Here is a 113,141-nt window from a genome sequence, read left to right as displayed (position 1 = left end):
TCCCTCGTCGAGCGAGACCATCGAGGTCGTCGACCCGAACACCGAGGGGATCGTGGCGACCGTGCCGCAGTGCACGCCCGCCGACGTGGACCTGGCCGTGGCCGCGGCCAGGCGCGCCTTCCCCGGGTGGGCGGCGACGCCGCCGGCCGAGCGGGCCGCGCTGCTCGCGAAGGCGCGGGACCTGCTCGCCGAGCGCTCGGCCGAGATGGCCGAGGTGATCGTCGCGGACATGGGCGCGCCCGCCGCACTGGTCGAGCGGGTGCACCTGGGTCTGCCGCTGGTCGTGCTGGGCAGCTACGTCAAGCTCGCCGACGAGTTCCCGTGGGAGGAGAACATCGGCTCCTCGCTGGTGGTGCGCGAACCGGTCGGAGTGGTCGGCGCGATCACCCCGTGGAACTTCCCGTTGCACCAGATCACCAACAAGCTCGGCCCGGCGCTGGTCGCGGGCTGCACCGTGGTGCTCAAGGCCAGCGAGGTCGCGCCGCAGGCCGCCCACCTGTTCTTCGAGATCCTGCACGACGCGGGCTTCCCGGCGGGCGTGGTCAACCTGGTCTCCGGCACCGGACCGGTGGTCGGCGAGGCCATCGCGGCCCACCCGGACGTCGACATGGTCTCGTTCACCGGCTCGACCAGGGCCGGCACGCGCGTGTCCGAACTCGCCTCGGCGACGGTCAAGCGGGTCGCGCTCGAACTCGGCGGCAAGTCCGCCAACGTGATCCTGCCCGGCGCCGACCTGGAGAAGGCGGTGCGCGCGGGCGTGGGCGGCGCGTACCTCAACAGCGGGCAGACGTGCAGCGCGCCGACCCGGATGCTGGTGCACCGCGACGACCTGCCGCGCGCGGTCGAGTTGGCCGCGGAGACCGCGACGGCGATGACCGGAAAGCTCGGCCCGCTGGTCAACGCGACCCAGTTCGAGCGGGTGCGCGGCTACATCGCCAAGGGCATCGAGGAGGGCGCGACCCTGGTGGCCGGCGGCCCGGAACTGCCCGAGGGCGTCGAGAGCGGCTACCACGTGCGGCCCACGGTCTTCTCCGACGTCACCAGCGAGATGACCATCGCGCGCGAGGAGATCTTCGGCCCGGTGTTGTCGATCCTGGCCTACGACACCGAGGAGGAGGCCGAGCGGATCGCCAACGACACCCCCTACGGTCTCGCCGGCGCGGTGTGGGGGCCCAGCCGCGAGGCCGCGGTCGCGTTCGCCCGCAGGATGCGCACCGGCCAGGTGGAGATCAACGGCGGGGCGTTCAACCCGCTTGCCCCGTTCGGCGGTTACAAGCAGTCCGGCAACGGGCGCGAACTGGGTCGATTCGGCCTGGAGGAGTACCTGGAGGTCAAGTCGCTGCAACTGTGACGCTCGGCCGAACGCTGTCGGTGGTGCTCGACACGGTGCTTTCGGTGGCGCTCGACAATGTTCGGATCGATACGTTGTCGGGCACCGCCGTGATCGTTCGATGTCCGATTGGTTAAGTTCACAGGGTCCCGCAACACAAGAGTGTGGAGTCAGCTGTGAGTACTGCCCTTCTCGACGCGCGCCGCCCCGTCCTGGCCGACCTGATCCCGGCCCGGGTCTTCAAAGGCGCCGCCGTGCGCGACGCCGCGCTGGTCGTCGGCGCGTCCGCGTTCGTCGGCCTCGCCGCCCAGATCTCCGTCCCGGTGCCCGGCTCGCCGGTCCCGGTGACCGCGCAGACCTTCGCCGTGCTGCTCGCCGGCAGCGCGCTCGGCGCCTGGCGCGGGCTCGCCGCGATGGTGCTCTATCTGGGTCTGGGCGCGGCGGGCATGCCGTGGTTCGCGGAGGGCACCTCCGGCACCGGCTTCCCGACCCTGGGCTACGTGTTCGGCATGGTGCTCGCCGCCGCCGCGGCCGGCTTCCTGGCCCAGCGCGGCACCGACCGCAGCCCGCTGCGCACCGTCGGCACGATGGTGCTGGGCAACGCGGTGATCTACGCGGCCGGCCTCACCTACCTCGCGCACGACCTCGGCATCTCGATGTCCAAGGCGTACGAGATCGGCATGCAGAACTACCTCTTCGGCGACGCGGTCAAGATCCTGCTCGCGACGGCGCTGCTGCCCACCGCGTGGAAGCTGGTCGGCCGGCGCGGCTGACGCCCCGTCACCGGTCGGGCCCCGTTTCCCCGTCAGGGGAGGCGGGGTCCGATTTTTTTGGCGAGCGGCACCCGCGGACGCCTACTCTCGTCCCATGAGACCGGGGGCAACCAAGCGCATCGCCATCAGCGGAACCGTCGTCGCGTTCCTGATCGTGGCCGGACTGGGCAACCAGTGGGTGTTCAAGGAGTCGTGGGGCGAGAGCAGCGACAGCGACAAGTGGTACATGGTGCTGCTGCGGATCATCGGCCATCCGCTGTGGATCGCGGACAAGGGCGAACTCGGTGACGAGTTCCGGGTCAGCTTCACCACCAAGGACGTCACCGCCGGCTATGTCGGCATCGCGGTGCTGTTCGTGGTGGTCGCGGCGGTGCTCGCGCTCGGTGCGCGCGGCCTGAGCGAGCGTGCCGGCGGCTTCGTGGCGTTCGTGGTCGGCTGGTTCTCGCTGGTGCTCGGCGGCGCGCTGCACTCGCTGACCGTCTTCACGATCGTGCACGACGAGGCCGGGCGCAGGCGCGGCGTCTCGGGCTTCCAGGACGCGATGACCACGATCCAGGCCGGCGCCTACTTCGGGCTGCTCACCGGCTGGCTGGTGGGCCTGGCCGCGGCGGCCGGCTACGTGGCGGCGCGCGGGGCGGCGAGCCCGGCAGGTTACCCGCCGCCCCCGATGACCGTCTACGGCCAAGCCGGCGCGTACGGCCCGCCCGGCGCCCCCGGCAACCTCGCCTTCGGCCTCCCGCCGCAGTCGCCCTACGGTGCCCCCACCACCATCAGGCCCGCGGGCCCGCCGCCCACCGCGCCGCCTCGGCCGACCGGTGCGCCGGACACGCCACCCGGTGGATACCGGCCCTGATGGGACGTTCGGGACCGAGCCTGAGAGACTGCGGCCCATGCGCGTTTACCTCGGCTCCGACCATGCCGGCTACGACCTCAAGCAGCACCTCATCGCGTGGCTCGACGCCAACGGCCACGAGGCCGTCGACTGCGGCCCGGCCGTACAGGCCGACTCCTACGACTACCCCGTGTTCTGCCTGCGGGCCGGCGAGCGGGTGGCCGCCGACCCGGGCAGCCTCGGCGTCGTGCTCGGCGGCTCCGGCAACGGCGAGGCGATCGCGGCGAACAAGGTCAAGGGGGTGCGCTGCGCCCTGGTGTGGAGCCAGGAGACCGCGTCGCTGGCCCGCGAGCACAACAACGCGAACGTGATCTCGATGGGCGCGCGCATGCACTCGCTCGACGAGGCGACGAAGTTCCTCGAGGTCTTCGTGAACACCCCGTACAGCGAGGCCGAGCGGCACACCCGCCGGATCAACATGCTCACCAAGTACGAGAACACCGGCGAACTGCCGACCCTGCCGTAGCCCGAGGCCGCTCCGCCGGCGCCCCCGATCGGTCCGTCCGGTCGGGGGCGCCGCCATGTCGGTGCGGATCGGTAACGTGGAGGCGTCACACCACCGCGCATCCACCACCGGGTTTCACCACCGAATCCACCACTTCGCATTCGTCGCCGCACTGGAGGCCGCGTGCCCGAGGGCCACACCATCCACCGTCTCGCCACCGCCCACCAGGAGCGCTTCGGCGGACTGCCGCTGCGGCTGAGCAGCCCGCAGGGCCGATTCGCGGAGAGCGCGGCGCTGCTCGACGGGGAGCCCCTGGTCGCCACCGACGCGCACGGGAAGCACCTGTTCCTGGAGTTCTCCGGCGAGCGCTACATCCACGTGCATCTGGGCCTGTACGGACAGTTCTCCTTCGGCGAGGGCGACAAGCTGCCCGACCCGGTCGGCCAGGTCCGGCTGCGGCTGGCCGCGAAGGTGCCGGGCGGCGCGGCCTGGGCCGACCTGCGCGGCCCCACCGCCTGCCGACTGCTGGACCGGGCCGAGAAGGACGCGGTGCACGCCCGGCTGGGCCCCGACCCGCTGCGGGCGGACGCGGACCCGGCGGCGGCGTGGCAGCGGATCCAACGCAGCGCGAAGCCGATCGGCGCGCTGCTGATGGAGCAGAACGTGCTCGCGGGCGTGGGCAACGTCTACCGCGCCGAGGTGCTGTTCCGGTTCGGCGTCGATCCCCGACTGGCGGGCAACCGGCTCGCGCGGGAGACCTGGGACGCGATGTGGGCCGACCTGGTGCTGCTGATGCGCGAGGGCGTGCTGTCGGGCCGGATCGACACCGTGCGCCCCGAGCACACCCCCGAGGCGATGGGGCGCGAGCCGCGCAAGGACGACCACGGTGGCGAGGTGTACGTCTACCGGCGCACCGACATGCCGTGTTTGGTGTGTGAAACCCCGGTCAAGACCGCCGAGTTGGTCGGCCGGAATCTGTTCTGGTGTCCCACCTGTCAGCCGTCGGCGTAACCTCCGATTGGTGACCGTTCGGTAGTGTCGCGGGGTGGCCGCGCCGACAAGCAGAGGAAACCGGGCAAGCCGGACCGGGAGGCGCGCGACACTCGTGCGCTCGGGCCGGCGCGTCGCGACCTGGCTGCGGCATCGGGTCTTCCCCTCCGACGGGTTCGCCCTGGCCGGACTGCTGGCCGCGGTCACCGCGTGCGGCCTGCTCTCGGATGTGAACGCGTCGTGGTTCCCGGCCACGATGACGGCGCTGCCGATCCTGGTCGGCGGGTTGGTGCTGCGGATGCCCAGCCTGCTCCTGCTGTACGCGGCCACCGCCGGCGTACTGGTCGCGCAGCACCAGGTGCACGACCCGGAAGAGGTCACCGCGGGCACCATCGTGGTGGTCGGGGCGATCGCGGGCATCGTGCTGCTGATGGCCCGGATGCGGACCCGCCTGGGCGTGCAGTGGACGCGTGGCGAGTCGATGTTGTTCGACCTGCGGGACCGGTTGCGGGCCCAGGGCGAGATGCCGGTGCTGCCGCCGCAGTGGCATACCGAGGTGGTGCTGCGACCGGCCGGTGGGCAGTCGTTCTCCGGCGACTTCCTGGTCGCCTCCCGCGGCGCGGGCGGCGGGCGGGTGCTCGAGGTGGTGCTGGTCGACGTCTCCGGCAAGGGGCTGGCCGCGGGCACGCGCGCGTTGATGTTGTCCGGCGCGTTCGGCGGGCTGCTCGGCTCGTTGCCCCCGCACGGTTTCCTGCCGGCGGCGAACGACTACCTGTTGCGCCAGGAGTGGGCGGAGGGCTTCGCGACGGCGGTGCACGTCGTGCTCGACCTGGAGTCGGGCGAGTACGAGTTGATCTCGGCGGGACACCCTCCGGGCGTGCACTGGGACGCGGGCTCCGGGCGCTGGCACGTGATCGAGGCGGTCGGCCCGCTCCTGGGGGTGATCGAGGACGCGACCTTCGAGGGCGTCAAGGGCCGGCTGGGCACCGGCGACGCGCTCCTGTTGTTCACCGACGGCATGGTGGAGATGCCCGGCGAGGACATCGCCACCGGCATCGACCGTTTCCTCGGTGAGGCCGAGCGGCTGGTCCGGGACGACTTCCACGACGCGGCGCGCCGGATCGTGGCGGCGGCCGGGCGCAACGTGGGCGACGACCGCGCGGTGGTGCTGCTGCGCCGGCGCTGAGGTCGGCCGGGGGTTCGCTCAGTGGGCGGGCTCCGCGGTGCTCGGGGCCGGACACGCCAGGGCCGCCAGTTCGGCTGGCGTGCGCGGCAGGGTGCCCGCCGGGGCCAGCCCGTGTGCGGCCAGTACGGCGGCGGCCGCGTGCGCCCAGGTCGGCCGCAGGCTCGCGGCGGCCAGCAACTCGGTGTCCGCGAGCAATTCGTGCGCCGGCCCGGTGTGCAGGCGCCCGTGTGCGAGGACCGCCGCGTCGTCGGCCCAGCGCAGCGCGAGGTCCACGTCGTGGGTGGCCATCACCACCGTCGTCCCGGTCGCACGCAAGTGGGCGAGCGTGTGCAACAGCGCTTCCTGCCCGGCCGGATCCAGGCCCGCGGTCGGCTCGTCCAGCACCAGCACCTCGGGCCGCATCGCGATCGCGCCGGCGATGGCGACCCGCTTGCGCTGGCCGAAGGACAGCAGGTGCACGGGCCGCTCGGCCAGTTCGGTGATTTCGAGCGCGGCCAGTGCCTCGGCCACCCGCGAGCGCACCTCGGCCGGGTCCAGATCCAGGTTGAGCGGCCCGAACGAGACGTCCTGGGCCACCGACGCCGAGAAGAGCTGGTCGTCGGGATCCTGGACGACCAGTTGCACGGCCCGCCGCAGCGCGGTGAGCCCCTTGCGGTCGTGCCGAATCGGCACCTCGTGCAGTTCGACCCGCCCCGAGTCCGGTGTCAGGCCGCCGGTCAACAGCCGCAGCAGCGTGGTCTTCCCGCTGCCGTTGGGCCCGAGCAGCGCCAGCGCCCGCCCGGTCGGAACGGACAGGGACAGCCCGCTCAACACGGCCGGCCCGTCCTCGTAGGCGTAGCCGATCTCTCGTACCCGCAACGGAATCACGGCACCACCGATACCAGGAGAAGAGTGGCGGCGACGACCGCCGCCACGACGAACAGGGAGCCCGCGACGAACGCCCGCGAGATGCGTACCTCGTCCACCAGCACCCGCAGGCGCCCGTCGTAGCCGCGTCCGGCCAGACCCGCCTCCAGGCGCTGGGCGCGGGCGAACGCGTGCACGAAGACCGCCGAGCCGAGCCCGGCCACCGAGCGCCAACGGGCTCGCCGGGTGCGGTGACCCAGCCGGCCCGCCTGGGCCTGGTTGATCCGCGTGGTCGTGTCGTAGAGCAGGAACAACATTCGATACATCACCGCGGCGACGTCCACCACGGCGGCCGGCACGCCCACCCGGGTCAGCCTCGGCAGTACGTCCGACAGCGGTGTGGTGAACGCGAACAGCAGCATTGCCAGGCCCGCGGCGGTGGAGCGGGCGAGCAACTCGGCGGCGTGGCGCGGCCCGTTGGGGGCCCAGCCGACGCCGTCCGCGCCGATCGTGACGAGCAGGGCGAGCGCGCCGGTGGCGGCGAATCCGAGCGGCGCGCGGGCGGCCCGCCACAACCGCCGGGCGGGCACGCGCGCGAAGCCGAACGCGACGACCAGGACGGTCGCCGCGACCAGGACCGCGCCGGGCCACGGCGGCAGTGCCACCGCGCACCCGAGCAGCCCGAAGGAGAGCACGGCCTTGTCGGCCGGATGGCGGTGACGCCACGAACTCGCGTGCGCCGCCGCGTCGATCGGCAGCACGGAATCAGCGGCCCGGGACCGATGCCGGCGTCTGGTCCGCTGGTGTCGCCCCGGCGGCATTCGCCGAAGCGGCGGTCGGTTCGTCGGGCGTGTCCGAGGCATCCGGCGCGAGCCGGCGGCGGGTGCGCTTGACCCCGAACATGTAGCCGACCACGCCCGCGCCGAGGGCGGCCTGCAACGCGAACAGACCGGACTCGATCTCTCCGGACGGCGGTTCGTACAGCGGGCTGAACCACGGCTCGTAGTCCGGGTCGTTCTCGGTGATCGCGGTCTCCGCCTGGGTGTCGGCGCCCGCGAACGGCTCGTCCTTGTGGTCGCCCATGCCGAACACCACGGGCAGGACCGCGAGCAGTACCACGGCCAACACGATCAGCAGGTTGATCTTCGTGGAGCGCTTCACTTGGACTTCTCCTCCTCGCGCGCGATCCGCGCGTCCGTGACCACACCGAGCCGGACCAGATCGCCGCGGCTGGACTGCCGCAACAAGCGCACGACCAGGACGGTCAGCAGACCCTCGCTGATCGCCAGCGGGATCTGGGTGAGGGAGAAGATGCCGCCGAACTTGGCCAACGCGCCCGCGAATCCGCTGTCCGGGTCGGGGAAGGCCAGGGCCAATTGCACGCTGGTGACGCAGTAGGTGCTCAGGTCCGCGACGAACGCGCCCACGAACACCGCGACATCCAGCGGAGTGGTGCCGCCGCGTCCGTCCAGGAGCGAACGGGCCAGCCGATACGCGCCGTAGCCGGCCCACGGGCCGACGATCGCCATGGAGAACACGTTCGCGCCGAGCGTGGTCAGCCCGCCGTGCGCGAGCAGCAACGCCTGGAAGAGCAGGGTGATCGTGCCCAGTACGGCCATGATCGGCGGCCGGAACAGGATCGCGCCCAGTCCGGTACCGGTGGGATGGGAGCAACTACCGGTGACGGAAGGGATCTTGAGCGCGGACAGCACGAACGAGAACGCGCCGGACGCGCCGAGCAGCAGCGTGTTCTCGGGTTTGTCGCGTACCTCGCGGGTGAGCGCGCGGGCGCCGTGGACGACGAACGGGGCCGACGCGACGCCCCAGGCGGCAGCGTGTTCCCAGGGCAGATAGCCCTCTGCGATATGCATGAGGAAGGGTCCCTCTCCAACACCTCGTGGACGGACGATCGCCGTGGCCGGTCTCCTGGCTGACGGGTCGTACGTTCACATCTCCGCCTTCCCGGGGCCGCGCGAGCGGTCCCAGTGGCTTCCCGCGGCGACGAATCAACGTTTCCGCGGGGGTGGAGGAGAACTTCCCGATCACAGTGGCGAGGGCCGCGCCGGCATCGAACCGGCTTCCCGAGCACCACGGCGAGCCGACACTAGTGGTCGGATGGACATGGCGACAAGATGGCTTTTGCAAACCGTGCGCAAGACCACAATGCGGGCGGAGCGGTCGAGCAATTGCCGCATTCCGGAGCGTGATCGTCGACGGGTGCGGCGGGGCGCGATTGCGGTGCGATGCGGAGTGGCGCGGTGTGGCGCGGCTCGGCGCCGAGGCACGCCGCGCGGTGCTCAGTCCAGGCCGGGTCCTCGGCCCCGGACCACCACGGTGCCCGCAACCCGGTCACCGACCCGCTGGCGCCGCTCGCTGGTGAGCACCGCGGTCAGGCCGACCGCGCCGAGCGCGAACGCGTCGACGCACAGCAGCAGCCAGCGGATCCCGAGCTGACGCCGCCCCGCCCGCCCACCGGACACGTCCACGACCCGGATACCGAACATCTGCATGCCCCACGTGCGCCCGTCGTGCTCGGCGGGCCGCAGTACCCAGTACCAGAACAGGATCGCCAGCGCGACCATCAGCACACCGACGGTGATCGTCGCGGTCAGCGGGCCGCTGCGGATCGAACCGTCGGGATGTGTGGGCAGCAGGACGAACAGGAACATCGCGGCGCCGGGCAACAGCGCGGACGCCAGCACGTCCACCACGAACTGGCCGATCCGGCGCCACAGCACCGAGGGGCCGACCGGGCTCGCGACCTCGGGCAGCCACACCCGGGCGCGCGGGCGGGCGGGCCGCGCCGAGCGGGCGAAGTGCCGCGGAAGGCTCCGTTCGTACATGCTGTTGTACTTTCCGCAACCGGGTGATTTGACTCCCGACGCGGCCGGATATCGGCGAGATTGCGCCCGGTCGGCGGATCCGGTCGGCGGCCGGGACCGGATGGCCCGGATCCGGCGCCGACGGCGGCGATCGGATTCTCGGGTGATCAGATCGTCATCGGGCCGTCCACGCCGAACAGGTCCGGCTCGGAGCGGCTGATCACGTCGTACAGCGGTTTGTAGTTGATCCAGGCGACCGTGTCGTTGCCCAGTTGTTCCCGGGTCAGCCGCGCGTTTTCCGGCGTGATCGGCTTGAGCTCGCCGGCCGCCTGGGCGAGCAGCTGTACCTGGCAGGAGCGCTCCATGGTGATGAACCACCACGCCGCCGCGTCGACCGACTGCCCCACCGTGAGCAGGCCGTGGTTGCGCAGGATCAGCGCCTTCCGCGGGCCGAGCGTCTTGGCGATGCGGCGGCCCTCCTCGGCGTCGAGTACGACGCCCGCGTAGTCGTCGAACAGCTCGTGATCCTCGTAGAACGGGCACACGTCCTGAGTGATCGGTTCGAGTCGGATGCCGAGCGCGGAGATCGCCCGGCCGTGCACGGAGTGGCTGTGTGCCGCCGCGACCACGTCGGGACGGGCCGCGTGGATCTGCGAGTGGATCGCGAACGCGGCCTGGTTGACGTGGAATCGGCCCTCGACGACCTGTCCCTCGTGGTTGACCAGAATCAGGTCGTCCACGGTGATGTGCTTGAACGACATCCCGAACGGGTTGACCCAGAAGTGATCGGTGAGCTCCGGATCACGCGCGGTGATGTGGCCGGCCACCCCCTCCTCGAAGCCGAACCGACCGAACAGCCGCAACGCCGCGGTCAACCGCTCCTTGCGGTGCCGGCGCTCCTGTTCGACGGTCTCGAACGTGGGCGGCAGGGCGAAGCTCAGGTCGGCCGGGGACACCGGCAGCGGCGGGGTCGGCTGCCGGCCCGGCACGTCCTGGGCCTGCGGAGCATCGGTGCCGGACATGTGCGTCTCCTCGAACTCGACTCGGACTGCTATGCGGGGCGTGGGACGCGGCCGACGCTACCGGCGAGTCACTTCCCAGGACAGCCCCCGACGGCGGGCCGTTCGTGCGAGGCCGGGGATTTTAGCGCCCGGGTCGCGTTGGGACCGGGTTTCCGGAAATTAATCGAATATTGGCCGCAGGGCTCTTCGAGCTGCTTCTACGCTGCCGTTCAGTGAGTCCGGGAGGTCGAGTTCGAAGCAGTCGAACTCGAATTTCCGGACCCGCGACAGACGCACAAGATACGGGCAACGCGCAAAGTACGGGCGCGCGGAAAGAACGGGCGCACACAGGGGGAAGGGGCGCGTGACTTGAGCGGCGGGGGCGTGAATTCGACGGAGGTTGTGAGTATCGGCGCACGGGCGCCCTCGGCGACGCCCGTGTTCGGCCGCGGCGATCCGGTGCCGGTGCGGGCCAAGGCGGACGCGGGCCGGCGGGGTTCACCCGCCCGGGCTTCGACGTCGAGGAGCCCGATCGCGAGGAGTTGGGCGGAGATGGCACAACCCCCGCGAAGGTCGAGGCCGTCCCGGCGCAGATCAGGCGACCTGCCGACCGGGTCCGACACCGAGTGGACCCCTGTGACCGAGGCGGATGTCATCGAAGCAATCGAGGCCGATCCCAACGCAGCAGTCGACGCCGACCCGATCGCGGTGATCCCGGTCGGGCCGCCGACCCCGGGTGTCGCAGCAGTGCCCGAGGACGAGCCTGTCGGAGTCCACCGGAAAGCCGCACCGCCGATCGCCCCGGAGGCAATCATGGCCAGTATGGAAACGGCCCTCAAGGAAGCAATGACGATCGAGGGCGCCGTGGGTGTGGCCCTCGTCGACTACACGAGCGGAATGGCGCTCGGAATTCTCGGCGGCAGCAAGGAACTCGACCTGAACGTGGCCGCCGCCGGAAACACCGACGTGATGCGCGCGAAGATGCGCACGATGGAGATGTTGCACCTCGGCGACCAGATCGAGGACATCCTGATCACGCTCGGCAAGCAGTACCACGTGATCCGGCCGCTGAGCGGCCGGGCCGGCAAGGGCCTGTTCCTCTACATCGTGCTGATGAAGGACCGCGCCAACCTCGCGCTGGCCCGACACAGCCTCAAGCGTATCGAGGAGGAGATCGAGGTCTGAGTTCGCGCCCCGGCGGCGCGTTCGAGGCCCGCCGTCGGGGCCCGCAGACCCATCCTCGATACCCCTGGCGCCCCCGCCACCCCCGTGCGGTGGGCGCCATCGGGGTGTCCGGGGACCGGCGCGAGGGTGCCCGGCAAGCCGCGCGCGGGTGTTCGGGACCACGTGCGAGGGTGTCCGGGGCCACGTGCGACCGCTCTGGTCTCCCTGCTCCGTCTCGGATATGACGGTACGTCAGATGTACCGTCGAAGCTCGACGTCGTACTTCGCGTACGGATCGCAGCCGGATCCGTTACGGATCGCGTACCCGAGTCCCCGAGGAGCCGCATGCTGTCCGGCGAGAAGATCCTGATCACCGGCCCCGCGGGCCAGATCGCCTACCCGCTGACCGAGTACCTGGCCCGGGACAACGAGGTATGGGGCATCGCCCGCTTCTCGAACGCCGAGGACCGCAAGCGGGTGGACGCGCTGGGCGTGACCACGCGCGCCGTCGACCTGGGCTCGGGCGACTTCGGCGACCTGCCCGAGGACTTCACCCATGTCCTGCACCTGGCCACCTTCCAGGGTCCCGGGCTGGACTACGACGAGGCGTTGCGGGTCAACGCGGAGGGCACCGGGCTGCTGCTCCAGCACTGTCGACGGGCCAAGGCGGCGCTGGTGATGTCCACCGCGTCGGTGCTCAAGCCGCATCCCGACCCGATGCACGTCTTCCGTGAGACCGACCCGCTCGGCGACGCCAACGTCTCGCACGCGCCCACCTACTCGGTCTCCAAGACCGCCGAGGAGGCGGTGGCGCGCTACTGCGCCCGCGCGTTCGACCTCCCGGTGGTGATCGCCCGGATGAACGCCTCCTACGGCCCGGGCGGCGGCCTGCCGACGATGCACCTGGACGCGGTGCTGGCCGGGCAACCGATCGTCACCCGCTGGGATCCGTGCATGTACAGCCCGATCCACCAGGACGACATCAACAGCCAGACGGCGGCCCTGCTGGACGCGGCGTCCACCCCCGCGACGGTGGTCAACTGGGGCGGCGACGAGCCGGTGAGCGTGCAGGACTGGGCGGCGCACATGGCCGATCTGAGCGGCCTGCCGGCCGAGGTGGTGGTGCGCGAGCAACCGGGCACGCTGCGCGGTCAGGTGCAGGACACCGGCAAGCGCGCGGCGATCACCGGTCCGTGCGCGGTGGGGTGGCGCGCGGGACTGGCGGATGTGTACGCCACACGGCGTGGTGATTCGGCCTGACGCGGTCGGGCAGCCTACCGCTGTGCTCGATAGCGTCGAGTCTTCAGGTCTTACTCGCGCCGTCTCGGAGCGCTCCACGTCATCGGATCGCGTCGCTGCGAGCGGCACCACGCAGGAAGGACAACGATCATGGGCATCCTCGATACCCCCATCGCCACGCTGGAGGGGGAGCGTACGACCCTGGGCGGTGTCACCGAGGGCAAGGTCGCACTGGTCGTCAACGTCGCGTCCAAGTGCGGCCTGACCCCGCAGTACACCGGCCTGGAGGAACTCCAGAAGGAACTGGGCGCGCGCGGCTTCACCGTCGTGGGCGTGCCCTGCAACCAGTTCATGGGTCAGGAGCCGGGCAGCGCCGAGGAGATCCTCGAGTTCTGCTCCACGACCTACGGCGTCACGTTCCCGCTGACCGAGAAGATCGACGTCAACGGACCGGACCGGCATCCGCTCTACGACGTGCTCGCGGCGGCCTCCGACGCCGAGGGCGGCGCGGGTGACGTGCAGTGGAACTTCGAGAAGTTCCTGCTCTCCGCCGACGGCGCGATCGTGGGTCGGTTCCGGCCGCAGACCGACCCGCACGATCCGAACCTGATCGCCGCGATCGAGAGCGTGCTGCCGAAATAGTCCGGCGGCGCGTCGAACGTCGGTCGGGTCGTCGACGACCCGACCGACGTTCGACGTTCGGGGCCGGATCGGGGCGCGGTCCGGCGTCCGGCGCGCATCCGCGGGGGCCGGTTACACCAGAGCCCACACCGCCGTCGCGTCGTCGCAGGGCTTCCCGCGCGGCCAGCGCGTGCCGTCCGCGTCGGAGGCCTCCGCTGCCCGGACCCGCGCCAACACCTCGGCCGGCCCGAAGTGCCGCAGCGTGGTCATCAGTCGATCCCAGTCGCTCAGCCCGAACCGGTCGACCAGCCGGCTGGCCCCGTCGCTCAACACGGCGAGCGCGCGTACCTCGCCCAGGTCCAGTCCGCCCGTCAACGCCTCGCCCGCCGCCTCCGGATCGGCCGCCGCGACCCAGTAGCCGCCGGCCACGTTCCGCGCCGCCCGCAGGGTGTCCGCGTACTCCTGATGCGCCGTCAGGTACTCGGGTGTGCCGGTCGTATGCGCGTCCCGGCGCCGGCGGGCGGCCACGCCGATCACGTCCAGGCGATCGTCGGTGATCACGGTCAGGTCCTCGTCCCGCTCGATCAACAGCGTCGAGTCGGACAACACCAGGTACTCCAACCGGTCCTCGACCACGCGCGCCACCACCGCCGTCGCGGCGGGTGCGTCCGGCCGGGCCAGGTCGCAGCCGTCCACGTGCAGTGCCGAGGTGTCCTCGATCGCGTCGTGCAGACACTCGGCCAGAGACCGGTCCGGCCGGCCACCGCTGTGCGTGAACAGGGCGGTGCCCAACCGCTCGACGAACCAAGGGACACCGTGCTTGCACCCGTTGTCCGAACTCGACGTCACACCGTCCAGCAGCACCAGCGTCGTCGGTCCCGCGACGACGAAGTCCTCGTTCGGTTTGCCCGGATGACCCGGTTCGGTCGCGAATTCCACGCGCATCGCGGACATCCCTCCCTTTTAGGTGCCACGCCGTACGGCTGCCCAGTGCCCGGGGGTGGGAAACGGTGGTTGATCATGCCCTGTGCGCACGGCGGTCGCCCGAGTTCACGACGGTTTCACGAAACGGTTTCGCGTGAGGTCTCCCCCCGGTGGGGGAACTGCCCCTAATCTCTGCCTTCGTGACACCTACAGTCCCCATTTCTACGCGCGTCACCACTGCGCGCCATCGGAAGGGATCCCATGCTCGGGATTAGACGACGCCGCGGTCGCCTCGCCCTCACCGGCCTGGTCGCCGCGAGCCTGCTCGCCATGGGCGGCACGGCGACCGCCGACGCACGCGCCGGCCAGGGCCGGCCCTCCGGCACGACGGATCTGCAATTCCTCGCGCTCAACGACCTGCACGGCAACCTGGAGGAACCGCAGGGTTCCGCGGGCAACGTCACCGAGATCGGTCCCGACGGCAAGCCCGTCGCGATCCCGGCCGGCGGCATCGAACACCTCGCGACCCAACTGCGCGCGGAGCGGGCGAAGAACCCCAACTCGCTGACCATCGCGGCCGGCGACATGATCGGGGCGAGCCCGCTCCTGTCCGGCCTGTTCCACGACGAGCCGACCATCGAGGCGCTGAACAAGGTCGGCCTGGACGTCACCTCGGTGGGCAACCACGAGTTCGACGAGGGCAGGAAGGAACTCCAGCGCATGCAGTGGGGCGGCTGCCACCCCACCGAGGGCTGCTACACCCCGGGCCGCGAGTTCAAGGGCGCCGACTTCCAGTACCTCGCGGCCAACGTGCTCGACGAGCGCACCGGCCTGCCGATCCTGGCCCCGGTGACCGTCAAGAACGTGGGCGGCGCGCGGGTCGGCTTCATCGGCATGACCCTGGAGGGCACGCCGGACATCGTCACTGCCGAAGGTGTCAAGGGCCTGAAGTTCAAGGACGAGATCCAGACCGCCAACAACATCGTGCCGTGGTTACGGCTGATCGGCATCGAGTCGATCGTGGTGCTGCTGCACGAGGGCGGCCTGCCGGCGAACAACGCGTACAACTACGACTGCAACGCGGGCGGCAACCTGGGCTTGTCCGGTCCGGTCGTGGATATCGCCAAGGGCCTGGACCCGGCGATCGACATGGTCGTCACCGGCCACACGCACCAGGCGTACTCGTGCAACATCCCGGACCCGGCCGGGAATCCGCGGATGGTCACCAGCGCGTCCTCGTTCGGCAAGGTGTACACGAAGATCGACGCCACCTACGACAAGCGCACCCGCGACATCGTGCGCACGTCGGTCAAGGCGACGAACACGGTCGTCCGCCGGGACACCCCGAAGGCCCCGGACCTGACCAGCCTGCTGGCCGACTGGCAGAAGCTCGCGGCCCCGGTGTCCAACCGCTCGATCGGCTACATCTCCGGCGACATCCGCGGACGCGGCGCGACCACGCCCGAGTCGCCGCTCGGTGACGTGATCGCCGACGCGCAGTTGGAGGCGACCGCGCCGGCCGACAAGGGCGGTGCGCAGATCGCGTTCATGAACCCGGGCGGGATCCGGTCCGACCTGCAATACGCGGCGGCCGGCAGCGAGGGGAACGGCGTCGTCACCTACGGCGAGGCGTTCACGGTGCAGCCGTTCACCAACATGATGCAGACCCTGGACCTCAAGGGTCAGGCCGTGCTCGACCTGCTCGCGCAGCAGTACACGGGTGGCAACGCGGCCAGTCCGAAGGTGTTGCAGATATCGAAGGGCCTGACCTACACGACCGACCGGTCGCAGACCGGCGCGGCGAAGATCGTGGCGGGCAGCGTCAAGCTCAACGGCGTGCCGATCGACCCGGCCGCGACCTACAAGGTCCGCGCGAACGAGTTCCTGGCCGGCGGCGGCGACGGCTTCGCCGCCTTCAAGACCGGTACGAACAAGCTGGTCGGCGGGTCCGATCTGGACGCGCTGCTGGCCTACTTCGCGGCCCACTCGTCGGCGAGCGCGCCGTTGGCGCCGCCGGCGGCGGACCGGATCACCTTCATCGGGTGAGTCTCCTCACCACGGTCGTCGGATGGGTCTCCTCGCCACGTGCGGCGGGGAGGCTCGTCGGATGGGTCTCCCCGTCGCCTTTGTCGGGTGAGGCTCGTCGGATGAGTCTTCTCGCCGCTTTCGGCGGGTGAGACTCGCCGAGTGATGTCAGGAAGGCCCGGTCGCGGTGCGGCCGGCCTTCCTGACACATAATCAGCCAATGGGGACGGTACGTCGACACGAGGACCGGCGCGGCGGGCCACGTGCCCGGTGCGGCCCCGACCTGGGCGACAATCGCCCCATGAGCACAACGAGACGCCCCCCGACCGGGGCCGATGTGGCCCGCGCCGCAGGCGTTTCGCGCGCGACCGTGTCGTACGCGATGAACGACGTCCTGGACAGCCGCATCCCCGAGGAGACCCGGCGCCGGGTCCGCGAGGTCGCCGCCGGGTTGGGGTACGAGCCGCGTTCGGACGCGCGATCGTTGCGGCGCGGGCGGACCGATCTGGTGCTCGTGCCGACCTACGTGGTGCCGTTCGGACAACTGATCCAGCGCTTCCTGGACGGCCTGGCCCGCGAGTTGCACGCCCTGGGGCACACCCTGGTGATCCACGGCAATCCCGCCGCGCACGGCATCGAGGCGGCGAAGGCGTGGGGCGCGCTGAACCCGGCGGTGGTGCTGGTCCTGCCGGAGCGGATGTCGGCCGACGGCGTCGAATACCTGACCTCGCGCGGGATCGCCGTGGTGGCCCTGGGCCACAGCCCCGCGCCGGTCGCGCTCACTCTGAAGGCCGATCACGAGGCGGCGGGCAGCCGGGCCGCCGAGCATCTGATCGAACGGGGTCGGCGCGACCTCGCCGTGGTGGTGCCGCGCGAGCCGGGCCTGGCCGAGATGGGCCTGGAACGGCTCGAGGGCTTCCGGGCCACGGCCGAGGCGGCGGGTGGCACGGTGCGGGTCGTGGAGATGGCCGAGGATCCGGCCGAGGCCGCGCGGATCGCGGGGGAGTGGCGGGCCGAGGGGCGTCCCGACGGCGTGTACGGCTACAACGACGAATACGCCGCGCTGCTCATGGGCGCGTTGGCCGACGTGGGCGTAGCGATCCCGGAGCAACTCGCCATCGTCGGGACGGACGACCTGAGCCTGTGCGAGATGGTCCGGCCCCGGCTGACCTCGGTCGCCTTCGAGGAGTTGAAGCCGATGAGCGCGGTGGCGGCGGCCATCGTCGCGGTCGGCGAGGGGGCGATCCAGGGCGATCTGGACATGTGGCGGATGACGTTGCGGGCCCGCGACTCGAGCTGACCGTGCCCGGCGCGCCCGTCGAGAGCGTGTCGCACGCGGTGGTGGGTGCCGGCGGGTGCCGACGGTGCCGGCGGGCGTCGAGTGGGCGTCGAGTGGGCGCCGGTCGGCGCTTGGGCCGCGCCGACCGGATGCCGGGATGCCGGCCGGGTCAGACGCGCGGGGCGGCCGTGAGCTTGGCGATCTGGCGGGACACGAGGTCGTCGGCCGGAAGCGCGGGTGTGGTCGCGGACAGGTCCGCGTTGCTGACCACCACGACCGTCGAGCCGATCCGGACCACGATCTGGCCCAGCGCGCCGCCCGCTTCGGGGGTCATCCCGACCGCCAACGACTCGTCGCCGAGGGTGGCGTGCGCGATCTCGGCGTACGCGTGGGTGCTCGTCTCGCCCTCGGCGTCGGTGGAGGTGATCGACGCGCAGGATTTCAGCGCGTTGCGGCCCTGGGCGAACAGGTTCCGCGCGCCGGCGTCGGTGAAGGCGAACAACTCGACGACGATGAAGCCGGTCGGTGTCGGGTTGCCCTTGGCCACCGATGCCTGCGCGGACGCGGTGGGCGCGCCGGCGGCCTGGGCCGGGCGCAGCAGGTCGATCAGCGGCTGGCACGCGGTGTCCCGCGCGGTCTCCCGGACTTCGGTGCGATCGTTCGAGACGGCCTCGTAGGCGCCGGGCGGCATCTCCGCCGCGGTCAACAGGGCGGCGTCGAGGCGGGATTGGGCGGTCTGGTCGGAGCCGGTTCCGTTGCCGTTCCCGGGCGGGGCGGCCGACTCGTCGGTGGGGGGTTGTGCGGGCGGAGGTTCCCCGGGGGAGGAGTCCGTGGCGGGCGGCCCGGCAGCCGGCGGCGCGGAGCCCGCAGGCGCGGTCCCCGACGGTGCCGGTGTCGCCGCGGCCTTCGCCTCGGGCGTGGCCGTGTTCGCGTACTCGCGCGCCAACGCCTCCTCGTCGCGACCGCACGCGGTCGCCGCCAGGAGCACAGCCCCGGCGATCACCGCTGTTCCCACCCGAATCACGATTCTGCGCATACGAGGTTTCCTTCGGAGAAGCTCGGTCGGTCCGGTGGGGCCCGAACGCCGGACGAGGACGGCGATCGGGCCGATCGGGATCCGATGGGCCATCAGGAAGCGGAACAGCGGCCGACCGGCCGCCCGCTCATCCCACCCACGAGCAGGGCATCCGGCGCCGGATCGGGCGGAGTTCGCCGCCCCGGAGGCGAAGCGTCGGCCGGTGTCGGGCCGGGCGCGGCCGCCCGGTCGAAAGGGGGCGCAACGAGAGCGGCAACATCATGCTGGAACCTGCTTGCATTTGCCAACCATCCACCGCCGACCCATCGGGAATCACGACTTCGCCGCTGCCGTGATCCTTTCGACCTGCTTGGTGACCAGAGCGAGATCCGGCACCTTGGCGGCGTTGCCGGAAAGGTCCGCGGAGCTGATCACGATCAGCGTGGAGCCGACCCGGATCGCGATCGACGCGCGTGCGCCGCCGTCCTCGGGTGAACTGGTGATCGCCAACGTGTCGTCGCCCAGCTTCGGGTGGGCGATTTCGGTGTGCTTGATCGTCGAGGTCTCACCCTCGGGGTCCTTCATCGACACCGACCCACAGTTCTTCAGGGCCGCGCGCCCCTTGGCCATCACGGCTTCCGCGTCGGTGCCCGAGAAGGAGAACAACTCGCTACCGATCACGCCGGTGGGGATCGGGGTGCCCATCGACACGAAGGCCTGAGCGACGGCGGCCGGCTTCGTGGCGCCCTGCCTCGGCAGGAACAGGTCCACGAGCGGTTGGCAGTCGGCGGGCGTCGCGGTCGCGCGGTCGTCCGACCCGGCCGCGGGCCGGGTCAGGTAGACGCCTTGCGGGAGGTCGGCGGCGGTGAGTACGGCCTTCTCCAATTGCGGGCCGGTCAACGCGGAAACCGCGCCCGCGCCCGCGGCCGGGGCAGCCGGCGGCGTCGTGCCGGCCGCCGGCGTACCCGGAATCGGCGCGGACGACGCGGACGGCGTGGCCGAACTCGGCGTGCCGGCGGCCGATTTCCCGCTGTCCTTCTTGTCGTCGTCGGAACCGCACGCGGTCGCCGCAACGAGCAGTGCACCGGTGATCACGATCGAGCCCAGCCGAGACATGGATGTGCGCATGGAACGGGTTCCTCCGAGGAATGCGGCCCGCTCCGACGCACCACGCCGGTACGAAGCGTCGCGAGAGCACGACGCGGCGGGCCGCGAAGAGAGTGTGACGGGCCTTCAGGAGCCTTCAGGAAGCCGACACACCGAACTCGCAGCCCGGACCACGTCTCCCCACAAGACGGTTCAGCCGGCGACGAACGAGTCGGGACTCTCCGCGACGCGTTGCGAACCAGCCTGCCTCGAAGGCAAGTTGGTGCCGATCGGCGCGTCGCGACGAGAGCGCGCTCATCATCGTGCACCTCGGCGAACTTTGCCAACTAATTGAGCGGGGAGTTCGCCACCGCGTCCTGCCACCAGGTCGGCAGCGCTTCCACATGCCTCGTCCACTCGGCGGGCAACTCGGCCCGGACACCCACGATCGCGCCGACGATCGCGCATGTGGTGTCCACGTCGCCGCCCGCGCTCGCGGTGGACCAGAAGGCCGCCGGGTAGTCGTCGAGGTGCCGGGACGCGGACCACACCGCGAACGGGACCGTGTCCGGTGCGCTCACCTCGCGACCGTTGCCGAGCATCCGGCCGACCGCGCGGGAGTCCTGACGGTCCACCAGATCCAGTGCCGCGCCCAGCCGTTCGCGGACCAGCCCGATGGGTGTGCGATCGCGGACGAAGCTCACGAAGTCGCCCGCACCCGGCCGGTCCAGGGTCACCGCGCCCGCCGCCGCGACCGCCACCGCGACCGCGCCGGCGACACCTTCGGGATGGGTGTGCGTGACCTCGGCGGACAACGCGGCCTGCTCCGCCACCATGTCGAGGTCGTCCGCGAACCACGCGCCCAGCGGCCCGACGCGCATCGCCGCCCCGTTGCCCCACGAGCCCTGGCCGTCGAAGGGCTCGGCGGCCAGCGTGCGCCAATCACCGCCTTGGCGAACCAGTCGCAACATCCGGTTCGTGGAAGGCCCGTAGCCCCGATCGAAGTCGTGCCGGTGAGCGAAGGACTTGGCCAACTCGTCTTGGTCGACGGTGCCGCGCCGGGTCAACTCGGCATGCAGGACGCAGGCCATCTCGGTGTCGTCGGTCCACGGCCAACTGCCGCTCGGCAGGCTGCGATCGGCCAGGTGCGGGAGGTTGTCGGGGACGAAGAACTGGGCGCCGAGCGCGTCACCCAGCGCGAGGCCGCGCAACGAGGCGAGGGCGGAGGCGGCGCGGGCGGCGGGGGTACGGCGGGTGGAGGGGACGGAGGGAGTGCGGGCGGAGGAGGCGTCTTCGTAGGAGGCGTGCGTCATATGGACAGTCATTATTCCGCCCTCCGTGCTTGGATGTCCCGTGCTTGGATGCCCCGAATGACCTGCTCCCGGGCGCCCGGGAGCGCCGTCCGACTCCGGACCGACGAAGCCGCTCCGACCGGGGGCATCGCTGTGACCGATGCCCTCCGTACGCCGGCCCGGCCGTCGCGCGAGCGCACGTGACGCCCGCCGTCACCGTCGCGGTGCTGGGCTCGGCCGGATTGCACGCGGCCTGGAACGCACTCGCGCACGGGCTCAAGGACCGGCTCGGGACGATGGTGATGATCCAGGTGGCAAGCCTGGCCATCGGCCTGTCCTGCCTGCCGTTCGTCGGCGTCCCGGCCGCCGGCGCCTGGCCGTGGCTGCTCGGCTCGGCGGCCCTGCACGTGGTCTACAACCTGCTCCTGCTGGAGACGTATCGGCTGGGCGACTTCGGCCAGGTGTACCCGATCGCGCGTGGCACCTCCCCATGGGTCACCGCGCTGATCGGGGTGACCCTGCTGCACGAGTACCTGACCGTGACGCAGACCGTCGGTGTCGTGGTGATCTCGGCGGGCATGCTGGTCCTCGCCCTGGCCGGCGGCATCCCGCGCCGCAGCGAGGCGACCGCGGTCCTGGCCGCACTGGCCACCGGCTGCGCGATAGCGCTGTACACCGTCCTGGACGGCGTCGGCGCGCGCTCCTCGGGCTCGGCGATGTCGTACGCGGCCTGGCTGTTCGTTCTCGAATCGGCCCCGACCATCCTGGTCCTGCGCCTCCGCGCACGCCGAGACCCCACCACCACCCCGAATCCGCAACGTGCCTGGGGCCTGCTCGGCGGCGCGATGTCGCTCGCCGCCTACACCCTCGTCATCTGGGCCCAGACCCGAGGCACCCTGGCCACGATCGCCGCCCTCCGCGAAACCTCGGTCGTCTTCGGCGCGATCATCGGCACCCTGATCTTCCACGAGACCTACGGCCGCCACCGAATAGCAGCCACCATCCTGGTCCTCACCGGCATAACCGCGATCAACCTCCCCTAGGCCGCTGCCGCAATCTCCCTCCGAGCTCCGCGAGACCCGGCACCGCATCCACCCCTCGGGCTGCTCGCCGCACTCGCCGTTCCGGAACACAGTCGAACCGCATGGGTTGGCTTCGCCGACGTACGGCACCGATCGCTGCGGAGCCCAATGGGGGTCACGCCCCGGCACCCGCCAAGATCTGCCGAAGCAGGCCCCGGGTCCACCCCGAGTGCGTGTCGGCCCGCAACGCTTCCCGTGGGCGGCACGAACTTCGCCCCTGCCAAGCCGCGATCGATGCCCTGTGCGCGTCCGAACCCGGGCCCGGGTACGGCGCGTTCGGCCGCCGGAGAGTCCCGTCGTCGCCTACCGGACCCATGGGCACACCGGACTCGGCGGCGGACGCGATGCCCACAACCCGCGCGACCCGCCGGCGGCGCCCACCCGGCGAGCACGTGGGTTGCCGTCCGCCACACGCCTGCTGTCGTCCGCCACCCGCCCGCGACGGTGTCGGCCGAACGCCACTTCAGCCTCCCACTCCCGATACCGCATCGGCTTCCTTCGACCCGGCCCCGAGTCGAGTGCCAGGCCCTACGGTCGAGTCGAAGCCAGTGTTGCCGACAGTCCGACGTAGCCGACCGATCGAGGCCAACCCGGAGGCGTACATGAGATTCGGCGTGAACATTCCCAACTACGGGCCCACCGCGAGCCCCGACGCGATGTTGACCTAGGTCCGGCATGCCGAGGATCTCGGCCTGGACCTGGCCATGCTGTCCGACCACATCGCGGTCCCCTCGGACGTCGCCGCCCAATACCCGGCGCCCTTCTGCGAACCACTGACCGCACTCGCCTGGCCGGCCGGCCGTACCGAGCGAATCCGGCTGGGCACCACCGTGCTGATCCTGCCCTACCGCGACCCGCTGCCGACCGCCCGAGTGACCGCCAACCTGGACCGATACAGCGCCGGCCGCCTGGTCCTGGGCATCGGAATCGGCTGGGCCGAGGAGGAATTCGCCGCGCTGAAGATCCCGTACGCCGAGCGCGGCCGGATCACCGACGAATACCTCGCGGCGCTGCACACGCTGTGGTCCGAGGACATCGCCTCGTTCGAGGGCACCCACACCTCCTTCACCGGCGTACACACCGCCCCGCGCCCGCTCCAATCCCCGCGCCCACCGCTGTGGATCGGCGGCAACAGCCCCGCCGCCATCCGCCGCGCGGCCCGCCACGGCGACACCTGGCACCCCCTGGGCGTCACCCCGCAATGGCTCGAAAAGCAGGGCCTCCCCGCCCTCCGCATCGCCGCCGAACAGGCCGCCCGCCCAACCCCCACGGTCACCCTGCGCACCCCACTCCGAGTCACCACCACCCCGATCCCCGACGCCGACCGCCTCCCCGGCGAGGGCACCCTCCCGCAAATCGAGACCGACCTGGCCGCCCTCGCCACCCTCGGCATCGCCCACGTCCTCCTCGACCCCCGCTACCGCGAACCCACCCGCCTCCAGCCCCCCGAAACCGACCGCACCCACCTCGAAGCCATAACCCCCCTCCTCACCACCCACCAGCCATAACCCCACCGGCACGCGGCCGAGACCCAATCGCCGGCGGAATCCCTTCTCGCCCCGGGTACCCAAGCCGCCGGCCAAAATGAGGCGGCCCCGGACGAACACCGACATCGAACGCGCGATCAATCCGCCATCGAAGCCCGACGCGCGAGCCCCCTCGTCGGCCGTTCTCGAGCCGCCCCAGAGCCGGCGAACATGTGCACGGAGCCGGATCCGTCGCCGGATCCGTCCGCTCGAACCGGAGCCACAGGACAAAGGTCACTCGGTACCGGGACCAAAGACCCGTCTCTCCACCACGAATCCACCCCGGCGGGCCCCATCGCGGCACATCGATCCAGTGAGCGTGATCACGAGGCCACCGACGCGTCACCCGCCCGGATCAAGCCCGAACGAGGCGGGAGCCATACCAAAGCCCACGAAAAATCTGTCCGCCCCAATCCCCGAACGAGACCCGTACCCGCGAGCCCACGTCGAAAGCCAAGACCACGCCAGAACCACGCAAGGACCGAAAGTCCCGAGATACGACGAAGGCCCAGACCAGGGAAAACATCCCCTGACCTGGGCCTTCGTACTTCTGAGCGGGTGACGAGGATCGAACTCGCACCACTAGCTTGGAAGTTCCCGGGTGGTGACGCTCGGCAACCCATGCGCGGCCTGAGTGGGTACCCCGATGACTCTCCGCCAACTTCTGACCGCCAGTACCCGTGGCTGCCCGCCCCTACGGGCACGTGAAGGGCACGCGAGGGGCACGACACGCGCCAGGGTGCACCTGAGCCGGCCTTGTCCTCGTCCCACAAGTGGGTGGTCGGTCTGGGGGTTCCCTCCTCGATCGGGCATGCCTGCACGGACCCGGGTTCCCGGAGGGGCGCAACGGCTCACACCGTGACGCTCGCGCTCGGCCGTTGCGCCCCTCCGGGGTTCCGGGTACGCCTCCGGTGCCCGATCGAGGAGGGAACCCCCAGACGCAGAGACCACCCACGAACCGCAGCCTCGTCCGCTGGCCACCCCTCCGAGAGAGGGCCGGGGTCCGGGGCAGAGCCCCGCTCCATCGCTCGAAGCGCGGTCCCGGAGCGGGTGTCAGCCCATTCCCGAAATCGGGGCTCTGACCAGTACGTGAACTGCGTCGGGCCCACGCAATACCAGGATCATTACATGCGTCCTGCACAACCAGTCCCGACCCACGCACCAGGTCCACGGCATGCCGAGGACCTGGTGGTGCGGCGTGGTTTGCGCGCGGGTTACTCAACCAGACCAACAACCCGGGTGTTCGGCAACCGCAACTTGGTTCTCGTTGCCAACTATTGCCGGGCGTCCTACGGCACGAGCGCGCCCCGGTCACGGTCGAAGGTCGTGGGCCGTCCCGAGACGGCTCGCAGCGCAGCTGCGAACTTCAGTTTGCGTATGGCCAGTTGGTATTAGCCATAGATCTAGATTGGAAGGCTGACCTGCGAACTCTTCAGCGAGGGAGCTGGACAAACCCCTTGGCTCAAGATCAACCACGAAGCCGCGGCAGAGCTGATCGTTCACATTCCCTGAGGAAGTGAGGTTAGGGCGAGCTGGAAACTCGTCAAAAAATGGCGCTCCGGAACATTCTCGATCACGATAGGAGTAAATTCGAACGAGTCGAACATGGGGGTATGGTGCCTCCATGGATGAGAACACCTTGGACGAACCTGCGCGTTGCTTCATCAGTTACGCCCACGCGGACGACGAGACTTTTGATGGGCCGGTTTTGCAATTCAAGAAAGATCTCGAAGGCCAGTACGAGGCCCAGACCGGCCGCATTCTTCACGCCTATGTTGATCGGGCGGACTTGGAATGGGGTGAAGAATGGCGCGACGGAATTACGAATGCGGTGCTCAACGCCACCGCGTTTATTCCGATCATTACTATGAAGTACTTCAACAGGGAGGTGTGCAGGGAAGAGTTGATGACATTTTATAATTTGACAGGAATGCGAGGCGTTAGAGAGTTGATCCTCCCGATCGTAATTGCTGGCGCCAAAAGAATCTCTTCGGACGACAGTAGGGAGGTGGTTCAAATTATCGCTAAGCGCCAGTATAAGAACTTTGAGAAGGCTTTTCTGGCTGGCCCCGGCACGCAAGTATGGCGTGAAGCGGTTAATGAAGCGACCGAAAGCCTGATTTTGGCATTGGAGTCAGCTGAGAAGCACCTCGCTCAGATGGACCCATCTTCAGGGAAGATTAGTCCGGCGGCCCCAGCATCACCGGCCAGCGCAACGGTCACAATCGGTGATCAAAGCGATGAAGACGAGGGCGAACTAGGTATCTTTGACCTACAAGAAAAACTTGAGCAAGTCATCCCGGAGGTAGGGGCCGGGGTGGTTGAAACGATGGCGGCGTTCCAGGAATGGTCCAATGTTGCTGGGGTAGAATTCTCGAAGTTCAGCGATAGGGGGGACAAGGACCCGCGCACGCTGGCCTTTGCTGCCGCCAACGCTCTCAAAATTCCCTCGCTGGAGTTTGAAGGTACGGCAGCACGGCTCTTGACGGACGTTGCCCGCTGTGACGCAATGATTAGGTTGGTATTGGATCAGATGTCTAGTATCAATCTTCCTCAGCCGCAGCGGACTGTACGTCAAGCGCTCGCTGCGTTGCAGACCCAGCCGGAAGAGATGAAAAAGATCTCTAGGGAAATGAACGAAGCCATTGAAAACTTGAAAATGATTTCGACAGTGAGTGTTCCCCTGCGTAAGTCGCTAGTGCCAGCACGGAACGGAATCCTGGCCTTGCGCGACTCCATGGACATCCTGAGCCGGTGGTCTCAGCTCGCTGCCGGGAGCTAGAGCGTATCTGCCACAGGCGTCGGCGCTCTGCGGGCCCGCACCGTGACCGGCGGCTACGCCGCAGCGCGGTGCGGGCCCACAGAGCGCCGACATGCGGCGCGCATAGCGCGGCGCTCTCGATGTCTGTAGAGCCCAACTCGGCAACCCGCGACGTCAAACGGGTGGGCTTGGTGTTGTGGTGCTGTCGGTCAAGATTCCCGTCGAAATTCTTCTGCTTGCCCGAGCATACAGTCTGTTTGGTATGGGAAGATCTTGATCAATGATCTCGTTTTGTTGGCGATTGAAATCTTGGACTGCGAGTGAAAGTTCATTGACGGTCGCGAAGTCCAGTGCTGTTCTCTTGGCCAACCTGACACCATGTCTTAGCTGGGTATATCTCCGTGCTGAAGTGAGGTACATAGGAGTTTTTTGAGCAGATCCCATGAATGTAGCGGTTGCTGCGACGCCTCCAGAAACAGCTCCGGAGATACCCCACAGACTTGATCCACCTAGCGCAACGATGGAACCTGATATCGCGGCGACCAGCGCCGGAGCGAACACAATTATTCTGCCCCAGAATTCCGCCGACTTAGCAGCCTCGAAATAAGCTTGGGCAGAATATGAACTGCTGTCATATATCGAAGAAAGCTCATCTGTGTATGGCTTTGCTTCAGTCTCGGACAGTGCCAAGTTAATTCCTTACGCGGGAAGTGGTATGGATGGACTTGAAAGAAGGTATCGTGATACATGGCGCAAGTTCGGGGAAGTGTTGCCTGCGGCCAAGATCAATCGACTGGATTGGTATCCCGACTCGTACATGGCAATCATGAGGGCTCGTTTGATTCGAGTGTCTTCCTCTGTCTCGTAAGCCGCCTTTAGTAGGGGCCCGTTTACATAGTCACCGAATCGTCCGATATACCTAGCTGCAAATTCCCTTGGGAATGTCTGGCAATTTCTATCCTTCAGTATCTCCCAGGATGCTTCCAAGATTTGAAAATCGATGACGTTCTCTTTCAATACATACCGCAAAAGTCGCTGTTGAAGGTGTGGGTAGTCGCGAAGCGAGTGCTCGGCCAAGAGATTGGCTACGACCTTAGAGGTGGTAGATTGATGTGCCGGAAAATTGCTCAAGTATCCAAAGCATTCCTTGGCGCAATGTGCAAAGCTTTTTAGGTTTCTTTGCACCCAATGAATCCCGTAATCATCTTTGGTCATAGCCAAGCGATTCAAAGCGAATTTGAGATCGCGAGCGCTTGGCCTTTCACTTCCGATGACAGTGTCAAAGTATCTGTGAAGGTCTGGGGTAGGGCGTCTATCTCTCGAATATATGCCGTAATTGATCGCGTTTTTCTCGCTGTCATCGTAGTAGGATAATGCCTCGGTATTCTCTAGAATCTGAGTCTTGGGTGCAGAGAGAGATAGGCGACGAGTGCGGAATATCGAATTTACGGCCAGCAGTGCGCTGCGAAGGACCTCCCAGTCCTGGCCGAAGATATTGATGTCGTCGGAATAGCGAACGAAACGCAACCCAAGTTGCCTTAACTGCTCGTCGACCGGAGCAAGATAGAGATTTGCGAGGACACCTGAACCATCAGGTCCCTGTGGTATTCCCCATGCCTGATTGGTTGACCGAAAGCAGTCAAGGAATATGCTGATCTGCTTGACTTTCGAGTAAGATAAGCCGAGAGCTTCCAGGTCGTCGGCGAGTGTTTCCACATCCACGTGCTCGTAGAATGACGTCGCATCTGTAATAGCAAGTCGTGTGGATTTATTCTCCAACTCGGAATATCCGCGTCTTCGCATTCTTCGCCAAGACTCAATCGGAGGGTTGAGTGTTGACCGGCGAAAACTCCAGCGATAGCTGTACACGGAAGAACTAAGAGATTGATCTATCAGTGGAGCAGCAGAGAAAGATAGCGCATCGAATATGAGGTGATCTCGCACTGAAAGTCGACTGAGAGGCCTTACATTAATTTCATCCTTAGGGTAGTCGACTATGTCAATCATTTGCGGTGCGTAGTCAGTGCGGTGAAGGTCGCGCAGAATCTCATTTCTGAATTCTACCCAGCATCTATTGGTGTCTGCTAGGCCGATGATGTCTGGGATTTCGGATGCGGACTGCATCTTAAATAGCCTGAACCATGCTAGGTCGACTGCCTGTTGAATCGGAAGCTCGCTGTATGAGTGTCTCGCCAACAGAACAGCCTCGCTGGTAGTTTGGAGCGCCTTGCCAAAAATCTACTGGCGCAATGGGAATTTGATCGACGGAAATATCCGCTGCCCATAAGCGGCTTCTGTGTGCCGTAGAGGCCAGCTCCGGTTGTGCGTGAACGGTTGAAAGAGTCATTCGTGCAAATTTGGGAAATGGAATTGCGTCGACACCACTAGTATCGTTGCAGGCTCGGGAAGCAAGGCTGAAATAGTTGCTCGCAGTGTGGGCGGGAATCCGTCTTTAATCTCTAGAGCTTCGGCGAGCCTGCGGAAAGTGACAAACTGGTGGCCTCGGCTGTTCGCATCCCTGAGGAACGTGTTAGCCCTTGCGGTCAAATCCGTTGGCGTGTTCAAATTTCCTGTTTGCGTACTCATCCAAATGGATTTGTTGCGTTCGTGGTCGAGTTCGCTGAAGCCGCAGACGTCGCGGGTGATTTGCTCGGCTTGGTTCAGGGACGTTGTCGCGATGAGGCGGCGGGCCAGGAGGTTGATGGCCAACGCGTCGTCCAAGTCGAGGCGGTAGACGCCTGGGCTGGCGTCGGTGAGTGCGACGGGCAAGCCAGCGTCGCGGATCTCGCAGATGCCTCGGGTGCCTCGGGCGGCTGCTGAGAGCAAGGCTGTGGCTTCTGATGGGTGCCACGTGAAGATCGGAAGAAATGCGGTCGTTTGTTCAGGCATCAGGGTGAAGGCCGGATCGCCGAGTCGGGACAGGACTTCGGCTTCGGGGAGTTCGCCGTCGAGTCCGGGGCCAGCGACTGTGACGACCGTGGGCACGTTGGCGTTCGCGCATGCGGCCAAGGTGAGGGCGTCCGCCAACGGGCTGCGTAGACCGGGCTCGTCGCCTCGGGCGATGACGTCGCCTCCGATGTCGATGATCTCGATGGCGTCCGCACTGGTGTAAGTGATGGCTGCGGTGATCTGCTCGGTCAAGCTGTCGGCGCCGCGATACGGGTCCAAGAGCGCGATCGCGGGCCTGATCTCACCCGAGAGGCGGGGCAGCGTCGACGAGCCGGCGGGGTCGACGAGAGCCGACGTCGGGCGGAACGTGAGGACGCCGGGGGCCAACGTCTCCAGGCCGGTGAAGTCGGCCGCGCTGCGTGGGCCTGGGCGTGGGTCGATGAGGAGCCGATCCCACGAGTACGTGAGGATCAGGGCTTCTTGGTCGGTGCCGTGTTCGGCTGCGTGGATCATGGCGGCGGCTACGGCGTCGCCACCTCCCCCAGCAGCCACTAAGAGCCGCGTCACATGGTCACCCTATGCGGGTGGCAGGCGGCCCAGCTCTATAGTGGCCAGTGGTCATAGCCACTTTAGGAGGAGCAGTGCCCGAGATCGAGGAGAGCTTGCCGAAGTACCTTCAGATCGCCAACTTCCTGCGGGATCAGATCCTGCGCGGCGACCTTCGCCCCGGCGACGAGGTGTCTTCCGAGCGAGCCTTGGTGACGCAATGGGGCGTCTCTCGGCCGACTGCGGCCCGTGCGCTGGACGCGCTTCGCCAACAGGGCCTGGTCGAGAAGCGGCAGGGCTCCGGTACGTACGTTCAGGAAGTCCAGATCCACCGGCGGGCCCGTGAACGCTATGGACGTGCGCGTCAGTTGGGTAAGATCTATGCGCCCGGCGAATACGCGGTGATCAAGTCGACGGGCCTGGTCGACGCTCCTGACTACGTCGTGCGCGGTCTCGGGCTTCCGGGTGGCACGACCCAGGCGATCCACCGTCGACGGGTGACGAACAACGAGGGTGGGCCGGTCGAAGTCTCCACGTCGTGGTTCTCCCCGGCGCTCGCTGAGATCGCACCGTTGTTGCTGATCCCGGAGCGCATCCGACAGGGCACTCTCGCCTACGTCGAGGACGTGAGCGGCCGGCACGGCCGGTATGGCGAAGACCGGGTCTGCGCTCGACTCGCGCAGGGTGACGAGGCTGCCGAGCTGGGGATGAGCGAACCTGCGGCGGTCATGGTCGTGCGGCACACGGTCTATGACGATGCCGATCGTCCGTTGGAGTTCGCGGAGGCGGTGTATCCGCAGGGTCGGTGGGCCTTCGAGCGCGAGTACCCGCTGGGCTGACAGCACGTCGGAAGACGATCTGTGCAGTACCGCTTGCGCTCCGAAGTGGCCAATGCCACTATCCAGTAAGTGGCTAAGGCCACTTGAGGAGAGGGGGCGGCGGGATGGGCTCGTCAGGGAAGTCGGGGGACTCGCCGTCTCGGAAGTGCCCACGCTGCCGCGGGCGCGGCTGGAAGCACGTGGGTGGTCGGGCGAGTGCGGCGCTGAGCGTCTCGAACGGCCGAAAGAGAGTCACTCAGAAGCGGCGCTGCCTCGACTGTGGTGGCAGCGGTAAGGAGCGCACGTGACGATGTCCATCCCCATCAGTCCCATCGCACCAAGCCCGACAGCCCGGCTCTTGGGTGGGATCGTGCTTCGTCCGGTTGCGGAAGCTGTCGCCGTCGGCCGTTCCCAGATGTCGACGCTGCTGGACATGCTCTACCCCGAATTCGACTCCGCCGATTGCGTGTTGATGCTTTCGGAGCTGGTCACCAACGCGGTCGAGCACGTCAAGGTCGCGTACGAGTGGCTGATCAACGTGCTGTGCTGGCTCGACGGGGACGTGTTGCGGATCGAAGTGCACGACCCCGGGCGTGGAATTCCCTTCTCGTGCGCGCCCGAACCGGAGGACTGCGACGGACGAGGTCTCTTCCTCGTCGGCATGCTCTCCGAGCACTGCGGAAGCGAGCGCGGCCGAGACGGCGGGACCATCGTGTGGTTCACCGTTCGCTTGGCCTGACCAGCTGCTTCCGCCAGTAGCGCGTGGCCTGCTTGATCGACTGAGCTGCATGGATGAGCTTGAAAGTGGCTACATCTGCTGCGAATGTAGACGGGTCAACCGTTTGACAGGTCAAGTGAGAACCGGGTGCAGCATGGCGTATGAGGTGGCTCCACCGAAGTACGTGCGCCTGGTGCAGACGCTTCAGTCGCGCATTGAAGACGGCACCTATCCGGCCGGATCGCTCCTGCCGAGCGAACACCAACTCGTGCAGGCATTCGGGATGTCGCGGCCCACCGTGGTGCGGGCGCTTCAGATCCTGCGGCAGGACGGCTGGATCGAGTCGCAGCAAGGTCGGGGCACCTTCGTCCGAGGGCGGCCCGAGTCGTCTCGCGCGACACCTGCTCGCCGCGGCCTGGAGGTCATGGAGCGCGATGAGGACTCCGGCCCCGGCGAGTTGATCGCGGTCGCAACGGTCGACCTTCCTCGGCGGGCCGCCTCCGCGCTGGGCCTGCCTTCCGGCGCCAAGGCCCTTCTTCGGCGGTGGCTGGTGCGCGATGAGGACGGACCCTCGGAACTGGTCTCGTCCTACTTCCCACTGGAACTCGCGGAGCGCACGGACCTCGCCTCGGATCAGGCACTGCCCGGCGGGCTGAGGGCTCATCTCGAGAGCCGCGGCAAGGTCCGGATCGACCACATCACCGAGCGCATCTGCGCACGGCTCGCCGGCGACCAGGAAGCCGAACTGCTTGAGCTGCCGGCAGGGGAGCCGGTTCTCGGTCTGCTGGTGATCGGCCACGACTCGACCGGTAGGGCCTGGTACGTCGCGGACGTGGTGTTGGCCGGTGACCGGCACGAGCTGGAAGACGTCTACTCGGTTCACTGAGGATCCCGCTGTGGGCGGCGGGTTTCCTCCGCAAAGCAACTTGACAAGTCAACCTGTCATGTCTAACGTCGATAGTGCTTGATAAGTCAACTGGACAAGGGGTGTGTTCGTGGCAATCAAGGGTGCGATCCCGGTGTCCTTCGCGGCGGTGTTCCCGTTCGGGGCGTTCGCGAAGTCGGTGGTTCCGATGGCCGACTTCGAGGCGTCCAAGGGCGGTGTGAAGGTTCAGGCGCGCGACAAGACGACCGGGCTGCCGGTCTGGGCGGTCTCCGTGGTCGACGGTGACCCGGACGCGAACGAGGCGACCGTGAAGGTCAAGGTGGCTTCCGACTCCGAGCCGGTCCTTCCGGACACGTTGCCCGGACTGCCGTTCCGGCCGGTGGAGTTCGAGGGCGTGACGGTGACGGCGTACGTCAACCAGTCCACCAGCCGCGTGGCGTTCTCATACCGCGCGTCCGGCCTGCGTGCGCCGGGTGGACCGCTGAAGAGCGCGATCAAGACGGCGGCCTGACGGCTCGTCGTGCACGGAGTACGACGCGGCCCCGGTGCGAACTGACTTTGGCGGGTCTCACGCACCGGGGCCGCCCCCATCCGAACGACCTGGTGATCTTCGAAGGGGTGTCTCCCATCATGCATGTCTTCAACCGGCCCTGGGTGAGGCTGGGTGCCTTACTGCTCGTGGCCCTGTACGTCGTCTATGAGGCGGTGCGCGCGAAAGCCGGCCTGACTGCCTCGTATCTGGTCGTCTCCATCTACCTGACGTCGGCGGTGGCCGGCATTTGGTGGTGGCTGTTCTCCTTCGCGGCGCGAGTCCGAAGGGGCTGGCCCGCGTTGTCCAAGGCGCTCGGCGCATGGCAGCAGGAACCGGTGTCCCGGATCGACGAGACCTTCGAGTACCGGTATCCGAAGATCCTGCGCATCCGGCGTCACCAACTGGGCTTCGAGGTCGTCGTGTCCCTCCTGCCGGGGCAGATCCCGAAGAACCTCGCTGACCACGTCGAAGGGATCGCGCACTCCTGGAAGGTCTTCCGGGTCGAAGCGTCCTCACCTGCTCGGGGCGTTGTCGTACTGCGGGCCTGGTTTACGGACCCGCTGGCCGAATCCTTCGAGACTCCTCCGCTGCCCGGACTGGGCGACGTGGCCAAACGCGCTGCCGGGCTGGCGTCCATCCGGTTCGGGCGGCCGGCGGGGGAGCGCGAGGATCCGTGGACACCGGAGTTCACGTCGGCGGAGATCGGGCGGTGCGACGACGGGTCGCCGTGGCGGCTGCGACTCCACGGAACGCACGTCCTGGTGGCCGGGGTGACCGGTGCGGGCAAGGGGTCGGTGCTTTGGGGCGTCATCCGCGCGCTCCTGCCGGCTGCCCGCTCGGGCATCGTGCAGCTCTGGGCGTGCGACCCGAAGCGCATGGAGTTGTCCTACGGCCGGCAGCTCTTCCACCGCTACGCCTGTGAGCCGGCAGCCATGGTCGAACTCCTGGAAGACGCCGCGGGCGAGATGAATACGCGGGCCCAGACCTTCGCGGGCAAGGTTCGCAAGCACGAACCCTCCTCTGCCTGCCCGTTCGTCGTGCTGATCGTCGATGAACTGGCGTTCCTGACGGCGTATCAACCGGACCGTGATCTACGAAAGCGCGCGGACGCGGCGATAGCCACACTCACCTCACAGGGGCGGTCCGTCGGCTTCTGCGTCATCGGGGCCTTGCAGGATCCGCGCAAAGAGGTCATGAACATCCGCAACCTGTTCCCGGACCGGATCGCCCTCCGGCTGGACGAGCCGAACCAGGTGGACATGGTCCTCGGCAACGGTGCCCGGGAGCGTGGCGCCGCGGCGGACCTGATCTCGCCGCAACCCGAGATCGGCGCGGGTGTCGGCTACGTCAAGCACGAGACACAGCCGGAACCCGTCCGCGTTCGAGCGGCGTTCGTCTCCGATGACGCGATCGACGCGATGGTCCACGACTACGGCCGACGCGGCGGCTTGGAGGCGGCGGCATGACGTCCATCCCGATCCTGACCGACCTCGGGGATGTGCTCGCAGGCCTGGCCGCGCTGATCGAAGCCCGCCCGGCGCTGCCCGACCTGATCTCCGTCCACACGGTGTGGAGCGCGGAGACGGACGAGTGGAACCTGACGGCGCGCGTGTTCGACGACACCGACTCGGCTTTCGCTGCGGCAGCCGTTGGGATGTGGGCCGGAGAAATCGCCAAGGGCGTGACGACGTCGGCCCGGGTGACCACGTCGGGCGCGTCGTACGTGCAATACCAGGCGGTGGGCAGCATCGCGGGCGCCTCGATCACCGTGTGGTCGCGTGCACGTCTGAGCGATGAAGCGACCGATGAGGGGTCGTGCCATGGCTGAGCCGAGCATGAGCGAGCGCATGGCCGCGGTGCACAACCTGCTGGCACTTGCGGGGAGGGCAGTGGCCATCTGGACCGGCGAGACGGACGGTCCCACCTCGGCGGAACGACGTGAGGCCGCAAACGCCGCTATCCAGGGCATCGACACGGCCACGGCGGTGCTCTATCGCGTGCGTGCAGATCTGGTCAGCCAGACGAGGCGGAGTGACGACGCCTTCATGGCTGAACTCGACCGAAAGTACGGTCCGCTGCCTCCGGCAGGTGATCGATGACTACCCGGGCGGAACGCGCGCGGATGCCGCTGGCACGTGAGGTAGTGCGGGCTGTCGCTCAAGAACACGGGGTCTGTGTCCGGCCGATCGCCTTGCGGCGGACGGATGTCGTGACCGGTGAGACGACCGTGGTCGACGTCCCGTGTGGGGCGACGCTGGCGAGCGTGTGTCCGACCTGCGCTGAGCGGAAGCGGCGGTTGCGGATGGCGCAGTGCCGTGAGGGGTGGCACCTGACCGAGGAACCGATCCAGGAAGCCGACGAGCCGACCGACGAACAGCGGTTGTTGGCTGAACTGCGGGCGGACTGGACGAAGAAGCACGACCTGGCGCGCGGCGGGGAGTGGGACGAACTCGGGGAGGACCTGGCGGCCGTGGACGTGGAGTTGGCCGACTCGGGCGTACGCGGGAACATCGACCCGGACCCGGTCACGCGGCGGGTGCGGTCCACGCGGCGGCGGCAGGATGCTCCGGATCTGCCCCGGCGTGAGGTCGATGCGCGGACGGTCGGGAAGGCGTACACCGCGCCCGACGGCAAGGTGTTTCGGCCGTCCTTGTTCGTGACGCTCACGCTGCCCTCGTACGGGCGTGTACGCCGCGACGGGACGCCCGTGGACGCGTCGGCGTACGACTACCGGGCGGCTGCTCGGGACGCGCTGCACTTCTCCAAGCTGGTCGATCGGTTCGTGCAGAACCTGCGGCGCCTGGTCGGCTTCGACGTGCAGTACTTCGCCGCGGTGGAGTATCAGCGGCGGTTGGCTCCGCATATCCACCTGGCGATCCGGGGCACGGTCTCGCGGGCCGAACTCCGTCAGGTGGCGGCGGCCACGTACCACCAAGTGTGGTGGCCAGCGTGCGACGAGCCGGCCTACTTGACCGACCGACCGCCAGTCTGGGACACGGAGGCTGGCGCGTACCTCGACCCGACGAACGGCGCCGAACTCCCCACCTGGGACGAGGCGTTGGACGATCTGGCCGACGATGCGGAGCCGATCCATGTCGCCCGGTTCGGGACTCAAGTCGACGCGAAGGGCGTCCTGGTCGGCTCGCCCGACGCACGCCGCTGCATCGGCTACCTGACCAAGTACCTCAACAAGTCCGCGCACGAGTCCCACGAAGCCCAGAGCGGCGCCCAGAACGCACACGTCGACCGACTCGTGGAAGCCCTCCGCTACGAGCCCTGCTCGCCCACCTGCGCCAACTGGCTCCTCTACGGGGTCCAGCCGAAGAACGCCCGCGCGGGCCTGCGTCCCGGCTGCTGCAAGTCGAAGGCCCACCGACGCACCCACCTCGGCTACGGCGGCCGGCGCGTCCTCGTCTCCCGCAAGTGGTCCGGCAAGACCATGGCCGACCACAAGACCGAGCGCCGCGCCTGGGTCCTCGACCTCATCGGCCAACCCGCCGACGCCCCCGACCCCAACCGCTTCATGTGGCAACCCGTCGGCCGAGACGACCCGGACGTCGCACCGCTCTCTCATCGCCTCCTTCGCGCGGTTGCCGAACGCATCCGCTGGCGCACCGCCATGGACGAGGCGAAAGCCCGCGCAGACGGACCGCTCGACAATTCGGCAACTGCCCGGGGGAGGGCCGCGTGACCTCGAAGACGAGAGGGCGAAAGCTTCTGACGGTCCCTCAAACGGCAGAGCAAATGTGTGTGGGAGAACGGTTCGTCCGACGTCTGATCGCCGAGCGGCGGATTACCTTCGTGCGGCTCGGGCGACACATTCGAATTCCGGCCGATGCCGTCGACGCCTACATCTCGTCCGGGACGATCGCACCCCGGAGCACTCGCAGGCGGGCTGCCTGATGGCCGGCAAGCGGCGCACGTGGGGACGTGTGCGCAAGCTCCCGTCGGGTCGCTGGCAGGCACGGTTTCCGCATCCGGAGACGGGTGAACTGCTTCCCGCCGATCGCACCTTCGCGACCAAAGTCGACGCTGACGATTGGCTCGCGGAAAAGCGGACGGAGATTCGGCGTGAGACCTGGATCGACCCGGAGGCCGGGAAGATCTCCTTCTCGGTGTTCGCGGAGAGGTGGATCAAGGAGCGTGACATAGAACGAACGACGCGTGATCTTTACGAAGGTCTGAATCGGCTTCACCTGAATCCGACTTTTGGTGAGAAAGATCTCGCCGACCTCAAGGAAGCGCACGTACGCACGTGGCGGCACGACCGTCTCTCCGCCGGGGTCGGCCCGGTCACGGTCGCGAAGTCGTATCGCCTCCTGCGAGCCATCCTGAACACCGCGGCCGACGACGGGATGATCCGGCGGAACCCGTGTCGCATCAAGGGTGCCGGTGCCGAATCATCGCCGGAACGGCCGGTCCTCACCATCGAAGAAGTGTTCAAGGTGGCGGACGCCATCCAGGAGCGCTACCGGGCGATGGTGCTCGTCGCGGCCTTCCTCGGGCTTCGTCTCGGAGAGCTGGCCGGCCTGCTGCGCAAGGACGTGGACCTCGTCGCAGGCACAGTGCGGGTCCGCCGACCCTCCGCCGAACTCAACAACGGCACGTTGACCACGAAGGATCCGAAGACCGCCGCAGGGAAGCGGACCGTGGCGATTCCGGCGCTGATCATCCCTGACCTGCAACGACACCTGAAGGTTTACGCCGAGAAGCAGACCGACGGATACGTGTTCGTCGGGCCGCAGGGTGGGCGTGTCCGCCGCAGCAACTTCACCCGAGTGTGGAAGCGGGGCCTAGCCGACGCCGGGGTGAAGGACGTTCACTTTCACGATCTTCGGCACACGGGCAACACCCTCGCGTCGTCCACGGGCGCGAGCCTCAAGGAACTGATGGCGCGCATGGGCCACGCCTCGACCCGGGCCGCGATGATCTACCAGCACGCCACCAGTGAGCGTGATCACGAGATCGCCGACGCCTTGAACGACCGAATCAAGGCCGCTCGGGGCGGGAGCCGTCCGAAGAGCGCCAAAAAATCCACCCGGTCCAGCGGCGGCGACGCCAAGCAAGCCCGCAAGCCGACCCGGGAAGCAAAGGGCACGCGAGGGGCACGCAAGGGCTGAAAGTCCCGAGATACGACGAGGGCCCAGACCAGGGAAAACATCCCCTGACCTGGGCCTTCGTACTTCTGAGCGGGTGACGAGGATCGAACTCGCACCACTAGCTTGGAAGGCTAGGGCTCTACCATTGAGCTACACCCGCAGCTGGTGTGGCGTGCACGTGGCGCCTAGGTTAGCGGATTGGTGCGCGGCCAGTGCAGACTCTAGCGTGTCGTCCTCTAGACTTCATCGGGCGCCACGGGGCGTAGCGTAGTGGCTAGCGCGCCTGCTTTGGGAGCAGGAGATCGGGAGTTCGAGTCTCCCCGCCCCGACCACCACATCATGGATTCGCTGCAGGATGGATCGGTACGCCGGTTCTGAACCTTCAGTGTGCCGTCAGGCAAGATGCACAGGCCCGGAAGAACAGCCCGCAGCAAGGAGACCCTTACCGTGAAGAGCGCCGTCGAGACGCTGAACCCGACCCGGGTTCGGCTCACCGTCGAGGTTCCCTCCGAGGAGCTGAAGCCCAGCCTCGACGCGGCGTACAAGAAGATCGGCAAGCAGGTGACGGTCCCGGGCTTCCGCAAGGGCAAGATCCCGGCTCGCATCATCGACCAGCGCTTCGGTCGTGAGGCCGTTTTCGTCGAGGCGTTCGATGAGATCCTCTCCTCCTCGTACGGCAAGGCCGTCGAGGAGAACGAGCTGCGCGTCCTGGGCCAGCCCGAGGTCACCGAGGTCACCGACGTGACCGAGCTGGCCGGCGGTGCCGATCTGAAGTTCACCGCAGAGGTCGACACCCGTCCCGAGATCGAGCTGCCGGACTACTCCGGCATCGAGGTCGAGGTCGATGACATCACCGTCACCGACGAGGACGTCGCCGAGAAGATCGAAGAGCTGCGTGACCGCTTCGGTGCGCTGAACACCGTCGAGCGGGCCGCGGCCGAGGGCGACACGGTCGTCATCGACATCGAGGCCAAGGTCAACGGCGAGGTGCTGGAGGACGGCGTCGCGAAGGCGATGTCGTACCAGATCGGCGGCGACACGATGCTGGACGGCCTCGACGCCGCCGTCATCGGCGCGTCGGCCGGCGAGACCAAGACCTTCGAGACCGAGCTCCAGGGTGGCAGCGCGGCCGGCGAGACCGCCGAGGTCTCGGTCCAGGTGACCACCGTCAAGGCCAAGGAGCTCCCCGAGCTCGACGACGACTTCGCGCAGCTCGCCAGCGAGTTCGACACGCTGGACGAGCTGAAGGCGGACCTGCGCGAGAAGCTCGACCACCAGAAGCTGCACGACCAGCAGAACGAGGGTCGGGACAAGGTTCTGGAAGCCCTGCTTGAGCAGATCGAGGTGCCGCTGCCGGAGAGCATCGTCACCGAGGAGATCGAGCAGCGTCGCGGTCAGCTCGAGCAGCAGCTCGGCATGATGGGCATGGACCTGGCCAAGTGGCTGGAGATCCAGGGCCAGACCGCCGAGGAGTACGAGACCGAGCTCCAGGACAGCGTCCGCAAGGGCATGCGCGCCCAGTTCGTGCTCGACGAGGTGGTGAAGAAGGAGCAGCTCTCCGTCAACCAGGAAGAGCTGACCCAGCACCTCATCCAGCGGGCGCAGCAGTCCGGCATGAGCCCGGACCAGTTCGCGCAGCAGGTCATGCAGTCCGGCTACGTGCCGGTCCTGGTCGGCGAGGTCGCTCGCGGCAAGGCCCTCGAGGTCATCGCCAAGGGCGCCAAGGCCAAGGACGCGTCCGGCAACGAGGTCAGCCTCGGTGTCGACCTGCACGCGGACGACGCGGACAACCACGAGGGCCACGACCACGCGGAGACCGAAGAGGCCGCTCCCGCGTCGGACGCGACCGCGGAGGAGAAGGCCGAGGCCTGATCCACACTCGCGCGACGCCCTCGCGACGCGCGCGCGACTCGCGATGGCCGGTCGGGGTGACCCGCGGCGCACGCAGTGCGTGTAGGGCGTAGTAGCTGTAGGGAGTAGGACCCGACGCTTCGGGCCCGGTCCCCGCTTCGGCGGAGACCGGGCCCGAAGTGCTTTTCGGGCGCGAGGCGCACGGGTGGGTGCGGGAGGGGCGGCGGGGGGAGGGCTCCCACGCTCGGAGTACGCCTGGAGCCGGTCGCACGGTCGGGTGGATGCCGGGCCGCCCGGCCGTGTTCGGAGATCGGGTCCGCTCGGCGGTGCGGCAGGTGCGCGGTGTGGCGACGGTGGCGCGGATGGTTCGCGCGGGCGAACCACCGTGCGGGGCCGGTCTCGCGATCCGTCGCCGGTCTCGCGATCCGTGTCGCGCCGATTCGTACCGGGCCGCGCGCGTCGGCTGGTCGCCGACGGCCCCGAAGATGCCTGCGCCGGCCCCGAGGAGCCTCCGCGCGAGTCGAGTCGGTGTCCGATATCGGCTCGCGCGATCGGCGGGCCGTGGCAGCCGTTCTCGCCCTCTCGCCCGGCAACCCGTTGCCGCCCGCACGGCGCAGGACACGGGCCCATGGCGCCGGAGACCCCGTCCCGGTACCCACCGAGCCCCCGATTCCGGTTTCGCCACCCCAAGCTCCGCGCGGTTTCCGTTTCGCCACCCCAAGCTCCGCGCGTCTTCGGTTCCGCCACCCCAAGCTCCCCGCGTCTTCGGTTCCGCCACCCCGAGCTCGCGCGATCCCGGTTCCGCCACCCAAGCTCCCCGCGGTCCCGGCCGATCTGCCCGAGCGGCCCAGCGAGCCTGCGGGGCGCGCAGCGGGCGTGAGTCGTGCCGGGCCGAGTCGGCCGGGCGCGACGCGGGGCTCGAGAGGACGGGCCCGGGGCCCGGTCCCGGCCGGGACCGCACCGCACCGGTCCGCACCGGTCCGCACCGGTCCGCACCGGTCCGCACCGGTCCGCACCGGTCCGCACCAGGGGTCGCGGCGGGCAGTCGGCGCGGTCGGGCCGGGGCCGACGCGGGACTCGGGGCGGCGGAGCCGGGACCGGAAGGTTGTCCCGGCCTCGCTCGATCCGCGCGCGACTACCCCGATACCGCCCGGATGCCGCCTTGCTGCGCTCTGGGCGAACAGTCCTGAGTCTGGGATGGCCTGCGACGATCCGCGCGTTAGGGTCGCTGTACGAAGGGGGTCACCCGCCACGAACGCAGGTGCCTCCCAAGGTCGACTTCGTGACGGCTCGGGATTGCCGTCGGAAACGAGCAGGTGGATACGTGACGAATCCGCAGATCGTGACTCCGGGGCTCGCGGTGCCCACTTCGCGTGCATCTCAGCCGGGTGGGATGGGGCTCGACGACCAGGTCTACAACCGGTTGCTGCGCGAGCGGATCATCTTCCTCGGCTCGGTGGTCGAGGACCAGATCGCCAACGCGATCTCCGCCCAGCTCCTGTTGCTGAACGCAGAGGACCCGGAAAAGGACATCTGGCTCTACGTCAACTCGCCCGGTGGCTCCATCACCGCCGGCATGGCGATCTACGACACGATGCAGTGGATCAGCAACGATGTCGCGACCGTCGCGATGGGCCTGGCCGCCTCCATGGGCCAGTTCCTGTTGACCGCCGGAGCCCCCGGCAAGCGCATCGCGCTGGCCAACTCCGAGATCCTGATGCACCAGCCGTCCGCCGGTCTCGGTGGCTCGGCGTCGGACATCAAGATCCAGGCCGAGCAGCTCCTGCGCACCAAGCGCAAGATGACTCGCCTGATCGCGCACCATTCCGGGCAGACCCCCGAGAAGATCGAGCACGACTCGGACCGCGACCGCTGGTTCTCCGCCGAGGAGGCCAAGGAATACGGCCTGGTGGACCACGTGGTTCGCAGTGCGGCCGAGGTTCCCAACACCGGCAGCACCAGCTGATACCGGCGGCTGTACACAGCTGAACCCGGCTGACCGACAGCTGATCCACACCAGCCGACCCCGGCTGGGAAACAGCGTGAGTCGGCCTCCGGTCGCCCAGCCACTGAGTCGAGTCCGCAGTCCCGGAGGGCTGAGATTTCCATGAATGACAATCTGTTCCACCGGCCCGAGGGCCTGGCACCGTTGGCCTCGCGCAGCGCCGAGAGCCGTTACGTCCTGCCGCGTTTCATCGAGCGCACGTCGCAGGGTTTCCGCGAGCAGGACCCGTACACCAAGCTGTTCGAGGAGCGGATCATCTTCCTGGGTGTCCAGGTCGACGACGCCTCCGCGAACGACGTGATGGCGCAGCTGCTGACGCTCGAGTCGATGGACCCCGATCGGGACATCTCGATCTACATCAACTCGCCCGGCGGTTCCTTCACGGCGCTTACCGCCATCTACGACACGATGCAGTTCGTGCGCCCCGACATCCAGACGGTGTGCATGGGCCAGGCGGCCTCCGCCGCCGCCGTTCTGCTCGCCGCGGGAACTCCGGGCAAGCGAATGGCGCTGCCGAACTCCCGCATCCTCATCCACCAGCCGTACAGTGAAACAGGGCGCGCGCAAGTCAGCGACCTGGAGATCCAGGCTCGTGAGATCCAGCGCATGCGCACCATGCTGGAAACGATGCTCGCGCAGCACAGCACGAGGCCGATCGAGCAGGTTCGCGACGACATCGAGCGCGACAAGATTCTGACGGCCGAAGAGGCGCTTGCGTACGGCCTCATCGACGAGATCACCGCACCTCGGAAGGTCGTCGGCTAGTGTCCCCGCCCGGTCGGCGGCTTGCCGCCGACCGGACAACGGTGACCGGTTGATGGTCAAAACCGGGGGATCGGAGATTCCGGCGGGGTACCGTCGAAAGACCAGGCACCAGGTCCGGGACATCCGGGGCCCAGGCGAAGGAGATGCACCTCGTGGCACGCATCGGTGACGGTGGCGACCTGCTCAAGTGCTCGTTCTGCGGAAAGAGCCAGAAGCAGGTGAAGAAGCTCATTGCCGGTCCGGGTGTCTACATCTGTGACGAGTGCATCGACCTGTGCAACGAGATCATCGAGGAGGAGCTCTCCGAGTCCTCCGAGTTGAAGTTCGAGGAGCTCCCCAAGCCGCGGGAGATCTACGAGTTCCTCGACGGCTACGTGGTCGGGCAGGAAGTCGCCAAGAAGGCGCTCTCGGTAGCGGTGTACAACCACTACAAGCGGGTCCAGGCGGGCGAGTCCGCCAAGGCGTCCCGGGACGACGGCGTCGAACTGGCCAAGTCGAACATCCTGCTGCTCGGGCCGACCGGCTGTGGCAAGACGCTGCTGGCCCAGACCCTGGCCCGGATGCTCAACGTGCCGTTCGCCATCGCCGACGCGACCGCGCTCACCGAGGCGGGCTACGTCGGCGAGGATGTCGAGAACATCCTGCTGAAGCTGATCCAGGCGGCCGACTACGACGTCAAGAAGGCCGAGACCGGGATCATCTACATCGACGAGGTCGACAAGATCGCTCGCAAGAGTGAGAACCCGTCGATCACGCGCGACGTGTCCGGTGAGGGCGTGCAGCAGGCGCTGCTGAAGATCATCGAGGGCACCACCGCGAGTGTGCCGCCGCAGGGCGGCCGCAAGCACCCGCACCAGGAGTTCATCCAGATCGACACGACGAACGTGCTGTTCATCGTGGGTGGCGCGTTCGCCGGCCTGGAGAAGATCATCGAAGGCCGGGTCGGCCGCAAGGGCATCGGCTTCGGCGCGCAGATCCGCTCCAAGCGCGATGTGGAGAGCGCCGACTCGTTCGCCGACGTGATGCCCGAGGACCTGCTCAAGTTCGGCATGATCCCGGAGTTCATCGGCCGGCTGCCGGTGCTCACCTCGGTGCACAACCTGGACCGCGAGGCGCTCATCCAGATCCTGACCGAGCCCAAGAACGCGCTGGTGAAGCAGTATCGCCGGCTGTTCGAACTCGACGGGGTCGAGCTGGACTTCGAGATGGAGGCGCTGGAGGCGATCGCCGACCAGGCGATCATGCGCGGCACCGGTGCGCGCGGCCTGCGGGCGATCCTCGAAGAGGTGCTCCAGTCGGTGATGTACGAGGTCCCGTCCCGCAAGGACGTGGCCCGCGTCGTGGTCACCGACCAGGTGGTGCTCAAGCACGTCAATCCCACGCTTGTGCCGCGCGACGTGGTCAAGCGGGAGCGGCGCGACAAGAGCGCCTGAGCCGAACCCTCCACCCACCGGCAACCGAGCGGAAGCCGAACGGCGGCCGGAAAGCCCCCGGGACGGCAGCCGAGGTGCCCAGGACGGCTATCGGGCGGTGCCCGCGTACACGTTCGCGATCACCAGCCGAGCGTGTGCGACACCGGCTCCGTCGCTGACGTGCACGAGATCGTGCTCGTCGCCCCACAGACACATCGCCGTGGTGGGGTTGCTCCAGCAGCGGAGCAACCCCGGCGGGCCGGGTACGGCCGGATCCTCGGTCAGCGACACCGCCGGCACGAAGTCCCGGACGTACGCCGCCGGCGCCGTGTCCCGCCTGGTCGCCAGCGTCAGCAGCACCGTCTCGCCGATCTGCCCGCCGCCGAAGACCTCGGTTCGGACGTCGGTGAAGGTCCGCCCGATCGTCGCGTCGAGTTCGCCGACCGTGCCGGGCAACTCCTGGTGGGGGACCGGGCCTCGGGCCTCGATCGTGGTCGGCATCACGAGCGGTCCGGCGATCCGTACGCCGGCAGGCGCGGTCGGCAGGCCGCGCGGCCGACTCGGACCGCCGCCGCTGCCGCCCGAGTCGAGCAGCAGTACCACGACCACCACCGCGGCCACGACCACCGCCGCGCTGCCCAGGACGCCCACGAGCAGCGCGGCCCGGTCCCGGGAGCGGTCGCTCGGCGGCGGAGCGTCGGTCGGTGGGCCGCTCGGGTATCCCGCGCCACTCGTCCCGGACTCCTGCATGCCGCCGTACCCGTCGCTCATCGCCCCCACCACCTCGTGGCTCGGCCGTACGTCATCGGTACCCGGTACAACGACGGTAGGGCCGCGAGGCGACGCACGAACGCGCGTTCCGCCGCGGCCCCGCCGGCGCATCCGGGACCGCCCCGCCGCTACTTCTCCAGATCCGCGCGCATCGCCTTGAACTTCGCCGCGGCCTGATCCGCCGACGACTGTTCGAAGTAGGCCACAGCCGTCGTGTACCGGTCCGCCCACCCGCAGATCGCCGCGGGCCCGGCGGCCGAACCGGGCATGCACTCCAGCGTGCCGCCCAGCGGGCCGGCGTCGTAGGACTTCATCGTGACCCCGTCCGGGACGCTGCCGCCGCTGCCGTTCACGTACTCGACCATGCCGCGCAGCATGTGCTCCAGCCGCTTGCCGTCGACCCCGGTCATCCCGTCCACGCCCACGAACAGCACCGCGCGCGGGCCGGCCCCGGTCGCGCCGTATGCCGCGACCACCACGTTGTTGACGCGGTCGCGCACCTCGCCCGGGTCGACCGGAACGTCGGTGGGCCCGTCGGTCAGCCGGGTCAGGCCGCCCGCCCGGGCGGCGGGCTGGAGCCTGCGCACACCGGCCGGCGTCGACGGCCGGCCGGACGGGACCGATGTCGAGGGCGCGGTCGGCTGGGCCTTGCCGCTCGGCAGCTCCGCCGGCCGCGTCACGGCCGAGGTCGCCCCGGCGTCGGCCGGTCGGTCCGGTGTGGCGACCGCCGGGCCGCTCCGGTCGGCCTTGTCGTCCTTGGCCTGACAACCCGTCAGCACGGATGCCCCGAGCACCGAGACGGTGACGGCGGTGATGGTGGTGAGCAGTGTCGAGGTGCGAGTACGCACGAGATCCCCCCGGATTCACGGATTCACGGATATCGGGCCGGCTCCCGACGCCCCGACCGATGCCCCCATCGTCGAAACCGGATACCGCCCACGGCGCAAGTTAGCGGTGCCCGGCGCCCGGCGGGGTCGCGGTGACAGCACGGTGACAAGGGCGGGACGCCTCCGGCGCGAAACCGACCTCCGCGCCCGCCGCCACGCCCCCTGCGCGCCCGCCGCCACGCCCCCTGCGCGCCCGCCGCCTCGACGGCCGCGTCAGCGCCGCCCGGCCGTCGCCCGCCCGCCGCGCCACCGCCCTGCCACCGCCCCACCGCCGCCGCGTCGAAGGCGCCCGCGCGCCTTCCGTAGACTGGGGCGGTGACCGAGAACACCATTCCCGCAGCCGCTGCCGCCGAGCAGCCGCAGGCCCTTCCCTCCCAGTACACCCCCGCCGAGGTAGAGGGGAAGCTGTACGAGCGCTGGGTAGCCGCGGGTTGGTTCGAGGCCGACGCGAAGAGTGACAAGCCCCCGTACACGATCGTCATCCCGCCGCCGAACGTCACCGGACAGCTGCACCTGGGCCACGCGTTCCAGCACACGCTGATGGATGCGCTCACCCGCCGCAAGCGCATGCAGGGCTTCGAGGCGCTGTGGCTGCCCGGCATGGACCACGCCGGCATCGCCACCCAGAACGTGGTCGAGCGCGAGCTGGCCAAGGAGGGCAAGTCCCGGCACGACCTGGGCCGCGAGGAGTTCGTGGACCGGGTCTGGCAGTGGAAGGAAGAGTACGGCGGGAAGATCCTCGGCCAGATGCGTCGCCTCGGCGACGGCGTCGACTGGTCGCGGGAGCGCTTCACCATGGACGAGGGCCTGTCCCAGGCCGTGCAGACCATCTTCAAGCGGCTCTACGACGACGAGTTGATCTATCGCGCCGAGCGCATCATCAACTGGTGTCCGCGCTGCCTGACCGCGATCTCCGACATCGAGGTCGAGCACCAGGACGACGAGGGCGAGCTGGTCTCGATCCGCTACGGCGACGGCGACGCCGCGATCGTGGTGGCCACCACGCGCGCCGAGACCATGCTCGGCGACACCGCCGTCGCGGTGCACCCCGGCGACGAGCGGTACGCGCACCTGGTCGGCACCGAGATCGAACTGCCGCTCACCGGGCGGCGGATCCCGATCGTGGCCGACGAGCACGTGGACCCCGAGTTCGGCACCGGCGCGGTCAAGGTGACCCCGGCGCACGACCCGAACGACTTCGAGATCGGCCGCCGGCACAACCTGCCGATGCCCTCGATCATGAACGAGCGGGCGATCGTCACCGTGCACGGCCCGTTCGAGGGACTGGACCGCTACGAGGCGCGCTTCGCGATCGTGGCCGCGCTGCGCGAGCAGGGGCGGATCGTCGCCGAGAAGCGCCCGTACACGCACGCGGTCGGGCACTGCTCGCGCTGCAAGACCACCGTCGAGCCGCGCCTGTCCATGCAGTGGTGGGTCAGGGTCGAGCCGCTGGCCAAGGCCGCCGGCGACGCGGTGCGCGACGGCCGGGTGACCATCCACCCGCAGGAGCTGGCCGGGCGCTACTTCGGCTGGGTCGACAACATGCACGACTGGTGCATCTCGCGCCAGTTGTGGTGGGGCCACCGGATCCCGGTCTGGTACGGCCCGAACGGCGAGACGGTCTGCGTGGGTCCGAACGACGAGGCGCCGACCGGCGAGGGCTGGACGCAGGACACCGACGTGCTCGACACGTGGTTCTCCTCCGCGCTGTGGCCGTTCTCCACGCTGGGCTGGCCCGAGCAGACCGCCGACCTGGCCAAGTTCTATCCGACCGACGTGCTGCTCACCGGGCACGACATCATCTTCTTCTGGGTCGCCCGGATGATGATGTTCGGCCTGTACGCGATGGACGGGCAGGCGCCCTTCCACACCATCGCGCTCACCGGCCTGGTCCGCGATCAGTTCGGCAAGAAGATGTCCAAGTCGTTCGGCAACGTGGTCGACCCGATCGACTGGATGGACGCGTACGGCACCGACGCGCTGCGCTTCACCCTGGCCCGCGGCGCCAACCCCGGCACGGACGTGCCGATCGGCGAGGACTGGGTCCAGGGCTCGCGCAACTTCTGCAACAAGATCTGGAACGCGACCCGGTTCGCGCTGATGAACGGCGCGACCGTCGAGGGTCCGATGCCGGCCGCCGAACAGCTCGCGGCGGCCGATCGCTGGATCCTGTCCCGGCTGGACGCGGTCGTGGCCGAGGTGGACGCGTACTACGAGGACTACCAGTTCGCGAAGCTCTCGGACACGCTCTTCCATTTCGCCTGGGACGAGGTCTTCGACTGGTACGTCGAACTGGCCAAGCTGCCGCTCAACGGTGAGGACGAGGCCGCCGCGCAGGCCACCCGGCGCGTGCTGGGCCACGTCCTGGACGTGACGCTGCGGCTGCTGCACCCGATCGTGCCGTTCGTGACCGAGGAGTTGTGGACCACGCTCACCGGCGGCGAGTCGCTCGTGCCCGCCGAGTGGCCCACCCCGAGCGGGTTCGCCGACCCGGCTGCCGAGGCCGAGATCACCACGCTCCAGCAGGTGATCACCGAGGTTCGCCGGTTCCGCTCGGACCAGGGCCTCAAACCCGGCCAGCGGGTGCCGGCCAACATCTCGCTCGCGGGCACCGCGATCGCCGCGCACGAGGCGGCGCTGCGGCAACTCGCCCGCTGCACACCGGCCGGCGAGGGCTTCGCGGCGACCACGTCCTTCCCGGTCGCGGGCGCGGTGATCGAGCTGGACCTGTCCGGCGCGATCGACTTCGCCGCCGAGCGCAAGCGACTGACCAAGGACCTGGCCGAGGCGGAGAAGGTCCGAGACGTGAACACCAAGAAGCTCGGCAACGCCGGCTTCCTGGCCAAGGCCGCCGCCGATGTGGTGGACAAGGTCCGGGACAAGCTGACCGGAGCCGAAGCCGACATCGAACGCATCAAGGGCCAGCTCGACCGGCTGCCCACCGCCTGATCCGAGCGGTCGCGCGGCCCGGGCACACCCACCCGGGCCGCGCGGACGATCGGCGAGCCGCCACCCCGGCTCGGCCCCAACCCCCGAAGAACTCGATCGGAACCGGTGACACCAGTGACAGACCCCGCCGAGGCAGCGGCCGCGCAGCGCGCCGTGGAGGCCGAGCTGATCGGGCGCTGGCCGGAGACCAAGCTCGACCCGTCCACCGACCGCGTGGTCGCGCTGATGGACGTGCTCGGCGAACCCCAGCGGGCGTACCCGGTCATCCACATCACCGGCACCAACGGCAAGACCAGCACGGCCCGGATGATCGAGGCGCTGCTGCGCGCGTTCCAACTGCGCACCGGCCGCTTCACCAGCCCGCATGTCGAGTCGATGACCGAGCGGATCAGCCTGGACGGCGAGCCGATCAGCGCCGAGCGGTTCGTGGAGACCTACCACGACATCCGGCCCTACATCGACATCGTGGACGCCGCGCAGCCGTACCGACTGTCCTTCTTCGAGGTGATCACCGCGATGGCCTACGCCGCGTTCGCCGACGCGCCGGTGGACGTCGCGGTGGTCGAGGTCGGCATGGGCGGCACGTGGGACGCGACCAACGTGGTGGACGGCACGGTCGCCGTGGTCACCCCGATCGCGCTGGACCACGTCGCCCGGCTCGGTGGCACGCCCGGCGAGATCGCGGTGGAGAAGGCCGGGATCATCAAGAAGGACAGCCTGGTCGTGCTGGCGCAACAGCCGGTGGACGCGGCCGAGGCGCTGATCCGACGCGCGGTCGAGGTGGACGCGACGGTGGCCCGCGAGGGCATGGAGTTCGGCGTGGTCCGGCGCGACCTGGCGGTCGGCGGCCAGTTGCTCACCCTGCGCGGCCTGGCGGGGGAGTACGAGGACGTCTTCCTGCCGCTGCACGGCAGCCATCAGGCGCACAACGCGGCGGTCGCGCTGGCCGCCGTGGAGGCGTTCATGGGCGTCGGGGTGGCCGATCGACCCGGGCTCACCAGCGGTGGCGCGCTGAACGCGGACCTGGTCCGCGAGGCGTTCGCGTCGGTCACCTCGCCGGGCCGACTCGAGATCGTCCGGCGCAGCCCCACCGTACTGATCGACGCCGCGCACAACCCCGCCGGCGCCCGGGCCGTCGCGCAGGCGATGACCGACTCGTTCGACTTCCGGCATCTGGTCGGCGTGGTCGGCGTGATGGGCGACAAGGACGTGCGAGGTGTGCTGGAGGCGCTCGAACCGGTGCTCGCCGAGGTCGTGGTGACGCGGAACTCGCAACCACGCGCGATGCCGGTCGACGAACTCGCCGCGCTCGCGGTCGAGGTGTTCGGCGCGGACCGGGTCGACGTGCAGCCGGCCCTGCCGGACGCGATCGAGGCCGCCGTCACGCTGGCCGAGGAGGAGGGCGACCTCGGCGGCGCGGGCGTGCTGGTCACCGGCTCCGTGGTCACCGTCGGCGAGGCCCGGGTGCTGCTCAAGGGCGCCGACACCGGGGGAGCCGGCCATCGCAACGGAAGGGACGCCTGAGCATGCGCGCGCTGTGTTCGACCCACCTGATCGGCCAGGCCATGGTGATCTGCCTCGCCGCGCTGGTCGCGATGCGACTCACCGACATCTCCACCGGCGTGTTGTGGGCGGTCGCCGGGCCGTCCGCGCTCTTCTGCGTGCTGCTGTGCGCCAAGCTCAAGGAACCGTGGGCGATCACCGCCGGCTGGGCGCTGCAACTGGGCCTGTTCGTGACCGGTTTCGTGGTCCCGATGATGTTCCTGATCGGCGTGGTGTTCGCGGCCATCTGGTACGGCTGCATCCGGGTCGGGCGGATCATCGACGCCGCCAAGGCGGCCCGGATGGCTACCGCCGAGTGACTGAAGGCGTACGGCCGAAAGGTTGATGCGTTACCCCGGATAGGCTCTGGGCGTTGACCGTTCGTCGGGTCGCGAGGTCTGTGCCCGTACCCCCCCTTTCGAGGAAGCAAGGAGCCAACGTGTCCGAGCGCACGCTCGTCCTGGTCAAGCCGGACGGAGTCCGGCGTGGTCTCGTCGGTGAGGTCATCGGCCGTATCGAGCGCAAGGGCTTCACCCTGGCCGCGCTCGATCTGCGGGTGATGGACCGCGAGACGATCGAGCGGCACTACGCCGAGCACGAGGGCAAGCCGTTCTACGCCCCGCTCGTGGAGTTCATGACCTCGGCCCCGTCCGTGGCGCTGATCGTCGAAGGCGAGCGGGTGATCGAGTCCTTCCGCGTGCTCGCCGGCGTCACCGACCCGATCAAGGCCCTGCCGGGCACCATTCGCGGCGACTTCGCCACGATCACCCGGGAGAACATCGTGCACGGCTCCGACTCGCCGGAGTCCGCCGAGCGCGAGATCAAGAACTTCTTCCCCGAGCACGCCTGAGCGTCCGGTCGCGGCGCCCGGGGTGTTCGACAACCCCACGCGCCGGGCCGGGCCCGTGCCGTGTCGATTCCCGCCGTGACGCACGTGTCGCGATGAAGGGCGAATGCCGCGCGACGCGCGCGGGCCGCGCGGGAGATCGATTTTTTTCGCGACCACGCCGTGTGGACCTCCACACGACCCGCCGGGACGCCGATCGGGCGCCGGCCGTGCGCTGTTAGAGGGAAATCCCTCCACTTGCCGCGCGTGGCACGCAACCCCTCACCCCGTGATCACGTCATGGTGGATGGAGGGTGCAGCCGTGCCCCGGTACGTCGCGGTTCTGCCGCCGGTACACCCGTGCCTACGATGTTGGTCGGTCGATCCGGTGTCGTCGGTGCGACGTCCCTCGGCCGGCTCATGTCCTCATGGCTACGAGCTCGGGAAGGCCCTAGGTTCTTTATATGGCGAACAACTTGTCGTTCATCGGTCGTGACATGGCGGTCGACCTCGGTACGGCCAACACGCTGGTGTACGTCAGAGGCCGCGGCATCGTATTGAACGAGCCGTCGGTGGTCGCCAAGAACACCACTACCGGGGGCATCCTGGCGGTCGGCGCCGAGGCGAAGAAGATGATCGGGCGCACGCCCGGCAACATCGTGGCGATCCGACCGCTCAAGGACGGCGTGATCGCCGACTTCGAGATCACCGAGCGGATGTTGCGCTACTTCATCCTCAAGGTGCACCGCCGCCGGTACCTGGCCCGTCCGCGCGTGGTGATTTGCGTGCCCTCGGGCATCACCGGCGTCGAGCGCCGCGCGGTGGTCGAGGCGTCCAGCCAGGCCGGCGCGCGCAGCGTGCACATCATCGAGGAACCGATGGCCGCCGCGATCGGCGCAGGTCTGCCGGTGCACGAGGCGACCGGCAACATGGTCGTCGACATCGGCGGCGGCACCACCGAGGTCGCCGTCATCTCGCTCGGTGGCATCGTCACGGCGCAGTCGATCCGGGTGGCCGGCGACGAGTTGGACAACGCGATCATCGCCTACGTGAAGAAGGAATACTCGCTGCTCCTGGGCGAGCGCAGTGCCGAGGAAATCAAGATGTCGATCGGCTCGGCCTTCGACCTCGGCGAGGACGAGCACAGCGAGATTCGCGGCCGCGACCTGGTCAGCGGCCTGCCCAAGACGATCGTGATCTCCACCTCCGAGGTCCGCAAGGCCATCGAGGAACCGGTCAACACCATCGTGGACGCGGTCAAGAGCACGTTGGACCAGTGTCCGCCCGAACTGGCCGGCGACGTGATGGATCGCGGCATCGTGCTCACCGGAGGCGGCGCGCTGCTGCGCGGCCTCGACGAGCGGCTGCGGACCGAGACCGGAATGCCGATCCACATCGCCGACAACCCGCTGGACTCGGTGGCCCTGGGCGCGGGCAAGTGCGTCGAGGAGTACGAGAAGCTCCAGCAGGTACTGGACGCCCAACCACGCCGCTGACCCGGGACGCGGGGGCGGTCGGCCGGTCCGCCGCCCCCGGATCCGGTCCGGCGCGGCCACACACCACAACTGCCCACAACTGCCCACAAGCGCCGCAACGTACGAAAGGGGCGGGCGCGCATCGTGAGGGACTCCCGGCACGGTCGGCTGGTCCTCGTGCTGCTGCTAGCGATCTCTTTCGCCCTCATCACCGTGGACATCCGCGGTGGCCGGAACTCGCCCATCGCGAATGTCCGCGACTGGGCCTCGGCCGTGTTCGGCCCCGCCGAACGCGGCGTGTCCGCCGCAGTGGACCCCGTCGGCCGGGCCGTGAACGCGGTCAAGGACGCGGGATCCCACGAGAGCGAGAAGAAGCGCCTGCAGGACGAGAACGCCAAGCTTCGTCAACAGGTGGACAACATCGAGTTCGACCGCAATCGCGCGGCCGAATTGGACAAACTGCTCAAGGTCTCCTCGGCCGGGCAGTACAAGATCAAGCCCGCGCGCGTGGTCGCCATCGGGCCCGCCCAGGGCTTTTCCTGGACGGTCACCCTCGACGCGGGCGTGGGCGACGGCATCAAACCGGACATGACCGTGATCAACGGCGACGGTCTGGTCGGCCGGGTGACCCAGGTGGGTCCGATGACCTCGACCGTGCTGCTCGCCACCGACCCCGGATTCGCGGTCGGCACGCGCCTGGCCGGGTCGATGGAGATAGGGATCACCTCGGGACGCGGCGACAAGCCGATGAACCTCAAGCTGCTCAACGGGCAGGCCCGGGTCAAGAAGGGCGACCGGCTGGTCACCTTCGGCTCGCAGGGCGGCAAGCCGTTCGTGCCGGGCGTGCCGGTGGGCGAGGTTGCCGAGGTGCGCAACACCCCGGGCGAACTCACCCGCAGCGTCGAGGTGCGGTCGTACGTGCGCTTCTCCGGCCTGGACACGGTGGGCGTGGTGATCGAACCGCCGCGCACCGACCCGCGCGACGCGGTGCTGCCACCGCCGATCCAGGAGGCGGCCGCGCCGCCGAGTACGCCGCCCGTGCCGCCGGCGCCGCCCGCGAGCACCGAGCCGCCCAAGGGTGCCTCGGCCGCGAAGCCGCCCGCCGGCGGGACCCGGACCAACATCGCCAACGCCGCCGACGCACGCCGCAAGCCGCCGCCCGGCGGCGCGACCCCACCGACCGGAAGGGACTGAGACGGTGCGGATCTCCCGCGTGTTCTATGCCGCGCTGCTGATTGTCGTCGCGCTCGTGGTCCAGGTGAGCGTGCTCGCCCGGCTCGGTCTGCCCGGTGCGGTGCCGGACCTGTTGCTCCTGGTGGTGGTCGGGCTCGCGCTGACGTACGGGCCCACCGCCGGCTGCGTGATCGGCTTCGCGGCCGGCCTGTGTGCCGACCTCGCGCCGCCCGCCGACCACGCGGCGGGCCGGTACGCCTTCGTGTTGTGCCTGGCCGGGTACGTCGCCGGCCTGTTCGTCTCGCGCAGCCCCAGACGCTCGGTACTCACGCCGATCGCCGTGGTCGCGGTCGCCGCGGCGGGCACCACCGTGCTGTACGCGGCGGTCGGCGCGCTGGTCGGCGACGGCGCGGTGCGCCAGGTGGGGCTGACCAAGCTGCTGCTGACCGCGGTGGTCTACGACGCGATCCTGGCGCCGTTCGTGGTGCCGTGGGTGATGGCGCTGGCCCGCAAGGTGGATCCCAAACCGATGCTCTCGGGCCTGTCCCGGTAGGGGGTGAACGCCCAAGATGCGTAAACGCATGCCCAGCCTGCTCAACTCCGGCCGCTCCAAGGGAGACGGCGCGCACAGCGTGCGGGCCCGCATGGTGATCCTGCAGATCCTGGTCCTGTCGCTGATGATCACCCTCTTCGGCCGGCTGTGGTACCTGCAGATCCGCGAGGGCGACCACTACGCCGCGGCCGCGTCGCAGAACCAGGTCCGAGACGTGGTGACCCCGGCCGTGCGCGGGCAGATCCTCGACGACAAGGGCCTCCCGCTGGTCAACAACCGCACCGCGCTGGTGGTCTCGGTCAGCCGCACCGAACTGCTGCGGATGCCCGACTCCGGCGCCGCCGTGCTGACCCGGCTCGCCGAGGTGTTGCAACTGCCCGCCGACGAGGTCAAGGCGCGCACCCGGCTGTGCGAGCGCAACGTGCCCAAGCCGTGCTGGAACGGCTCGCCGTACCAGCCGATCCCGGTCACCGACAACGCCACCACCGAGCAGGCGCTGACCATCATGGAGCATCGCGAGGACTTCCCCGGGGTGACCGCCGAGCCCACCGCCGTGCGGCAGTACCCGGCGCCCGAGGGGGCCAACGGCGCACACGTCGTGGGCTACCTCTCGCCGGTCTCCGACGACGAGTTGAGCAAGCAGAAGGCCGAGGGCAAGAAGGACCTCCAGCGCGCCGACGAGGTCGGCCGCAGCGGTCTGGAGCGCACCTACGACGCGGACCTGCGCGGAAAGTCCGGGGTCACCGGGCTGTCCGTGGACCACCTCGGCCGGGTCACCGGCACCGTCTCGGAGACCGCGCCGGTGCCCGGCAACCACCTGGTGACCAGCATCGACGCGAAGATCCAGGCGATCACCGAGCAGCAGTTGGACGAGGCGATGAAGCGGGCCCGGGCGACCTTCGACGCGGGCAACACGCACAAGAACTTCGTCGCCGACGCGGGCGCGGCCGTGGTGATGGACATCAAGACCGGCCGGGTGATCGCGATGGCCAGCGCGCCCAACTACGACCCGTCGGTGTGGGTGGGCGGCATCTCGCCGGAGGACTACAAGGCGCTCACCGACGAGAAGGCCGGCGTACCGCTGGTGGCCCGGGCCATACAGGGTCAGTTCGCGCCGGGCTCGATCTTCAAGGTGATCTCCACCTCGGCCGCCGCCGAGTCGGGCTACTCCACCAAGGCCAACTACGACTGCTCGCCCAGCATCACGGTCGGCGGCACGACCTTCAACAACCTGGAGTCCAGGGGCTACGGCCCGATCTCGCTCCAGCGTGCGCTGGAGGTCTCCTGCAACACCGTTTTCTACGGCATCGGCTACGACATGTGGCTCAAGGACGGCGGGATCTTCGGCAAGAACCCCAAGGACCCGATGGTCACCATGGCCAAGAACTACGGCCTGGGCGCGCCCACCGGGATCGACCTGCCCGGCGAGTCCGGCGGCCGGATCGCCGACCGGGCCTGGAAGAAGCGCAACTGGGAGCAGAACAAGGACGCGTGGTGCAAGCAGGGCGACACCGGCAACGAGTACGTGGACAAGATCGCCAAGGAGAACTGCGTCGACGGGTGGCAGTTCCGCGCCGGTGACGCGATCAACTTCGCGATCGGCCAGGGCGACACCACGGTCACCCCGTTGCAGATGGCCCGGGTGTACGCGGCCATCGCCAACGGCGGCACGTTGTGGAAGCCGTCCATCGGCAAGGCCGTGATCAGCCCGGAGGGCAAGCTCGTGCGCGAGATCCAGCCACAGGCGACGGCCAAGCTGCCGATAAGCGACGCGACGGTGAAGTACCTGCAGAACGCGCTGATCGGCGTCGAGATGAACGGCACCGCGGCCGGCGTCTTCGCCAACTGGCCGAACGCGGAGATGCCGATAGCGGCCAAGACCGGCACCGGCTCGGTGTACGGAAAGCAGAGCACGTCCTGGTTCGCCACCTACGGCGGGCCCAAGGACGGCCCGCAGTACGCCGTGGTGATGATGGTCAGCCAGGGCGGCACCGGTTCCGGCACCTCGGGTCCGTCCGTCCGCAAGATCTACGAAGCGCTGCTCGGCGTCGACGAGAAGGGCGCGATCGACCCGGCCAAGGCGCTGCTGCCCGCCCCGCCCACGGGGCTGCCGCACGTCAAGGAGGACGGCACCGTCGTGCCGGCCGCCCACCTGCTCCCGCCGCACCCGGGCGGGAACAACGCTCCCACCACTACCGCGATGTCCGCGCCCGGGGCACTGCCGCCCGATCGCGTGGTCTACCGGACGGGGAGAGGGACATGAGCCTGAAACTGCGACCCGCCTCGCGGGTGGCCGGATTCGGTACACCGGACCTGGGCCGACTCGCGCCGGTGTTCACCCCGCGCCGGTCGATCACCCGACAGATCATCCAGCGCGACGCCCCGGTGCGTCGACTGGACTGGATACTCCTGGGCCCGGCGCTCGCGCTGTCCGTGGTGGGCTCCCTGCTGGTGTGGTCCGCGACCCGCAATCGGCGCGGACTCACCGGCGGCGACCCGCAGTTCTTCTTCAAGCGGCACCTGCTCAATCTGGCGATCGGGCTGGTCCTGGCAACAGTGGTGGCGATAATCGGTCACCGTCGGATAAGGGCCTTCGCCCCGTTCGTCGGGATCGTCGCCGTGCTCGGCTTGATGGCCGCGCTCAGCCCGCTGGGCAGCACGATCAACGGTCAGCGGGCCTGGATCCAACTGGGCGCGGGCTTCTCGGTGCAGCCCGCCGAGTTGGCCAAGATCGCGATCATCCTGTGCATGGCGATGATCCTGTCCGAACGGGTGGACACCGGGGACCTGGCCAGACCGGGCGACAAGGCGGTGTTCTGGGCGCTGGCGGTGGCGGCGCTGCCGATGGCGGTGATCATGCTGATGCCCGACCTCGGTTCGGTCATGGTGCTGGCGATGATCGTGCTCGGCGTGCTGCTCGCGTCCGGTACGCGGGCGCGCTGGATGATCGCGCTGATCATGATGGCCGCGGCCGGCGCGGGCGCGGTCGTGCGCCTCGGGCTGCTCAGCGAATACCAGATCGACCGGTTCCGGGCCTTCGCCAATCCGGACTTCGATCCGGGCGGCGTCGGCTACAACACCGTGATGGCCCGGCTGGCGATCGGCTCGGGCGGGCTCACCGGCAAGGGGCTGTTCCACGGCGAGCAGACCAGTGGCCAGTACGTACCCGAACAGCAGACCGACTTCGTCTTCTCGGTGGCGGGCGAGGAACTGGGCTTCATCGGCTGCAGCGTGATCATCGCGCTGTTCGGGATCCTGCTGTGGCGCGGGATCCGGATCGCGCTGCACGCCGACGACCTGTACGGCACGATCGTCGCGGCCGGCGTGGTCGCCTGGTTCGCCTTCCAGGCGTTCGAGAACGTCGGGATGAACCTGGGCATCATGCCGGTGGCCGGGTTGCCGCTGCCGTTCGTCTCCTACGGCGGATCGTCGATGTTCGCGATCTGGATGGGGATAGGGCTGTTGCAGTCGGTGCACATGCGGCACGCCGGCGCCTTCAAGTCGGCCTGAGCCGAGCCGGCCCGTCGGCCTCGCACAGGCCGCCGGCCACCCGTCGCGGGCGGCCCCCACCGGGCAACCCGGTAGGGGGTCCGCCCGGATCGCGTTAGGCTGGGAGGTCGATCCCCCTCCCAGCCCCATCGGAAGGACCGCCATGCCCGTCGAGTCCCTGTTCCCGCGTCTGGAGCCGCTTCTGCCCCAGGTGCAGAAGCCCATCCAGTACGTCGGTGGCGAGCTCAACTCGACCGTCAAGGACTGGGACGCGTGCACGGTCCGCTGGGCCCTGATGTACCCGGACGCGTACGAGGTCGGCCTGCCCAACCAGGGCGTGATGATCCTGTACGAGGTTCTCAACGAGGTCGCCGACGTGCTCGCGGAGCGTACCTACGCGGTGTGGGGCGACCTGGAAAAGCTGATGCGCGAGCACGACGTGCCGCAGTTCACCGTGGACGGCCACCGGCCCGTCGGCGCGTTCGACGTGTTCGGGCTGAGCTTCTCCACCGAGCTGGGCTACACGAACATGCTCAACGCGCTCGACCTGGCCGGGATCCCGATCGAGGCCAAGGACCGCACCGAGGACCACCCGATCGTGCTCGCCGGCGGACACGCCGCGTTCAACCCCGAGCCGATCGCGGACTTCATCGACTGCGCCGTGGTCGGCGACGGCGAGCAGGCCGTACTCCAGATCACCGACATCATCCGGGCCTGGAAGGCCGAGGGCCGCCCGGGCGGTCGGGACGAACTGCTGTTCCGCCTCGCGGTCACCGGCAACGTCTACGTGCCGCGCTTCTACGACGTGGACTACCTCGACGACGGCCGGATCCAGCGGGTCGCGCCGAACCGCTCGGGCGTGCCGTGGCGGGTGTCCAAGCACACCGTGATGGACCTCGACGAGTGGCCCTACCCCAAGCAGCCGCTGGTCCCGCTCGCCGAGACCGTGCACGAGCGCATGTCGGTGGAGATCTTCCGCGGCTGCACCCGCGGTTGCCGGTTCTGCCAGGCCGGCATGATCACCCGGCCGGTGCGCGAGCGCAGCATCAAGGGCATCGGCGAGATGGTCGACAAGGGCCTGAAGGCGACCGGCTTCGAGGAGGTCGGCCTGCTGTCGTTGTCCTCCGCCGACCACACCGAGATCGCCGAGGTGGCCAAGGGCCTCGCGGACCGCTACACCGACGACAAGATCGGCCTGTCGCTGCCGTCCACCCGGGTGGACGCGTTCAACATCGACCTGGCCAACGAGCTGACCCGCAACGGTCGCCGCTCGGGTCTGACCTTCGCCCCCGAGGGCGGCAGTGAGCGGCTGCGCAAGGTGATCAACAAGATGGTGTCCGAGGAGGACCTCATCCGCACGGTCGCCACCGCGTACGGCAACGGCTGGCGCCAAGTGAAGCTCTACTTCATGGTCGGCCTGCCCACCGAGACCGACGAGGACGTGCTGCAGATCGCGGACATGGCCAAGAAGGTCATCCAGAAGGGCCGCGAGGTCTCCGGGAGCCGGGACATCCGCTGCACGGTGTCGATCGGCGGGTTCGTGCCCAAGCCGCACACCCCGTTCCAGTGGGCCCCGCAGCTCGACCCCGCAGCCACCGACGCGCGACTGCACAAGCTGCGCGACGCGATCCGCGCGGACCGGCAGTACGGCAAGTCGATCGGCTTCCGCTACCACGACGGCAAGCCGGGCGCGATCGAGGGCCTGCTCTCGCGCGGCGACCGCCGGGTGGGCCGGATCATCCGCGCGGTCTGGGAGGACGGCGGCCGATTCGACGGCTGGAGCGAACACTTCAGCTACGACCGCTGGGTGCGCTGCGCCGACAAGGCGCTGGCCGACGAGCCGGTGGACCTGAACTGGTACACCACCCGCGAACGCGAGTGGAACGAGGTGCTCCCGTGGGACCACCTCGACTCCGGCCTGGACAAGGACTGGCTGTGGGAGGACTGGCAGGACGCCCTCGACGAAACCGAGGTCGACGACTGCCGCTGGAGCCCTTGCTTCGACTGCGGCGTATGTCCGCAAATGGGCACGGAGATCCAAATCGGCCCCACGGGCCAGAAGTTGCTGCCGCTGTCGGTCAAGCAACCGGCCGCGCAGGGCTAGCACCGGGATGAGGCGCGGGCCCTCCGGGGCTCGGAACGAACAGGCGGTCGGACGACGAGTCCGGCCGCTTTTCGTTTCCGTGCGGGGCGCCGCGGCGGGCGAGGCGGTGCCGGATGCCGCGTTACTTTTCGAGGTTCTGCTTCAGCTCCGCCCCGGCGCCGACCCTGCTCACGCCGAGGGTGCGTGACGGTTCGTGGCGGTTGACCTCCACGGCGGCGGACGAACGGCCGGACGCTCCGCCACCCGCGGCGGGTACGAAACCCGTTGCCGCGCTCTTCGCCAACGACTTGTCGACGTCTGGCGCCTTGGCCCGGGGGGCGGGCTTCTTCCCGAGCAATTCCTTGTCCCGGAAGGCGGCGACGTCCGCGCGGAGGCTCTCCCCGAACGCTTTTGTCGCTTCGGAATCCGACACCGCGCGTGCTGGGGGTCCGGGCTTCTCGAGATCCTTTGGCTCGCGCTTCTTGGTGTCCTTTCCCACGCCCGGCCTCGCTACGGAATTCGGGGGAAACCGCTGCTGGTTGTCCCTGGCGGCGCGCCGCCTCTGCTCCTTGGGCATGTATCGCAGTGGGTCGGGTGCGGGGGTCGGAGCCTCGCCATCGGTCTCCTTCGCCGGTGACGCTCCGACCGGCCCTTGGGTGAGCTTGCTGCGGAACAGTTTCTTCAATTCATAGGCGATTGTTCCGATTTCATTCATCTTTGCCACTGTGCACCGCCTTTACGAAGTCGTCGCAAGAGTGCGGGACCCTTCCGGCCTACACCCTGCACCAACCGACGGAAGCTGCCCAGCCCTTCGGGCGCAGTCGGGTTCGCCTGCCTCGTCGGCGGCGCCGAGTGCACCTAGGCGGCGGCGCGGGTCGACGCGCGGTCGGGCCGGGCCGTCGGTGCGCGCCGTCGGGTAGTCGCATGGTCACACGAGGCAGCAATGGTGGTCCCGGCTCCTTGTCGGTGGCAGGGCCACTAATCTTCCCGGGTGAATGCAAACGGGGAGCAACCGGAACCGGCGCCGTGGACGCCGTCGACGAGCAATCACCGGCCGGGGCCGCCGAGCGGGCCCGAACCGACGTGGCAGCAGCGCGCCGAAGGCACGCGCACCGCCGGCGGCCCCGAACCGGGCGAGGGGTGCCTGTACGCGGTGGTCCGCTGGCCGGCCCGGATCATCGCGCTGATCATCGTGGTCCCGCTGCGGCTGCTGTGGGAGTTGTTGCGACTGATCGGCAGGGGGATCAAGTTCCTGTTCTGGACCTGGTTCCTGCGGCCGATCCTCAAGGGTCTGAAGATTCTGCTGTGGGACTGGTTCCTGTACCCGGTGCTCAGCTTCGTCGGCCGCTACATCCTGGTTCCGATCGGCAACGCGATCGCGTGGCTGGTGACCCACCTGCTGATCCGCCCACTCGTCTTCCTGTTCAGGTACGTGCTGCTCAAGCCCGCGACGTGGCTGTGGCGGTACGTGCTGCGTCCGGTCGGACGCGTGACGCTGCAGGCGCTGCGGTTCGCGTGGGAAGTGTCCACCGCCGTCCTGAACTTCCTGATCGTCCGGCCGCTGTCGTGGTTGTGGCGGGCCGTACTGGTCCCGATCGGTCGCGGCATCGCCGTGGTCTGGCACCACCTGGTGGTACTGCCGGTGTCCTGGGCGTGGCGCAACGTGCTCACGCCGATCGGCAGGGCCATCCGCGCCGTGTGGCGATTCGTCGTCGTGGCACCGCTGCGCTGGGTCGGCCGCACCATCCTGCGGCCGATCGGCCGGGCCACCGGGGAGGTGCTGCGGGCCATGGGAATCGGGGGCCGCTGACCCGACCCGTCCGATGGCCGTACGCTTGGATCGACTTCTGCCCACCCACTTGAGCCAAGGACTGAGCGAAACTGGCACGACGTACGCCCGAGGGACCGCCGCCCGCGCCGACGGTCCAGCGACTGCGCCTCCGGTACACCAAGCGCGGCCGCCTCCGGTTCACCAGCCACCGGGATTTCCAGCGCGCGTTCGAGCGGGCCCTGCGTCGGGCGGAAGTGCCGATGGCCTACTCCGCCGGTTTCACCCCCCACCCCAAGGTGTCCTACGCGGGAGCGGCGCCCACCGGCGTCGCCAGCGAGGCCGAGTACCTCGAGATCGGCGTGGCCACGCACTGTGACCCGGCGCGACTGCGAGACCTGCTCGACGCATCGCTGCCGAGCGGTCTCGACGTGCTCGAGATCGTCGAGGCACACGGCGGCAACCTGCCCGAACGCCTCGAGGCGTCGGTCTGGGAGCTGCTTCTCGCCGGGGTCACCCACGAGGAGGCCGAGCGGGCGGTCGGCGTGTTCCTGGCCGCGGAGACCGTCGAGGTCCAGCGGATGAGCAAGAACGGAATGCGCACATTCGACGCCCGAGAGGCGGTGATCGCGCTGACCGTCACCACCCCCGACGGGAACGACGCAGGTCACCCGGGTGTCGATGCGGGTAGTGCCGCACCTTGTGCGATACTGCGACTGGTTGTCCGGCACACCACACCCGCCGTTCGACCCGACGACGTTCTGTCCGGTCTTCGCATGGTCGCCGAACTTGTTACGCCCACCGCCGCCGCGGTCACCCGCCTGGCGCAGGGGCCGCTCGACGCCGCGACCGATTCGGTGACCGACCCGCTCGCGCCCGACCGCGCAGCAGCATCGGCGGTGGAGCACACCTCACAGGGGGACGAGGTACTCCGGACCGGCCCGCAGGGCGGTGCAGAACCCGTCGTCGAAGCCTCGAATCGGTGACGACCGGGTACACGAGGCCCAAGGCTTGAATTTCCGACAGACTTATCGCCCGGTCACGGCCGCAAGGCCGGGACCGGCGAGTGAGAGAGAAGCTTCCGCGCGGCGCCCTGCGTTGGAGCGCCCGGAAGCGTGACGGGAGACAGACCCGCATGCTCGACACCGAGCCCAACGACACGCCTGAGACATCAGGTACACCCGGGGTTGTGAACTCCGGTACTTCCGACAACGACAACAGCACGAAGGACGACACGGCCACGACGCCGGCACCCCGCCGCCGTCGCAGGGCCGCCAGTCGACCCGCAGGACCGCCGAGCGTGCCCTCTGCCGAGGCTGCGCCGGTTCCGGCTGCCGTGACACCCGAGGTTGCCGAGCCCTCCGACGAGGAGGAGCCGGAGGCCGAGGAGGCCGCGGTGGTCGAACCCGAACCCGAGCCCGAGCCGGAGGCCCCGCGACGTGCGCGGCGCACCCGCAAGCGGGTGACCGCGCCGGTGACCGACACGGCCGAGGCCGCGGCCGCACCGGCGGAGGCCGCCGAGGCCGCGCCGGCCGAGGTCGAGCCGGAGCCCGAGGAGGCACCCCGGCGAGTCCGGCGTACCCGCAAGCGGGCGGCGGTCGCTCCCGAGGCGACCCCGGACGAGGTCGTGCCCGAGCCCGCTCCCGAGCCGGCCCGGGCCGAGTCCGGGCAGCCGGAGACCGAGGCCGAGCCGGCCGAGGAGGCACCGCGGCGTACCCGGCGTACCCGCAAGCGGGCGGTGCCCGCCGCCGAGGCGATCGAGGAGACCCCCGTCGCCGAGGCCGAGCCGGTTGTCGAGGCCGCGCCCGAGCCGGAGCCCGAGGCCGCACCCGAGCCGCGGACCCGCAGTGGTCGCAAGGCGCCGCCGCCGGTGTTCCAGCCGCTGTTCCAGGCCCCGCAGGCGGCCGTCTTCGCCGAGCCCCAGCGCGCGGCCGAGCCGACCCCGGCCCCGGCGCCCGCCGCCGCCGAGCCCGAGACCGAGACCCGCACCGAGTCGGACGAGCCGCGTGGTCGGCGTCGCCGACGCCGTGCGCTGCCGGTGGACGAGGTGCACACGGCGGCCGAGGCCGAGCCGCAGGACTCGCGCTACCAGGACGAGCAGGAGCGGCACGTGGGCCGCGCGGTCACCGCGACCGAGCAGCCCGAGGCCGCGCAGGAGCCGGAGGGCTCCGAAGCGCACGAGGACGACACCGAGGGCGATCGCCCGACCCGTCGCCGTCGGCGCGGTGGTCGTCGTCGCCGCGGTCGCGGTGACGACGGTGCCGAGGACGGCGGCTCCGACGAGGACGGCGAGCAGCAGGCCGAGGGCGTCGGCGACGGTCCCGACGACGACGAGGACACCGACGAGCCGGGCGACCCCGGGGCGACCACGAGCAGCCGGCGTCGGCGTCGGCGCCGCCGTCGTGACGGTGCGGCCGACGACGTCGCGGCCGAGCCGCAGGACGACCCCGAGCGCACCGTGGTCAAGGTGCGCGAGCCGCGCAAGCGTGAGGCGCTCAGCGAGAGCCCGACCGACGAGGTGCAGGGCGTCAAGGGCTCGACCCGCCTGGAGGCCAAGAAGCAGCGCCGCCGCGAGGGGCGCGAGCAGGGCCGTCGGCGGGTGCCGATCATCACCGAGTCGGAGTTCCTGGCCCGCCGCGAGGCGGTCGAGCGGGTGATGGTCGTCCGGCAGAACGGCGAGCGCACCCAGATCGGCGTGCTCGAGGACGACGTGCTCGTCGAGCACTACGTCAACAAGGAGCAGGCCACCTCGTACGTCGGCAACGTCTACCTGGGCAAGGTCCAGAACGTGCTGCCGTCGATGGAGGCCGCCTTCGTCGACATCGGCAAGGGCCGCAACGCGGTGCTGTACGCCGGCGAGGTCAACTTCGAGGCGGCGGGCTTCAGCGGCCCGCGCCGGATCGAGGCCGTGCTCAAGCCCGGCCAGTCGGTCCTGGTACAGGTCACCAAGGACCCGATCGGCCACAAGGGCGCCCGGCTGACCAGCCAGGTCTCGCTGCCCGGTCGGTACCTGGTCTACGTGCCCGAGGGCACCATGACCGGGATCAGCCGCAAGCTCCCGGACACCGAGCGGGCGCGGCTGAAGACCATCCTCAAGAAGATCGTGCCGGAGAACGCGGGCGTCATCGTGCGCACCGCCGCCGAGGGCGCGACCGAGGAGGACCTGACCCGCGACGTGACGCGGCTGCAGGCGCAGTGGGAAGAGATCAAGAAGAAGTCCAAGATGATCACGACCAGTTCGCCCTCGCTGCTGTACGGCGAGCCGGACATGACGGTTCGGGTCATCCGCGACATCTTCAACGAGGACTTCTCCAAGCTGATCGTCTCGGGCGACGAGGCGTGGGACGTCGTCCACGACTACGTCGGCCACGTGGCCCCCGACCTGGCCCCGCGGTTGTCGCGGTGGACCAGCGAGGTGGACGTCTTCGCGACGTACCGCATCGACGAGCAGCTGATGAAGGCGCTGGACCGCAAGGTCTGGCTGCCCAGCGGCGGCTCGCTGGTGATCGACCGCACCGAGGCGATGGTCGTGGTCGACGTCAACACCGGGAAGTTCACCGGTCAGGGCGGCAACCTCGAGGAGACCGTCACCCGCAACAACCTGGAGGCGGCCGAGGAGATCGTCCGCCAGCTCCGGTTGCGCGACCTCGGCGGGATCATCGTCGTCGACTTCATCGACATGGTCCTGGAGGGCAACCGCGACCTCGTGCTGCGGCGCCTGATGGAGTGCCTGGGCCGGGACCGGACCAAGCACCAGGTCGCCGAGGTGACCTCGCTCGGCCTGGTCCAGATGACCCGCAAGCGGGTCGGCCAGGGTCTGCTCGAGGCCTTCTCGGAGAACTGCGAGCGGTGCAACGGGCGCGGCGTGATCGTGCACATGGACGCGCCGGAGACCAAGGGGCACGGCAACAGCGGCCACAGCCACGGCGGCAACGGCAACGGTGCCTCCGCCGGTTCCGGGCGGCGCAAGCGCAACAAGGGCGGCAACGCCGACAAGAACGGCAGCGGTCCGATCACCGAGATCGTCGACACCGACGAGTCGATCGACCTGGACGGCCCGGAACTCGACGACGTCGCGGTGGACACCGAACTGCCCGAGGTCGCGGAACTCGGTTCGATCGAGCCGGTCGAGGTCGCCGAGGCGATCGAGGCCGTGGAGACCGCCGAAGCCGCCGAGGTTGTCGTCGAGCCGGAGCCGGCCCCGCCGGTCGAGGCCGAGCCGACCACCGAGGTCGAGGCCGAGGCGCCGGTGATCGAGGCCGAGCCGGTCGAGGTCGACGTGGTGGAGGCGGCCGAGGCCGTCGAGGAGGCCGAGGAGGCCCCCGCGCCGGCCAAGCGGGTGCGCAAGACCGCCGCCAAGAAGACGGTCGCCAAGAAGGCCGCGGCCAAGACCGCGCCGGCGAAGAAGACCGCCGCCGCGAAGACGCCTCGGAAGTCGGCCAAGAAGGTCGCCGCCGAGGCCGCGGCGAGCGAGGCGCCGGCCGAACAGCCGGTCGCCGAGCCGACGCCGGAGCCGGCCGCGAAGGCGACCAGGGCCACGAAGGCCGCGGCCAAGGCCAAGGCGCAGGCCGCCGAGGCCCCCGCCGAGGTCGAGCCGGCCAAGCCCGCCAAGGCCGCCGCCAAGCCGCGCAAGACGTCGCGGCGGGCGACCCGGCCCGCCGGTCCGCCGGAGGGTGCCGTGGACGGCGCCGAACCGGTTTCGGCGGCGAGCGGAAGCTGAGTCACGACGGGTCCGCCCCGGGGTCCAACCCCGGGACGGACCCGTTTGGCCTTCGCCCCCGGGCATCCTGTAACCTTTGCCCTTGGTGTGCTTAGGCACAGGCTCCTGAGCAACCACCCTCCGGATCGCAAGCTTCGGAGGAGGCCCCCGATTTCTGTTCGGTGTGGCTGGCTTCAGGGGCTCGGACCCTGCAGAGAGAGAGATCCACGGTGTACGCGATCGTTCGCGCCGGTGGCAGGCAGCACAAGGTTGCCGTCGGTGACGTCGTCCAGGTCGACCGCATTCGCGGTGCGGCGGGCACGGCAGTTGAGCTTCAGGCCATCCTCGTCGTAGACGGTGAAGCCGTGACGAGTGACCCGTGGGTCCTCGCGGGTGTGAAGGTGACGGCCGAGGTCGTCGATCACACCAAGGGCAAGAAGATCGACATTCTGAAGTACAAGAACAAGACCGGTTACCGCAAGCGCATGGGTCACCGCCAGCAGCACACCCAGCTTAAGATCACCGGCATCAACTCCGGGAAGTAGGGAGAAGCGACATGGCACACAAGAAGGGTGCATCTTCCACCCGGAACGGCCGTGACTCGAACGCTCAGCGCCTCGGCGTCAAGCGCTTCGGCGGCCAGGTCGTCAACGCCGGCGAGATCATCGTCCGCCAGCGTGGTACGCACTTCCACCCCGGCACCAACGTCGGTCGCGGTGGCGACGACACGCTGTTCGCGCTGTCGGCCGGCGCCGTGCAGTTCGGTACCGCGCGCGGTCGTCGCGTCGTGAACATCGTCCCGGCGGAATAATCACGCCGCGGCATTCGCTTTGACACCCGAGGGCGGACCCCATGCGGTCCGCCCTCGGTTGTTTGTCCACAGTGTTTCGCTCCCCGCTCGGGGAGCCGAGGAGGAATCCACGTGACGACCTTCGTCGACCGCGTCGTGCTGCATGTCGCGGCGGGTAACGGGGGCCACGGCGTGGCCTCCGTCCACCGGGAGAAGTTCAAGCCGCTCGGCGGCCCCGACGGTGGGAACGGCGGGCGGGGCGGCGATGTCACGCTGGTCGTGGACGCCAACACCACCACACTGCTCGAGTACCACCACCACCCGCACCGCAAGGCCACCAACGGCAAGCCCGGCGCCGGCGCCAACCGCACCGGTCCCAACGGCGCCGACGTGATCCTGCCCGTGCCGGACGGCACCGTGGTCAAGCGACTGCTCCCCAACGGCGACGAGGAATTCGTCGAGGACCTGGTCGGCAACGGCGCCAGCTACGTGATCGCCCAGGGCGGTCGCGGCGGCCTGGGCAACGCGGCGCTGGCCTCTCCGCGCCGCAAGGCCCCCGGCTTCGCGCTGCTCGGCGAGCCCGGCGAGGCCGGCGACTTCGTCCTGGAACTCAAGACCGTCGCGGACGTCGCGCTCGTGGGTTACCCGAGCGCCGGCAAGTCCTCGCTGATCGCCACGCTCAGCGCCGCACGCCCCAAGATCGCCGACTACCCGTTCACCACCCTGGTGCCGAACCTGGGCGTGGTCACCGCCGGCGACGTGGTCTACACCGTCGCCGACGTGCCCGGGCTGATCCCCGGCGCGAGCGAGGGCAAGGGACTGGGCCTGGAGTTCCTGCGGCACGTCGAGCGCTGCAAGGCGCTCGTCCACGTGCTGGACTGCGCGACGCTGGAGCCCGGCCGCGACCCGATCAGCGACCTCGACACCATCGAGGCCGAGCTGAAGGCGTACGGCGGCTTGGAGGACCGGCCGCGGATGGTCGCGCTGAACAAGATCGACGTGCCCGACGGCAACGACCTCGCAGACATGGTCAAAGCCGAGCTGGAGGGGCGCGGGCTCCAGGTGTTCGCGGTCTCCGCGGTCAGCCGGGCGGGCCTGCGCGAGTTGTCCTTCGCGATGGCCGCGCAGGTGCAGGGCGCGCGCGACGCCGCGCCGGCGCCGGAGGCCACCCGGATCGTGCTGCGGCCGACCGCGGTCGACGACAGCGGCTTCACCGTCACGCGGCGCGACGAGGCCTTCATCGTGCGCGGGGCCAAGCCCGAACGCTGGGTGCGCCAGACCGACTTCAGCAACGACGAGGCGGTGGGCTACCTCGCCGACCGGCTCGCCCGACTCGGCGTCGAGGAGGCGCTGTGGTCGGCCGGGGCCGTCCCCGGTGCCGAGGTCGTCATCGGCGACGACGTCACCGGCGTGGTCTTCGACTGGGAGCCCACCGTGGCGGCCGGCGCGGAGATGCTGGGCCGACGCGGCGAGGACCACCGCCTGCAGACCCACCGCCCGGCGGTGGACCGGCGCCGCGAGCGCGAGGCGATCGAGACGCAGTACGAGGAGTTCGACCCGTTCTCGGACTCGTGACCGGCGGGCGCTCCTCGGATGATGGTGATTCCTGAAGATTCCGGGTGATTCCGGATGCTTTCGAACGGGGAAGGCAGGGCCTGAAGTGCTCACTGGGGCCGGCGCGGCGCGCGAGGACGTGACCTCCGCGCGCCGCATCGTGGTCAAGGTCGGTTCGTCTTCGTTGACGACCGCCCAGGGGGGCCTGGACGCGGATCGCGTCGACGCCCTCGTGGACGTGATAGCGGCCAAGCGGGCCGAGGGGGTCCAGGTCGTCCTGGTCTCCTCCGGCGCGATCGCCGCCGGGTTGGCCCCGCTCGGACTGGCCCGCCGACCACGCGACCTGGCCACCCAGCAGGCCGCCGCGAGCGTGGGACAGGGACTGCTGGTGGCCCGCTACACCGCGTCGTTCGCGCGCTACGGCCTGCGGGTGGGCCAGGTGTTGCTGACCGTCGACGACGTCACCCGGCGCGCGCACTACCGCAACGCCTACAACACGCTGGACAAGCTGCTGGCGATGGGCGCGGTGCCGGTGGTCAACGAGAACGACACGGTGGCCACCGAGGAGATCCGGTTCGGCGACAACGACCGACTCGCCGCGCTGGTCGCCCACGTCGTGCACGCCGATCTGCTCGTGCTGCTCTCCGACGTGGACGGGCTCTACGACGGCGACCCGGCCAAGTCGACCTCCTCGCGGGTTCCGTTCGTGCACGGCCCCGAGGATCTCGAGGGCATCGAGATCGGCAAGGCCGGCAAGGCCGGCGTGGGCACCGGCGGCATGGTGACCAAGGTCGAGGCGGCGGGTATCGCGACCTCGGCGGGCATCCCCGTGGTGCTCACCGCGGCCCGTTTCGCATCCGACGCGCTGGCCGGCAAGGACACCGGAACGCTCTTCCACCGCACCGGAGTTCGCACCGCCGACCGACTGCTGTGGCTGGCCCACGCGAGCACCGCGCGCGGTCGCCTCACCCTCGACCCCGGTGCGGTGCGGGCCGTCGTCGAGCGGCGCAGCTCGCTGCTGCCCGCCGGGATCACCGGTGTCCAGGGCGGTTTCGTCGCCGGCGATCCGGTGGACCTGGTTGACGAAAACGGTCACATCGTGGCCCGCGGACTGGTCAACTTTGATGCGAAGGAACTGCCGGGCCTGTTCGGGCGATCGACCCGAGAGTTGGCCCGGGAGTTGGGTCCGGCCTACGAGCGCGAGGTCGTCCACCGCGACGATCTGGTGCTGCTGCGCCGCTGAGCGACGACCACGGAAGATCAGCAGCTCGCCGACGGGAGGCCGGCCGTGCCGGAGCGTGGGGACCGCCCCTGGGGACAGCCCAACACGAGGGCGGAGGCCGACGACGGCGCGGGCCGCATGTGGCACATCACGCTCACCCTCGCCGGCAAGCCGGGTGATCCCGAGGACGTGCGGCGGGCGCTGGAACGGCTCGCCCACGAGCACCCGTTCCTGCTCGCCGGACGCTACGCGGCCGACCACGCGGAGGTGCGGTACTGGGAGGAGGCGCCCAACCTGCACGACGCGGCGGCGATCGCGATGCGGCTGTGGGGCGAGCATCGACAGAGCGCGGGGCTGCCGCCCTGGGAGCTGATCGGCCTGGAGGTGGTGGACCGCCCGACGTACCAGACGCGGGCCGGCGCGCCGGCTCCGCTGCCGGTGCAACCGGGCCGGGTGCAGCCCTTCTAGCGCCGACACCGGCCGCGTTCGGCCTGCGCCCGGCGGTGCGACCGGGTCTTGTCGCGGGCCGATTGCGGGCCGTTGCGGGCCGCGTGTCGGCGTGGGTGTCGGCGAATAATGCGTGGCCCGAAAAACTCTCGCGCGTTAGCGTCGCGGGACAATGCGTACGTTTCCCGTCGCCGACCCCGGCGATCCCGATATCCGGTCGGCGGGCCGATTCCTGATCTGGCTCGCCGCTCGTTGTCGCCGGACGATCGCCATGGGCATCCTGTGGGCGTCGGTGTGGATGGTCGCGCAGGCGCTGATGCCCGCCGCGGTCGGCCGTGCGATCGACGCGATCGAGGAGCGCGACGAGCGGGGACTGCTCGGGTGGTCCGGCGCGCTGTTGGGCATCGCGGTCCTGATCGGCTTCACCGGGATCATGCGCCACCGCAACGCGGTCGCCAACTTCCTGGACGGCGCGTTTCGCACGATCCAACTGGTGACCCGGCACGCGTCCCGGCTCGGTGCCGCGCTCCAACGCCGGATCGCCTCCGGCGAGGTGGTCGGCGTGGGCACCTCGGACGTGGACGCGATCGGATCGATGCTGGACATCACCGCCCGCGGCTGCGCGTCGGTCGTCACGCTCGGCGTGGTCGCGGTGGTGCTGCTGAACATGTCGGTGCCGCTGGGCCTGCTCGTGCTGATCGGCGTGCCGCTGCTGATGGGCCTGGTCTCGCTGCTGCTGCGTCCGCTGCACCGACGCCAGAACGACTACCGCGAGTTGCAGACCGGCCTGGCCGATCGGGCCGTGGACATCGCCTCCGGCCTGCGGGTGCTGCGCGGGATCGGCGGCGAGCGCACCTTCGGCGCCCGCTACCGGCGCGAGTCGCAACAGTTGCGGGTGGCCGGCGTGCGTACCGCCCGGGTCGAATCCCTGCTGGAGGCGGCGCAGTTCCTGGTACCCGGCTTCTTCGTCGCGTTCGGCACCTGGCTGGCCGCCCGGTTCGCGCTGGACGGGCGACTGACGGTCGGTCAGATGGTGTCCTTCTACGGCTACGCGGCGTTCCTGACCGTGCCGCTCTCCACCCTCACCGAGGCCGCCGACCGGATCGTGCGCGGCCACGTCGCGGCCCGGCGGGTCACTCGCGTGCTGGCCCTGGAACCGGGCGTGAACGACGCCGCCGAACCCGCCGCGTGGCCGCCGCCCGGCGACCTGGTGGACCGGCGCTCGGGCCTGGTGGTCCGGCCCGGCACGCTGCTGGGCATCGCCTGCGAGGACCCGCAGGACGCGCCCGCGCTCGCCGATCGGCTCGGCCGCTACGAGGACGCCGACGTGCTCTACGGCAACGTGCCGCTGGCCGACCTCGCGCTCGCCGACGTGCGTGCGCGGATCCTGGTCGCGCACCACGACGCGGGCCTGTTCTCCGGGCCGCTGCGCCGCGAACTGACGCCGGGTGACGGCGAAACGGGTGATCTGGCGGCGGCGGTGCGGGTGGCCTGCGCCGAGGATGTGATCGACGCGCTGGATGAGGGGTTGGACACCGAGATCGCGGCGCGCGGCCGGGAGTTCTCCGGCGGCCAGGTGCAACGCCTGCGGCTGGTGCGGGCGTTGGTCGCGGATCCGCAGACGCTGGTGTTGATCGAGCCGACCAGCGCGGTGGACGCGCACACCGAGGCGCGGATCGCGGACCGGCTCGCCGCCCATCGCCGCGGTCGCACCACGGTGGTCGCGACCACCAGCCCGCTCGTCCTGGACACGCTGGACGAGGTCGCCTACATCGAGGACGGGAAGGTCATGGCGGTCGGTCCGCATCGTGAACTGCTGGCCGGCGAACCGAGGTACGCCGCACTGGTCACCCGGGTCGACGACGAAGAGTTGGAGGACGCGTGAGCGCGCGGGAACTGCTGCCGATCGCGCCGGCCGCCGAGGTGGGCCGGCACGCGGTGCGGCTGCTGCGCGAGCGGCGTCGGGATCTGATCCTGACCGTGCTGTTCTACGCGCTCGCCGCGGTGGCCGGTCTGGTCGCGCCCCGGCTGCTCGGGGTGTTGATCGAGAAGGTCCGCGCGGACAGCCCGACCCGCACGATCGACCTGCTGGGCCTGGGCATAGCGGGCGCGCTGTTGCTCCAGGCCCTGATCGTGCGGCAGGCCGCGGTGGCCGCGGCGCGGCTCGGCGAGGGGCTGCTCGCGCAGGTCCGCGAGGAGTTCGTGGACCGGATCCTGGACCTGCCGCTGTCCACCGTCGAGCGGGCCGGCTCCGGTGACCTGCTCGGGCGGGCCAACCGGGACGTGGCCGCGATGTCGCGGTCCGCGCGGCGGGCGGTGCCGTCGGTGCTGGTCGCGGTGGTGACGATCGTGCTGACCCTGGTGGGGTTGTTGCTGCTCAACCCGCTGCTGGTGCTGCCGCTGCTGATCACGGTGCCGCTGCTGATCCCGGTCACGTACTGGTACCTGCGCCGCGCGCCGGCCGGCTACCTGCGCGAGAACGCGGCGTGGGCGCAGGTGACCGACTCGCTCGCGGAGACGGTCGAGGGCGCGCGCACGGTCGAGGCGCTGCGGCTGGCCGACCGGCGCCGGCGGCGTGGTGACGAGGACGTCGCGCAGGCGTACGCGGCCGAGCGGTACACGCTGTGGTTGCGCACGATCTGGTTCCCGGCGGTCGACTTCGGCTACGTGTTGCCGGTGGTGGCCACCACGGCCTTCGGCGGCTGGGCGTACCTGCACGGGTGGGCCTCGCTCGGCGAGGTGGCGACCGCGGTGTTGTACGTGCAACTGATCATCGGCCCGATGGACGAGTTGCTGAACTGGCTGGACGAGGTGCAGATCTCGGCGGCCTCGCTGGCCCGGCTGCTGGGCGTGGCGGACGTGCCCTCGGATCGCGAACCCACCGAAACGAAGCCGGTGGACGAGACGCTGACCGCGCGCGACGTGCGGTTCGCGTACTCGGCGGGCCGTGAGGTGCTGCACGGGATCGACCTGACCATCGAGCCGGGCGAGCGGATCGCGGTGGTGGGGCCCAGCGGGGCCGGGAAATCCACGCTGGGGCGGTTGTTGGCCGGGGTCAACGCGCCGACCTCCGGCGACGTGCGGGTGGGCGGGGTGCCGCTGGTGGGCCTGCCGCTGGACGAACTGCGCGGCCGGGTCGCGTTGGTGACGCAGGAGCACCACGTCTTCCGGGGCACGTTGCGGGACAACCTGCTGTTGGCCCGGGAGACCGCCTCCGACGACGAGGTGGTGGCCGCGTTGCGTGCGGTCGACGCGGACTGGGTGGCGGGGTTGCCGGCCGGTGTGGACACCGAAGTCGGGCCGAAGGGGCACGAGTTGACCGCGCCGCAGGCGCAACAGTTGGCGCTGGCCCGGTTGGTGTTGGCCGATCCGCACACGTTGGTGCTGGATGAGGCGACCTCGCTGATCGATCCTCGGGCGGCGCGGCACCTGGAGCGGTCGTTGGGCGCGGTGATCTCGGGGCGGACGGTGATTGCCATCGCGCACCGGTTGTATACGGCGCATGACGCGGACCGGGTTGCGGTGGTGGAGGGCGGGCGGATCACGGAGCTGGGGAGTCACCGGGAGTTGATCGCGGCGGACGGTGCGTATGCTGCGCTTTGGCGGTCTTGGCATGGGTGAGCCGGTTTGGGTTGGCCTCAAGCGCCGGCCGGGCTGGTGTGCTCAAGCGCCGCACGGGCTGAGGTTGGCCTCAAGCGCCGGCCGGGCTATTTGGCCTCAAACGCCGGCCGGGCTGAGTGGTCTCAAACGCCGGCCGGGCTGGTGTGCTCAAGCGCCGCACGGGCTGAGTGGCCTCGAGCGCCGGCCGGGCTGAGTGGCCTCAAGCGCCGGCCGGGCTATTTGGCCTCAAGCGCCGGCCGGGCTATTTGGCCTCAAACGCCGGCCGGGCTGAGTGGCCTCAAACGCCGGCCGGGCTGGTGTGCTCATGCGCCGCACGGGCTGAGTGGCCTCAAGCGCCGGCCGGGCTGGAGGGCTGGGAGGGTCAGGGGGTGGTGGTGGACAGGGTCGCGTGTTGTTCGCGGAGTTGGCGTTTGAGGATTTTGCCGCTTGGGTTTTTGGGGAGGGAATCGGCGATTACTACGTATTTGGGGACCTTGAAGCCTGCGAGGTGGGCTTTGCAGTGGTTGATTACCTGGTCTTGGGTGATTGCTTCGCCGGGGCGGGGGACTACTACGGCGGTTACGGCTTCGATCCAGTAGGGGTGCGGGACGCCGAAGACCGCGGCTTCGGCTACGGCGGGGTGGGTGTGGATGGTTTCTTCCACTTCGCGGCCCGCCACGTTTTCGCCGCCGGTCTTGACCATGTCCTTTTTGCGGTCGACGACCGTGAGGTAGCCCTCGTCGTCGAGTACACCGAGGTCGCCGCTGTGGAACCAGCCGCCGCGGAATGCCTCGGCGGTGCGCTCGGGGTCGTTCCAGTAGCCCAGCATGGTGTGCGGGCCCCGGTGCACGATCTCGCCGACCTCGCCGGGCGGCACCGGCCGGTCCTGCTCGTCGACCACGATGGTCTGCACGTTCAGCCCCGCGCGCCCGGCCGATCCGGCCTTCCGCTCCTGCTCGTCCGGGCCCAGGATGGTGGCGACCGGCGACATCTCGGTCTGGCCGTAGAAGTTGTACAGCCGCAACTCCGGTAGCCGACGCCGCAGTTCCGCCAGCACCTCGACCGGCATCGCGGCCGCGCCGTAGTAGCCCTTGCGCAGACTGGACAGGTCGCGCGTGTCGAAGTCGGGGTGTCGCAGCAGCGCGATCCACACGGTCGGCGGGCAGAACAGCTTGGTCACCCGCTCGCCTTCGACGGTGGCGAGCAGCGTGGCCGGATCCGGCGCGGGCAGGATGATCGAGGTCGCGCCGAGGTAGACGTCCGGGGTCAGGAAGCAGTGCAGTTGCGCGCAGTGGTAGAGCGGCAGCGCGTGGATCTCCACGTCGTCGGCGGCCATCCCGCCGTCGATGATCGCGGTCGCGTACTGCGCGATCAGATTGCGGCTGGTCATCACCGCGCCCTTGGGGCGGGACTCGGTGCCGGAGGTGTACATGATCTGCACCGGATCGTCGTCGTCCAGTTCGAGCTCCGGCACCGGGCCGCCCTCGGCGAGCAGTGCCGCGAACGGTTCCCAGCCCGGGGCCGCCGGGCCGAACACCACGCGTAGCGCGTCGCGGCCGGCCAACGCCGCGTCGGCGGTGTCGGTCAGCTCGGGGCCGGCCAGGACGGCGGTCGCGCCCGCGTGCTCCAGGACGTAGCCGACCTCGGGCGCGGTGAGCATGAAGTTGACCGGGACCGAGATCGCGCCGAGCCGGGCCAGCGCGAAGTAGGCGACCGCGAAGCCGTGCGAGTTGCGGGCGAGCAGGACCACCCGGTCGCCCTTGCCGATGCCGCGCGCGGCGAGCGCGCCGGCGGCCTTCGAGACGGTGTCGTCGAGTTCGGCGTAGGTTTGGCGCAGCTCGCCCGCCACGATCGCGAGCCGATGCGGGAGGCGGGCGGCGGTGCGCGCGAGCAGGTCGGCGACGCCGTGCCGGCGGGCCTGTACAGCGGTCACGGATGGCTCCTTGCCTCTGTGCAGCACGTGAAGGCGTCATTGTGTCCGGCACGGCCGCCGGGCGGAAGCGTCTCGACCGCTGAAATCCTCGTGTTGATCATCGATGCGCCTAGGTAGGCTTGCCGGTATGACCAGCAGCGAAGCCTCCGCAGTCCTCGACACCGCCCGTCGCGCCCGGGAGGCCGCCGCCGTCCTCGCGCCACTGACCCGCCGGGCCAAGGACGACGCGCTGCTCGCGCTCGCCGACGCGCTCGTGGCCCGCTCGGCCGAGATCGTGGTCGCCAACACCGAGGACGTCGAGCGGGCACGAGCCAACGGCACCGGTGAGGCGATGATCGACCGGTTGACCCTGACCGACGAGCGGATCGCCGCGATCGCCTCCGACGTACGCGACGTGGTTGGCCTGCCGGATCCGGTCGGCGAGGTGCTGCGCGGCTCGACCCTGCCCAACGGTCTCGAACTGCGCCAGGTGCGGGTGCCGCTCGGCGTGGTCGGGATCATCTACGAGGCCCGCCCCAACGTCACCGTGGACGGCGCCGCGCTGTGCCTGAAGTCGGGCAACGCGGTGCTCCTGCGCGGCTCCTCGTCCGCCTACCGGTCGAACACCGCGATCGTCGCGGTGATGCGGGACGCGATCGTCGCGGCCGGGCTGCCCGCCGACGCGATCCAGTTGGTGCCGGGCGAGACGCACGACTCGGTGAAGGAGCTGATGACCGCGCGCGGTCTGGTGGACGTGCTGATCCCGCGCGGCGGCGCCGGCCTGATCCGGACCGTGGTCGAGGGCTCCACCGTGCCGGTGATCGAGACCGGCGTGGGCAACTGCCACGTCTACGTCGACGCGCAGACGGACCTGGAGATGGCGGTGAACATCCTGGTCAACTCCAAGGCGCACCGGGTCAGCGTGTGCAACTCGGCCGAGACGCTGCTGGTGCACCGGGACGTGGCGGACGCGTTCGTGCCGCTCGCGCTGGCCGCCCTCAAGGACGCCGGCGTCACCGTGCACGGCGACGCCGCGGTGCAGGGGTACTCGGCCGACGTGGTGCCCGCCGTCGACGCCGACTGGGACACCGAATACCTGTCGTACGACATCGCCGCCGCCGTGGTGCCCTCGCTGCACGACGCGGTCGCGCACATCCGCCGGCACAGCTCCGGGCACACCGAGGCGATCGTCACCACGTCGCAGGCCGCGGCCCGCGAGTTCGTCAGCCTGGTCGACTCGACCGCGGTCATGGTCAACGCGTCGACCCGGTTCACCGACGGCGGCCAGTTCGGCTTCGGCGCGGAGATCGGCATCTCCACGCAGAAGCTGCACGCGCGCGGCCCGATGGGCCTGCCCGAGCTGACCAGCACGAAGTACGTGGTCACCGGCGACGGCCACGTGCGCTCCTGAGTGCTCGCCGGCGACGGCCACAGGCACTCCGAATGCTCGGCGGCGACGGTCGTGTGCGCTTCCGAGTGCTCGCCGCGGCGACGGTCTGACGCGCTTCCGATCCGGGATCGGCAGCCCGGGGCGACTTCGATCGTCCTCGGGCCGCCGACCGGTCCGATGATTCGGTATCCATCGGGGTGCCTGCGGTAATACTGTCTAGGAGTGCCCGAATCACCAGGGCCAGAGTTCCCGGACGGCCCAGATTTTCCCGAGTTCTCGGAGGACGAGCTCTCCTCCGTCGTCTTCGACGAGTCGTTCGTGCGCGCCGCCCGCGTACACGAGCCCTCGGCGAACGAGCGTGGTGCGGCGGTCGATCCTGCGCCGACACCCACACCGGCCGCGCCCGAGCGGACCGACAAGAAGGCCGAACAGGCCGAGCGTTCCGACTGGTTCGACGACGGGACGTATCCACCCGACGGCGAGGACCCGTGGCGGGCCCGCACCGTTTCCTCCTCCGACCCCGGCCCGATGTTGCCGCACGTGCCGACCTGGTTCGCGGGCGAGCCGTGGGCCCGGGCGCGGGGCGCACGCTGGCGGCGCGGCGTGGCCTGGGTGCTGGCCCTGCTGATGGGCGTCGGCGTGGTGGCGATGGCGGTGACCGCCGTCTACCGCAGCGGATCCTCACAGGGCCCCACCGCTCCCCGGCAGCCGTCGGTGGACTCGGGCCGGAGCGCGACGACGGACAACAACCCGGTGTTCGCGCCGCTGCCCGGACAGGACACGTCGCAGGTGCGGATCACCGTTCCGCCCGGTGACTCCGGCGCCGCGGACGGGTCCGCACCGGTTCCCTCGGTGCCCGCCGCGGCCCGTTCGGGACCCGGCTGAGCCCCGGTCGCAACCCCTTGTCCGGGTACGTATGCACCCGCTCGCGGGCGACCTAAGCTGGGAGTATGTCCGGACGGGGAGTGCCCCCCGAAGGCCCGAACCGGGGTGGGCCCGACGGCGAGGACGAGTTCAGCGCCGTCGTCTTCGACGCGACCTTCGTGCGCGCGGCGGGACTGCACGAGCCGTCGGCACGCGAGCGGATCCACGGGGGCAAGCGACCGCACCGGCAGCGCCGGGTGTTCGGCGTGCGGGTGCGCACGCTGCGCGGCGCTCTGGGTGCGTTACTCGTGTTGTCGGTGATCGGCGGCGCGAGCTTTCTGGGCGCCCGGCGGGCCGCCGTGCCCGGGCCGCGGTTGGAGATCGGTCCGGCGGTGCTGCATCGGGTCGCGCTGCTGCCGCCGGTGGGTTACGCGCCGGGTCCGCTGCCCGCCGACCCGATGTCGGCCGGCCCGGCAGCGAGTTGGGCACAGGGCGCGGCCGGGATCGTGGTCGGTGAGCCCCGCGCGACGGCGCACTTCTCGGCCGCGCGGGTGGGCCAGGCCCTGAACCTGGTCCGCGAGTTCGTGGTGGGCACCCAGCTCGACCCGACCGTGCTCGCGGGCGGTCGGCCGTGGGCCGCGCTGCCGCTGCTGCGCGCCGAGCAGCGCGATCAGCTCGGCGCGGCGCTGATCGCCCCGCGCGACGACGACACGTTCGCGCCCACCGGGTGGATCACCCGATTCGATCCGACCGCGGTCAAGGTTCTGGACGCGCCGATACGGGTCAAGGGCACGCTCGCCGCCGCCGAACACGCGCGCGCGGATCTGGTGGTCACCGCCGACGTGGTGTTCGTCTACGCGGTGGCGCAGGTCGGCGGCCCGGGGTGGACCCGCTTCGTGCTGCACCGGGTGTGGGACTTCCATCTGAACGCGTCGATGTTGCGCGACGGCCTGCTCCAGGTGCGGCGGATCCTGACCGTGGCCGGCCCGCAGGGTTGCGACGTGGACGGTTCGCTGTGGTTCCGGCCCTCGTTCACCGGTCCGGCGCCGACCGACGCGCCGCCGGCGGCCGAGCAGGTGGATCCGTTCCGCTCGGCCTCCGCCGGCACATGTGCCCGGCTGCTCGGGCTGCCCTGACGGGTGGTCAGGCGCCGCCGCCACCACTGTTGTTCGTCGAGGCCGCGCCCGGTTCTTCGCGGCGGCCGGTGAACTTGTCGCGCAGCTTGCCGCCCGCGTCCGCCGCGCCGTCGGCGAGGTCGCGGAGCAGGCCGAACAACGGGTCGGTGGTGGTGCGTACCGACTCGCGGTAGGCGTTCGCCGAGGCCTTGGCCTCCTCGCGCACCGACGCGTTCGGGTCGTCCGCACGACGCGGGTACTCGCCCGCGAGGATTCGCGCGTACTCCTCGCCGTCCGCCCACTTGCGCAGCGCGGCCACCCGGACCACCGGGAACGGGTGCGAACGGCCCAGCAGGTTCATCAACTTGAGCACGCTGTCGCGCAGGTCGCCGGCGCCCTCGTACTCGGCGGCCTGCTCCAGGAACGCGTCCGTGCTCATCTCGTGCAACTGCGAGCCGCCGGCCACCTTCATCAGCGCGCGCATCGACACCTCGGGGTCCTGCCCGACCAGCAGACCCGCACGGTCGCAGGACAGTTCGGACTTTCGGAACCACTCCTGCAACGCGGTGATGATCGCGTGCACGCCCAGCGAGCCGAGCGGGATCCCGGACAGCGCGGAGGCGAACCGGGTCAGGATCAGCAACATCGTGCGGTACACCGCGTGCCCGGACAGGATGTGCCCGGTCTCGTGCCCGATCACGGTGCGCATCTCGTCGTCGTCGAGCAACTCGACCAGGCCCGAGGTGACCACGATGAACGGCTTGTCCATGCCGATCGCCATCGCGTTCGGCTGCGGGTCCTGGGTGATGTACAACTCGGGCACGGCGGGCAGGTCCAGGATGTACGCGGACTCGCGGACCATCTCGTGCAACCGGCGGAACTGCTGCTCGCCCGCGCGCACCGAGCCCGCGAGGAAGGCGAGCCGGATGGCCCGTTCGGACACCATGCCCGACATCTGCTTGAGGACCGTGTCGAACCCGCTCAGCCGGCGCATCGCCACCAGGGCGGTGCGGTCGGCGGGATGTTCGTACGCCCGGGAGGAGATTCCGGGGAATCGCCTGCGCCCCTCGAAGGTCTCGATCGTCTTGTCGTCCGGCATACCCAGCCCCCTAGCCTCGACCAATCTGCCCCCAGACTAGGCGCGTCCGCAGCCCCGGGCTGAGGGTCGTCCCCGGAACCTGGCCGCGCGACCCGCTCTCGGCGCCCGTACGATGTCGTGCGCACACGTCGGCAAAAACTACGCAAGGGCTGACCACGGATGACCTCGCACGCGACGACCGTCCTCACCACGCTGGCCAACGAAGGCGGCAAGCACGAAAACCTGAACCCGGTGGGTGCCGGCATCGGTGCGCTGGCCGTGCTCCTGGTCCTGCTGTTCGTGGTGACGCGGTTCAACAAGGACCGCTGAGCACCTGTCGTCGAATCCGGATCCCGGGATCCGGATCACCGATACCTCCCGTGATCGCCGGGCCGGCCGTTGCCGTCCCGGCGCTTTGCCGTGCGCGTTAAGGTGACGCCAGGTCAGGGGCGGCTGGGGGAGGACCCGATGCGCACATTCGCGATGGGCGAAAAGACGAGGCTGGACGATTCGGCCATCAGGGTGGAGTTCGACGTGTCGGGCGAGGGTCTGGCCGCGTACTGCTTCAGCCTGGGCACGGCGGACCTGGACGTGGTCTGTACGGCCCGGCCGGCGTCGCTGATCAGTGCGGTCGCGCTGGTGGCCGGGGGCACCGGGACGGCCGAGTTCCATGTGGACCTGTCCGCCGTGGACGACGCGGTGGACCGCCTGGTGTTCGCGGTCGGTGCGCAGGCGCCGGGGTTCGGCGACGGTTCGCTGCTTCGGCTGCTCGGCGCGGACGGCGAGATCGGACGCTTCGTGCTGCCGGTCGCGGAGCTGACCCGCGAACGTGCGCTGATCCTGGCCGAGGTCTACCGGCGGGACGGCTGGCGATTCGGCGCGGTGGGCCAGGGCTACGAGGCGGGCGTGGACCAACTCGTGCGCGATCTGGGCGCGGATCCCGAACAGACGCTGATCGTGGCCGCGGTGATGGCGCACGAGGACGCGGTGGAGTCGGTGGAGCCGGTGACGGACGCGGCGGTACACCCGCCCGCCGGCGGCGCGACGCCCGAGGACACGAAGCCCGAGGACACGAAGCCCGAGGACACGAAGCCCGAGGACGCGAAGCCCGAGGACGCGAAGCCCGAGGACGCGAAGCCCGAGGACGCGAAGCCCGAGGACGCGAAGCCCGCCGCCGCTCCGTCCGAGGACGTGCGCCCCGACGACGCGCCGCCCGGCGACGCCACGGCGGCGGCAGCGGAACCGGAGCCGGTCGCGTCCATCGCTGCCGAGCCGGTGGCCGAAGTGGCAGCCGAAGCGGTGACCGAATCGGCCGACGAACCGGCCGCGCCCTCCCCGGCGGAGCACGAACCGGCCCCCGCCGAGCCGTTGCCGGCGCCCGCCACCGGCGTGACCCCACCCGCCGGCGTCTACGAGGGACGCGGCGACAAGGTCCTGTCGATCACCCGCCCGGTCGAGGCCGGCCCCTTCCTGGTCGAACTCGAGGGACGCGGCACCGACAACTTCGTGGTGTGGACGCTGGACGCCGACCTGGAGACGGACAAACTGCTGGCCAACGCGATCGGCGCCTACCGCGGCCGGGCGTTGGTGGACGAACGCAGCAGCCGCACCTCGCGCCTGAAGATCGAGGCCGACGGCGCGTGGACCGTGCGGCTGTTCGGCCCGGAGGCGGCCCGGCCGCTGACCGAGAGGCTGACCGGCACCGGCCCGGAGACGGTGCGCTGGGCTGGCCCGCGCACGGTGCTCGCGATGACGCATCGGGGTACCGGAAACTTCATCGTCGGCACCTTCGCCGACCACGGCGGCGACGAGTCCTATCTCGGTACCCTGGCCAACGCGATCGGCGACTACGAGGGCGAGTCGATCCTGCCCAAGGGTCCCTGCCTGATCGAACTCGAGGCCGACGGCGACTGGACGCTGACCCCGGTCCTCGACTGAGCGCCCCTCCACGACACGCCGAGCCCCCGGCCCCGCACCAGCCCACCACCCCAACGCCCGAAAGCCCGGGCCGCCCGCCTCCGATACCGGAGACGGGCGACCCGCGGCGCGTGGTGGCCCACCCGCTCAGGACTTGCCGGACGCCTGCCACAGCGCGATGCCCAGACCGGCCAGCCCGCTCATCGCGGCCAGTGACGGCAGCGGCCACCGGGCCCGTTCCAGGGCGGCGATGCGGTCGTCGTGCTCCGCGACGACCTTGTCCGTCTGATCGGCGCGTTGCAGCAGCAGTGCCAGATCGCCGCGAGTGGTCGCGAACCCGACGTCCACGCTGCGCCGCAGTTCCACGAGTTCGAGCGCGACGGTCGTGGTGCCGTCACTCGGTTGATGTACCGTCACGAAGCCTCCCGGGAGCCGGTCCCCGGTGTCGGCCCGGCGGTCCGGATGCCGATCGGACCGGACGAGGGATCCGGGTCGGGGTCCGCGTCCGGGCCGGGATTGCGCGAGCGCAACCAGCCCGGCAGCAGCGTGTCGATCACCGGGAGCGCCATGATCCGGGTGATCGCGCCGGCCACCGCGAGGAAGATCGCGACGCCGGCCGTGTGTTCGGGGACCCCGGCGGCGGTCAGCAACATCGGGGCCGCCGCGGCGAGCGCCACCGCGCCCTGGACGAGCGTGCGCAGGGTTCGGGTGGTCGATTCCTTCATGGCATGCCCTCTCAGCTCCACAGCCGGCGCCAGGATTCCGGCCCGGGGTATCCGTCGGCGTCCGATCCGGTCCAGCCCTGGGCCCGCTGGAAGTCGGCGACGTTGTGCCGGGTGTACTCGGTGAAGACGGGGCCGGGCTGGTAGCCGTCGCCGTCGTGGTGGCGGGTGAAACCCTTCGCGATCAGCCGGCGGTCGAGTTCGGTCACCGCCGGGTTCGCGACGTCCAGCCGGAACGCGGATCGCCCGGGGAAGGACGGCACCCCGGCGGTGGGCGGCGGCGGGATGTCCCCGCCCGGCCGAGGCGCGCCCCTACCCACCCACGCGGAGAGCGGGCCGCCGGGGCAGTCGGTCGCGTAGCCGTCGCGGTGGCCCTTGATCTCGTCGCCTGCCGGGCCGTGTGCCCGGCAGTGCTCGATCGCGTCGCGCAGCCCGTGCAGTTGCGCGTCGGTGGGCGTGGTCGATCCGGAGGATCCGACCAGCGCGCACACGGCGTAGTGCCGTTCGTTCAGGGACGTGGTCCCGTTCGCGGAGTTGCGTCGTTCCAGGCCGCGCCCTTCGAACACGCGGCCGTGCTCGCAGACGACGAAGCTGTAGCCGATGTCGGACCAGCCGTTGCCGTCCATGTGCGACTCCTGCAAGCGCCGCACGTAGCCGGCGCAGCTCTCGTGCTCGCCGAACGTGTACGCGGTGCCCAGGTAGTGCACCTTGACGCCCAGTCGGGCGGCGCGGTAGGGGGTCGCCCCATTGGGGGTTCGATAGGAGCGGGCGCCCCATTGGACGCGGGGGACGAGTTGCATGGGTGCCCTCCTCGGGGCAACGAAAAACCCGCGGACACGGGGCCGCGGGTCGGGGTGGGAACGTCGATCGGGTCAGGACGTGCCGGCCGCCTGCGCACGCGCGGCGAGGCCGGTGCCGCCGGAGGTGGAAGCCGACCCGGCGAAGGCGTTGCGGTCGGCTTCGGCGGATCGCGCGGAGCTCGGCCTCGGGTCGTACGGCGCGTGCGTCGGCGGTTCACGCTCGGGATCCGGTGTCGGCGGCACGGGCAACAGGGGGGTCGTCGATCGGGGTGCGGCCGGCGGGAGTTCGGACACGATGTACTCCTAGGTCAGCTTCTCGTGGGTCCAGGCGCCGATGACGTCCGCGCGGAGGGCGCCGGTGCCGCCGGTCATGCGACCGACGAGTTCGACGCGTACCTCCGACATGTGTCCGCCGGGCAGGTCGAAGGGGCCGAACCGGTACTCGTCGGCGTAGAACTTCACCGGTTGGGCCGACCCCTGTGCCACGCCGTCGAGCAGGACCCGGATTTCACCGAACGTGCCGTCGGTGTCGGTCGACGCCTGCGCGGCCACCGAGATCTGCGGTTGCTGTTTGTAGAACAGGCCGGTCACCAGCGTCTTCTGCGCGGTCCCGGACACGAACGGCCAACGATCCCAACCGCCGGGAAACGACGCCTTCATCGGCACCGGCAGATAGGGCCGGCCCAGGCCCGCCTCCGTCGTCTTGACCACGTGGTAACCGCGCGTGTCGAACAGCACGAGATCCTGCGGGGAGTCGCCGCCGGTGAACAGGGCCAGGGCGACGCCGCCCTTCTCGCGGGCCAGGAAGGTGCCACGCTGCGGGCTGCCGTCCGGATGCCGCGGCACGATCCAGCCGGACCACAGGATGGGGTCCGGGCCCTGGCTGCCGACCATCAGCCGGCCGCCCTCGCCGATGGTGAAGTCCCCGTTGAACACCTTGTTCATCGCCGGCCGGATGTTGGCCCGGCCGGCCAGTTCGCGCACCTGGTTCTCCAGCGTGCGCAGTCGGTCCAGAAGATCCTGCGGAATAGCCGCCATCAGCCGACCTCTTCTTCCAGGAACAGCCGAGCGGTCTCGGCCTGACCGCGGTCGGGCGGGGTCACGGACATGCCGACGACGCGGTAGCGGCGGTCGAATCCGCCCGGATACCAGACGTCGCGCACGCGCAGGCGTACGCGCGCGCCGAGCAGGGCCGGGGTGATCCGGCCGTCGAGCCGCACGGTCACCTCGGGGATCGTGTGCTGGGTCCAGGCCCGGTTCAGGTCGGCGATCGCGTGTGCCTCGAGCGTGACGGAGTTCTCCACGGTCGAGTGGTCCGACGAACTGTCCAGCCGGGGCCAGCCCGCGCCGATGCCGTCGGGCACGGTGTGCAGTTCGGACATCTGCGGGTAGGAGACCTCGGCCTGGTTCTCGTTGAGGGAGGCGCCCCGGGACTGCCAGTGGGTGGCCCGTCCGGTGCCGTCCTCGGGGTAGCTGTAGGACAACACCGAGCCCGGGAAGTCCAGCACGATGTCGGCGGAGCCGCCGACGATGCGGGGATGGCCCAGTTGCAGTTCCTTGATCCGACGTCCCGTGGTCGGATCGCGGTAACTGGCCATTCGCCACTCGAACCCGTCGTCCATCTCGGCGAAGCGGGTCAGCAACTCGCCCACTCGGGGCAGGTCGTGGTGATCGATCCTGAGATCGCGACGGACCCCGCTGGGCTTCGACCAGTCGAGCACGATGTCGAGGTGGCCGCCCGGCTGGGTCTGGGCCCACGTGACGACGTCGCGCACGACGTCGAACTGGTCCCGGTCGGTGAAGGTCTGCGTCTCGAAGACGATCCGGTGATCGAGATAGCTGTCCCACGTGGCCGCCTGGATCTCCAGCCCGGCCGGGCCGCCGCGCGCGGGGCCGGTGCGGGTCGCGGTCCACACGATGCCGCCCCACCAGATGTCGCCGTCGCGTTCGAGCCACAGCGCGGTCCGGGCGGGCACCACCTTCAGTGCCCGCCGGGCCAATTCCTCGTTGGGGACCGGGATCGTGCCGGAGAGCGATCCGGGCTTGCCGATGTAGTCGTCGAAGGTCAGGCCGGTCAGCGGCAGGGCGTCGATGACCTGGTCGGAACGCAGATCGCAGAACAGGGCGCGGTAGGTCGGGCTCACGAAGCGGCCTCGTAGCGGAACGAGACGCTCAGGAAGTCGCCGGCCCTGGGGCCGTTCGGGAAGGGCACGTCGCCGAGATTGCCCCAGATGAAACCATGATTGTCCTTCTGGACGTACACCTCTCCGGTCGCCTGCGCGATCTGCGCGACGCCCGTGTACGCCGCGACCCCACTGCGGAAGGCGCTGGCCGATCCGGCGGCGAAGTCGGCGGTCTCCGGCGCGGGGTAGGGCGGGATCGGGAGCTTCCAGAACCAACCGGCGGCCCCGGTGCCCGGGTTCGTCCCACTACCGATGGCCAGTCGCAGGTTGCCGAAGACGGTGCGGCCGATCCGGGCATAGCGCAGTTTCAGCTTGCCGTTGCCGATCGAGGGTGTGCCCTCGGTCGACCGCCAGGCCGGGGTGACCTCGCTCCAGGCCCCCCACGTGCTCGGGGCGATCGTGCCGGGCAGGTCGAACTCCTGCCAGGCGGTTCCGGTCCATTGCTGGAGGCGGCCGGCGAACACCCGGACCTGGCCGACGTGCCCGCCGTCCGCGAGGTCGCTCGCGGGCAGGATGCCGCCGACGGCCACGGTGTAGGTGCGCAGGTCGTCCAGGGCGCTCGCCCAGGTGATCCCGCCGGTGCCGGCGGACGCCTTGGTCGGGACGCGCACGCGCCACAGCGGCAGCGCCGTGGCCGGTACGGCGGGCGCCGCCGGGGTGGCCGTCGGCGTGCCCTTGATGATCTCGAGCGCCGCGCCGCTGACCGCCGAGGCGTCGTACACCTTGTCCTTGACCCGCAGTACGACCAGGTCGATCCGGCCGAACTGCGGGTCGCCGTCGGCGAAGGTCAGGGTCTCGGCCTCACTCAGGGCGACGGGGTAGGCGCCCTGCAGAGCGGTGCCCTGCACGATCGCGCGGCCGGGGGTGATCCGAAGCTGCATCGCCGAGGCGCCGCTCGCTGCGAACGGGGTGCCGCCGGGCAGGACGCCCGATCGGCTGGTCAGCGCGTCGGCGGGGGTCATGGCGCCGAGCGGGGCGAGGCGCGTGTCCTCGCGCGTCTGCCCGCTTTCGAGCAACCAGGCACTGCGTACTGTCATGACGGTCTCCGGGTTCGAGCGTGGTTCGAGTGGGAGTCGGGCTTGATTCGGGCTAATTAACGCGATTTCGAGCGGTTTCGCAGCTTTGGCGCGGGATTCGGGCAAGGTTCCGGTGCGGGACGGCCGGGCCCGGCTCACCAGTGCGCGGTGCGCCAGCGCACTTCGGCTCGGGCTCCCGGGCCGCCGGACGCGGCGCGGAAGGAGAGCAGCGTGTCCCCGGGGTCGAGGGTGAACAACTCCTCGGGCGCGCTGCCCGACTCGGCCGTTTCCTTGCGCGAGGCCGTCCCGTTCAGGAGCACCGATCCGTCGGAGGTGTCGACGGTCAGTTCGTCCCCCTGCGCGAGGTCGATGTCGTAGGACAGCGCGACGCCGGTGGCGGGAAGGCGCAGGCTCGGCCGATCGCACGGCCCGTGGAAGGTGATCAGCGGGGCGATCGGCGCACTGCCGTGATGGGTGACCGTCAGATCCCCCGTGGAGCCGGCCCGACCCCAGGCGAGCGGCCAGGCGAGCGGCCAGGTCAGGCCGTTCTCGCGACTGGGCAGTTCGGTGCCCAGCAGTTGCTCCTCGGGCTCGTAGCGCCGGGGGTCGGTGGCCTGCCACTGGATGGTGGCCTTCGCGACGCCCTGGCCGACGAACCGCCGATCCGTCGGGACGACCCGCTGCAGGACCCGGGCCCTGCACGCGAGCGTCTCGCCGTGCAGCCGGACGGCCAGCCACCGCTCCCGGTGGTCGACGGCGGTGGCCCGTCGCAGGGCACGTACGTGCTCGCGGATCTCGTCCGCGTCGGCGCCGGGGTCGGGCATCACCCACACCTGCGCGGTGATCGTGCGCGGCCCGGCCCACAGCGCGCCCGGCCACGAGCCGTGGCCGGCCGGACGGGCGGCGTCGCCCGTGTCGATCGCGGGCAACTCCTCCCAGCCGCCCAGACCTTCGCTCGCGATCCGGAACGGGGTACCGGGGCCGAACAGCAGGCCGGCGAACTGCACCTGGCCGTCGCCGGTGATCAGCGAGCCGGGGTGGATCTCGGTGGCGGCGGTGGTACTCATGCCGACCCCACCGCGTTGCCGATCTTCCACACCGAGACCTCGCCGGAGTTCAGGGCGTAGCCCCCGGCTCCGCCATGGGCGCGAAACTCCAGGAAGGTCCCGGCGGTCTTGGCCACCACGGTGCCGGACGCGACGCTCGTCGAGTTGCCCGAGCTGCCGCGGATCGTATTGGCGGTGACGCCGGGACCCGCGGGGCTCTGCACGGACCAGATCCGGCCCTCGTTGGCCCCCATCGCGCCGGGCCAGTTCCACTGGCCGGCGACGGCGTAGACACCGGGGGACGGGAGCAGGATCCGGGTCGATTGCGCGGGCGACCACATGCCCGCGCCCGCGGTGTTGCCCGCCACGATCTGTTGCCACGGCAGCACGACCTCGGCGGAGGCCGGGAAGACCGGCTTGTCGGCCGCCGCCAGCCGGATGAACGGCGGCTCCGGGGCCTGGTACGCGACCCAGCCGTTGTCGCTCCAACGCTCCAGCACGCCCGCGTTGTCGCGGTACTGCCCCACGTACGCACCGTTCCCCGTGCTTGCGGCGGGCAGGATGCCGCCCAGGCCCACGGTGTAGCGCCGCTTGGAGGTGACGGCGGTCTCCCAGGCGATGCCGCCGGTGCCCGCGGACACGCCGGCCGGGATCGCCACCTGGTGGAGCACCTCGCAGGTCTTGGGCACGGCCGGTGGCACGGGGGTCGCGGCGGGCGTGCCGGCGAGCACGTCCAGCACGGCCTCGGTTCGACCGGACGCGTCGTACGTGTGGTCGAACACCCGCAGCACCACGAGGTCCACGCGGGGCAACAGCGGGTCGCCGTTGCCGAAGGTCAGTTCGGTCGCGGCGTCGACGGTGACCGCGTATCCGCCCTGGGCGGCGGCGTGTTCGCCGCGGATCCAGGCCTGTCCCGGCGAGACGCGCGCGCTCATCGGCGTACCGCGGCTCAGGTCCAGACCGCCTGGCACGCAGCCGCCTCGGGCCGAGATCGGGAACTGTGGTTCGGGGGACATGAAGACGCCTGCGGCCAGCCGGTGGTCCTCCGCCGTCATGCCGCTGGTGAGTCGTCCTGCGCGTACACGTACTGCCATGTGTCCTCCTGGAGGACGGGCCGCGAGCGGAAGGGCACTGCCGGATCGCGCACGGCGGGTGGATGGGCCGGTCCGGCCCCGGTTTCGGTCCCCGCGGATCTAGAGAAAGGCGGAGCGCCAGGCGAGGTCGAGGCGCGCGGCGGGCTCGGCGTCGGCGGCGCGGAAGTCGATCAGGTTGTCTCCGGGGGCGAGCACCCAGGACTGCTCGGGGGTGCTGCGCGAGGTGGCGGTGTGCAGCCGCGACGAGCGGTCGTCGGCGAGTACGACGCTGCCCTCGCTCGTGTCGACGGCCAAGCGCTCGCCCGGACCGAGGATCAGGTCGTACTCCAGCGTCAGCCCGGTGGTGCGATTGACCAGCCGCGGTTGTCGGACCGGCCCGGTGATCGTGATCGCGGACCAGGCCGGGGTGTTGCCGGAGTTCACCGCCAGGACGGATCCGGTGACGGTGGTGCCGCCGTAGACGAGCGGATAGCTCAGCGGGTAGGTCATGCCGGTGCCGCGTCGGGGCAACGGGGTGCCGGCCGATTGTTCGGCGAGTTCGTAGCGGTGCGGATCCGCGCAGATCCACTGGACGGCGGCCTTCGCGACGTTGCCGACGACCAGTTGGCGATCGGCGGGAAGCGCGCGCTGGTGCAACCGGGCCTTGGCGATGTGGGTTCGGCCGTGGATCCGGACGGCGAGCCACTGCTCGTCCCGGCTTGGGGCGGTGGCCCGCGCGAACAGGTCGAGCGCACGGGCGGTGTCGTCCCGATCCTCGCCGAGCAGCCACACACTCGCGCCGATGACGCGCGGCTGCGCCCAGCGTGCTCCCGTCCAGGAGCCGTGCTGCCACGGTCGGGGCGCGTCGGAACTGTCCAACTCGGGCAGGTCGAACCAGCCGGTGAGCCCCTCCGCCGCGAGGTGGAACGGCGTCCCGGGGCCGATCAGCAGATCGCCCCACCGAACCTGCCCGTCGGCGGCGAGCGGCGATCCGGGAGCGGCACCCGTCCCGGTCATCCGCGTGCCTTGGCCAGGAACATCAACTGCTCGGCGGTTTGACGCGCGCTGCCACTGTTCGACTCGAAGTAGTTCTCGATGTGGAAGCCGCCGCCGGCATTCGCACCCGTGCCGAGGTACTTGTCCAGCTTGCTGAGCGGGATCACCGCCTCGGCCTCACCGGCTTCGCCCAGGATCGCGGCGGTGCCGCCGGACCTCGGGCGTACGATGCCGCCCTTGGCCATCATCGGGAGCTCGGGCAGGTTGATGCCGAACTCCTTGCCGCCGATGCCCGGGACCCAGTTGGGGATCGAGAAGTGGATCTTGTTGACGCCGCGGATCACCCAGTTGATGCCACTGAGCCAGGCGTTGACCGGGCCGCGCAGGATGCTCATCAGGCCCTCGATGACGGGCCGGATGCCGTCGCGAATGCCCTCCCACGCCTTGACCACGGCCGTCTTGCAACGATCCGCGACGGCGCCGAGGCCGCCGAAGTGCTCGATAAGCGGCACGACCAGCGCGATGATCAGGCCGAACGCGCTGGCCTTCATCGCGCCGTTGAGCCCCTTCTGCGCACCCTCGGCCATGCCCAGACCGCCACTGAGTTCGGAGAAGAGCTGCTTGCCCGCCCCGGCACCCTTGCCTGCCTTCCCGACGGACTTCTCGACTCCGTCGGCCTCCGAACCGACTTTGCCGAGGGCCTTCTTGGTCTCGTTCGACTGCTTCTCGAGGTTGTTCAGCTCCCCCTTGAAGCCGTCGGAACCCTTCTTGGCCTTGCCGAAGGCCGTGTCGGCCTGACCGGCCTGATTCTTGGCCTGCGATATTCCGCTGCCCGCCTGGGTGCCGGCCGTACGCAGATTTTGGATCGACGTGCCCAAGCGGTCGGTGGTGGCTTTCGCCTTGGTGAATACCGGGTTCGTTTGGTTCGCCTGGTTCCTGGCCTGCGTGACACCGGCGGCGCCCTGGGTACCGGCGGCCCGCAGATTCTTGATGCTCGTGCCCAGGCGGTCACCTGCGCTTTTCATTTTTCCGAACGCGGTGACGCTCTGGTTCGCGGGATTCCGTACGGCGGTCAGGCCGCTGCTCGCCGACTTGCCGCCGTTCTGGATGTTCCCCATGGCGGTTCTGGTGCTGTTGGCGGTCTTCTGTATCCTGCCGAGTTCGCGTTCGGCTTGCGCGACGCTCTTGCCGACCTGCGATATTCCCCCCTGGGCCGCAGTGGCATTCCCGCGCATGCCTCCGAGAGCCGTGCCGGCCGTACGGGCATCCGCTCCCATCTTCTGTAGTCCACGCGTGACCGCCGTGACCGTTTTCAGCATGGCGGCTCCCCGGTGATTCTCGAACTCATCGCATGTGCTCCTTGGCTCAGGTGTTGAGGGCGGCGACCAGCCTGGTGACGGCGGTATGGAGCGTGTTGATGTCGGGCGTGGTGGGCAGGGCGACCGCTCGCGCGGTCTCGATCCGACGGTCGACGGTGCGCGCGGTTCCACTGGCCCTGACCGCGAGCCTGCGGGTGAGCACCGAGTGGTCCATCGCCTTTGTCGCGGCGATCATCGCGTCACGGTGTTTCTGGTTGAACGCGGTGTTCTGTCGGAGGAGTTTGTCGTAGTTCTCCTCGACTTTACGATCGACCTTCTCGATGTCGTCGTCGAGCTTTTCCAGTTTCTTGTCGACGGCGTCCGGATCCGTACCCCATCCCCTGTTGTGCAGCCATCGGTTCGCCGGTGCGGAGAGATCCTTCAAAGGCTGCAGCTCGAACTTCAGGATATTGAGGCCGATGCCCAGGAGATTGAGCTGGCCGAAGATGCCGTCGATTTCCCACTTGGCAGTATTCTCTTCAGACTTCGCGAAGGCGCGTTCCGGAGCGAGCAGCTTTCCGGCCTCGTCGTATTTGAGGAGATTGCCGGACTGCCCTCCTTCCGCTCCCTTGGCGGCCTCCTGTTTCTTGCTCTCGTCTTCGAAGAGTTTGCCGAACTCGCTCCGGGGAATCAGGTTCGATCCCGGGGCGGTCAGATCCTCGTATTTCTTCTTGAGGGCGCTGACCTCTTGGGTCAGATCCTCGATGGGGGTGGTCATGGCGGCTCCTGGGGTATCGACAGGACGGCCCGTGAACCGAGTACCCGTCCCGGTCAGCTGAAGAAGGTGGCCAGTTCCGCCGGCGACACTTCCGTGGCTCGATCGGAGGGCGCGGGGGCGGCCGCCGTCGGTGGAAGCAGGGAGTCCGGGCGCATCGTCGGTTCGGGGAAGTCCATGGGGGACTGGTCCTCGCCGGAGTTGACCGTGCCGAACATCCAGTTCAACACCGCGAGGTGGTCGACCGCGTTGGCCAGAAGGTGGTCAGTGAGGGACCAGTCGGCGGCTTCGCCGTGGAGTTCGCGGTGGGTGGCCGAGTCGCGGGCGGGCAGGTGCTGGATCAAGACCCTCAGGCGTCGGGAGGAGAGGGTGCCTCGGTGCCAGTCGAGGAGGTCGGTGGCGTAGTGGCGCAGGAGGTCGGCTTCGAGGGCCTCGGCGTGTTCTTCGACGAACGCGGCGAGGCTCAGCCTTCCCCCAGGCCCATCCCCGTTTCGCTGCCGTAGGCGCCCAGGATGGCCGCGACGTCCTGCATGGTGACGTCCTCGTCGGCGAAGCGCGCGTATTGCTCCTCGCCGAGCAGGAGCGCGAGCAGGCCGTCGATGTCGTTGTCGTCGAGCGCCTGGAGCGCCTTCAGTTGCCTGCGCGGCAGTTCGGTCGGGAGCGTGTACTCGCTGTCGCCGACCTCGAACCGCCATTGGCGGCCGATGGCTTCCAGGCGCTGGGCGCGGGCGGCGTTGACGTCGAATCCGGACATGGGTGCTCCTGGCTATGAGAGTGGTGACAGGCGTGACGGGGGGGCGCGGGGCGCCGAGAGGGGAGAGGGTCCCGGCGCCCCGCATGGGGGTCAGACCGCGGCGATGGCGTACGCCGGGTCCGACATCAGGAGGGTGGCCAGCGGCGCCGTGTCGTCCTTGGCGAGCGCCGTGAAGGTGACGCCGAGCTTGATCGCGGCGGTGCGGGTCAGCGCGAGCTCGTCGGTCTCGGTGACCTGGCCTCGGTGGATCACGAAGCGGTACTTGATCGCGTCGCCGTCGGCGAACTCGATGCCGAGCATGCGCTCGTCGACCTTGGGGGTCGAGCCGACCTCGTACTTGTAGACCTTCGAGCCGGCCGAGGTCTCGGTGACGTGGTCGCCGCCGAAGAAGAACGGCAGGGTGTCCTCGTTGAGCTGCATGAGCGCGAACTTCAAGGTGAGGTCGCGGTCCGAGTAGACGAAGCGGGCCGCGCTGACCGACTGCCAGGTGTCCACCGGGTCGATCTTGTCCTTCTTGGTGAACTTGATGCCGTCGGTCGAGGTGTAGCCCAGGTCGACCCAGCTCGCGCCCCAGCCGGCGGTGGTGTCGGCGGGGACCGTGCTGCCGAGCTTGGCGACCAGGACACGCCCGGTGCCGGCGACGCGGATCTCGTTCGGGTTCATACCAGACATGTGTGTTGCCTCCGGATACGAAGAAGGCCCCTCGCGGTGAGGGGCCGGAAGTGCGGTGTGGTGTGCGATCGGTGCTGCGGTGCTGCGGTGCTGCGGTGTCGCGGTGGGGCTCAGCTCGGCCGGATCGACAGCCGGATGGTGCTGAGGTAGCGGTTGCCCGTCGGGTGGTTGTAGTCGGGCAACCAGCGCGGCCCGTCCTCCTCCACCATGTCGGTGACCACCGCGCCGGCATGCGCGGCGGATCGGGCCTGGTGCAGGCAGGTACGAGCCGCCAGCGCGACTCCGTGGGCGGCCGTCTTGGTCGGTCCGTACACCTCGATGTCGACCAGTGGGGCGTCCAGGCGCTGGTCGTCGATCCAGGCGCCGCCGACCCGGGAGATCAGCACGACTTGCTGGGTGCCGTCGAAGCCCGGCGGCGGGCGGTTGTCGACCGTGGCGCCCGCCAGTTCCGGGCGGTTCTTCAGGTAGTCGACGAGGAGCCGTTCGATGTCGGGGAAGACGATCGGTGGGTCGCTCACATGGGAACTCCTTCCTGTGTGGTCCTGCGCGGTGGGAACGGCGGAATCCATCGAAACGGGGATGGAACGTGCGGGCCAGGGCACATGGGTCACCCCGGAGGGGAGGAGGGGGTGGCCCGGCGGGCGATGGCCCGCACGCGAAAGCGGCGGAAGCCCGGCCCGTCGTATCGGGCACGGCTCCGCCGCTGCACCAAGTGTGATCGACCCCCGTCTATCCCGCAACTCGCTTGCCACACAAGCTAGATCAGCCTTACGGGCCCTGGCCCGAGCGCACTCGGAGCCGTCCTCGGACGCTCCCGGATCGGCCCCGGAGGCCGGTCCGTCCGGTCGCCCGATCCACGTACTCCGGCCCGCCGGTTGCGCACACCCACCTTCCGGACACACGCGTACGGCCCCGTGGACGAAAGCGTCCACGGGGCCGTACGGGGAGTCGCGCACGAGGGAGGAAGGGAAGGAGTCGACGTCGGTCAGGGCCCGCCCGCCCGCTGCCCGCCTCGGGCCGCGCGCTCGGCGGCGAACACGTCCTCCAGGTGGAAGAGCAGCGTGCGACTGGACTTGCCGGCCGGCGCCAGGTGGCCGAGTTGCACCCACTTGCGGATGGTCGCCGGCACCACGCCGGCCTCGATCGCCGCCATCGCGGTGGTCAGCAGCGCCGAGGCGGGCAGCGTTGGACGGCGCACCAGGTCGGTCATCGCGCGGCCGGCCGGTTGTGCGGCCCGTCGAACGCGGCCCGCACGGGCTCGTCGTCGGGAAGGGCGCCGTCGCGGCCGGCCCATTGCTCCTCGGTCCACTGATGCCGATAGGCGTCGTCGGCGGCGCACGCGCATTCGGGCAGGCCGCAGTGGCAGCCGGGATTCACGCACAACACCACTCCCACGAACGGGGCGACCCGCAACGACACCGAAGCGCAGTGCGGGCAACGACCGGGGACCCGCACCAGCGACTCGGCCTCGCCCAGTGCGCCGAGGCAGCGGCGCGCCATGCGACGGGCCTCGTCGGCCACGTGTCGGGCCAGCACCGGGTGCTCGGCGATCCGGTCGAGGCACGTCAGCAGTCGCTCCAGCCGGGTCGGCACCGCGGCGCCCCGGGCGCGAGGCAGGCCGAGTTTCGCCCGTACGGCGTCCTCCAGTTCGAGTACGCCGTCGGTGATGTCGCGGATGGTGTCCGAGACGTAGAGGTTCACCGGGGCCGCCATCGGCGCGGTACCGGACAGCCCGCGTCGCTCGTTCCAGTAGGCGCCGGCCCGATCCGCGAGTACGCGAGCGGCCTGCCGCTCCAGCGCGGCGGCGCCCGGAGGTGCGGCCGTGCCGGTTCCGGCCGTTCTTCCGCCCGCCGGCAACTCGTGTGCCAGGCTCGGGAAACGATCCCGCAGCACGGTCAGGAACCGATGTGCCCGACGGGTGTCCCGGCGGGCCGCGCGGTTGGGGTCGGCCGGCGTCAGCGCGGTGGCGTGGTCCAGGGCCAAGGCGACGTTCACGACTGCTCCTCGGGGGTGTCGATGCCGGAACGGACGGTGACCTCACGTCCGTTGCGCCACAGCCGGCCACCGCTGACACCGTCGAACCAGGTGTGCTCGGGGTCGACGATGGCGAGGCAGGGGGCGATTATCGGACAGTGTTCGCACGCGGCGAGCGCAGGCAGCGCCGCGGTGCGATCGGTGCCCAGAACGGCGTGTTCCGGCAGGCCGATACAGGCTGCGGACAGACGCCAGTCGCGACTGTCCTCGGTCGGATCGGGGAGCGGCGCGAGGGCCGCCGGCGAAGGCTTCCTGCGGATGGGCATGGCGCTCCTGACGGCGTGTTCGGGGAGAACGCGTGAGCCGTGGTGTGACGCGCCAAAACGCTAGGTGATTGCGTGCGCGGTCGCAACAAAGTGATGTGTGATCTGCTCGTCGCCTCTTGTTCCCTTAAAAACTCCGCTCGTTTGGCGGGAGTTGGCGCCAATCTGCGGCAATCCGTGCTGTTGTGGGTATGTTGCGCCGACGCACGTCGCATTGGTTGATGCGTGTGCGCGCGTTATTCTCGGCGCGTCCGGAGGGGAGAGCCGACATGGATGAGAGGGACATCGAGTCCTTCGCGCAGTGGATCGAGGATCTGATGCGCGCCCGCGGATACGACATCGAGAGCCCCCGAGGAGGAGGCAGGACCAGACTCGCCGCAGAAGCCGGCGTTCATCGGGCCGCGATCACGCGGCTGTTGCAGCGAAAGAGCATGCCGGACATCGTGACCATGCGTGCCCTGGCCCCGGCATTGGGCGTGGGCATGCGGGACATGCTGATTCATTCCGGGCGGATGGCGGAGGAAGACCTTCCGGTACCAACGGTCCCGTCGGCGCGTCCGCGTAGAGTGACCGCCGGGAACATGTCCGCTGCCGAGGCGGCGGAACTGTTGGGGGTACCGGAACACAACCGCGCGATGTTCGTCTCGATGACGGAGATGATGTTGCGCGACGCCGAGGTTCGGCCCCAGGCCGGACGGAGGACTGCCGGAGGATAGGTGACGAGTGGGGGCGGAACGCGGTGGGCGCCCGTGGATCCGTGCGAGGGCGGAGCACCATGGCGGATCAGTGGTTGTCGCGGCGGATCGGAGCGCGGGGGTGCGAGCCGTCGACCCGTCCCCGCTCGGGCCGTAAGAGCCGACCCGGCGAGGCATTATGACTCCCCATCACGACCTGCTCGTCGAGGAGTTGCGCGAAGCCCTCGACGGTCGAGTCGCCCCTGTGGTCCTGGCCGGCGTGCTCGCCGACCTCAAGGAGGCCCTCGAGCCCTACCTCGAGGAGGCGTACGCCGACGGCTTCGGCGACGGCTGGCGTGAGGGTGTGGCGGCCGGCGGAGGCTCCGCCGAGTACGCGCCGGTGCCCGGCGGAGACTCGTCCCTACCGCACCTGGAACTGATCGTTCCGTCCGCCGCCGAGATGCGGAACCTTCCCGCGTCCGGCCGCTTCTCCGGTCGCGCCGAGCACGGGGTGGGCGGGCGGCGTCCGGGTCGGCGTCGGCAGCGGGTCGCGGAAGCGGACGGCGAGTGACCGCCGACGGCGCGGCCGGTTTCGAACCCGAGTCCCGCCCGGTGGCGGACGGGTGGGTCCGAATGGCGTACCGACACGCCACCATTCGGGGGGTATTAAAGCGATAAGAACGGTTTGCTTGATCTGCTGAGCCCGTGAACCACATGCTGCGTCGTCGCGGACTCTGGGCCGTCGCGCTCGCGCTGGTCGCCTCCGTCGTCGGGTGTGGAGGCGGCAGCTCGGGCCCACCGGTGCTCAACTGGTACGTGCCGCCGGACAACGGGGCCTACCAAAAGCTCGCCGACCGGTGCAGCCAGGCGTCGGGCGGTGCCTACCGGGTCAAGGTCTCGGTGTTGCCCACCGACGCGTCCGGGCAGCGCGAGCAGTTGGTCCGGCGGCTGGCCGCCAAGGACTCCTCGATCGACGTGATGGCGCTCGACCCGGTCTTCGTACCGGAGTTCGCCGAGGCGGGCTTCCTGCGCCCGTTCGACCCGGCCGAGGCCGCCGTGCTCACCGAGGGCATGCTCAGCAGCGCGGTGGAGTCCTCGGTCTGGCGCGCTCGCCTGGTCGCCGCCCCGTTCCGGGCGAACACCCAACTCCTGTGGTACCGCAAGTCGGTCGCCGCGGCGGCCGGGCTCGACCTGAGCCGCCCGGTGAGCTGGGACGAGGTGATCACCGCCGCGGAGAAAACGCGCAAGACCGTCTCGGTGCCCGCCAAGCGCTACGAGGGCATCACGGTCTGGGTCAACGGCCTGGTCACCGGCGCCGGCGGCGCGATCGTGCGCGACGTGGAGAAGGGCGTCGACCTCAAACCCGCGCTCCAGGAGGGCGGTTCGGGCAAACGCGCCGCCGAGGTCATGCGCCGGCTGGGCCGCTCCCCCGCCGCTCCGGCCAACCTGGCCACCTCGATCGAGGACGACACCAGGACCACGTTCCAATCCGGCTCGGGCGGCTTCATGGTCAACTGGACGTACGCGCGCGGCGCCGCGGCCGAGGCGGTCGACGACGGCCAACTCTCGCGTGAGGTGCTCGACGACTACGGCTGGGCGCGCTACCCGCAGACCGACGCCGGCAAGGCGTCCAAGCCGCCGTTCGGCGGAATCGCCCTGGGGGTCAGCAAGTACGGCAAGCACAGCGCGGCGGCGGTGAGCGCGGTGCGCTGCGCGGGCACGCTGGAGAACCAGATCACCTACATGCTGGAGTCGAAGGAGACCACGGCCAAGGCCGCCGCCTACGACGACCCGCGCGTGCGCGAGGCGTTGCCGATGGCCGACCTGATCAGGGAGTCGCTGGACCAGGCCGGCCCGCGCCCGCGCACCCCGTACTACAACGACGTGTCCGCGTCCGTACAGCGGATGTACCACCCGCCCGCGGACGTCGACCCGAACACCGCCCCGCGCAGAACCGACGACCTGATCACCGGGGTCCTGCACGACCGGGTGCTGCTGTGAGCACGGTATCCACGGCCGGCACCGCGCCCCGGCACAAGAAGCCCCGGAAACAGCGAGATCACGCCCAGCGCATGCGGCGCACCGGGTGGATGCTCTCCGCGCCCGCCGTGTTGATCATGATCCTGGTCGCGATCGCGCCGCTGCTCGACGCCGGTTGGCTCTCGCTCTTCCACAAGCGGCTGACCACCCCGGAGGCGAACTCGTTCGCGGGCCTGTCGAACTACTGGGTCGTGCTCAAGGACCCGCTGTGGTGGACCGACGTGTGGACCACGCTGGCGCTGACCGTGGTGACCGTCTCGGTCGAGTTCGTGATCGGCTTCGGGCTCGCCCAGTTGATGCAGCGCGCGCTCCACCTGCGCCGCACGCTGCGCACTATCGTGCTCGTCCCGTACGGCATCGTCACCGTCGTCTCCGCCTACGCCTGGCGCTACGCGTTCGACCCCTCGACCGGGTTCGTCAACAACTGGTTCGGCACCGACATCGCGTGGTTCGACCACCGCTGGACCGCGCTGTTCGTGATCGCCCTCTCGGAGATCTGGAAGACCACGCCGTTCATGTCGCTGCTGCTGCTCGGCGGCCTCATCCAGGTCTCCTCGGACGTGCACGAGGCGGCGCGCGTGGACGGCGCGGGACCGTGGCAGCGGCTCACCCGGGTCACCCTGCCGATCATGAAGCAGGCGATCCTGGTCGCGCTGCTGTTCCGCACGATGGACGCGTTTCGGATCTTCGACTCCGTGTTCGTGATGACCGGCGGTGCCAACGACACCGAGACGGTGTCCTTCCTGGCTTATCGGCAATTGGTCAGCCGCACCGCGCTGGGCCTGGGCTCGGCGATCTCGGTACTGCTGTTCGCCTGCGTCCTGCTGATCGCGTTCATGTTCATCAAGCTCTTCCGTACCGACGTGAGCAAGCTCGGGAGCCCCGCGTGAGTCAGCCCAGTCCGGCCCGCGAGGGCGCCCGTGTCCTGGTCACCGTCCTGGTGATCGCGATCACCGTGCTGCCGCTGGCCTGGATGGTGTCCCTGTCGTTCAAGGGCGGCGACGACATCAACAACGCGAAGTTCCTGCCCACCACCTGGAGTTGGGAGAACTACCGGACCGTCTTCAAGAACGACCTGTTCACCGACGCGCTGCGCAACTCGATCGGCATCTCGCTGATCGCCACGGTGATCGCGGTCGCGTGCGCGACCGGCACCGCGTATGCGATCGTGCGGATGGAGTTCCCGGGCAAACGGCTGATCCTGCTCGGCGCGCTGGCGATCGCGATGTTCCCGACCATCGCGGTGGTCGGGCCGCTGTTCGACATGTGGCGCCGCATCGGCCTGTTCGACACCTGGATCGGGCTGATCCTGCCGTATCTCTCCTTCACGATGCCGCTCTCGATCTGGACGCTGACCTCGTTCTTCAAGCAGATTCCGTGGGCCCTGGAGGACGCCGCGCGGATCGACGGCGCGTCCGCGTGGCAGGCGTTTCGCTACGTGATCGCGCCGATGGCGGTGCCCGCCGTGGTGACCACCGCGATCCTGGTGTTCTTCTTCGCCTGGAACGACTTCGTCTTCTCCGTGTCGCTGACCTCGACCAACAGCTCCCGTACGGTGCCCGCCGCGCTGGCCTTCTTCACCGGCGCGTCGCAGTTCCAGCAGCCCACCGCCGCGATCGCCGCGGCGTCGGTCGTGGTGAGCATTCCGGTCGTCGTTCTCGTGCTGGTCTTCCAGCGGCGCATCGTCGCGGGCATCACCTCGGGCGCGGTCAAGGAGTAGGGACCGATAGATTCTCGCGCCATGAGCGAGCGGAACAGACGTGTCGGTGTCATGGGCGGCACCTTCGATCCCATCCATCACGGGCACCTCGTCGCCGCGAGCGAGGTCGCGGGCCAGTTCGGGCTCGACGAGGTGGTGTTCGTGCCGACCGGTCGGCCGTGGCAGAAGTTCGCGCAGGACGTGTCCTCGCCCGAGGACCGCTACCTGATGACGGTGATCGCCACCGCGTCCAACCCGACCTTCTCGGTCAGCCGGGTGGACATCGACCGCGAGGGCGAGACGTACACCCTCGACACCCTGCGCGACCTGCGCGAGTCCTCTCCCGAGGGGACCGAGATATTCTTCATCACCGGCGCCGACGCGCTGTCCCAGATCTTCTCCTGGCACAACGCGCACGAGATGTTCGAGCTCGCGCATTTCGTGGGTTGCACCCGTCCGGGGCACACTCTGTCCGACCCGGGTTTCCCGGACGGGGGCGTGAGCCTGGTCGAGGTCCCCGCGCTGGCCATCTCGTCGACCGACATCCGTGCAAGGGTGGCCGGGGGTGATCCGGTCTGGTACCTGGTGCCGGACGGGGTCGTCCAATACATCAGCAAGCGGCGGCTGTACCGGGGAGCTTCGTGAGCAACGACGACCGGCGCGAGTGGGAGCCTTACGGCACCGAGCAAGGGGACGGCGGACAGGCGCAGGAGCCGTACGGCACCGAACGAGGCGACGGCGGACAGGTCCAAGGGCAACAGCCGGGATACGGCTCGTACGCGCCCGACGGCGGCTTCACGGGATACGACCCGCAGCCGCCGGCGGCGCCGGGGTCGGGTCCGCAGGGGCTGGAGCCGGTGTACTTCGCTCCACAACAGCAGTACCCGTACGACCCGAACGCCTACGACCCGAACGCGTATCCGCCCGGGACCTACGCACCGGGCGGCTACGAGTCGACCGGCTACGAGCCGAGCGCGTACGACCCGGGCACCGGCGCGGGGACGTACGACCCGAACGGCTACGGCACCGGCGGCGCGGGCCAGGGCGGCTACGACCCCAACGCGTACGACCCCAACGCGTACGACCCCAACGGCTACGACCCGACGGGTCGACCGGCCGAGGCATATCCGCCGCAGGGCGGTCGGGGCGGGTTCGCCGACCCGCAGCAGGGCTACTACGAACAGCAGCAGCCCACGGCGTACTACGAGCAGCCCGCCGCACCTCCCGCGCCGCCTGTGGTGCCCGGAAGCCGACCCGAGCCCGCGCCCGGTCCCGCCGCGCCGCTGCCGTCGGCCGGAACGGACCCGGCCTCGACCGGGATCGCGGCGGGCTCGATCCCGGTGCGCCCGGCCCGGCCGGCCCGCTCGCGGTCGGAGGCGACCGGCGCGGCCACGGCTTCGCCGTCGCCCACGCCCTCGTCCTCGGCCTCGACTTCGACCGAACGCGGGTCCGGGTCCGGCCGGTCCGCGGCCTCCACCGACGACGGCCGGGTGCCGCCGCCCAGGACGCGCAAGCCGGGTCCAGGCCGACCGGGCCGACCCGGTTACGGCTCGGACGAGTTCGCGTTCGTCGACGACGAGAGCGAGCAGGCCGAGGACGTCATCGACTGGCTGTCCTTCGCCGAGACCCGCTCCGAGCGCCGGGACGAGAAGCGTCGGGCGATCCGGCAGCGGCTGATCGCGCTCGCGGTGGTGCTCGCGGTGGCCCTGCTCGGGGTCGGCGGGTACTTCGCGTGGGACACCTGGATGCGCGACGAGAAGTCGGTCGCGGCCCCGGGCAAGAACGGCGGCGTGCTGGTGCAACTGCGCGCCAAGGACGGCAAGGCCGCCGCCAACGTGCTGCTCACGGTCGACCCGGCGAAGAACACCGCCTCCATGGTCAGCGTGTCCTCGGTCACCATCGTCAACTCCGACAACAGCTCCTTCCCGCTCGGTCAGCTGATGGCGGACGAGGGCCCGGGCGCGTCCCGGGACGCGCTGTCCGACCTGCTCGGCGTCAGGCTGGACGGCTCGTGGGTGATCTCGGAGCCGGTCCTGCAGGGCCTGGTCGACCTGGCCGGCGGCATCCAACTCAACGCCGATGTCGAGGTCAAGGGCCCGGACGGCAAGGTGCTGGTCGGACAGGGCCGCAATCCCGCGAACGGCGTCGCGGCGCTGGCCTTCGCCGGCTACAAGCAGCCCAACGAGGCGCCCGCGGTGGTCGGCGATCGGTTCGGCCGGGTCCTCCAGGGCCTGCTGACCGCGTTCCCGACCCAGCCGGACGCGGTCCTGTCGCTGCTGGCCAACATGGCCAACGTGCCCGACCCCTCGTTGCCGGACGACAAGCTCAGCGTCCTGCTCGCCAACCTGGCCAAGGCCACCCAGGCGAAGCAGATGCAGGTCCGGGCCCTCCCGGTGTCCGCGGACGGCATCCTGGACACCGCCGCGGCGCTGCCCATCGTGCGCGAGCTGCTCGGCGGCACGGTGCGCCAGGGCAAGGTCGAGGCGGGCCCGGCCCGGGTCATGGTGGAGGACGCGAGCGGCAAGCCCGCCTCCGGTCCGGACGCGCAGGCGCGGCTGCTCAACGCGGGCGTCACGTACGTTCCGGGCGGTGCCTCGGCCAAGCGCACGCAGCCGACGTCGACCGTGCAGTACGCCGACGACGCCCGAAAGGCGGACGCGGAACAGGTGGCGCTGACCCTGGCCCTGCCGGCGACGGCGGTGAAGAAGGCCACCGGCGAGATGCTCGCCGACGTGGTGGTCACGCTCGGCCAGGACTACAACCCGGACAAGCCGTAGCCGTCGCCGCGGTCGTCCCCGACTCCCGGTTCGGGGACGACCGCGGCGTGCCCGGGCGGGTGACCGCCGTGGGATCCGCGAAATAACGGGTGGCCGTCCGAGGCCCCGCGTGTGAGACCCTGAACGGTAATCCCCTTGTCGTCCGCAGGAAGCGAATCGTGACCGCAACCCCCCACGCCCTGGAGCTCGCCACCGCGGCTGCCGTGGCATGTGCAGAGAAGCTCGCCACCGACGTCGTCGCCTACGACGTGAGCGAGGTCGTCACGATCACCGACGTGTTCGTGCTCGCCTCCGCGTCCAACGACCGCCAGGTCAAGGCGATCATGGACGAGGTCGAGGAAGCGTTGCGCGGGCTCGGCGCCAAGCCGGTCCGGCGCGAGGGCGAGCGCGAAGGGCGCTGGATCCTCCTCGACTACATCGACATCGTGGTGCACGTCCAGCACGCCGAGGAGCGGGCCTACTACTCGCTCGAGAAGCTGTGGAAGGACTGCCCGCGGATCGAACTGCCGGAAGCGGTGCGGCTCGGCAACGAGCAGGCCAAGGCCGCCGAGGCGGCGGAGGGCGCGCTCTGAGCGGGAAGGGGCGCCGTGTCCTGCTGTGGCGGCACGGCCAGACCACGTGGAACGTCGAGCGGCGCTTCCAGGGCCAGACCGACATCCCGCTGACCGAGGCGGGCCTGGGCCAGGCCCGGCGCTCGGCCCGGCTGCTCGCCGCGCTGCGTCCGGACGCGATCATCGCCTCGGACCTGATCCGCGCGGTGGACACGGCCGCCGAACTGGCCCGGCTCGTCGACGTCCCGGTGACGCTGGATCCCGCGCTGCGCGAGACGTACGCGGGGGAGTGGCAGGGGTTGACCAACCGGGAGATCGAGGAGACCTTCCCGGAGCAGTTCGCCGCCTGGCGGCGCGGTGAGCCGGTGCGACGCGGCGGCGGCGAACTGGAGAGCGAGGTCGCCGACCGGATGGCTCAGGCGATCGACCTCGCGGTGGAGAAGCTGCCGGAGGACGGCACGCTGGTGGTGGTCTCGCACGGCGGCGCGATCCGTTGCGGACTCGGCGCGCTGCTGGGCCTGCCCCGGGAGACCTGGGGCGCGCTGGGCGCGCTGTCCAACTGCTGCTGGTCGGTGCTGGGCCCGGGCGTACGCGGATGGCGGTTGTTGGAGCACAACGCCGGCACCCTGCCCGAGCCGGTCATCGGCGACGACGACTGAGCCACGCACGACCAGGACGATCTCGGAGTCGGCGGCGCCCCGACGGGCGCCGCCCCTCGACTCCTGGATCGTTTTTTCATGTGCGCCCGCCGGTGAGGCGGGCGCTCACTCCTCGCCCGCCTGTTTGCGGTACAGCTCCTCCAGATCGGCGAGCATGCCGTCGGCGAGATCACGCTCGGCCTGCCAGTAGCGCTCGCTCCACTTGAGCACCAGGGCCGGGAACGGCCAGCGGTCCTGTGCCGAATCCTCGCTCGCGCGCACCTCGTCCAGCGTGGTCGCCGCGTAGTCGCGGTGCTCCACCAGGGTCTTGCGCAGCTCCTCGGGCTCGCTGAGGTGGCCGAGCCAGACCCGGAGCGCGACGCCGTGCTTGAGCACCGGCGGCCCGGCCGGGGTGTCCCGGGCCCAGGTGGCCAGCGCCTCCTGACCGGAATCGGTGATCCGGTAGAGCCGCTTGTTGCGCAGTTCGTCCTGGGAGGCGATGCGCGAGACGGCGAAGCCGAGCTGCTCCAGGCGCTTGAGCTCGCTGTAGATCTGGCTCAGCGCCGGGCTCCAGTAGAAGAAGCGCAGGGAAGCGTCGGCCCACTTCTTGAGGTCGTAGCCGGAGCGCTCGCCCGGGAACGACAAGAGGCCGAGCACGGCCCACGCGGTAGCGGGCAGCTTCGGGAGCGGATCCCCCGTCATCGTGGCCTCCATCGGTGCGCGTTCGGTACGCGTCAACTTTTTCTGATTCTACGTCAGCCGGCTATTGACCTGACTGGTCGTCATATATCTAATTGAAGTATTCCACGCCACGCGCACCAGGAGTACGGCATGCAGTTCTCGATGATCTTCGAAGCCCAGATGGCCAACCCCACGGCGGAACACGAGCGCGAGGTCATCCTCAACTCCGTGGATCAGGCCGTATACGCCGAGCAGATGGGCTTCGACCGGATCTGGGCCGTCGAGCACCACTCGACCAAGTGGTACTCACACATGAGCGCGCCGGAGATCTTCCTGACCTGGGTCGCCGCGCGGACCAGCCGGATCCGGATCGCGCACGGCGCGGTCTGCATGCCGTTCAACTTCAACCACCCGGCCCGGGTCGCCGAGCGGATCGGCATGCTCGACACGCTCTCCGGCGGGCGGCTCGACGTGGGCGCGGCCCGGGGCGGCACGCTCCAGGAGTCCACGCTGTGCGGCGTGGACATCGAGCAGACCAAGGCCCAGGTCGAGGAGGCGCTGCGGATCATCGGCGCCGCGTGGCAGCGGGACGAGCTCGAATGGCACGGCGACGTGCTCGACATCGAGGGCTCGCACCCGATCCTGCCGCGCCCGGTGCAGACCCCGCACCCGCCGCTGTTCCTGGCCTGCAGCAAGCAGCCGAGCCTGGTCGAGGCGGCGGAGTACGGCGTCGGCGCGCTGGTGCTCGGCTTCGCCGGTCCCGAGGAGGTGGCGAACCTCAACCAGATCTACCGGGACGCGATCAAGGAGCGCACCGGCGAGCGGTTCGTGTCCACGGTCACCAACGACCACCTGGTCGCGCTGTGTCCGACGATCGTCTCCGAGGACGGCGCCCGCGCCCGTCAGGTCGGCGCGCGCGGTCAGCGCTTCTTCGCGCAGTCGATCGCGCACTGGTTCTCCGGCGGCAAGTCCGGCATCCCGGACGAGGCCGTGGTCGAGGGCCGGGACGAGGTGGCGATCATCAACGAGGCCGCCGAGCAGCAGGTCGCGATGCTGCACGAGGCGAAGATCCCGGTCACGGTGAACGCGACCGCGACGTACAACATCAACCACGCCTACGGGACGGCGGAGGACGCGATCGGCTACGTGCAGAAGCTGATCGACGCGGGTGCGGACGAGATCATGTGCCTGATCCAGATGGGCACGATCCCGCAAGAGGACTGCATGGAGACGATCCGGATCTGGGGCGAGAAGGTCATCCCGCACTTCCGGGCCAAGTACGGGGCCTGACGGGGATCGAGACTTCGTCCGGGGCGTGATACGCACCCCGTGGTCGCCTTGGACGAGGAAAGCGCGGCCGGATCCGGTGCGGAGGACCGGGTCCGGCTGTGTTGGTTGGGCGACTTCGTCGGCGGCTCGCGAGGGGGTGGGGTGGGTCGTGGGTCGTGGGTGGGGGCGTGGGGTGGCGGGGCGGAGTCGTGGGTGAGGCGATGCTGCTTGTTGGGCGACTTCGTCGCCGGCTCGCGAGGCACCGCTTTTTCTTTCCCCCGCTTCGCTCCTCCAAGAAAAAGCGGTGCCTCGCTCGGGGCTTCGTGTCCCTCCGCTTCGCTCCGGGCCACGAAGCCCAAGTTCTGCGGCTCCGCCGCTCTCCGCGCTTCGCGCGTCGATCGCTGGGGTGGGGGTGGGTCGGGGGCGCTGACGCGCCTGGGTGGTTTCGGGTGGAGGTTGGGGGCGTTGGGCGGTCGGTGTGGGCGTGGTCGGGGCTGAGGCGGACGTCGTGGAGGTGGTCGGTGTGGGTGATCTGACGGGCAAGGTGGCGATTGTCACCGGGGCGGCGCGGGGGCAGGGGGAGGCCGAGGCGCGGCTGTTGGCCGAGCGTGGGGCGAAGGTGGTGCTGACCGACCTGCTGGAGGACGAGGGGACCGCGGTCGCCGCCGGGATCGGGGACGCCGCGCGGTTCGTGCGGCACGACGTGTCGGACGCGGGGGACTGGGCGGCGGTCGTCGAGGTTGCCGTGCGCGAGTTCGGCGGGGTGCACGTCCTGGTCAACAACGCGGGCATCATGTGGACCAAGCCGATCCTGGAGGAGACGCCCGAAGGGCTGGATCGCATCCTCAAGGTCAATCTGTTCGGGACGTTCCACGGCATCCAGGCGGTGGCCCCGCTGATGCGCGCGAACGGCGGCGGCTCGATCGTGAACATCTCCTCGCTCGCCGGGCTCCAGGGCATCCCGGGGCACGCGGCCTACGGGTCCTCCAAGTGGGCGATCCGCGGGCTGACCAAGACCGCCGCGCTGGAGTTGGGCGAGTACGGGATCCGGGTCAACTCGGTGCATCCGGGCGCTGTGGACACCCCGATGGTCGGCAACCGCTTCACCCGCGGCGCGGGCAACTTCCCCACCGTGCCGCTGCGTCGGGTCGGTGAGCCGGAGGACATCGGCGCGTTGGTGGTGTTCCTCGCGTCGGACGAGTCCTCGTGGATCACCGGGACCGAGTTCGTCATCGACGGTGGCTCGACGGCGGGCATCGTGCCCCCGGTCCGGGGGTAACGGCCGCGCCATGCGGCGGCCGATGGGCAACCGTTCGTTTGTCGTCCGATTTGCTTAGTTGTACTATGCAAATTGCGAGCCGAGAAGTCGGCAGGCACAGATCGAAGGAACGCATCATGGCTGAACTCCAGGGCCCCAACCTGACCGACAAGGTCGTCATCGTCACCGGTGGCGCCCGCGGCCTGGGTGCCGCCGCGGCCGAGCAGATCGTCGCAGGCGGTGGGCGGGTGGTCGTCTCCGACCTGCTCGACGAGGGCGCCGACACTGCCGCCGCGCTGGGCGCGAACGCGCGCTTCCACAAGCACGACGTGACCAGCGAAGAGCAGTGGAAGGCCGTCGTGGACTTCACGATCGCCGAGTTCGGCCGGGTCGACGGGCTGGTCAACAACGCCGGCGTGGCAACCGGCGCGATGTTCGACACCGAGACGCTCGAACACTTCGAGTTCGTGATCAAGGTCAACCTGACCGGCGTCTGGCTGGGCATGCAGGCGGTCATCCCGCACCTGAAGGCGGGTGGCGGCGGCTCGATCGTCAACATCTCCTCCGCGGCCGGACTGATGGGCCTGGCGATGACCGGCTCCTACGGCGCGTCCAAGTGGGCCGTGCGCGGGATGAGCAAGGTCGCCGCGGTCGAGCTGGGCAGCTCCAAAATCCGGGTCAACTCGGTGCACCCCGGCATGGTCTACACACCGATGACCTCGTCCGTGGGCATTCTGCAGGGCGAGGGCAACTACCCGAACACCCCGATGGGCCGGGTCGGCGAGCCGAGCGAGATCGGCTCCGCGGTCGCCTTCCTGCTCTCCGACGCCGCCTCCTACGTGACCGGCGCGGAGCTGGCCGTGGACGGCGGCTGGACCACCGGACCGACGGTCAAGTACGTCATGGGCGGCTGACCGGGGTGCGGGTCGTCGGGGCGAAGCGTTCACACCCATCGAGGAAAGGTGACCAGTCATGGCGGATCTGACCGGCAAGGTCGCGATAATCACCGGCGCCGCACGCGGCCAAGGCGCGGCCGAGGCGCGGCTGTTCGTCGCGAACGGCGCCCGGGTCGTGCTCACCGACCTGTTGGCGGAGGAGGGCACGACGCTCGCCGCGGAGCTGGGCGAGGCCGCGCGCTTCGTCCGGCACGACGTGTCGGTTCCGGCGGACTGGGCCGAGGTGGTCGCCGTAGCCGTCGCCGAGTTCGGCGGGCTGGACATCCTGGTCAACAACGCCGCGATCTACTGGACCAAGGGCTTCGCGGACGAGACGCCCGAGCGGGTCGAGCGCATCCTCCAGGTCAACTTCTTCGGCGTCTGGCACGGGATGCAGGCGGTGCTGCCCGCGATGAAGGAACGCGGCGGCGGCTCGATCGTCAACATCTCCTCGCAGGCCGGCCTGGAGGGCATGCCGGGACACGCGGCCTACGGCGCGACCAAGTGGGCCGTACGCGGCCTGTCCAAGACGGTCGCGCTGGAGGTCGGTGAGCACGGGATCCGGGTCAACTCGGTGCACCCGGGAACGATCGACACCCCGATGATCGCCGCGGTCGGCCTGGAGCAGGGGCCGGGCAAATTCCCGTCCGTGCCGCTGCGCCGGATCGCCGCGCCGGAGGAGGTCGCCGAGGTGGTCGCCTTCGTGGCCTCGGACGCGGCGTCCTACCTGACCGGTACCGAGCTGGTCGTCGACGGCGGTGCGATGGCTGGGATGATCCGGCCCGTCGGCAGCTTCTGAGTGCGCGTCGGGACTCGCGGAGGCGCTCCGCGGGTCCCGGGTGCCGCGCGAACGGCGCCGGGAAAAGGCGTTTGGATGCGGCGCGGGGGAGCGTGTAAAGTACTCGTGGTCGAGCGGGTGAGCCCGCCGGCCCAGTTGAATAGCGGGGCTGTAGCTCAGTTGGTAGAGCGCTTGCATGGCATGCAAGAGGTCCGGAGTTCAATTCTCCGTAGCTCCACAGACAAGACCGCCTCCCGGATTCGTCCGGGAGGCGGTCTTTTTTGTGCCCGTGGGCCGGTCGGAGTCATCGAGCGCCGGATGTGCGATGGATGGGGAAAGGTGTGAAAGGCGCGTTCCGGGCATTGTCTTCCCGTGGCCACGACGACGGAGGTGGGCGTGCGATGACGGAGAGTCGGTTCTGGGAGCGGGCGATGGACCGGGCGGTCGTGCCCGGATACAGCCGGTTCGGGTACCGGGTGCGCCGGCGGGCCGGGTTTCCCGCCGACCCCGAGCCGGCCGCGCTCAAGGGGCGGACCGTCGTGGTGACCGGGGCGTCGTCGGGGATCGGCGAGGCGGCCGTGACCGGCCTGGCCAGGCTCGGCGCGACAGTGGTCCTGGTGGGCCGGAACGAGGAGCGCGCCGAGGCGGCCCGCCTGCGGGTGCTGGAGCTGGTACCGGGCGCCGAGGTGACCGTGCGGCGCTGCGACATGGGCAGCCTGCCGGACGTGGCCCGGTTCGCCAAGGAACTGCGCACCGAGCACGGCCCGCTGCACGCCCTGGTGCACAACGCCGGCACGATGCCCGAGGTGCGCACCGAGACCGCCGAGGGGCACGAGTCGTCACTGGCCGTGCACGTGCTCGGGCCGCATCTGCTCAGCCGACTCGTGGCCGCCGACCCCGCGTCCTGCGCCCGGGTGGTGTGGATGAGTTCGGGCGGGATGTACACCCAGCGGCTGCCGGTGGACGACATCGAGTACCAGCGCGGCCCGTACAAGGCGGCCGTCGCGTACGCGCGGACCAAGCGCATGCAGGTGGTGCTGGCCGAGTTGTGGGCCGAGCACCTGGGCGCCGGCGGCCCGGTCGTGCACGCCACCCACCCGGGCTGGGTGGACACCCCGGGCCTGCGCACCTCGATGCCGACCTTCCGCCGGCTCACCGCGCCGCTGCTGCGCACTCCCGAACAGGGCGCGGACACCGCCGTGTGGCTGTGCGCGGCCGACGAACCGGGCCGCAGCACCGGCCTGTTCTGGCAGGACCGGACCCCGCGACCGACCCACTACCGCTCGGCCACCCGGGAGAGCCGGCCGGACCGCGCCTGGTTCTGGCGGCGCTGCCAGGAACTGACCCACCCGTGGGCGGGGGAGTGCGGCGGTCGCGCGGACTGATCCCGAGGCGACCCGGGACCGGAACCCGGTGCGGCCTCGTGCCGACCGCGTTTTCGGCCCCGGGTCGAGACCGAGCCCCGGTCCGAGTCCGCGGCCGTCCCGGGTCTGGCCCGCCCTGGCCCGACCCCCGTACCCGCCCCGGCCCTTTTCGACCGCGCTCAGGCGAGCGGGAACGCGACCCCGTGCTCCTCGATCGGGCGCGGCCCGTGGATGCGGCGGTCGGCCTCGGCGATCACCGCGTCGTTGATGCTCGCCTCGCGCCGCCGCATCAGGCCGTTCTCGTCGAACTCCCACAATTCGTTGCCGTAGCTGCGCCGGAAGCCACCCGCGCCGTCGTGCCACTCGTACTGGAAGCGGACCGCGATCCGGTCGGCCGTGTACGACCACAACTCCTTGCGCAGCGCGTAGTCCCGCTCGCGGGCCCACTTCTCGGTCAGGAAGGCGACGATCGCCGCGCGCCCGGTGACGAACCGGTCGCGATTGCGCCACACCGAGTCGGGCGTGTACGCGAGCGCGACGCGTTCGGGATCGCGGGTGTTCCAGGCGTCCTCGGCGGCCTGCACCTTGGCGAGCGCGTCGGCCTCGGTGAACGGGGGCAGCGGCGGCCTCACGCGGACCACCCCGACGCCTCGATCACATCGACGAAGTTCGTGCGCTCGAAGCCCGGCACGAACCGGTCGAGCACATCGGCCTTGACGTTGCCGAACGTGGTCTGCGGGCGGTGCTCGATGCCCTCGGTGAAGGCCCGCAGGATCCGCCGCCGGAAGTCCGGGCGCGGATGCGCGGCGACCACGGCGGCGCGCGCCTCGGCCGGGATGTCGTCGAGGCCGATGCCGAGTACGTCCAGCTCGACGCCGGCGGTTACCAGCGCGACCTCGGGCTCCATCCGGGCGGGGATCCCCGGTGTGGTGTGCAGCGCGATGGCGGTCCACACGATCCGCGCGGAGTCGGCGGGCAGGCCATGCCGCAGCAGGAAGTCGCGGGCCGCGTCGGCGCCGTCGAGCTCGAAGCGCTGTTGCGAGGCCCGGTACCCGGCGGTCAGCCCCAGGTCGTGGAACATCGCGCCCACGTAGAGCAGTTCGGGGTCGAAGTCCAGGCCCCGGCGGCGGCCCTGAAGCGCCCCGAAGAGGTACACGCGGCGCGAATGGTCGTACAACAGCGGGCCGGCGATGTCCCGGACCAGTTCGGTGGCCTCCTTGGCGAGCGCGCTGTCGGGGATGTCGACGTCGGCGATGCGGTCGGACATGAGGGCGGTCCTTTCCGAGGTGGGAGCGGCTGGTGTTCGTGGTTCGAGCCTGGCCCCGGATGCCCCTCCGACGCCATGTCCATCCGGACACCGATCCCTCGGATTCGGACACGGCCGGCGGGTAGCCTCGAAGTCATGCGACCTAGGAACGTGACGGTGCTCGCGTACGACGGAGTCCGGCTGATGGACGTCACCGCGCCCCTGGAGGTGTTCGGGACGGCCGCGCGGATGGGCGGCGCGTACACGCTGAAGCTGTGCTCGCCGACCGGTGCGCCGGTGACCACGTCCGCGGGCACCCGGCTGCTGGTCGACGCGGCCGCGACCGAGATCGACGGCACCCACACGCTGGTCGTGCCGGGATCGGTCGACTTTCCGCAACACGCGCCGCCGTTGCCGCTCCTGGACGCGGTGACCGCGCTCGCCGCGACCTCCGAGCGGATCGCGTCGGTGTGCACCGGCGCGTTCCTGCTCGCCCGGGCCGGGCTGCTGGACGGGCGCCGGGCGGTGACGCACTGGCGGCACGCGGCGACCCTGGCCCGGCGGCATCCGGGCGTCACCGTCGAGCCGGACGCGATCTTCGTTCGGGACGGCACGGTGTACACGTCCGCGGGGGTGACCGCCGGCATCGACCTTGCGCTCGCACTGGTCGAGTCCGACGAGGGCGCCGACCTGGCCCGCGAAGTGGCCCGCGACCTGGTGGTGTTCCTGCGCCGGCCGGGCGGCCAGTCGCAGTTTTCGGTACCCTCTCGCGCCCGCGCCGCCGCCGACGACCCGCTGCGACCGGTCCTGGACGCGATCGCCACGGACCCGGCGGCCGACCACTCGCTGCCCGTGCTCGCCCGCCTCGGGGGCTTCAGCCCGCGCCACCTCACCCGCCTGTTCCACGAGCGGGTCGGCTCGACGCCGGCCGTCTACGTCGAGGCCGTCCGGATCGAGGCGGCCCAATCCCTCCTGGCCGCCGGCGCCACCGTCACGGCCGCCGCCACGCACAGCGGCCTCGGCAGCGACGAATCGCTGCGCCGAGCCTTCCTCCGCCGCCTGGGCGTCACCCCCAGCACCTACCGCTCCCGCTTCCGCAGCACCACCCAGCCCGCAGACGCCACCTCCACCACCCCCAGGCGCGTCAGCGCCCCCGACCCGCGCCCACCCGAGTGATCGACGCGCGAAGCGCGGAGAGCGGCGGAGCCGCAGAGTTTGGGCTTCGTGGCCCGGAGCGAAGCGGAGGGACGCGAAGCCCCGAGCGAGGCGCCGTCTTTTTTCTCGGAGGAGCGAAGCGGGGGAGAGAGAAAAGGCGGTGCCTCGCGAGCCGGCGACGAAGTCGCCCAACAAGCAGCATCGCCGCCCCCACGACTCCGCCCCGCCACTCCACGCCCCCACCCACGACCCACTCCGCCCAGGCGCGTCAGCGCCCCCGACCCGCGCCCACCCCAGTGATCGACGCGCGAAGCGCGGAGAGCGGCGGAGCCGCAGGTTTGGGCTTCGTGGCCCGGAGCGAAGCGGAGGGACGCGAAGCCCCGAGCGAGGCGCCGTCTTTTTTCTCGGAGGAGCGAAGCGGGGGAGAGAAAAAAGGTGGTGCCTCGCGAGCCGGCGACGAAGTCGCCCAACAAGCAGCCGCCCCCACGACTCCGCCCCGCCACTCCACGCCCCCACCCAC

At 69.9% G+C, this 113,141-nt stretch carries 106 protein-coding genes, 3 tRNA genes, 2 pseudogenes and 1 riboswitch (1 of these 112 running past the window's edge); of the genes and pseudogenes, 70 read left to right on the top strand and 41 right to left on the bottom strand.

The features are described from left to right. From ACIBSV_RS15205 to ACIBSV_RS15180, 6 genes are all read left to right on the top strand, one after another. Positions 1-1,351: the 3' portion of an aldehyde dehydrogenase family protein gene (locus ACIBSV_RS15205; protein WP_395862984.1), read on the top strand. It extends 47 nt beyond the left edge of the window; 1,351 of the gene's 1,398 nt are visible here — the last part of the coding sequence; its start codon lies beyond the left edge, outside the window; it ends in the stop codon at positions 1,349-1,351. Positions 1,352-1,506: 155 nt separating this feature from the next. Further along, positions 1,507-2,103, top strand: a complete 597-nt coding sequence (locus ACIBSV_RS15200; protein ID WP_395862982.1) for a biotin transporter BioY — start codon at positions 1,507-1,509, stop codon at positions 2,101-2,103. A 94-nt stretch (positions 2,104-2,197) separates the two neighbouring features. Continuing rightward, positions 2,198-2,956, top strand: coding sequence for a hypothetical protein (locus ACIBSV_RS15195; protein WP_395862980.1), 759 nt, complete (start codon positions 2,198-2,200; stop codon positions 2,954-2,956). A gap of 37 nt (positions 2,957-2,993) precedes the next feature. Continuing rightward, positions 2,994-3,461 carry a ribose-5-phosphate isomerase gene (locus tag ACIBSV_RS15190; RefSeq protein WP_395862978.1) on the top strand — a complete coding sequence of 156 codons (468 nt, stop codon included), beginning with the start codon at positions 2,994-2,996 and terminating at the stop codon, positions 3,459-3,461. 162 nt (positions 3,462-3,623) lie between these two features. Further along, positions 3,624-4,451 carry an Fpg/Nei family DNA glycosylase gene (locus ACIBSV_RS15185; protein WP_395862976.1) on the top strand — a complete coding sequence of 276 codons (828 nt, stop codon included), beginning with the start codon at positions 3,624-3,626 and terminating at the stop codon, positions 4,449-4,451. Between the two features lie 94 nt (positions 4,452-4,545). Continuing rightward, positions 4,546-5,616 carry a PP2C family protein-serine/threonine phosphatase gene (locus ACIBSV_RS15180; RefSeq protein WP_395862974.1) on the top strand — a complete coding sequence of 357 codons (1,071 nt, stop codon included), beginning with the start codon at positions 4,546-4,548 and terminating at the stop codon, positions 5,614-5,616. 18 nt (positions 5,617-5,634) lie between these two features. Here ACIBSV_RS15180 and ACIBSV_RS15175 read toward each other — a convergent pair whose 3' ends face one another. From ACIBSV_RS15175 to ACIBSV_RS15150, 6 genes are all read right to left on the bottom strand, one after another. Further along, positions 5,635-6,483, bottom strand: coding sequence for an energy-coupling factor ABC transporter ATP-binding protein (locus ACIBSV_RS15175; RefSeq protein WP_395862972.1), 849 nt, complete (start codon positions 6,481-6,483; stop codon positions 5,635-5,637). Further along, on the bottom strand, positions 6,480-7,223 hold the full coding sequence (gene cbiQ / locus ACIBSV_RS15170) for a cobalt ECF transporter T component CbiQ (RefSeq protein ID WP_395862970.1): 744 nt from the start codon (positions 7,221-7,223) through the stop codon (positions 6,480-6,482). The genes ACIBSV_RS15175 and cbiQ overlap by 4 nt, the downstream gene beginning before the upstream one ends. A gap of 4 nt (positions 7,224-7,227) precedes the next feature. Continuing rightward, positions 7,228-7,623, bottom strand: a complete 396-nt coding sequence (locus ACIBSV_RS15165; RefSeq protein ID WP_395862968.1) for an energy-coupling factor ABC transporter substrate-binding protein — start codon at positions 7,621-7,623, stop codon at positions 7,228-7,230. Next, on the bottom strand, positions 7,620-8,333 hold the full coding sequence (locus tag ACIBSV_RS15160) for an energy-coupling factor ABC transporter permease (protein ID WP_395862965.1): 714 nt from the start codon (positions 8,331-8,333) through the stop codon (positions 7,620-7,622). The genes ACIBSV_RS15165 and ACIBSV_RS15160 overlap by 4 nt, the downstream gene beginning before the upstream one ends. Positions 8,334-8,360: 27 nt before the next feature. Beyond that, a riboswitch (cobalamin riboswitch) is annotated at positions 8,361-8,570 on the bottom strand. A gap of 189 nt (positions 8,571-8,759) precedes the next feature. After that, the gene (locus tag ACIBSV_RS15155; RefSeq protein ID WP_395862962.1) at positions 8,760-9,305 is read right to left on the bottom strand and encodes an RDD family protein; all 546 of its coding nucleotides are present in this window, start codon (positions 9,303-9,305) and stop codon (positions 8,760-8,762) included. A gap of 146 nt (positions 9,306-9,451) precedes the next feature. Next, positions 9,452-10,306 (bottom strand): class II aldolase/adducin family protein, encoded by an 855-nt coding sequence (locus tag ACIBSV_RS15150; RefSeq protein ID WP_395862960.1) that lies wholly within the window; start codon positions 10,304-10,306, stop codon positions 9,452-9,454. Positions 10,307-11,098: 792 nt separating this feature from the next. Here ACIBSV_RS15150 and ACIBSV_RS15145 point away from each other — a divergent pair. The 3 genes from ACIBSV_RS15145 to ACIBSV_RS15135 all read left to right on the top strand — a co-directional run bounded on the left by ACIBSV_RS15145 (position 11,099) and on the right by ACIBSV_RS15135 (position 13,330). Then, positions 11,099-11,470, top strand: a complete 372-nt coding sequence (locus ACIBSV_RS15145) for a hypothetical protein (RefSeq protein WP_395863469.1) — start codon at positions 11,099-11,101, stop codon at positions 11,468-11,470. A gap of 324 nt (positions 11,471-11,794) precedes the next feature. Beyond that, a complete protein-coding gene (locus ACIBSV_RS15140; protein WP_395862959.1) occupies positions 11,795-12,709 on the top strand; it encodes an NAD-dependent epimerase/dehydratase family protein in 915 nt (304 codons plus the stop codon). Between the two features lie 129 nt (positions 12,710-12,838). Continuing rightward, positions 12,839-13,330 carry a glutathione peroxidase gene (locus ACIBSV_RS15135; RefSeq protein ID WP_395862957.1) on the top strand — a complete coding sequence of 164 codons (492 nt, stop codon included), beginning with the start codon at positions 12,839-12,841 and terminating at the stop codon, positions 13,328-13,330. A 111-nt stretch (positions 13,331-13,441) separates the two neighbouring features. Here the strand turns inward: ACIBSV_RS15135 and ACIBSV_RS15130 are convergent, their stop codons facing one another. Continuing rightward, positions 13,442-14,254: a protein phosphatase 2C domain-containing protein gene (locus ACIBSV_RS15130; protein ID WP_395862955.1), complete on the bottom strand. Its 813-nt coding sequence runs from the start codon at positions 14,252-14,254 to the stop codon at positions 13,442-13,444. 240 nt (positions 14,255-14,494) lie between these two features. Here ACIBSV_RS15130 and ACIBSV_RS15125 point away from each other — a divergent pair, with 240 nt between their 5' ends. Both ACIBSV_RS15125 and ACIBSV_RS15120 read left to right on the top strand, forming a co-directional pair. Then, positions 14,495-16,279: a bifunctional metallophosphatase/5'-nucleotidase gene (locus tag ACIBSV_RS15125; protein WP_395862953.1), complete on the top strand. Its 1,785-nt coding sequence runs from the start codon at positions 14,495-14,497 to the stop codon at positions 16,277-16,279. 280 nt (positions 16,280-16,559) lie between these two features. Next, positions 16,560-17,558: a LacI family DNA-binding transcriptional regulator gene (locus ACIBSV_RS15120; protein WP_395862952.1), complete on the top strand. Its 999-nt coding sequence runs from the start codon at positions 16,560-16,562 to the stop codon at positions 17,556-17,558. A gap of 148 nt (positions 17,559-17,706) precedes the next feature. Here ACIBSV_RS15120 and ACIBSV_RS15115 read toward each other — a convergent pair whose 3' ends face one another. The 3 genes from ACIBSV_RS15115 to ACIBSV_RS15105 form a co-directional block, all read right to left on the bottom strand. Then, a complete protein-coding gene (locus ACIBSV_RS15115; protein WP_395862950.1) occupies positions 17,707-18,573 on the bottom strand; it encodes a hypothetical protein in 867 nt (288 codons plus the stop codon). A 312-nt stretch (positions 18,574-18,885) separates the two neighbouring features. Beyond that, positions 18,886-19,680, bottom strand: a complete 795-nt coding sequence (locus ACIBSV_RS15110; protein ID WP_395862948.1) for a hypothetical protein — start codon at positions 19,678-19,680, stop codon at positions 18,886-18,888. Between the two features lie 305 nt (positions 19,681-19,985). Beyond that, entirely contained in the window at positions 19,986-20,963 is a 978-nt protein-coding gene (locus tag ACIBSV_RS15105) for an ADP-ribosylglycohydrolase family protein (protein WP_395862946.1), read from the bottom strand. 167 nt (positions 20,964-21,130) lie between these two features. Here ACIBSV_RS15105 and ACIBSV_RS15100 point away from each other — a divergent pair, with 167 nt between their 5' ends. The 3 genes and pseudogenes from ACIBSV_RS15100 (at position 21,131) to ACIBSV_RS15090 (ending at position 26,320) form a co-directional block, all read left to right on the top strand. Then, positions 21,131-21,973 (top strand): EamA family transporter, encoded by an 843-nt coding sequence (locus tag ACIBSV_RS15100; protein ID WP_395862944.1) that lies wholly within the window; start codon positions 21,131-21,133, stop codon positions 21,971-21,973. 719 nt (positions 21,974-22,692) lie between these two features. After that, positions 22,693-23,520, top strand: a pseudogene (locus ACIBSV_RS15095) (TIGR03619 family F420-dependent LLM class oxidoreductase); the annotation flags it as partial. 1,642 nt (positions 23,521-25,162) lie between these two features. Then, positions 25,163-26,320 (top strand): toll/interleukin-1 receptor domain-containing protein, encoded by a 1,158-nt coding sequence (locus tag ACIBSV_RS15090; RefSeq protein WP_395862943.1) that lies wholly within the window; start codon positions 25,163-25,165, stop codon positions 26,318-26,320. 153 nt (positions 26,321-26,473) lie between these two features. Here the strand turns inward: ACIBSV_RS15090 and ACIBSV_RS15085 are convergent, their stop codons facing one another. The 3 genes from ACIBSV_RS15085 to ACIBSV_RS15075 form a co-directional block, all read right to left on the bottom strand. Further along, complete coding sequence (locus ACIBSV_RS15085; RefSeq protein WP_395862941.1) at positions 26,474-26,989, bottom strand: hypothetical protein; 516 nt, start codon at positions 26,987-26,989, stop codon at positions 26,474-26,476. 9 nt (positions 26,990-26,998) lie between these two features. Further along, positions 26,999-28,306 (bottom strand): reverse transcriptase domain-containing protein, encoded by a 1,308-nt coding sequence (locus tag ACIBSV_RS15080; protein ID WP_395863467.1) that lies wholly within the window; start codon positions 28,304-28,306, stop codon positions 26,999-27,001. Positions 28,307-28,642: 336 nt separating this feature from the next. Continuing rightward, a complete protein-coding gene (locus tag ACIBSV_RS15075) occupies positions 28,643-29,740 on the bottom strand; it encodes a DUF1152 domain-containing protein (RefSeq protein WP_395863465.1) in 1,098 nt (365 codons plus the stop codon). Positions 29,741-29,829: 89 nt separating this feature from the next. Between ACIBSV_RS15075 and ACIBSV_RS15070 the strand changes: the two genes are divergently transcribed. From ACIBSV_RS15070 to ACIBSV_RS15025, 10 genes are all read left to right on the top strand, one after another. Then, entirely contained in the window at positions 29,830-30,573 is a 744-nt protein-coding gene (locus ACIBSV_RS15070) for a GntR family transcriptional regulator (RefSeq protein ID WP_395862940.1), read from the top strand. Positions 30,574-30,967: 394 nt separating this feature from the next. Next, complete coding sequence (locus ACIBSV_RS15065) at positions 30,968-31,291, top strand: ATP-binding protein (protein ID WP_395862938.1); 324 nt, start codon at positions 30,968-30,970, stop codon at positions 31,289-31,291. Between the two features lie 133 nt (positions 31,292-31,424). Continuing rightward, on the top strand, positions 31,425-32,156 hold the full coding sequence (locus tag ACIBSV_RS15060; protein WP_395863463.1) for a GntR family transcriptional regulator: 732 nt from the start codon (positions 31,425-31,427) through the stop codon (positions 32,154-32,156). 109 nt (positions 32,157-32,265) lie between these two features. Further along, positions 32,266-32,667, top strand: coding sequence for a plasmid replication, integration and excision activator (locus tag ACIBSV_RS15055; protein ID WP_395862936.1), 402 nt, complete (start codon positions 32,266-32,268; stop codon positions 32,665-32,667). Between the two features lie 119 nt (positions 32,668-32,786). Next, the gene (locus ACIBSV_RS15050; protein ID WP_395862935.1) at positions 32,787-34,154 is read left to right on the top strand and encodes an FtsK/SpoIIIE domain-containing protein; all 1,368 of its coding nucleotides are present in this window, start codon (positions 32,787-32,789) and stop codon (positions 34,152-34,154) included. After that, positions 34,151-34,516, top strand: a complete 366-nt coding sequence (locus ACIBSV_RS15045) for a hypothetical protein (RefSeq protein ID WP_395862933.1) — start codon at positions 34,151-34,153, stop codon at positions 34,514-34,516. The genes ACIBSV_RS15050 and ACIBSV_RS15045 overlap by 4 nt, the downstream gene beginning before the upstream one ends. Next, on the top strand, positions 34,509-34,787 hold the full coding sequence (locus ACIBSV_RS15040) for a hypothetical protein (protein WP_395862931.1): 279 nt from the start codon (positions 34,509-34,511) through the stop codon (positions 34,785-34,787). Before ACIBSV_RS15045 ends, ACIBSV_RS15040 begins: the two co-directional genes overlap by 8 nt. Beyond that, complete coding sequence (locus tag ACIBSV_RS15035; RefSeq protein WP_395862929.1) at positions 34,784-36,379, top strand: replication initiator; 1,596 nt, start codon at positions 34,784-34,786, stop codon at positions 36,377-36,379. The genes ACIBSV_RS15040 and ACIBSV_RS15035 overlap by 4 nt, the downstream gene beginning before the upstream one ends. Next, positions 36,376-36,591, top strand: a complete 216-nt coding sequence (locus ACIBSV_RS15030; RefSeq protein WP_395862928.1) for an excisionase family DNA-binding protein — start codon at positions 36,376-36,378, stop codon at positions 36,589-36,591. The genes ACIBSV_RS15035 and ACIBSV_RS15030 overlap by 4 nt, the downstream gene beginning before the upstream one ends. Further along, entirely contained in the window at positions 36,591-37,808 is a 1,218-nt protein-coding gene (locus ACIBSV_RS15025; protein ID WP_395862926.1) for a tyrosine-type recombinase/integrase, read from the top strand. The genes ACIBSV_RS15030 and ACIBSV_RS15025 overlap by 1 nt, the downstream gene beginning before the upstream one ends. A gap of 68 nt (positions 37,809-37,876) precedes the next feature. Here the strand turns inward: ACIBSV_RS15025 and ACIBSV_RS15020 are convergent. Then, a tRNA-Gly gene (locus ACIBSV_RS15020) sits at positions 37,877-37,947 on the bottom strand. Positions 37,948-38,043: 96 nt separating this feature from the next. Between ACIBSV_RS15020 and ACIBSV_RS15015 the strand changes: the two genes are divergently transcribed. From ACIBSV_RS15015 to clpX, 5 genes are all read left to right on the top strand, one after another. After that, positions 38,044-38,119: transfer RNA gene (locus ACIBSV_RS15015), tRNA-Pro, on the top strand. Between the two features lie 115 nt (positions 38,120-38,234). Beyond that, positions 38,235-39,659: a trigger factor gene (tig, locus tag ACIBSV_RS15010; RefSeq protein WP_395862924.1), complete on the top strand. Its 1,425-nt coding sequence runs from the start codon at positions 38,235-38,237 to the stop codon at positions 39,657-39,659. Positions 39,660-41,031: 1,372 nt separating this feature from the next. Next, positions 41,032-41,604, top strand: a complete 573-nt coding sequence (locus ACIBSV_RS15005; protein ID WP_020550724.1) for an ATP-dependent Clp protease proteolytic subunit — start codon at positions 41,032-41,034, stop codon at positions 41,602-41,604. A gap of 141 nt (positions 41,605-41,745) precedes the next feature. Next, complete coding sequence (locus ACIBSV_RS15000; protein WP_395862922.1) at positions 41,746-42,408, top strand: ATP-dependent Clp protease proteolytic subunit; 663 nt, start codon at positions 41,746-41,748, stop codon at positions 42,406-42,408. 152 nt (positions 42,409-42,560) lie between these two features. Further along, complete coding sequence (gene clpX, locus ACIBSV_RS14995) at positions 42,561-43,841, top strand: ATP-dependent Clp protease ATP-binding subunit ClpX (RefSeq protein ID WP_360304477.1); 1,281 nt, start codon at positions 42,561-42,563, stop codon at positions 43,839-43,841. Between the two features lie 87 nt (positions 43,842-43,928). Here clpX and ACIBSV_RS14990 read toward each other — a convergent pair whose 3' ends face one another. Both ACIBSV_RS14990 and ACIBSV_RS14985 read right to left on the bottom strand, forming a co-directional pair. After that, positions 43,929-44,591, bottom strand: a complete 663-nt coding sequence (locus tag ACIBSV_RS14990; RefSeq protein ID WP_395862920.1) for a hypothetical protein — start codon at positions 44,589-44,591, stop codon at positions 43,929-43,931. Positions 44,592-44,719: 128 nt separating this feature from the next. Next, complete coding sequence (locus tag ACIBSV_RS14985; RefSeq protein WP_395862918.1) at positions 44,720-45,439, bottom strand: hypothetical protein; 720 nt, start codon at positions 45,437-45,439, stop codon at positions 44,720-44,722. A gap of 354 nt (positions 45,440-45,793) precedes the next feature. On the opposite strand from ACIBSV_RS14985, the gene ACIBSV_RS14980 reads away from it, so the two are divergent. The 10 genes and pseudogenes from ACIBSV_RS14980 to ACIBSV_RS14935 all read left to right on the top strand — a co-directional run bounded on the left by ACIBSV_RS14980 (position 45,794) and on the right by ACIBSV_RS14935 (position 59,589). After that, positions 45,794-48,427, top strand: coding sequence for a valine--tRNA ligase (locus tag ACIBSV_RS14980; RefSeq protein WP_395862916.1), 2,634 nt, complete (start codon positions 45,794-45,796; stop codon positions 48,425-48,427). Between the two features lie 114 nt (positions 48,428-48,541). Continuing rightward, complete coding sequence (locus ACIBSV_RS14975) at positions 48,542-49,951, top strand: bifunctional folylpolyglutamate synthase/dihydrofolate synthase (protein WP_395862913.1); 1,410 nt, start codon at positions 48,542-48,544, stop codon at positions 49,949-49,951. A gap of 2 nt (positions 49,952-49,953) precedes the next feature. Next, positions 49,954-50,289 carry a DUF4233 domain-containing protein gene (locus ACIBSV_RS14970; RefSeq protein WP_395862912.1) on the top strand — a complete coding sequence of 112 codons (336 nt, stop codon included), beginning with the start codon at positions 49,954-49,956 and terminating at the stop codon, positions 50,287-50,289. A gap of 119 nt (positions 50,290-50,408) precedes the next feature. Beyond that, positions 50,409-50,819, top strand: coding sequence for a nucleoside-diphosphate kinase (ndk, locus tag ACIBSV_RS14965; RefSeq protein WP_020550731.1), 411 nt, complete (start codon positions 50,409-50,411; stop codon positions 50,817-50,819). 452 nt (positions 50,820-51,271) lie between these two features. Next, the gene (locus ACIBSV_RS14960; RefSeq protein ID WP_026218256.1) at positions 51,272-52,291 is read left to right on the top strand and encodes a rod shape-determining protein; all 1,020 of its coding nucleotides are present in this window, start codon (positions 51,272-51,274) and stop codon (positions 52,289-52,291) included. A gap of 123 nt (positions 52,292-52,414) precedes the next feature. Beyond that, entirely contained in the window at positions 52,415-53,464 is a 1,050-nt protein-coding gene (mreC, locus tag ACIBSV_RS14955) for a rod shape-determining protein MreC (RefSeq protein WP_395862910.1), read from the top strand. 4 nt (positions 53,465-53,468) lie between these two features. Then, positions 53,469-53,975: pseudogene (mreD, locus tag ACIBSV_RS14950) on the top strand (rod shape-determining protein MreD); the annotation flags it as partial. Positions 53,976-54,024: 49 nt separating this feature from the next. Further along, complete coding sequence (mrdA, locus tag ACIBSV_RS14945; RefSeq protein ID WP_395863462.1) at positions 54,025-56,259, top strand: penicillin-binding protein 2; 2,235 nt, start codon at positions 54,025-54,027, stop codon at positions 56,257-56,259. Further along, positions 56,256-57,506 carry a rod shape-determining protein RodA gene (gene rodA, locus ACIBSV_RS14940; RefSeq protein ID WP_395862908.1) on the top strand — a complete coding sequence of 417 codons (1,251 nt, stop codon included), beginning with the start codon at positions 56,256-56,258 and terminating at the stop codon, positions 57,504-57,506. Before mrdA ends, rodA begins: the two co-directional genes overlap by 4 nt. 142 nt (positions 57,507-57,648) lie before the next feature. Then, positions 57,649-59,589, top strand: a complete 1,941-nt coding sequence (locus ACIBSV_RS14935) for a TIGR03960 family B12-binding radical SAM protein (protein WP_395862906.1) — start codon at positions 57,649-57,651, stop codon at positions 59,587-59,589. A gap of 121 nt (positions 59,590-59,710) precedes the next feature. Here the strand turns inward: ACIBSV_RS14935 and ACIBSV_RS14930 are convergent, their stop codons facing one another. Further along, entirely contained in the window at positions 59,711-60,283 is a 573-nt protein-coding gene (locus ACIBSV_RS14930) for a hypothetical protein (protein WP_395862904.1), read from the bottom strand. Between the two features lie 276 nt (positions 60,284-60,559). Between ACIBSV_RS14930 and ACIBSV_RS14925 the strand changes: the two genes are divergently transcribed. From ACIBSV_RS14925 to ACIBSV_RS14880, 10 genes are all read left to right on the top strand, one after another. Beyond that, positions 60,560-61,378: a hypothetical protein gene (locus ACIBSV_RS14925; protein WP_395862902.1), complete on the top strand. Its 819-nt coding sequence runs from the start codon at positions 60,560-60,562 to the stop codon at positions 61,376-61,378. A 71-nt stretch (positions 61,379-61,449) separates the two neighbouring features. Beyond that, positions 61,450-62,322 carry a TIGR03936 family radical SAM-associated protein gene (locus ACIBSV_RS14920; protein ID WP_395863460.1) on the top strand — a complete coding sequence of 291 codons (873 nt, stop codon included), beginning with the start codon at positions 61,450-61,452 and terminating at the stop codon, positions 62,320-62,322. A 203-nt stretch (positions 62,323-62,525) separates the two neighbouring features. Continuing rightward, positions 62,526-66,056, top strand: coding sequence for an Rne/Rng family ribonuclease (locus tag ACIBSV_RS14915; RefSeq protein ID WP_395862900.1), 3,531 nt, complete (start codon positions 62,526-62,528; stop codon positions 66,054-66,056). A 209-nt stretch (positions 66,057-66,265) separates the two neighbouring features. After that, the gene (gene rplU / locus ACIBSV_RS14910; RefSeq protein ID WP_380029162.1) at positions 66,266-66,580 is read left to right on the top strand and encodes a 50S ribosomal protein L21; all 315 of its coding nucleotides are present in this window, start codon (positions 66,266-66,268) and stop codon (positions 66,578-66,580) included. A gap of 11 nt (positions 66,581-66,591) precedes the next feature. Further along, positions 66,592-66,846, top strand: coding sequence for a 50S ribosomal protein L27 (rpmA, locus tag ACIBSV_RS14905; protein WP_020550744.1), 255 nt, complete (start codon positions 66,592-66,594; stop codon positions 66,844-66,846). Positions 66,847-66,957: 111 nt separating this feature from the next. Beyond that, positions 66,958-68,400, top strand: a complete 1,443-nt coding sequence (obgE, locus tag ACIBSV_RS14900) for a GTPase ObgE (protein WP_395862898.1) — start codon at positions 66,958-66,960, stop codon at positions 68,398-68,400. A gap of 118 nt (positions 68,401-68,518) precedes the next feature. Then, positions 68,519-69,622 carry a glutamate 5-kinase gene (gene proB, locus ACIBSV_RS14895; protein ID WP_395863458.1) on the top strand — a complete coding sequence of 368 codons (1,104 nt, stop codon included), beginning with the start codon at positions 68,519-68,521 and terminating at the stop codon, positions 69,620-69,622. Between the two features lie 117 nt (positions 69,623-69,739). Then, positions 69,740-70,069 carry a hypothetical protein gene (locus ACIBSV_RS14890; protein WP_395863456.1) on the top strand — a complete coding sequence of 110 codons (330 nt, stop codon included), beginning with the start codon at positions 69,740-69,742 and terminating at the stop codon, positions 70,067-70,069. Between the two features lie 151 nt (positions 70,070-70,220). Then, complete coding sequence (locus ACIBSV_RS14885) at positions 70,221-71,933, top strand: ABC transporter transmembrane domain-containing protein (protein ID WP_395862896.1); 1,713 nt, start codon at positions 70,221-70,223, stop codon at positions 71,931-71,933. Next, positions 71,930-73,669 carry an ABC transporter ATP-binding protein gene (locus ACIBSV_RS14880; RefSeq protein ID WP_395862894.1) on the top strand — a complete coding sequence of 580 codons (1,740 nt, stop codon included), beginning with the start codon at positions 71,930-71,932 and terminating at the stop codon, positions 73,667-73,669. Before ACIBSV_RS14885 ends, ACIBSV_RS14880 begins: the two co-directional genes overlap by 4 nt. A 361-nt stretch (positions 73,670-74,030) precedes the next feature. On the opposite strand, the gene ACIBSV_RS14875 is transcribed toward ACIBSV_RS14880, so the two are convergent. Next, a complete protein-coding gene (locus tag ACIBSV_RS14875; RefSeq protein WP_395862892.1) occupies positions 74,031-75,581 on the bottom strand; it encodes a fatty acyl-CoA synthetase in 1,551 nt (516 codons plus the stop codon). Between the two features lie 127 nt (positions 75,582-75,708). Here ACIBSV_RS14875 and ACIBSV_RS14870 point away from each other — a divergent pair, with 127 nt between their 5' ends. From ACIBSV_RS14870 to ACIBSV_RS14860, 3 genes are all read left to right on the top strand, one after another. Beyond that, entirely contained in the window at positions 75,709-76,971 is a 1,263-nt protein-coding gene (locus ACIBSV_RS14870) for a glutamate-5-semialdehyde dehydrogenase (protein ID WP_395862890.1), read from the top strand. 201 nt (positions 76,972-77,172) lie between these two features. Then, entirely contained in the window at positions 77,173-77,835 is a 663-nt protein-coding gene (locus ACIBSV_RS14865) for a hypothetical protein (RefSeq protein ID WP_395862889.1), read from the top strand. A 65-nt stretch (positions 77,836-77,900) separates the two neighbouring features. Beyond that, positions 77,901-78,950: a hypothetical protein gene (locus tag ACIBSV_RS14860; protein WP_395862887.1), complete on the top strand. Its 1,050-nt coding sequence runs from the start codon at positions 77,901-77,903 to the stop codon at positions 78,948-78,950. Between the two features lie 7 nt (positions 78,951-78,957). Here the strand turns inward: ACIBSV_RS14860 and ACIBSV_RS14855 are convergent, their stop codons facing one another. Beyond that, positions 78,958-80,028: a M48 family metallopeptidase gene (locus ACIBSV_RS14855; RefSeq protein ID WP_395862885.1), complete on the bottom strand. Its 1,071-nt coding sequence runs from the start codon at positions 80,026-80,028 to the stop codon at positions 78,958-78,960. 159 nt (positions 80,029-80,187) lie between these two features. Between ACIBSV_RS14855 and ACIBSV_RS14850 the strand changes: the two genes are divergently transcribed. Next, on the top strand, positions 80,188-80,337 hold the full coding sequence (locus ACIBSV_RS14850) for a hypothetical protein (protein WP_395862883.1): 150 nt from the start codon (positions 80,188-80,190) through the stop codon (positions 80,335-80,337). Positions 80,338-80,475: 138 nt separating this feature from the next. Then, a complete protein-coding gene (locus ACIBSV_RS14845) occupies positions 80,476-81,945 on the top strand; it encodes a TerD family protein (RefSeq protein WP_395862881.1) in 1,470 nt (489 codons plus the stop codon). A gap of 126 nt (positions 81,946-82,071) precedes the next feature. On the opposite strand, the gene ACIBSV_RS14840 is transcribed toward ACIBSV_RS14845, so the two are convergent. The 19 genes from ACIBSV_RS14840 to ACIBSV_RS14750 form a co-directional block, all read right to left on the bottom strand. Then, a complete protein-coding gene (locus tag ACIBSV_RS14840) occupies positions 82,072-82,341 on the bottom strand; it encodes a hypothetical protein (protein ID WP_395862879.1) in 270 nt (89 codons plus the stop codon). Continuing rightward, the gene (locus ACIBSV_RS14835; RefSeq protein ID WP_395862878.1) at positions 82,338-82,649 is read right to left on the bottom strand and encodes a hypothetical protein; all 312 of its coding nucleotides are present in this window, start codon (positions 82,647-82,649) and stop codon (positions 82,338-82,340) included. The genes ACIBSV_RS14840 and ACIBSV_RS14835 overlap by 4 nt, the downstream gene beginning before the upstream one ends. A gap of 11 nt (positions 82,650-82,660) precedes the next feature. Then, on the bottom strand, positions 82,661-83,446 hold the full coding sequence (locus ACIBSV_RS14830; RefSeq protein WP_395862876.1) for a peptidoglycan-binding protein: 786 nt from the start codon (positions 83,444-83,446) through the stop codon (positions 82,661-82,663). 72 nt (positions 83,447-83,518) lie between these two features. Then, positions 83,519-83,740 (bottom strand): hypothetical protein, encoded by a 222-nt coding sequence (locus ACIBSV_RS14825; protein ID WP_395862874.1) that lies wholly within the window; start codon positions 83,738-83,740, stop codon positions 83,519-83,521. Between the two features lie 9 nt (positions 83,741-83,749). Next, positions 83,750-84,484, bottom strand: coding sequence for a hypothetical protein (locus ACIBSV_RS14820; RefSeq protein WP_395862872.1), 735 nt, complete (start codon positions 84,482-84,484; stop codon positions 83,750-83,752). Next, positions 84,484-85,590: a hypothetical protein gene (locus ACIBSV_RS14815; protein WP_395862870.1), complete on the bottom strand. Its 1,107-nt coding sequence runs from the start codon at positions 85,588-85,590 to the stop codon at positions 84,484-84,486. Before ACIBSV_RS14815 ends, ACIBSV_RS14820 begins: the two co-directional genes overlap by 1 nt. Next, on the bottom strand, positions 85,587-86,666 hold the full coding sequence (locus tag ACIBSV_RS14810) for a hypothetical protein (protein ID WP_395862869.1): 1,080 nt from the start codon (positions 86,664-86,666) through the stop codon (positions 85,587-85,589). The genes ACIBSV_RS14815 and ACIBSV_RS14810 overlap by 4 nt, the downstream gene beginning before the upstream one ends. 134 nt (positions 86,667-86,800) lie before the next feature. Then, the gene (locus ACIBSV_RS14805) at positions 86,801-87,712 is read right to left on the bottom strand and encodes a phage distal tail protein (RefSeq protein WP_395862867.1); all 912 of its coding nucleotides are present in this window, start codon (positions 87,710-87,712) and stop codon (positions 86,801-86,803) included. After that, a complete protein-coding gene (locus tag ACIBSV_RS14800) occupies positions 87,709-88,785 on the bottom strand; it encodes a hypothetical protein (protein ID WP_395862865.1) in 1,077 nt (358 codons plus the stop codon). Before ACIBSV_RS14800 ends, ACIBSV_RS14805 begins: the two co-directional genes overlap by 4 nt. A gap of 99 nt (positions 88,786-88,884) precedes the next feature. Beyond that, the gene (locus ACIBSV_RS14795; protein WP_395862863.1) at positions 88,885-89,781 is read right to left on the bottom strand and encodes a phage tail protein; all 897 of its coding nucleotides are present in this window, start codon (positions 89,779-89,781) and stop codon (positions 88,885-88,887) included. Continuing rightward, positions 89,778-91,079 carry a hypothetical protein gene (locus ACIBSV_RS14790; RefSeq protein ID WP_395862861.1) on the bottom strand — a complete coding sequence of 434 codons (1,302 nt, stop codon included), beginning with the start codon at positions 91,077-91,079 and terminating at the stop codon, positions 89,778-89,780. The genes ACIBSV_RS14795 and ACIBSV_RS14790 overlap by 4 nt, the downstream gene beginning before the upstream one ends. A gap of 46 nt (positions 91,080-91,125) precedes the next feature. Beyond that, on the bottom strand, positions 91,126-91,836 hold the full coding sequence (locus ACIBSV_RS14785) for a hypothetical protein (protein WP_395862859.1): 711 nt from the start codon (positions 91,834-91,836) through the stop codon (positions 91,126-91,128). A 53-nt stretch (positions 91,837-91,889) separates the two neighbouring features. Next, positions 91,890-92,177: a hypothetical protein gene (locus ACIBSV_RS14780; RefSeq protein WP_395862857.1), complete on the bottom strand. Its 288-nt coding sequence runs from the start codon at positions 92,175-92,177 to the stop codon at positions 91,890-91,892. Positions 92,178-92,296: 119 nt separating this feature from the next. Beyond that, positions 92,297-92,587: a hypothetical protein gene (locus ACIBSV_RS14775; RefSeq protein WP_395862856.1), complete on the bottom strand. Its 291-nt coding sequence runs from the start codon at positions 92,585-92,587 to the stop codon at positions 92,297-92,299. Positions 92,588-92,677: 90 nt separating this feature from the next. Next, on the bottom strand, positions 92,678-93,259 hold the full coding sequence (locus tag ACIBSV_RS14770) for a phage tail protein (RefSeq protein WP_395862854.1): 582 nt from the start codon (positions 93,257-93,259) through the stop codon (positions 92,678-92,680). A gap of 110 nt (positions 93,260-93,369) precedes the next feature. Continuing rightward, entirely contained in the window at positions 93,370-93,777 is a 408-nt protein-coding gene (locus ACIBSV_RS14765) for a hypothetical protein (protein ID WP_395862853.1), read from the bottom strand. A gap of 467 nt (positions 93,778-94,244) precedes the next feature. Next, complete coding sequence (locus tag ACIBSV_RS14760) at positions 94,245-94,469, bottom strand: hypothetical protein (RefSeq protein WP_395862851.1); 225 nt, start codon at positions 94,467-94,469, stop codon at positions 94,245-94,247. Next, a complete protein-coding gene (locus ACIBSV_RS14755) occupies positions 94,466-95,254 on the bottom strand; it encodes a hypothetical protein (RefSeq protein WP_395862849.1) in 789 nt (262 codons plus the stop codon). Before ACIBSV_RS14755 ends, ACIBSV_RS14760 begins: the two co-directional genes overlap by 4 nt. Next, on the bottom strand, positions 95,251-95,559 hold the full coding sequence (locus ACIBSV_RS14750; RefSeq protein ID WP_395862848.1) for a hypothetical protein: 309 nt from the start codon (positions 95,557-95,559) through the stop codon (positions 95,251-95,253). Before ACIBSV_RS14750 ends, ACIBSV_RS14755 begins: the two co-directional genes overlap by 4 nt. 266 nt (positions 95,560-95,825) lie before the next feature. Here ACIBSV_RS14750 and ACIBSV_RS14745 point away from each other — a divergent pair, with 266 nt between their 5' ends. The 9 genes from ACIBSV_RS14745 to ACIBSV_RS14705 all read left to right on the top strand — a co-directional run bounded on the left by ACIBSV_RS14745 (position 95,826) and on the right by ACIBSV_RS14705 (position 103,956). Then, positions 95,826-96,272, top strand: coding sequence for a transcriptional regulator (locus tag ACIBSV_RS14745; RefSeq protein WP_395862846.1), 447 nt, complete (start codon positions 95,826-95,828; stop codon positions 96,270-96,272). A gap of 157 nt (positions 96,273-96,429) precedes the next feature. Further along, complete coding sequence (locus tag ACIBSV_RS14740) at positions 96,430-96,801, top strand: hypothetical protein (protein ID WP_395862844.1); 372 nt, start codon at positions 96,430-96,432, stop codon at positions 96,799-96,801. Between the two features lie 143 nt (positions 96,802-96,944). Next, a complete protein-coding gene (locus ACIBSV_RS14735) occupies positions 96,945-98,231 on the top strand; it encodes an extracellular solute-binding protein (protein ID WP_395863454.1) in 1,287 nt (428 codons plus the stop codon). Next, the gene (locus ACIBSV_RS14730; RefSeq protein ID WP_395862842.1) at positions 98,228-99,160 is read left to right on the top strand and encodes a carbohydrate ABC transporter permease; all 933 of its coding nucleotides are present in this window, start codon (positions 98,228-98,230) and stop codon (positions 99,158-99,160) included. The genes ACIBSV_RS14735 and ACIBSV_RS14730 overlap by 4 nt, the downstream gene beginning before the upstream one ends. Further along, a complete protein-coding gene (locus tag ACIBSV_RS14725) occupies positions 99,157-99,990 on the top strand; it encodes a carbohydrate ABC transporter permease (RefSeq protein WP_395862840.1) in 834 nt (277 codons plus the stop codon). The genes ACIBSV_RS14730 and ACIBSV_RS14725 overlap by 4 nt, the downstream gene beginning before the upstream one ends. A gap of 21 nt (positions 99,991-100,011) precedes the next feature. Beyond that, entirely contained in the window at positions 100,012-100,614 is a 603-nt protein-coding gene (gene nadD, locus ACIBSV_RS14720; RefSeq protein WP_395862838.1) for a nicotinate-nucleotide adenylyltransferase, read from the top strand. Beyond that, positions 100,611-102,746 carry an LCP family protein gene (locus ACIBSV_RS14715; RefSeq protein WP_395862836.1) on the top strand — a complete coding sequence of 712 codons (2,136 nt, stop codon included), beginning with the start codon at positions 100,611-100,613 and terminating at the stop codon, positions 102,744-102,746. The genes nadD and ACIBSV_RS14715 overlap by 4 nt, the downstream gene beginning before the upstream one ends. Positions 102,747-102,904: 158 nt before the next feature. Beyond that, positions 102,905-103,318: a ribosome silencing factor gene (gene rsfS / locus ACIBSV_RS14710; RefSeq protein ID WP_395862834.1), complete on the top strand. Its 414-nt coding sequence runs from the start codon at positions 102,905-102,907 to the stop codon at positions 103,316-103,318. Continuing rightward, positions 103,315-103,956 carry a histidine phosphatase family protein gene (locus ACIBSV_RS14705; RefSeq protein ID WP_395863453.1) on the top strand — a complete coding sequence of 214 codons (642 nt, stop codon included), beginning with the start codon at positions 103,315-103,317 and terminating at the stop codon, positions 103,954-103,956. Before rsfS ends, ACIBSV_RS14705 begins: the two co-directional genes overlap by 4 nt. A gap of 105 nt (positions 103,957-104,061) precedes the next feature. Here ACIBSV_RS14705 and ACIBSV_RS14700 read toward each other — a convergent pair whose 3' ends face one another. Continuing rightward, positions 104,062-104,637, bottom strand: a complete 576-nt coding sequence (locus tag ACIBSV_RS14700; protein ID WP_395862832.1) for a helix-turn-helix transcriptional regulator — start codon at positions 104,635-104,637, stop codon at positions 104,062-104,064. 129 nt (positions 104,638-104,766) lie between these two features. On the opposite strand from ACIBSV_RS14700, the gene ACIBSV_RS14695 reads away from it, so the two are divergent. The 6 genes from ACIBSV_RS14695 (at position 104,767) to ACIBSV_RS14670 (ending at position 110,241) form a co-directional block, all read left to right on the top strand. After that, positions 104,767-105,906: an LLM class flavin-dependent oxidoreductase gene (locus ACIBSV_RS14695; RefSeq protein ID WP_395862830.1), complete on the top strand. Its 1,140-nt coding sequence runs from the start codon at positions 104,767-104,769 to the stop codon at positions 105,904-105,906. A 502-nt stretch (positions 105,907-106,408) separates the two neighbouring features. Further along, positions 106,409-107,164 carry a glucose 1-dehydrogenase gene (locus ACIBSV_RS14690; protein WP_395862828.1) on the top strand — a complete coding sequence of 252 codons (756 nt, stop codon included), beginning with the start codon at positions 106,409-106,411 and terminating at the stop codon, positions 107,162-107,164. 116 nt (positions 107,165-107,280) lie between these two features. Beyond that, positions 107,281-108,057, top strand: coding sequence for a glucose 1-dehydrogenase (locus tag ACIBSV_RS14685; protein WP_395862826.1), 777 nt, complete (start codon positions 107,281-107,283; stop codon positions 108,055-108,057). Between the two features lie 58 nt (positions 108,058-108,115). Further along, a complete protein-coding gene (locus tag ACIBSV_RS14680) occupies positions 108,116-108,877 on the top strand; it encodes a glucose 1-dehydrogenase (protein WP_395862824.1) in 762 nt (253 codons plus the stop codon). A gap of 144 nt (positions 108,878-109,021) precedes the next feature. Then, positions 109,022-109,094 (top strand) — tRNA-Ala (locus ACIBSV_RS14675). Between the two features lie 163 nt (positions 109,095-109,257). Then, a complete protein-coding gene (locus ACIBSV_RS14670) occupies positions 109,258-110,241 on the top strand; it encodes an SDR family NAD(P)-dependent oxidoreductase (protein ID WP_395862822.1) in 984 nt (327 codons plus the stop codon). A 158-nt stretch (positions 110,242-110,399) separates the two neighbouring features. Here ACIBSV_RS14670 and ACIBSV_RS14665 read toward each other — a convergent pair whose 3' ends face one another. Next, the gene (locus ACIBSV_RS14665) at positions 110,400-110,852 is read right to left on the bottom strand and encodes a nuclear transport factor 2 family protein (RefSeq protein ID WP_395862819.1); all 453 of its coding nucleotides are present in this window, start codon (positions 110,850-110,852) and stop codon (positions 110,400-110,402) included. Next, entirely contained in the window at positions 110,849-111,487 is a 639-nt protein-coding gene (locus ACIBSV_RS14660; protein WP_395862817.1) for an HD domain-containing protein, read from the bottom strand. Before ACIBSV_RS14660 ends, ACIBSV_RS14665 begins: the two co-directional genes overlap by 4 nt. 135 nt (positions 111,488-111,622) lie before the next feature. On the opposite strand from ACIBSV_RS14660, the gene ACIBSV_RS14655 reads away from it, so the two are divergent. Next, the gene (locus tag ACIBSV_RS14655) at positions 111,623-112,642 is read left to right on the top strand and encodes a GlxA family transcriptional regulator (protein WP_395862815.1); all 1,020 of its coding nucleotides are present in this window, start codon (positions 111,623-111,625) and stop codon (positions 112,640-112,642) included. Positions 112,643-113,141: the final 499 nt, after the last annotated feature.

The sequence above is a fragment of the Embleya sp. NPDC050154 genome, from assembly GCF_044460165.1.
Classification (GTDB): domain Bacteria; phylum Actinomycetota; class Actinomycetes; order Streptomycetales; family Streptomycetaceae; genus Embleya.
Note: the sequence above shows the minus strand (reverse complement) of the source record. Positions and strands in the feature narration are given on the sequence as shown.

Excerpts from the sequence above, each read along its gene's own strand:
- ACIBSV_RS15115 (WP_395862950.1), bottom strand. The coding sequence starts at position 18,573 with ATGCGCAGAATCGTGATTCGGGTGGGAACAGCGGTGATCGCCGGGGCT.
- ACIBSV_RS14845 (WP_395862881.1), top strand. The coding sequence starts at position 80,476 with ATGCGCACATTCGCGATGGGCGAAAAGACGAGGCTGGACGATTCGGCC.
- ACIBSV_RS14830 (WP_395862876.1), bottom strand. The coding sequence starts at position 83,446 with ATGCAACTCGTCCCCCGCGTCCAATGGGGCGCCCGCTCCTATCGAACC.
- ACIBSV_RS14740 (WP_395862844.1), top strand. The coding sequence starts at position 96,430 with ATGACTCCCCATCACGACCTGCTCGTCGAGGAGTTGCGCGAAGCCCTC.
- ACIBSV_RS14760 (WP_395862851.1), bottom strand. The coding sequence starts at position 94,469 with ATGACCGACCTGGTGCGCCGTCCAACGCTGCCCGCCTCGGCGCTGCTG.
- ACIBSV_RS14700 (WP_395862832.1), bottom strand. The coding sequence starts at position 104,637 with ATGACGGGGGATCCGCTCCCGAAGCTGCCCGCTACCGCGTGGGCCGTG.
- ACIBSV_RS14685 (WP_395862826.1), top strand. The coding sequence starts at position 107,281 with ATGGCTGAACTCCAGGGCCCCAACCTGACCGACAAGGTCGTCATCGTC.
- ACIBSV_RS14745 (WP_395862846.1), top strand. The coding sequence starts at position 95,826 with ATGGATGAGAGGGACATCGAGTCCTTCGCGCAGTGGATCGAGGATCTG.
- ACIBSV_RS15150 (WP_395862960.1), bottom strand. The coding sequence starts at position 10,306 with ATGTCCGGCACCGATGCTCCGCAGGCCCAGGACGTGCCGGGCCGGCAG.
- ACIBSV_RS14750 (WP_395862848.1), bottom strand. The coding sequence starts at position 95,559 with ATGCCCATCCGCAGGAAGCCTTCGCCGGCGGCCCTCGCGCCGCTCCCC.
- ACIBSV_RS14990 (WP_395862920.1), bottom strand. The coding sequence starts at position 44,591 with ATGAGCGACGGGTACGGCGGCATGCAGGAGTCCGGGACGAGTGGCGCG.
- ACIBSV_RS14835 (WP_395862878.1), bottom strand. The coding sequence starts at position 82,649 with ATGAAGGAATCGACCACCCGAACCCTGCGCACGCTCGTCCAGGGCGCG.
- ACIBSV_RS15090 (WP_395862943.1), top strand. The coding sequence starts at position 25,163 with ATGGATGAGAACACCTTGGACGAACCTGCGCGTTGCTTCATCAGTTAC.
- ACIBSV_RS15065 (WP_395862938.1), top strand. The coding sequence starts at position 30,968 with ATGTCGACGCTGCTGGACATGCTCTACCCCGAATTCGACTCCGCCGAT.
- ACIBSV_RS15060 (WP_395863463.1), top strand. The coding sequence starts at position 31,425 with ATGGCGTATGAGGTGGCTCCACCGAAGTACGTGCGCCTGGTGCAGACG.
- ACIBSV_RS14660 (WP_395862817.1), bottom strand. The coding sequence starts at position 111,487 with ATGTCCGACCGCATCGCCGACGTCGACATCCCCGACAGCGCGCTCGCC.
- ACIBSV_RS15080 (WP_395863467.1), bottom strand. The coding sequence starts at position 28,306 with ATGATTGACATAGTCGACTACCCTAAGGATGAAATTAATGTAAGGCCT.
- ACIBSV_RS14670 (WP_395862822.1), top strand. The coding sequence starts at position 109,258 with ATGACGGAGAGTCGGTTCTGGGAGCGGGCGATGGACCGGGCGGTCGTG.
- ACIBSV_RS15005 (WP_020550724.1), top strand. The coding sequence starts at position 41,032 with ATGGGGCTCGACGACCAGGTCTACAACCGGTTGCTGCGCGAGCGGATC.
- ACIBSV_RS15155 (WP_395862962.1), bottom strand. The coding sequence starts at position 9,305 with ATGTACGAACGGAGCCTTCCGCGGCACTTCGCCCGCTCGGCGCGGCCC.
- ACIBSV_RS14855 (WP_395862885.1), bottom strand. The coding sequence starts at position 80,028 with ATGCCGGACGACAAGACGATCGAGACCTTCGAGGGGCGCAGGCGATTC.
- ACIBSV_RS14820 (WP_395862872.1), bottom strand. The coding sequence starts at position 84,484 with ATGGCGGCTATTCCGCAGGATCTTCTGGACCGACTGCGCACGCTGGAG.
- ACIBSV_RS15195 (WP_395862980.1), top strand. The coding sequence starts at position 2,198 with ATGAGACCGGGGGCAACCAAGCGCATCGCCATCAGCGGAACCGTCGTC.
- ACIBSV_RS14800 (WP_395862865.1), bottom strand. The coding sequence starts at position 88,785 with ATGGCAGTACGTGTACGCGCAGGACGACTCACCAGCGGCATGACGGCG.
- ACIBSV_RS14770 (WP_395862854.1), bottom strand. The coding sequence starts at position 93,259 with ATGTCTGGTATGAACCCGAACGAGATCCGCGTCGCCGGCACCGGGCGT.
- ACIBSV_RS15000 (WP_395862922.1), top strand. The coding sequence starts at position 41,746 with ATGAATGACAATCTGTTCCACCGGCCCGAGGGCCTGGCACCGTTGGCC.
- ACIBSV_RS15045 (WP_395862933.1), top strand. The coding sequence starts at position 34,151 with ATGACGTCCATCCCGATCCTGACCGACCTCGGGGATGTGCTCGCAGGC.
- ACIBSV_RS15130 (WP_395862955.1), bottom strand. The coding sequence starts at position 14,254 with ATGCGCGTGGAATTCGCGACCGAACCGGGTCATCCGGGCAAACCGAAC.
- ACIBSV_RS15110 (WP_395862948.1), bottom strand. The coding sequence starts at position 19,680 with ATGCGCACATCCATGTCTCGGCTGGGCTCGATCGTGATCACCGGTGCA.
- ACIBSV_RS14785 (WP_395862859.1), bottom strand. The coding sequence starts at position 91,836 with ATGACCACCCCCATCGAGGATCTGACCCAAGAGGTCAGCGCCCTCAAG.
- ACIBSV_RS14775 (WP_395862856.1), bottom strand. The coding sequence starts at position 92,587 with ATGTCCGGATTCGACGTCAACGCCGCCCGCGCCCAGCGCCTGGAAGCC.
- ACIBSV_RS15140 (WP_395862959.1), top strand. The coding sequence starts at position 11,795 with ATGCTGTCCGGCGAGAAGATCCTGATCACCGGCCCCGCGGGCCAGATC.
- ACIBSV_RS14870 (WP_395862890.1), top strand. The coding sequence starts at position 75,709 with ATGACCAGCAGCGAAGCCTCCGCAGTCCTCGACACCGCCCGTCGCGCC.
- ACIBSV_RS14885 (WP_395862896.1), top strand. The coding sequence starts at position 70,221 with ATGCGTACGTTTCCCGTCGCCGACCCCGGCGATCCCGATATCCGGTCG.
- ACIBSV_RS15105 (WP_395862946.1), bottom strand. The coding sequence starts at position 20,963 with ATGACTGTCCATATGACGCACGCCTCCTACGAAGACGCCTCCTCCGCC.
- ACIBSV_RS15190 (WP_395862978.1), top strand. The coding sequence starts at position 2,994 with ATGCGCGTTTACCTCGGCTCCGACCATGCCGGCTACGACCTCAAGCAG.
- nadD (WP_395862838.1), top strand. The coding sequence starts at position 100,012 with ATGAGCGAGCGGAACAGACGTGTCGGTGTCATGGGCGGCACCTTCGAT.
- ACIBSV_RS14735 (WP_395863454.1), top strand. The coding sequence starts at position 96,945 with ATGCTGCGTCGTCGCGGACTCTGGGCCGTCGCGCTCGCGCTGGTCGCC.
- ACIBSV_RS14655 (WP_395862815.1), top strand. The coding sequence starts at position 111,623 with ATGCGACCTAGGAACGTGACGGTGCTCGCGTACGACGGAGTCCGGCTG.
- ACIBSV_RS14970 (WP_395862912.1), top strand. The coding sequence starts at position 49,954 with ATGCGCGCGCTGTGTTCGACCCACCTGATCGGCCAGGCCATGGTGATC.
- ACIBSV_RS14790 (WP_395862861.1), bottom strand. The coding sequence starts at position 91,079 with ATGCTGAAAACGGTCACGGCGGTCACGCGTGGACTACAGAAGATGGGA.
- ACIBSV_RS15120 (WP_395862952.1), top strand. The coding sequence starts at position 16,560 with ATGAGCACAACGAGACGCCCCCCGACCGGGGCCGATGTGGCCCGCGCC.
- ACIBSV_RS15025 (WP_395862926.1), top strand. The coding sequence starts at position 36,591 with ATGGCCGGCAAGCGGCGCACGTGGGGACGTGTGCGCAAGCTCCCGTCG.
- ACIBSV_RS15160 (WP_395862965.1), bottom strand. The coding sequence starts at position 8,333 with ATGCATATCGCAGAGGGCTATCTGCCCTGGGAACACGCTGCCGCCTGG.
- ACIBSV_RS15035 (WP_395862929.1), top strand. The coding sequence starts at position 34,784 with ATGACTACCCGGGCGGAACGCGCGCGGATGCCGCTGGCACGTGAGGTA.
- ACIBSV_RS14890 (WP_395863456.1), top strand. The coding sequence starts at position 69,740 with ATGTGGCACATCACGCTCACCCTCGCCGGCAAGCCGGGTGATCCCGAG.
- ACIBSV_RS14930 (WP_395862904.1), bottom strand. The coding sequence starts at position 60,283 with ATGAATGAAATCGGAACAATCGCCTATGAATTGAAGAAACTGTTCCGC.
- ACIBSV_RS15040 (WP_395862931.1), top strand. The coding sequence starts at position 34,509 with ATGGCTGAGCCGAGCATGAGCGAGCGCATGGCCGCGGTGCACAACCTG.
- ACIBSV_RS14805 (WP_395862867.1), bottom strand. The coding sequence starts at position 87,712 with ATGAGTACCACCGCCGCCACCGAGATCCACCCCGGCTCGCTGATCACC.
- ACIBSV_RS14935 (WP_395862906.1), top strand. The coding sequence starts at position 57,649 with ATGCCCGTCGAGTCCCTGTTCCCGCGTCTGGAGCCGCTTCTGCCCCAG.
- ACIBSV_RS15050 (WP_395862935.1), top strand. The coding sequence starts at position 32,787 with ATGCATGTCTTCAACCGGCCCTGGGTGAGGCTGGGTGCCTTACTGCTC.
- ACIBSV_RS14795 (WP_395862863.1), bottom strand. The coding sequence starts at position 89,781 with ATGACCGGGACGGGTGCCGCTCCCGGATCGCCGCTCGCCGCCGACGGG.
- ACIBSV_RS14860 (WP_395862887.1), top strand. The coding sequence starts at position 77,901 with ATGTCCGGACGGGGAGTGCCCCCCGAAGGCCCGAACCGGGGTGGGCCC.
- ACIBSV_RS15125 (WP_395862953.1), top strand. The coding sequence starts at position 14,495 with ATGCTCGGGATTAGACGACGCCGCGGTCGCCTCGCCCTCACCGGCCTG.
- rpmA (WP_020550744.1), top strand. The coding sequence starts at position 66,592 with ATGGCACACAAGAAGGGTGCATCTTCCACCCGGAACGGCCGTGACTCG.
- ACIBSV_RS14695 (WP_395862830.1), top strand. The coding sequence starts at position 104,767 with ATGCAGTTCTCGATGATCTTCGAAGCCCAGATGGCCAACCCCACGGCG.
- rodA (WP_395862908.1), top strand. The coding sequence starts at position 56,256 with ATGAGCCTGAAACTGCGACCCGCCTCGCGGGTGGCCGGATTCGGTACA.
- ACIBSV_RS14810 (WP_395862869.1), bottom strand. The coding sequence starts at position 86,666 with ATGACAGTACGCAGTGCCTGGTTGCTCGAAAGCGGGCAGACGCGCGAG.
- ACIBSV_RS14680 (WP_395862824.1), top strand. The coding sequence starts at position 108,116 with ATGGCGGATCTGACCGGCAAGGTCGCGATAATCACCGGCGCCGCACGC.
- ACIBSV_RS15145 (WP_395863469.1), top strand. The coding sequence starts at position 11,099 with ATGGCCAGTATGGAAACGGCCCTCAAGGAAGCAATGACGATCGAGGGC.
- ACIBSV_RS15135 (WP_395862957.1), top strand. The coding sequence starts at position 12,839 with ATGGGCATCCTCGATACCCCCATCGCCACGCTGGAGGGGGAGCGTACG.
- ACIBSV_RS14850 (WP_395862883.1), top strand. The coding sequence starts at position 80,188 with ATGACCTCGCACGCGACGACCGTCCTCACCACGCTGGCCAACGAAGGC.
- mrdA (WP_395863462.1), top strand. The coding sequence starts at position 54,025 with ATGCCCAGCCTGCTCAACTCCGGCCGCTCCAAGGGAGACGGCGCGCAC.